Origin of the sequence: Nonomuraea sp. NPDC048892, from assembly GCF_040649735.1 — a bacterium.
GTDB lineage: Bacteria > Actinomycetota > Actinomycetes > Streptosporangiales > Streptosporangiaceae > Nonomuraea > Nonomuraea maheshkhaliensis.
This window is the reverse complement of record NZ_JBEZFZ010000019.1, coordinates 56,627-171,027: the sequence shown is the minus strand read 5'-3', so window position 1 is coordinate 171,027 and position 114,401 is coordinate 56,627. Positions and strand designations below refer to the sequence as shown.

Below are 114,401 nucleotides of genomic sequence, written 5' to 3'. Positions count from 1 at the left end.
CGGCCCAGGACAGCAGGACGGTCAGGACGTAGGCCGATGCCTTCTTCACGGAACATGGCTCCCTTGCGATTCGATGCCGGCGCCCGGGCCGGTTGACGGCCGCCACCTCTGAGGGCGGGTGACGGGACTCACGTCTCCTGCGGCCTGCCCTCACGGGCGAGCCTGATCAGTTCTTCGATGCGCCTGCGGCGCCGCGCGGCGTTCAACCGGAGGGCGAAGAAGGCGAGGACGAGCAGGACGACGAGGCCGAGCTGCGGCCACGGCAGCGCCCAGACCGTGGTGGCGACCGTCGCCTGCCGCACGGCGACGTCCGGCGCCGCCGCACCGGCGAAGGAGGGGACCGCCACGACCGTCGTACGGACCGGCCCCAGCGGCCAGGCCCCCGCCACCCGCGCGACGTACGTACGGCTGCCGCCCGGCATGAGCTCCCTGGCCCTGGCCGCGGACGGGTCGCTCCAGGAGTTCTCGGTGAACAGCGTGGACGACAGCACCCGGTTGTCACTGACGAGCCGGATGTTTCCGGCGTTGGCCACCGTGTACGTCACCTCGACCGTCCCAGGGACGAAGGGATTCCACGAGCCCGTGTACTCCGCCCGCACCCCGCTGACGGCCACCTTGGCGACGTAGCCGCCGGTGACCCGGATGTTCAGGCGGACGCCCACCCGGTTCTGGACCCGTACCTGCCCGGAGACCGTCTCCAGGGACGCGGTCACTCCGGCAGGATGGTCGCCCGGCGTCGCGTTGCCGGGGATCGACACCGTCACCGGCACGACGGAGGTGGCACCGGCGGCGACGGTCACCTTCTCGGGCACCGTGATCCACGAGCCGCCGTCCACCGGCGCGACGTCCGACGGCCGCATGTCGAAGTATCCCTTGGAGGTCAGGTAGCCGTCGTTGGCGTCGATCCCGAACTCGACCGGCTCGGTGGAGCGGTTGATGACCGCGACGTGCTCGACCACCTGCCCGCCGCCGGGGAGTTCGAGGTCGATGGCGCTGCGGCCGTCGGGCCCGCCCGCGTTGGCCGGCACGACCGACCAGGTGGTGTCGGCGTGCGACGGGGCCGCCGGCCCCACCAGGACGGCGGCCGGCAGGGCGGCGAGGACGGCGAGGCGGGCGAGGACGCCTCGCGCACGGTTGATGCTCAACAGAGGATGTCTCCAGTCTCGTCGTCGTGGCCGCCCGGAACCCCGCAGGGGTCCCGGGCGGCGATGGCGTCCCGCGCCCCGGCAAATGGCTCAGGACTGGTTGAACAGGGAGAGCGTCAGGGTCGAGTGGTATTCGCCGGCGGCGACGTCGGTGGGCGTGCGCAGCGCCAGGTCGGCGTTCACCTCCCAGGTGCCGATCTCGTCGGCGGAGTTCGCCGTGGACACCAGCAGTTCCTGGCCCTGCAGGCCGACGGTGGGCGCTCCCGAGCCGTCGGAGATGACGCTGGAGACGGGCTCGCCGGCCGCGACCGCGCCGGTCGAGGAGTCGCTCAGCAGCCGCGGCCGCCAGCCCAGGTACTGCGGGCCGATGGGCGGCGCGGAGCCGTCCGTCGCGGTGAACTCGCCGGCCTGGCCCACGACCGCCCAGAAGTCACCGTCGGGGATCTCCCCGGGATCGCGGGTGTCGGTCACCGTGACCGTCGGCAGGGTGCCGACGAACTGGCGGGCGGCGGCGTCGGAGCCGCTCTCCTGCAGGGCCACCCCGCCGTTGTCGGCGACGGTCATGGACACCTGGCCGGTAGTGGTGCCCGGCTCGATGGTCACCGACACGTCGATGCCGTCCTCGGGATCGTCCTCGGCCACGGCAGGACCGGCCAGGCCGGCGCCGGCGAGCGCGACACCGACCACCGCGGCGGCGAGCAGCCGCGCGGCCTTGTTGATTCTCATGTGATCGCTCCATCTATGAGTGGGCCGGGCCGGCCGGCCCAGCGGCCGGCCCGGGGGTTCTGTCTCAGCTGCAGTCGAGCGCCGGGTACGCGGCGTCGTACGACGAGGTGACCTCCTGGCCGCCGATCGTCGCCGTCCCCTTCACGGTCACCGTGCCGGCGTCGATCTGCCCGGCCCGGCTGTTGAAGGACTGGTACGCCTGCTTGCCCGGGGCCACGCCGGCCACGGTCTTCGTGCCGTACGGCGTGGTCAGCGTCACCGTCGCCGCCGTCTCGGAGGTGTTGACGGCGGTGACCGCCACGTACGCCGAGGTGCCGATGCAGCGGGACGCGGCGGAGACCGCCAGCTCGACCTGCGCCGCCCCGGTCAGGCGGAAGAAGTCGAACGTGACCGTCTTCGAGGCCGTCTGGTTGGTGCCGATGGTGTAGACGCCGACCTTCGCGTCTTCGGCCACGGCGCTGTTCTCCACCGGAGCGGACAGGTCCGTCCAGGTCTGGCCGTCGGAGGAGTAGGAGCCGGTGAAGGTGTCGCCCTCCTTCTTCAGCCGCAGGTGCCACTCGCCGCCGGTGAGGTTGTTCGCCTGCGGTTGCGGGCTCTGCACGGTGCCGCCGACCTCACTGCGCAGCTCGATGGCCCGCGCCACCGTGGCTCCCGGCGAGTTGGTGGTGAGGAAGTCGAGCTTCACGTAGTCGTCGTCGCCGGTGTAGACCATCAGGCCGCCCTGCTGGTACTGCTCGTTGAGCGCCGAGGCGTCCAGCTTGGTCTCCAGCGTCCAGTCGCCGTCCGGGGCCAGTTGCAGGATGAGGTTCTTCGGGCCGGTGTTGGTGGTCCCGTAGATGTCACCCATCGTGGTGTCCAGCTCCAGCTTGCCGCCGCTCACCCGCGCGGCGGTGGCGTCGGGGCGCACGACCGCGCTCCAGCGGCACGTGTCGAGCGCGGTGCCGTCGAACTCGTCGTCCGGGGCGGGCGCGGTCGCCGTGTCGTCCGGCGTGATGTGGAACCAGTCGAAGGCCGCGTCCACCACCGGGTGGTTGGCCCCGGCGAGCGAGATCAGGCCGATCTTCGGGCTGGTGATCCCGGCGAGCGACTTGGTCTGCGGCATCGCGGTGAACGTGCTGCCGTCGGAGGAGTAGTGGGCGCTGATGGTGCTGCCGTCGCTGACGAACCGCACGTACACGGTGTCGGGGTAGGCGTCGCCGAGGGAGGCCGTGTTGCTCTGCGACACCTCGTTGGGGGCGGCGTTCTCCTCCCTGATGAACTGGAAGATGCGGCTGGCGTGGTCGGAACCCGAGGTCGAGCGCGCCTGCAGCACCATCTTGGCGTAGTTGTCGTCGTCGCCGTAGATGACCAGGCCCGCCTGCTGGTACGCGTCCCGCGCGTCCAGCGTGAGCTTGGCCGTGGCCGTCCAGGCGCCCGAGGGAGCCGGCTGCAGCACGATGTTCGGCGTGTTGCCGCCCGTGCTGTAGATGTCGGTGGTCGAGGTCGGGATCACCAGCTTGCCGTCCTCGACCTTGAGGTCCTGATTCTCGCGGACGACGGACCAGCGGTCACGGTCGAGCTGGTCGCCGAGGAAGTCGTCGGACCGGCCGGTGAAGCACACCGTGGCTTGGGCGTCCACCTTGACCTGGACCTGCGCGGTGGCCGACGCGCCCTTGTCGTCGGTGACGGTCACCACGGCGGTGTAGGTGCCCGGCGCGGTGTAGGTGTGGCTCGCCTCGGCGGTGGTGGGCTCGGGTGCGCCGGCCACGCCGAAGTTCCACTTGTAGGTGAGCGGGTCGCCCTCGGGGTCGGTGGCCGTCGCCGTGAAGGCCACCTGCAGCGGGGCGACGCCCGTCGCCGGGGTGGCCGTCGCGGTCACCACCGGGTGCTGGTTGTCGGTCGCGCCCTTGCCGACGAAGTCGACCCAGTTGACGTTGATCAGGTAGGCGTCGTCGGCCGCGTCCGTGGGCTTGCGTACGACGAAGTACAGCGGCCCGCTCGCCGACGGCGGTTCCGTCAGGTCGAGAGTGACGTCGGTGAACGTCTGCCAGCCGCCGGTGGGCGGCACCTCGACCGAGCCGACCAGCGTGCCGGTCTCGGGGTCGCCCGCCCGGATCTGCACGGTCCCGCCGGGGCCACCGGAGGAGGCGCGCAGCCGGATCGCGGTCAGGTTCGACAGGTTCGCCGGGTCGAAGGACCACCAGTCGCCGTCCTGGATGAACGCGATGTGCTCGTTGCCGCCCTGGGTGTCGCTGGTCGTCTCCGCCGCGACGCCCGCGGCGTCGGTGCCGGTGCCGCCGCTCACCCGGCCGGTCTGCGAGAAGTGCTCGGCCTGCTTGCGCTTGGGCTCCAGCAGGACCTCGCCCCGCCCGGTCAGCGACTTGGCGCCGTTGGCGCCGTCGTCGGCGTAGCTGGCCTCGATGACGTAGAAGAGGTTGTCGTACTCGCCGTGGCCGGCCTGCTGGGTCTGCAGCACGCCTTCACAGCCCTTGTGCTGGTCTAGCGGGTGGCCGTGGCTGTCGTGGCCGAGGATCGCCTGGATCTGCACCCGATCGCAGTCGATCGTGCCGTCCTCGGGGTCGGTGACGGTGACCTCGAACTTCACCTGGTCGCCGAACTCGAAGAAGGAGCCGTTCGGCGGCAGGTCCACCGAGACGGTGGGACGGGTGTTGCCCGCGCTGATCGCCACGCTCGCGGTGGCGGTCCTGCCGTCGGGGTTGGTGATGGTCAGGACGGCGTTGTAGTCGCCGCCCTCCTCGTAGGTGAAGGACGGGTTCGGGTCGGTGGAGTCGGTCTCGCCGTCGCCGTCGAGGTCCCAGGCGTAGGTGATCGGCTTGTCGTCCGGGTCCCTGCTGCCCTCGCTGGAGAACGTGACGGCCAGCGGCAGCGGCCCGTCCGTCTTGTCCGCGGTGGCGCGGGCGATCAGCGGGCGGGTGCCCTTGGTGTACTCGATGCGGTAGATGCCGGAGTCGGCGTTGTCGCCGCCGAAGCCGGAGCCCCATTCGATCACGTAGAGCGCGCCGTCGGGGCCGAACTTCATGTCCATCGGCTTCTTGAACGGCAACGTGCCGAGGATCGGGTTCATCTCAACAAGTTCGGTGCTGTCCTCGTCGAGCTGGAACGACCAGATCTTGTCGTTGTTCCACTCGCCGAACAGCGCCTTGCCGTCCCAGTACGCCGGCCACTTGACGTCCGACTGCAGGTCGGGGTCGTCACGGTAGACCGGGCCGCCCATGGGGGCGCCGCCCCTCAGCTCCGGGAAGTGCTGCGGGTCGGCCGCGTAGTGGTACCAGACCGTCGCGGGGATGACCGGCGGCAGGCTGGTCAGGCCGTCGTTGTTCGGCGAGTCGTTGACCGGCGCCGCGCAGTTGAACGCCGACCCCGACTGCCTCGTGGCGAAGTTGAAGTCGACGTACGGGGTGTTGTCGCCGACGCAGTACGGCCAGCCGTAGTTGCCCGGCTCGGACACGATGTTCCACTCGACGGTGTTCTGCGGGCCGCGGGTGGCGCTGGCGGAGTTGGCGTCGGGGCCGTACTCGCCGAGCATGATGTGACCCGTCTTGGGGTCCAGGCCCATGCGGAACGGGTTGCGGAAGCCCATGCCGTAGATCTCCGGCTTGGTCTTCGCCGTGCCCGGTGCGAACAGGTTGCCCGATGGGATCGTGTAGGTGCCGTCGTCCTCGGGGTGGATGCGCAGCAGCTTGCCGCTCAGGCTGTTGGTGTTGCCCGCGCTGCGCTGGGCGTCCCAGCTCGACCGGCCCGACTGCTCGTCGATCGGCGTGTAGCCGTCGGAGGCGAACGGGTTGGTGTTGTCGCCGGTGCCCAGCCAGAGGTCGCCGGTCTTCGGGTCGATCACCATGCCGCCGCCGTGGTGGCAGCACTCGGCCCGCTGGACCGGGACGTCGAGGATCTTCTTCTCGCTCGCCAGGTCCAGGGTGTCGCCGGTGACGGTGAAGCGGCTCAGCCGGTCGACGTTCGTCCCGGTGGGCGAGTAGTACAGATACACCCAGTGGTTGGTGTCGAAGCCGGGGTCGAGCGCGAGGCCGAGCAGACCGCTCTCGTTGGCGGTGAAGACGTCCAGATCGGCCGCCGTCACGGTGCCGCCGGCCGGTTTGATGATCTTGACCTCGCCGAGGCGGTCGATGTAGAAGACCCGGCCGTCCTTCGCGACGTCCACCATCATCGGGTTGGAGGTGTCGTCGTCGAGGGTGACCTTCTCGAAGCTGGAGCTCTGCGAGGCCGAGCAGTCGGCCTTGACGACGCCCGCGGCGGTCTGGATGCCGCCGAGCAGCAGCTTCAGGAAGTTCGGCTCGCTGTAGTTCTCCTTCATGTGGCCGAGCCCGGTGTACCACGAACGGCCGCCGTCGAAGTCCTGGCACCACGTGTTCGGGTGGTCGGCGCCCATCGTGGCGCCGGTGTAGGAGGTCTCGTCCATCGACGTCAGCACGTGGACCGTCTGGCGCGGGTTCGCCTGGTAGTCGTACCACTCGTCGCTACGGGTCCAGGTCGTCGGCAGGTCCTTGGTGGACGGGTGCGCCGGGTCCTCGACCTTGACCGTGGCCTGCTGGATCGCCGGGTGGCTCTTGAAGTACGCGCCGACCAGCTTGCCGTACCACTCCCAGGTGTAGCCGCTGTCGGCGGCCGCGTGGACGCCGACGAAACCGTTGCCGTTCTGGATGTAGCGCTGGAAGGCGTCCTTCTGGTCCTGCGTGCTCAGCGGGTCACCGGTCGTGGACATGAAGATCACGGCCTTGTACTGGGCCAGGTTCTGGTCCGTGAACAGGGCGCTGTCCTCGGTCGTGTCGACCGCGAAGTCGTTGTCCTGGCCGAGTCGCTGCACGGCCGCGATGCCTTCGGGGATGGAGTCGTGCCGGAAACCGGTCGTCTTGGAGAAGACGAGGACCTTGTAGGCGGGCTCGGCCGCCGTGGTGGCCTCGGCGCTCACGGGCGCCGCGAGGATCGGGACGAGAGGGACGGCGAGGGGGGCGACGAGGGCGGATAAGGCCATCGTCGTCACGGCTCGGCGCCTGAGGCGCCGTCCGCGTAACGGCAGGGCCGCACGGAGCAGCCTGGCCCACGTGCGATGACGTGGTGACATGGAAACCCTTCCTGACCGGGGGGACGTCAGGCAAGGCGCGCGCCGCCGCGCTGTTGCCACTTCGTGGAGCGGATCTTGCGGGGTGCTGGAGGGTGCCGTCTCCAGGTCTGCGGGGCCGTCAGACGGGTGCCGGCCGGGGTGACGTACCGATGATCGCCGTCGGGTCGTCGATGACGTCGCTGACCACCATGCTGGCGGCGCCCCGGGAGGCGGCGCCGAAGCCGAGCGTGGAGGCGACAAAGCGGCACTGGGCGGCGGGGGCCGCCACCATGAGCCGGTCCAGCTGGTCCTGCGCGTGCGGCAGCAGCCACCGGGCCAGCGAGGCGAAGTAGCCGCCGATGACGATCACGCGCGGGTTGAACAGGTTGGCCAGGATCGAGCCGCCGAGCCCGAGCCACTCGCCGACCTGCGCCACCGCCGCCGTCATCCGCGGGTCGCCCGCGGCCAGGCCGCCGGCGATGTCGCTCACCCGTTCGCCGGGGTCGGGCACCGGCCTGCCGGGCAGCCCGTACGCCTGCTCGGGCATCGCCGCGCGGACGAGCGCGGCCAGGCCGACCTTGGTCTCCCAGCATCCGGCGCGGCCGCACCCGCACTGGGCGCCGTGGGGGTCCACCTGGAGGTGCCCGACCTCGCCGGAGAAGCCGTCCGCGCCGCGCAGCAGCCGGCCGTCCAGGATGATGCCGCCGCCGACCCCGACCTCGCCGGTGAGGTACACCAGGTAGGGCGTGCCGGCGGCGACGCCGGAGGTGTACTCGGCCAGGGCGGCGAGGTTCGCGTCGTTGTCCACCCGTACCGGCAGGCGCAACGGGCCGAGCACGGAGGTCAGCCGCTCGGCCAGGGGCAGCTCGTGCCAGGACAGGTTGGGGGCGAGCGTCACGACGCCGCGGGTGACGTCCACGAGCCCGGGGACGGCGACCGCGATGCCGGCGGGGGTCGCTCCGGCCCGCCGCATGGCCTCGACGGCCTGCCCTGCCACGGCCGCGAGCCGCCGCACGGAGCCGTCCGGGCCGCTGCCCACCGCGTCGTGCACGATCCGGCGCTCGACCAGGACCCGGCCGCTGAGGTCGGTGCCGTGGACCGCGATGTAGTCGACGTTGATCTCCATGCCGAGCGCGCCGACGTGCGCGCCGTGCAAGGCCACCGCGCGCCTGGGGCGGCCGACTGCGCCGACGTGCCTGACGCCGACCTCGCGTACGAGACGCCGTTCCAGCAGCTCGGCCATCAGGTTGGAGACGGTGGCGCGGTGCAGCCCGGTCGTCTCGGCGATGTCGGCGCGGGACAGGACCCTGTGGTCGCGCAGCTCGCGCAGCACGAGCGAGAGGTTCGCCCGGCGCAGCGCGGCAGGACCCGCCGGTGGAGCGCCGCCCGGGGCGCGATTGGGTGGCTTGTACGACATGCGCACCACCTGCCCCTTTGTTTATCTCTGAGATCAATTAATCGGGTTGTAACACGCCAATGTCCGACCGTGAACCCCTCCGTCGCGTAACGAGTTGGCATCGCTGATGTCTGCGCATTTCAGCGACCGTTTCGGCGTTAGTTACCGGAACGTTACCTAAATTGCAAACGATTTCACCCTTGTGTCGGCGAAAGTCCCCTCCTTTAATGCGGCTAGCCACCCAACTTGATCGAGGAGGAGCGTGGACCACATCCGGACCGACGGTCACGCCGCCGACTCGGCGAGTGATGGCGGGTCCACCTGAGCCCTCAGGACCCGTCCCCGAGACCCGCACCCCGCCCCTGAGCCCCCGCCCGCCTGATCGTCCGGTTTTCTTACGTCGCCGCGGCCATGACGCCTGCCCTCGATCGCCCGGAAAAACGCCGTCCTTACCCTCCCGCGCCCCTTTTTCACCCATGACTCCCGCCCGCCTGAACGGCCGTACAAAGCCGCACCGGCACCGTTGACGCCGACCTCGGTGCCGCCGCGGTGGTGCCAACCGGCACGCCAGGCGGGCGGGCACGCTGAAGGCCGCCATTAAGGCCGACGAGTGCCTGCGCGCGGTGGCGGCGCAGGCCAGGCTCCGCGAGTTCATCGGCAGGCTTCCGGACGGCTCGGACACGGTGATGACCGACGCGTCGGGCGGCGAGTGGCAGCGCATCGCCATCGCCCGCGCCATGTTCGGCCTGCGGCACGGCGCCCGGCTGCTGATCATGGACGAGCCGGCCGCTGGCCTCTGCGACATTTTCCACGAGCTGACGGCCGGCGCCACGACGGTCGTGGTGGCCGTGGCGATCCTCGAACAGGTGACCGGGGTCGGCCTCGCGATGCTGCTCGGCCTGTTCAGCGAGGCGGCGAGCGACCACGCGACGAGCACGGTGCCAGTGCTGTCGCTCTGCCTGGCCGCGTTCGTGATGCTCACCCAGAGCACGTTCATCGCCGGCTACTTCACCCGGCTGCGCCTGTCGGAGGAGCTCCAGAACGAGGTGGAGCACCGGTTCATCGACGTGGCCGGAACGACGCCGACGCTGGAGATCCACGAACGTCCCGGCCGGGCCGGCCGGGCGGCGGCGTTCCGCGCCGGCCCGCAACGGCCTCCGCGAGGGCTTCGACCGGGTTCTGCGGCCCACCGGGGGGCGCTGGTCTGGGTGTCGTCGGCGCTGCTGATGGCCTCGGTCGTCCCGATCCTGGTGGTCCTTCCGCTGTTCGCCGTCCCGGCTGGAGCGGGGCGTCACGCTGGAGGGGCTCGGCCTCCGGTACTGGGACCGGGACCGGCCGTCGCTGAGCGGTGTCGACGTCGAGCCGCCGGCCGGCTCCGTGGTCGCCCTGGTCGGGGAGAACGGCGCGGGCAAGTCCATCCTGGTGAAGCTGCTGTGCGGTCTGTACCGGCCGGGGAAGGGCCGCATCCTGGAGGCGTTCTGGACGAGCCGACCGCCAGCCTGGACGCGCGGGCCGAGGAGTGGCTGTTCGAGCAGTACGCCGGCATGGGCCGGCTGCGGGGCGGCGTGACCGTCCTGGTGACGCACCGGCTCACCACAGCTCAGGCGGCCGACCTCATCGTCGTGCTGGAGCGGGGCAGGGTGGCCGAGGTCGGCACCCACGACGCGCTGAGCCGCTCCGGCGGGCTCTACGCCGAGCTGTTCCGCCTCCAGGCACGCTACTTCGTGTAGTGGCGTGACGTGCGCGGCCGCGTGGGCCGGACGGCGCACGCGGGGGTGTCTCAGGGTTTGACGGCGAGGCCGCCGTAGGCCCAGGCGTGGCCGCCGGGGATCTGTTCCTGGTATTCGACCGGGTCCGGCCGCCACGTGACGACCTCGACGAGGCCCGGGTCCAGGAGGTCCCAGCCCTCGAAGAAGCGCAGCGTCTCGTCGTGGCTGCGCGGCACCATGGGGGCGGAGCTGTTGTCGTACGGCTTGGTGAACTCCTCGCGGCTCAGGTTGTCGGCGAAGTCCATGGTGATGTGCGACAGCAGCAGGTGGCTGCCGCTGGGCACCGCCGCCTTGAGCTGCTCGACCACCCCGTACGGGTCCTCGTCATCGGTGACGAAGTGCAGGATCCCGGCCAGGATGACGGCCACGGGACGAGTGAAGTCGAGCACCTCCCGGACCGCGGGGTCGGACAGGATCTTCTGTGGCTGCCGCAGGTCCGCCTCGATCATCTCCGTCGCGCCCGCCGGGTCACCGGTCAGCAGGGCACGCCCGTGCACGAGGACGATGGGGTCGTTGTCGACGTAGGCCACCCGGGTCTCGGGCACGGCCCGCTGGGCGATGACGTGGGTGGGGTCCTGGGTGGGGAGCCCGGTGCCGATGTCGAGGAACTGGGTGATGCCGGCTTCGGCCGCCAGATACCGTACGGCCCGGCTCACGAAGGCACGGTGGGCGCGCACGCCCTCACGGGTGCCCGGCGACAGCTCGATGAGCCCCTTGGCGGCCTCACGGTCGGAGGCGAAGTTGTCCTTGCCGCCCAGTAAGAAGTCATAGATCCGGGCGGGGTGAGGAGTGTGCGGATTGATCCTTGCAGCCGGGGCGTCGGCGTACTCCGGATCCCGCGGGTCCGTCTTTTTGCCACTGTGCGTCAAGATCTCTCCCTGATGGATCGGCGACGATCGCCGGGCCTGACGGGGGCGCGGGCGGCCCTCGCCGAGGAATGTGCTTTCAGATGTTTCCTCGCTGCCGGGCCCGGCGTTACGGACAATTCACGCTACGCCGTGACGGCCGCTCCTGAAGCGGGCGCGGCGACAGGCCACCGGCGTCGTGCACGGCTGCGCCGGCACCGGCAAGACGTTCGCGGTGCAGGCGGTGCTGGAGGACCTGCGCGCCGGGACCGCACCGTGCGGCCAGACGCCGCGCTGACGCTGACCTTCACCAGCAAGCCCACCATGCGCCTGGTGGCCGAGGAACTCCTCAAGGCGCTGACCGGCAGCGCGCACTCCGCTCGTCCCTGCGATCCGAGCCCGCGCCGCCACCCCAGGCGCCGCAACAGCGGCCGGAGGCGGCCGCCCCGCGTCTGCCCGCCACAGCGGAGGAGTGGCGCACGCAGCTCGCCGAGCTCACCCGCGCACTGGAGCCAGCGGACAGCTCGCCGACCAGCACTGGGAATTCGGCCGGCTGTACGGGGCGCTGCTAGACGTCGTCGTCGCGCTCGGCAACGCCTATCCCGGAGGCATCGACCGGTTGAAGCCGCGCCACTGAGCTCCCGGTCTCGACCCAGGTGCGCACCGGAGCTCTGGTGGCCCGCCGCTCGGGCCTGTACATGCTGATACCACAGCAGGCACGGCAGCCGGACGTGACCGTTCCCAGGTGCGTCGCTGGATCACCCAACGCCCTGCGACCCTCACCCCTCAGCTCCTCCACCGGATCACCGCGTCCGAGACCGCGACATGGCCGTAAGCCCCTGACTCCTGGGGACCCCAGGAGCATTCCTGGGCCCTCAGGAGGATTACGAGAACCGCGGGCTCTGCTCCCCGAGCTAGAGGACATCCTCGGCCCCGACCACCCCAGCACCCTCTACGCCCGGGGCAGCCTCGCCCGCTGGACGGGGAAAGCCGGCGATGCGGTCGCCGCGCACGACCAACTCACCGCCCTGCTCAGTCCTCGTCCTGCCACCTGCGCAGATCCGTCTGGTCATGATAGGCCATGCGGTCCGGCGTGGTGATAAATTCCATCGTCGTGCCCCAGGGCATGCGGCAGTAGCAGACCTTGTTTCCAGGACCTTTCTCCGTTGCATAGGGAATAGCGCGAGGCGCCGTGAGTGGGGTGCCTCCGGCCTTTTTGAAGCGCTCAACCGATGCGTCGATGTCGTCGGTGTAGAGAGCGAAGTGCGTGATGCCGAAGTCGCTCGCTCGGATCGGCTGGGCTTGTTCGGGGCCGTGCATTTCGAAGAGCTCGATATCGGGCCCGGTTCCGATCTTGACCATCGCCTGCGCGCGCACGACCGTTCCAGGGAAAGCGCCAACGGCCCGCTCGAATTCGGGTCCCTGCCGCGGCGGATCCTGCGGTCCGAAGGACTGATAGATCACCTGGCCGCCGAAAGCTTCCACCAGGAACGATTTTGCGGCTTCGATGTCGGGCACCGTGATGCCGATATGATTGACGCCGCGAATGACAGGTGCGGACATGACAGTTTTCCTTTCTTATTTGATCGATCGATCGGGATAGGTGCGGGCGCAACTTGCCCGCAGTGTCGCGATCCGCCCGGCCCACGACGGCGCGGTCGCAGATTTTCACTTGGCCTTGAGGAAATCGATCAGAGCGGCCGCGACTTCATCCGGCCGTTCGTCCGCGACATAGTGGCTACACTGCGCAATCGAGCCGCCCGTCACATTGCTGGCGAACTCTTTGAGCATCGGCACCATCTGCGCACCGAAGCGCTGATCCCCGCCGAGACCTAGCACCGGTATCTCGAGCGGTTGCTTCTTGTACTCGAGCGCGGCCGCATGGTCGGCGGTGAGAGTCCGATACCATTCCATGCCGCCGCGGGTGCGGCCAGGAAGCGCCATCGCTCTCGCGTAGATCTCGATGTCCGCCGGATTGAAGGTGCTGTGATCGTAGAACCGCTCAGACATGAAGGTCGAAATATAGTCATATTCACGGCCATGGATCAGGTGCTCGGGTAGATCCCGGTTCATATGGAAGCTGAAGTGCCAAAGCCTTGCGGTCGTCGCCTCCCATCCGGTCCAGCCGGGAAGCGGAACGTCGAGGACGGCCAGATGGGTAACAGCCTCCCGATAGATGGCGGCCTGCGGCAAGGCGACCATTCCGCCGATGTCATGTCCGCACACGGCGTAGCGTTCATGCCCAAGGGCAACCATGACTTCGTGCGCGTCGCGCGCCATCGTCGCCTTGTCATAGCCGTCGAGCGGGCAGTCGGAAAAGCCCGCGCCGCGCAGATCGATGGCCACTACGCCGAAATACTCGGCCAGCAGCGGCATCACATCGTGCCATTCCCACCATGTTTCCGGCCACCCGTGAAGCAGAAGGATCGGCGGGCCTGAGCCTCCCGTGACAGCGTTGATCTTGATGCCATTCACCGGCATCAGTTGTTGGGTAAACCCCTTCAAAGTTGCGATCATGATCGCTTTCCAGTCAGATGTTAACGTTCAAACAGAGCTCGCGGCCAGCGCTCAGGGCTGATCGAAATCGGTGGCGATCGTGATGTCGCGCCAGGCGTCGATATCGCTGCGGAAGGCAGCCAGCTTTCGCTCAGCAATCGAGTGCGCGATCAGGCCGAGTGGCAGATGAAGCGGGGCGTCATCGGCGTCGACTGCCTGCAGGATCACCGCGATCGCCTTGTCGAGATCGCCCGCCTGATTGCCGTTTTTGGTTTCGCGATAATGCTTGCGCGAGCTCGCGGCGTATTCCGGCATCTCGTTGGCCGCCATCGTGATCGAACGGCCAAGGAAATCGGTGCGAAACGGCCCAGGCTCGACGATCAGCACGCGGATGCCAAACGGCTTCAGCTCGCCGGCGAGCGCTTCGGAAATCCCTTCCACGGCGAATTTGGCGGCGTTGTAATAGCCTCCGCCGCCCGCGATTCCGGCGCCAGACGACATGTTGACGATCGTTCGGCCCGAACGTCGCAAGACAGGCAGGGCGGCTCTGGTGGTTTCGATCAGACCGAAGACGTTCACCTCGAACATCGGCCGATATTCCTCGGGCGCGCCTTCGCGCGCGTCCTGGCTGGAGGGCAGCCCGGAGATGGGCTCGTCATGGCGCTCGAAGGCGTCGCCGTCGTTGAGGCTCGGCGTCGCGCGCAGCACCTCCTTGACGGCCGCCAGCGCCAGCGGCGCATTCCTGGCGACGCGGTCCGCAAGGTCATGCTCGGCGCACGACGTCCTTTCGTCCATCATCGAGAATTCCGCCCGCCGTGGGCCCCACCCCTTCACCCAGACATGTCACTCAGTCTTGCTGCACGTACGGCAATCGCGAGAAATGCGATGGGCACAGCGTGGTAGATCAATAACCTGAATCCAACCTGAGCCACGGGTCACGGACTGGCCGCAGGCGGCGGGTGCTGCTGGACCGGGTCGTCGCCCTGTTCGTCCTGCTCTATGCGCAGCCCGTCACCCGTCTTCTCGGCGTCCTGCTCCCGAAGCTGACCCCAGCCCCAAAGTAACGTTCGGTAGCTGAATGGCTCACCGGCGTGGCAGTGGGTGTCTACGGTCGCTGTTCCGCTTGGGCGGCGGTCAGGGCCTTGTGGACGACGCCGATGGAGACCTTGACGCCGGCGGCGATGGTGCGGATGGATTCGCCGCGCTGGCGTCGGGCGAGGATGGCGGCGCGTTTGTTGTCGTCGACCACGGGGCGGCGGCCGCCAGCTTCGAAGCCGTCTTTGGTCTTGCGGACGATGTCGCGGCGGCGGTCTTCGGCCAGGGCGAGGGCCAGGTCGATTATGAGGGAGCGTTCGGTGTGCTTGCCGGCCGCGATGCCCTCCAGCACCTTGACGCCGATGCCGCGCTCGAACAGGTCGCTCACTGAAGCGAAAGCATCACGAGCGAACCTGCAGGGATGGTATGGCCGGCGATCTCCACCTCCGTCGTGGTCGTGCGCGGCGGTAGCGACTGCACGATGGACAGCCAGCGCAGCAGCTCCTCTATGGCGGGCTCGATCTGCGCCGGATCTTTGCGGATCGTGGCGAGCTGGTCTGGGTGTCGCAGCAGGGCCAGGGTGCCCAGGGCGAGCATGTTCGAGGTGGTCTCGTGCCCGGCCAGTAGCAGCAGTCCCGCGATGCCGATCAGCTCGTCGGTGCTGAGGTCGTCGCCGTGCTCGCGTACCAGCATGCCGAGCATGTCCTGGCCCGGGTCGGCCTGGGCGCGGGAGACCAGGCCGGCCATGTAGGCGCGGTCCTCCCGCTGCGCCGCGACGCGCTGCTCCATCGGCAACGAGGTGTCGAGCATGCGCACGGAACGCTTCTGGAAGGCGGCGCGGTCGGCGTACGGCACGCCCAGCAGTTCGCAGATCACCAGCGAGGGCACCGGCAGCGCGAAGTGCGCCACCAGGTCGGCCGGTGTGCCGGCCCGCTCGAGGTCGTCCAGAGCCGCCTGGACAATCTCGGTGATGCGCGGCTCGAGCCTGCGCAGCCGGATCCGACAGCACCTGGCGAACATCATCGTGGCGGCAGACCAGGTAGGCGGGCAGGCCGAACGGCGTCTCCATCCGCACGACGCCCCCGCCATCTCGCGCCTTGGCCAGTTCTTCGACCAGGTCGAACCCGTTCCGCCGCATCTGCAGCGGCAACTCCTGTGCGTACGTCATCTTCTGTCCATCCATCCTGTGATCGTGTGAAATATCCATGCGTTGGCAGGTGAAGGAAGGCGACTGAGATCGAGTGTCTTGTGTGGTTTCACCGGTCTGCGGCGATGCCCGTCCATCGCGGGCTGGGGGCGCTCGCGGAACCCTTTGACCTCAAGTAAGGCGCACGCGAAACCCAGCGTGTCCCGGACTCGCTAAGATCATCTTCTATCGTTCGGCACCACTTGCTGTTCCTGACTCTCCTACTGCGGCGGCCCCATCGTCCACGGCCTGAGCTTGTCGGGGTTGCGTACCGCCCAGATGCGCCTGATCCGGCCGCCTGCGATGTCGAACGCGTACACCGATACGGTGATGCCGTATTGCTGGGCAACCAGGCCGGGCTGGCCGTTGACCGTACGCTCCAGGATCGTCAGCTTGTGTAGCCTGCCCTCGAGATTGACCAGGGAGCGCGCGATCTGCTCGGCACCTTCGATCGGGTGGAGCAAGGCGCCGACGATGCCGCCGCCGTCGGCGATCGCCGTGGCGTCGGGGTCGAGGAGGCCGATGAGGGCATTGATGTCCTTGACCTCCCAGGCTTGCTTGAAGTCTTTGACGATGCGGGCCTGCCCGGCCGCCACAGGCGCGGGAGTCTGCGGCGCGCGGATGCGACGGCGGGCCGAGGAAGCGAGCTGGCGGCAGGCCGCCGGGGTACGGCCGACGATGTCGGCCACTTCGGCGAAGGAGTAGCGGAAGACGTCGTGCAGGATGAACGCGACGCGCTCGGCCGGGGTCATCGATTCGAGCACGACGAGGAAGGCCATGTTGACCGACTCATCCAGGGTGACCCGGTCGGCAGGGTCGACGGTGATGCCGTCCGCCCGCCCGGTGATCCACTCGGTAGGTTCGGGTAGCGGCTCGGGGATCCATTCGCCCACGTAGGTCTCTCGCCGGGCGCGTGCCGAGGAGAGCAGGTTGAGGCAGATGCGGCTGGCCACCGTCGTCAGCCAGGCGCCGGGGGATGCGATGGCGTCCTGCTGCCGCCGGGACAGGGCGTACCAGCGGGTGTAGGTCTCCTGGACGACGTCTTCGGTGTCGTCCAGGGAGCCCAGGAGCCGGTAGGCGAGATTGATCAGGTGGCGCCGTTCACTCATGATCGCGCTCAGGCCGGGATCGAGCTGGTCGCCTTCCGGCTCGGATGGGGTGGTCATGAGTGTCGTCGGCTCCCTTGGTCGCATCTGCCTTTACCAGTTCGACAAGACAGCGCAGTGAACTGTGAGGTTGGCGTATCGCCTCACATTTCGAGGTGTTGGGTTGTCGAACTGGTGAGACACCATCCAGCACGCAGGAAAAGCCGACCTCGTCGGCATGCGTGATCGTCCCCTGGGGCCGGCCACTTCGTGATGAAGGACCAATCCCATCGGGTCACAAGCCGCACTTCCTCGTTGAGATCGAGAAGGGAAGACCTCGCCATGCCCACGTCTGAACACCACACACCCCACAAGGTCGTCGTCATCGGCGGCGGCTACGCCGGAACACTGGCGGCCAACCATTTGCGGATGCGCGCCGACATCGACATCACTCTGGTCAATCCCCGCCCGGAGTTCGTCGAACGAGTCCGGCTGCACCAGTTCGTGGCCGGCACCGGCGAGGCCACGGTGGGCTACGGCACGCTACTGGGCGAGGGGATCGAGTTGGTCGTCGACAGCGCCACGCGCATCGACACCGCCGCCCGCACAGTGCAGCTGGCATCGGGCCGCGCGCTGAACTACGACTACGTCATCTACGCGGTCGGCAGCACCGGGGCGACACCGTCATCGGTGCCCGGCGCGGCCGCATTCGCGTTCGACATCGCTGAATTCGAGACCGCGCAACGGTTGCGCGCCAGGCTGGAGGAGTTGCCCCTCGATGCTCCGGTCACCGTGGTCGGCGGTGGGTTGACCGGTATCGAGACGGCCGCTGAACTGGCCGAACAAGGACGCACGGTCACGCTGGTGTGTGGCCGGACCCTGGCGCCGTCCTTCAGCGCACCGGGTCGCCGAGCCGTGGCCAAGTGGCTGTCCCGGCACGGCGCCGCGGTGCTCGAGGACGTCGCGGTGACCGAGGTCCGGCCGGCCGCGGTCGTCTTCGCCGACGGTGCGGTGCGCGCGAGCGCATTGACCATCTGGGCGGCCGGTTTCGGCGTGCCGCAGCTGGCGGCCGCGAGCGGGCTGCAGACCGACGAGCTCGGCCGGTTGCTCACCAACGAGACGTTGACCAGCGTCGACGACGACCGCGTCGTCGCGGCCGGCGACTCCGCCGCACCGTCGGGCCAGCCGCTGCGGATGAGCTGCTACGCCGCCGGGCCGCTCGGGGCGCAGGCCGCGAACACCGTGCTGAGCCGTATCGCGGGGACCGAACCGGCGACGATCAGACTGGCCTTCTCGGGAGCGTGTGCCAGCCTCGGCCGGCGCGTGGCCATCCGACAGCTCGCCGGTAAGGACGATACCGCGGTGAACGTCTACGTCGGCGGCCGCATGGGCGCGGCGATCAAGGAAGTGACCACCAATTTCGCGGTGTCGAGAATCCGTCGCGAAGCCCGCAAGCCGGGGTCCCTCGTCTGGCTCAAGGGCGGCCCGCGTCCGACCCTCCCCTGACTCGTGCGAGCAGTGAACCCCCGTTGTAAGCAACAGATTGAGAAGGAAGACCTCACCATGTCCACGCCCACGACGGCGACAACAATCGAGACTCAGAAAGCTCCGCCGCGGCTGCGTGGACGGGCGGTGCTGGGCGTGATGCGTTGGATCGTCACGGCGCACACCGTCGCGATCTTCGCCCAGCCGGTGTTCGCCGGCCGCTACATGATCGGCGACTACGACATGCTGGCGCTGCACACGCTCGGCGCCGACCTGGTCACCTATTTCGGGCTGGCGCAGGTCGTGCTGTCGGCGGTGCTCTGGCGGCGAGCCGGGACGCGCTGGCCGTTCTGGGCGAGCCTGCTGCTGTTCCTGGGCGAGTCCGGACAGTACTTCGCGGGAGTGGCCGGTGAGCTGGACCTGCATTTCCCGCTGGGCGTCGCGCTCGCCATGTACGCGTCGATCATGCTGGTCGGGATCTGGCGGACAGCCGGAGAGCAGCCCAGGGGGCAGCGATGAGCAGGCTGTCCCGGCGCCGGTTCTTCAGCCTGACCGGCGGGGCGGGCGCGCTGTTCGCCGCCGGGCTCGCCGGGCCACGGCTGTTCGGATCCGCTGCGACTTCCGGGGAACTGCTCACCAGCAAAGTGCCGCTACCCGCGCCGTTCCAGGTCCCGCTGCCCATTCCGGCTGTGCTGGCCCCGATCGCGCGGGACGCGGACGCCGACCGGTACGAGATCGTCCAGCGGCAGACCACGGTGGAGATCCTGCCCGGACTGCGCACGCCGATCTGGGGCTACCAAGGCACGTTCCCCGGGCCGACCATCGAATCCCGCAGCGGCCGGACGGCGATCGTCCGGCACCGCAACGAACTCCCGGTACCGACCGTCGTCCACCTGCACGGCGGCCGCACCCCGTCGGAGTCCGACGGCTACACCACCGACCTGGTGCTGCCCGCCGGCGGCACGCACACAACGCACTCGCACGGCGGGCACACGGGCATGCAGGATCCGCACGCGAGGGTCACTCAGGGCATGCGCGATTACGTGTACCCGTTGCAGCAGCATGCATCGACGCTCTGGTACCACGATCACCGGATGGACTTCACCGGGCCCGCCGTCTACCGCGGCCTGGCCGGATTCCACCTCATACGGGACACCGAAGAGGACGCGTTGCCGCTGCCGCACAGCGAGCGCGAACTGCCGCTGATGATCACCGACCGAGCGTTCGCCGAGGACGGCTCGATGCACTACCCGTCCGTCGACCGGTCACTGACCACCGTGCACGGCGTCGAGGACTCCTACATCGAGGGGGTGCTCGGTGACGTGATCCTGGTGAACGGCGCACCCTGGCCGGTGGCCGAAGTGTCGGCGACCAGACACCGACTGCGGGTGCTCAACGCGTCCAACGCCCGCCGCTACGACCTCGCGCTCGACCCACCGCCACCCGGTGGCCAGGCCTTCACGCAGATCGGCTCGGACCAGGGCCTGCTCGACACGTCGCGCGTGCACGACCACCTCCCGATAGCCCCGGCCGAACGTTATGACCTGGTCGTCGACTTCGGCCGCTACCCGGTCGGCTCCGAGGTCACCCTGATCAACCGGCTCGGCACCGGATCGACTGCCCAAGTGATGCGGTTCCGCGTCGCCCGGCGCGACAAAGAGGACAGCCACATCCCGGACCGGCTCAGCGAAATCGAACCACTCGACCGCGCGCAAGCGACCGTGACCCGGGACTTCTCCTTCCGCGGCGGGCGCCTCGGTGACCGGCACGGCTGGACGATCGGCGGCCGGCCGTACGCGCCGTCCCGAATCGACGCCCGGCCCCGGCTCGGCGACGTGGAGATCTGGCGCTTCGTGGTGGACCTGCACCATCCGATCCACCTGCACCTGGTGAACTTCCGCGTGCTCTCCCGCGGTGGCCGCGCGCCCGGCCCATACGACGCCGGCCGCAAGGACACCGTCGATCTGCGCCCCGGCGAGGCGGTGGAGGTGATCACCCGGTTCGACGGCTACCGCGGACGCTACATGTTCCACTGCCACAACCTCGAGCACGAGGACATGGGCATGATGGCCAACTTCGAGACGATCTGACCGGCATGAAAGCACCGAATCCAGCGCCGGCGAACTGGCCCACGCCCGCGGCATCAGCGTGTCGGCGCGGTGCTTCCACGAGCCGCCCAGGCGCCATGCCCGCGCCGTACCGGTGAGGCGAATCCGTTGGAAACTTCCCCGGGAACCACAGCGAGGCCGCGACTTCGAACCGAAGTTGTGCACAACCCCTGTAAGGAGACTCATTAACATGCCAAAAATATTCCAGCGCACCAATGATAAGGCGGCCACCGTCGCACGAAGCGGCTGGAACTTGAGCCGAATCCGCCCCATCGCCTTTTGGGCCACCACGTTTATCATCGTCTTCGAGTTGGCTGCTGGATCGGTGTGGAATCTTGTACCGATCGAATGGATGGAAGTCCAGATGCGCCACCTGGGATACCCGCGCTACTTCGTCTACATTCTCGGCGTGTGGCAGGTCGGGGCGGCCGTCGCGATCATCGCGCCCGAGCTCCGGCTGATCAAGGAATGGGCCTACGTGGGCGCCTTTTTCCTGTGGTCGAGTGCCGTGGCGTCGCATCTGATACTCGGCGACGGTCTTCAGGCGTGGGGGGTGCCACTGATGTTCGGGGTGTGCGCCATCGCGTCGTGGGTACTGAGGCCTGCCGACCGTCGGCTCCCGGCGACGCGGCTACGTCGGGACCGCCCTGCCGACGCTGGACAAGATGGGGCCGGTCCGCCGGAAACCCGTCCTCGCGCGTGGGCCGTTCCGATCGGGCTCCTCGTTGTTCTGTATGCCGTTTCGTTCCTCACGCTGCCCGCGGCCGAAGCCATGACGCACGAGTGGGCAGTTGAGAACGGCTGGATCGACGAGTAGCGGCCTTGAAGGTCTCGACGTCTCGCCGACACATGGTTCCGCGACAACCGATCCGGCTGCAGGCCCAGGGCAAGACCGTCATGCTCCTGTCCGCCGACAAACCCCAAGTCGCGGCCGACATCGCCGCCGCCGTCAGCATCGACGACTACCGCGCCGCGACCATGCTGCCCGAGCACAAGCCCTCCGCCGTCACCGAACTGCGCACCCGCCACGGATCGATCGCCCTGGTCGGCGACGGCATCAGCGACGCGCCCGCGGCGGGTGGCGCTCGATGAACGGAGCTCGCCGCTTGGCATGACTACCGCGAGGCCACATTTGAGAGGGCATTTGATTTGAGTAGGTTGCGGCTTATGTTCTAGTAAGTGCCGCGCCAGGTTGGGGTGCTTTCGTCTTTTATGCGCTTTGTCAGGTAGTTGATCGACACGATGTGGATCATGGCTTGAGAGCTGGCGGGCAGGGTTTCATAATCGCGGGTTACCCGGCGATACAGCATGAGCCAGCCCAAGCTGCGTTCGACGACCCAGCGGCGTTTGACGACGTGGAATCCGCGGGTTTCGGCTTTTCTGGAGACGACTTCGACGTCGATGCCTAACGTGGCGCCGTGTTCGATTGAGGCGTTCTTGAAGCCGGTGTCGACCCAGGTTTTGGATATCGTCGGGTAGGCGCTTTTGGTTTGGTCGAGGAGCCCTTTGCCGATCACGTTGTCGGACAGGCCTGCGGCGGCGACGGCCACGGCGAAGATGATGCCGAGCGTGTCGGTGACGATGCCGCGCTTGCCACCGACGTTGCTCGTCCTCGGTGGCGACGGCCACGGTTGTAATAGCGCAGGATCTAACAGAGGCATTCTAAGTGAGCACCAGCCGCTGAGGTAACGTGGGCTGATCTTCCAAAACTTAGGTACACAGGTTGAATTCGCAGAGCCGGTCATGGGTGGTCAGTGCTCTCACCACCGTACTGGCGGGCTGCTCCCAGCGTTGTAGCTCGGTCAGTCGTTGATCCCGGTGTGGTAGTGGCAGAAGACTCCACCTGTGGGATGACCCGCACCAGCGGCTGGACGACCATTGCGGGTTATGAGGACCCCATTGAGGTTCGTCCAGGCAACGCGCCAGGCCGCCATCGAGACGCTGCCGTGACTTCAGGCCAGATACCGAAGGGTGTCGCAGCGGTGCCCAAGCGAAGAGTCATCAAGATCTTCAGAGTGGTGCTCGCTGTCCTGGTCGGGATCCCGGCCGCGGTAGTCGCCGGGCTGCTTCTTTGGGACGGCAGCATCGACACCGGCCCGCGCCGGGAGCTCTTCCCCGGTGTCCAGATCGACCTGCGGACGGCCCAGACGCGGCGTGGCCCGATCGAGTACGACCTGTACGGTACGGAAGGTCCGGTGCTGCTGTCTGTTCACGCCGGGCTCGGCGGAGCCGACCAGGGACGACTGTTCGCCGGCTGGCTGCAGCAGGACGGGTTCCGCATCCTGAGTCCTTCGCGGCCCGGTTACCTCGGCACGCCCTTGGAGAGCGGCCGGACCAACGAGGAGCAGGCCGACCTGCTCGCCGCGCTGCTGGATGAGCTCGGCATCGACCGGGTCGGAGTCCTCGCGGTCTCGGCCGGGAGCCCGGTGGGCTACACCTTCGCCGCACGCCATCCGGATCGGATCTGGGGGATGGTCTCCATCGGCGGAGTGAGCAAACAGCAGCCCCCCGGTAAGCCGAGCTCGTCACTGCGGAGAACGTTCCTGAACACCGTCGGGCAGAAGCTCACCCGGCTGACGGCGATGCTCTCGTTCGAGACCGTGGTCTCGGCGACGTTGGACGAGACCAGCACCTTCAACGAGGAACAGCGGGCCGGGCGGCTCTCGTACATCATGAACACGCCACGCGTGCGGACGCTCTTCGAGGCGATGTTCGAAACGACATTTCCCTACGAGGAGCGCTGGCCGGGCACCGACAACGACGCGGCGCAAGCCCGGCGCGGCGGTTCTCCTCTGGAGCGGATCACGGCTCCGACATTGGTGATCCACGGAAGGCAGGACGGCGATGTGTCCTTCGACCATGGAGAATACGCGGCCGAGCGGATACCCGGCGCGCAACATTACTGGATGGAGAATGAGGATCACCTGGGCTTCTGGCTCAGCCCCAGGGCGGACCAGTCACAAGCCGTGGTGCGGACGTTCCTGCGGCAACACGCGCCGCGCGAATGAGTCGTCGGCTGCTACCGATAGTCCGTTAGATCAAGATTCTGGCTGGGCGGGGATGGTGTCGCGGGGGCTCCCGAGAAGGGAGCCAGGCGATGACCAAGCCCAAACCTGCTCCGCCCGCGCCAGGGGCGCTGGAGGGGTAGGCGACCAGGTTTGATGATCTGTTCACTCATCTGGGGCAGCGGCGCGGGGTCCGGGAGTATGTGACGGGGTTGCCGGCGCCGCGGAAGCGGAACAAGACGGCCGCGGCGCTGGCCGGGGCTGAACCGGTGGCCGGGTCCAAGAGCGCGGCGGCGCAGCGGGGGCAGTATTTCCTGTCGGAGTCGTGCTGGGATCCCGAGCGGGTTCAATGCCCGGCGGGTGGAGTTATTGCCGGCCGAGGCGGCGACCGCGTCCCATCCGGATGGGGTGTTGGTGATCGATGACAGCGGGGACCGCAACGATGGGAAGGCCACCGCGCATGTGGGCCGCCAGTGGCTGGGCCGCCTGGGCAAGACCGACAACGGCATCGTCACGGTGAGCACGCTGTGGGCTGATGAGCGGATCTACTATCCGCTGCATGCCCGGCCCATCATTTCGCCCTGGACCAAGCCGCCCCGCTGCGTCCTGCCCCGGACCCGATCACGGACCCGGGGCGAATCAGTGACCTGCACATACGCCGACGAGACCGGCTCGGCGGCGTCCTTCACGAGTACGCACATGCCGCTTGACCTGCACGGATGTAATTTCGGCGGGCGCACCCATCACGCCCTGATGAGGCTGCTCGGGCACCGCGACTGGTGGCTGCCCCGCCCGCTGGCCCCTCCCGCGCCCGGCCCCGCCGACGCCCGATCCCCAGCCGGAACCCGAGCGCGTCGCGCGCTCATGGCGTTCACCGGTCGAGCGGGCGCACGGACGCCGCCGGAAAGGCTTGCCCGATTGTCCCCTGGCACCTGGCGGCGCGCTCAGCTCAGGTACCGCACCAGCATCAGTCGCAGCTCGGCCACCAGTTCCGCCGCCCGTTCCTGCGTGGCCGTGGTGATCATCGGCATCACCGCCTTCACCATGGCCAGCGCCATCGTCCCGGTGAGCAGCGCCCGCTCCTCCGGCAGCCCGGGAGTGCGACGGCGCAACATGGCCGCGATGTGCCCCGCGATGGCCTCGTGCAACTGCTGCGAGGCCGCCGCCAGCCGATCGCCGGTGGCAGTGCCGTACAGCAGCGACCAGTACGCGGGCGAGGCCGTCTTGAACGCCACACTCTCATCCACCAGCCGCTCCACCAGCGTCTCCAGCGGCACATCCGGACTGACGGCGGCGAGCTGGGCGGCCCAGAACTCCTGCCGGTCATCGGTGTAGCGCGTCACCAGCCCGTCGAGGATCTCCTCCTTGTTGCGGAAGAACTGATACAGCGACCCGGGCGAGATCCCGGCCCGCGCGGCCACCTGGTTCGTCGTCAGCTCCAGGTAACCCACTTCGGCGACCACCAGTTCGGCGGCGTCGAGGATCTCGGCCATGCGCTTCAGGCCGCGCGCCTGCCGACGAACTGAGCGTTCAGGCATGGCCGACCTCCTCGTTGACAAATGCGAGCATTTACTTGTATTTCTAGGCTCGGCAGAGAAACACGAGCAGTTTACCGAGTTTCCCCGGGAGACCCCATGAGAACCGTGCTCGTCACGGGCTGCGGCAGCTTCGGCACCGACATCCACTCCCGCTGGTGGTGGCGCGAGCACGATCAGGAGAGCTTCGAGCGCCTCCTCGACGTCCTGGGACTGCGCCCGTGACGGCCGTCGGCGCCCCGGCCAGGCACTCCGGGGAAATGACGGTGGGGCCGCCGCTGCGCAGGCTCGGGTTCCTGCTCGTCCGCCGTCGCCGGCTGGTGCTGGCACTGGCGCTGGCCGGGCTGATCGCCGCGGGCGTGCTGGCGGCCGGCGCGGCGTCGGGGTTGTCGCTGGCCAGGTTCGAGGCGCCCGGTTCGGAGTCCGACCGGGCGCAGGCCGAGCTGGCCGGGCGATTCGGCACCGGCAGCCCGGACATGATCTTTTTGGTCACCGCGAGGCAGGGCACCGTGGACGACCCGGCCGTGGCGGCGGCGGGTCGCGAACTGACCGCCAGGGTCGGCCGCGAGGACGGCGTCGCCGAGGCCGCCTCGTACTGGACCCGCGGCAAGCCCGCGACCATGCGCAGTACGGACGGCCGGCACGCGCTGATCGTGGTGCGCGTCCCCGGCGACGCCGATCACGTGCGCTCCCGGGTGCTGCCCGTCCTGGTGCCGCGGATCACCGCCGGTGACGACCTGCTCCAGGTCCGTGCCGGGGGCGGCGAGGAGGTCTTCCGCGAGACCGTGCCGCTGGCCAGGCAGGACTTCGTCCGGGCGGAGCTGGTGATCTTCCCGGTGGCGTTCGTGCTGCTCTGGCTCTACCAGCGGCGCGCGATGGCGGCTCTTGTGCCGATCCTGGCTGGGGTGTTCGCCATGGTGACCGGGCTGGCGCTGCTGGGTGGCGTCCTGCTCTGGACGGAGATCTCCACCTTCGCCCTGAATCTGACCCTGGCCATGGGCCTGGGGCTCGGCATCGACTACTGCCTGTTCGTCATCCAGCGCTTCCGCGAGGAGATCCGCGACGGGCGGGACCGGGCGAGCGCGATCGCGGGGGCGGTCGAGCACGCGGGCCGTACCGTGCTGTTCAGCGGCCTCACCGTGGCCATGTCGCTGGCCGTTCTGTTCGCGCTGCCCTTCGACTTCCTGCGCTCGTTCGCCTACGCGGGCATCGCCGTGGTGATCGGCGGCCTGGTGGCGGCGGTGCTCGTGCTGCCCGCCGTGCTCGCCACGATCGGCGGCACGCTGCTGCCCAAGTCCACGCGATCCGAGCCCGGAGAGTCGGGGTTCTGGCACGGGCTGGCCGTGCGCGTGATGCGCCGCCCGCTGGTCTTCGGGGGCCTGGCGACGGCGGTGCTGCTCCTGCTCGCCTCACCCTTCCTCGGGCTGCGCTTCGGCGTCGCCGACGACCGCATCCTGCCGCCGGAGGCCGCCTCCCGGCAGACGCAGGAGGTCATCCGCCAGTCGTTCCCGGCCGAGGAGACCGACGCCATCCAGATCATCTCGACAGGTCCGGCGGCGGGCGACATATCCGCGTACGCGGAGTCGCTGTCCCGGCTGCCGGGCATCGCCCAGGTCGACTCTGCCGCCGGCTCCTTCGCCGGGGGACGCCGCGTGGGCGACGGCGACCCGATCCGCTTCCGCGGCACCACCGCGACCGAACAGGGAACCTGGTTGTCGGCAGTGCCCTCGGCCGCCGCCCTGGCCGACGACCCGGTACGCCTGGTGGCGGCCGTCCGCTCCATCGAGCCGCCCTTCGAGGTACTGGTCGGGGGTTACCCGGCCGAGCTGTCGGACTACCGGGCCTCGGTCGTGGACCGGCTCCCGCTGGTGCTGGCGCTCATGCTCGGCGTGACGTTCGCCGTCCTGTTCCTCATGACACGCAGCCTCATCATCCCGCTCAAGGCGACGCTGCTGAACGTCCTCAGTCTCGGCGTCATGTTCGGCGCGATCGTCTGGGTCTTCCAAGACGGTAACCTGTCTGGCCTGCTCGGCTTCACCCCGACCGGGACCCTCGACCCAAGCATCCCGATTCTCATGCTCTGCGTGGCCTACGGGCTGTCGATGGACTACGAGGTGTTCCTGCTGTCACGCATCAAGGAGGAGTACGACAGGACCGGCGACACCGAGCGGGCCGTGGCCGCCGGCCTGCAGCGGGGCGCGCCGCTGATCACAGCGGCGGGCGGGATCCTGGCGCTCACGTTCGCCGCCTACGCCCCGGCGCGGGTGACGTTCGTGCAGATGCTGGGCGTGGGCATGGCCGTGGCCGTGCTGGTGGACGCCACCGTCATCAGGGCCGTGCTGGTGCCGAGCCTCATGCGCCTGGCCGGCCCGCTCAACTGGTGGCCCGCAGGCGCGCCGCGGACGCTTCTCCACCAGCCTGACCGTGCTACCGGCCCGGCAGGCCCGGGTTGATCCCGGCGAGCGGCTGACATTCGGCCGCCACCGGCGGTGCCGTACAACCATCCCGGAAGCACGAGCCACATTCCCCTGACGGTTGACGCGGCGTAGGTTCCTCGCCGCCACCGGTGCCGGTACGGTGGCCGGTGGACTGCTGACGACCAGCTCGACGGTCAGAGCCATGGGCAACTCGACGAGCAGGACCGGCGTGGCCGCGCGGGACCTCACCCAGGTGGTGCTCGCGGCCTTCGAGCACCATCGGCTCATGGCGATCGGCGAGTCGCACGGCCAGCAGGAACCTGGTGACGATCAGCAGCTGCTGCTGGCGGATCCGCGTGCTCTCCCGTGGTGATCAGCATCAGCTTGGCGCCCCAGTAGAAGGCGTGGTGGGACTGGTCCATGCCGTAACCGGCGATCTCGCCCAGGCTCGACCGGTTGACCGTCACCCGCGAGGCGCCGCACCGGACCGGAGTGCCGTCCATCAGCCGCAGCGGTTCGTGCCAGGTGGGGACCTGGCGGGCGATCCACAAGGCCGCCGCCGACATCTGCGGGCCCAGCTCGCGCAACTGCCGGTTGCAGACGGCCTGGGAGGGGAACCGCGGGAACAGATGACCGATCCGGGCCGCCGCGATCCGCAGCCAGTAGCGCTCCTGATCACAACGCAGCAGTACCTGGGCCATCGCCACGACCACCGCCTCGGCCGAGGTCAGCACCGGGGGCCGGCCCCGCCCGCGAGGCCCTCCCCGCGAAGGCATCACGTGATCGTCCAGATAGACATAGAGTGCGGTCAGAAGGGCGTCCAAGTCTGTCTTCACACACCGGCCATGGACGCCCTTCGTCACGCCCGCAGCCGATCACCGAAATGTGACTTGGATCGCTGGATGACGTGATTTTGGGATCGCTATTTGTCGCGGCCCGATGGCGCGTCGGGACTACTACCGCGACCTGTCGGAGACGGAGCTGCGCGGGCGTGAGGACTTCGTCATCGAGGGCGGCTACCTGAGGCGCGGCCGACCGGCCAGCAGCAGGTCTTCGTCGGCGAAGCCCAGGAATCGCCGGAAGACCATTAGCTCAGCGTAGCCGGGCTGATGGTCACCCCTTGAGGACCTCGGCGGTCCGCCGGTCACCGCGCGTGCGAGCTTATGAGCCGTACGTCAGTCGGCGCAGCGCGGTCTCGGCCGGTCCCCGCCGTCCGCGGAAGGCCGCGGCCAGCACCACGGTGGTCAACCAGGCGGCCACGGCGATCCCCGAGGCGGCGGCGTCCCCCGCCTTGGCGCCGAGACCGCCCGCGTACGGCGCGAACACCGCCACGAAGATCACCGACTGCAGCAGGTAGCAGGTCAGCGACCACTGCCCGCACGCGGCCAGGGCGGCGACCACCGGGCCTGGCGCCCCGTGCCGCATCCGGCTCACGGCGAGCCCGACGATCGCCGCGTACCCGAGGCCGCCGACAATGCCGGTCAGGCTGTGCAGCACGTACGCGGCCACGGAGACCGCCATCGAGGGCGCCCAGACCCGCGTGTCCACGAGCATCAACGGCAGCCCGCCGACGACCGCCACGCCTACACCCACGATCGCGACCCGGGAGAGCAGCGGCCGATGGGCGGCCGGCTCCTCGAGCAGCCGCCGGCGGGCCGCCCAGATGCCGAGCAGGAACGCCGACACGACGCTCACCGCGAAGTAGGTGGGCGTCATCCCCGACCAGCCGATCAGCCTCATCACCAGCGCCTCCATCGGGTCGGCCATGGCCGCGGGCGTGTCGCCCTTGGGAGCGGAGACGGTGAGCAGGCCGAACGCGGCGAGTATGACGACGTGCAGGGCCAGCCCGACGCCGGCGGCCCACAGCAGGGCCCGCTCCTGGCGCCGGACGAACCCGATGAGGACGAGCCCCACCAGCCCGTACGCGCCCAGGATGTCGCCGAAGAACAGCAGCAGCGCGTGGCAGAACCCGAACGCCAGCAGCCACAGGCTCCGGCGCCGCAGCACCCGCCGCGTCTCCGGCCAGCTCTTGCCCGCGGCGAGCTGTCGGTTGGCCAGTTGGGCGAGGCCGTAGCCGAACAGGGCGGCGAACATGGGGAGGGCCCGCCCGTCCACCAGCAGGATCTGGAGCCCTGCGACCAGCCGGTCGACGAGGCCGCCGTCGAGGGCGTAGCCGCGGAAGCCGGTCTGGTGGCCGGACAGGTACATGTGCGCGTGGGCGACGGCGATGAGCAGCAGCATGAGGCCGCGCGCGAGGTCGGGGGCGAGCGCGCGATGAGTGAGCGGCACGGCGCCCCCGGAGTGGACAGGGGCAGGTGGGGCTAAGGACATGACTCTCCTGAGGAAATTAGATACATGAACTGTAGCTAATAAGCCCCACGGTAAGCTACAGCCGTGTACTTAAGCAAGCGGGAGTGAGGATGGGCGATCACAACGCGCGGACCCGGCGGCGTGGCGAGGAGCTCATCAGCGCCATCCACAAGGCGGTCCTGGAAGAGGTGGCGGAGGTCGGGGTGGCGCGGCTGACCATGGACGGCATCGGCAAGCGGGCGGCGACCCCGCGTACCACGCTCTACCGCCGCTGGTCCGACCCCGTCGAGGTGCTGCTCGACGCGCTCCACCACCTGCATCCGGTCGAGGAGCCCACGCCGGGCGCCGACGACCTGCGCGGCGACCTGATCCGCGCCCTGCGGCTCATGGTGGACTGGATGCTCAGCCCGGCCGGCCGCGCCGTCGCGGCCATCCTCACCGACCCGCAGCGCACACCGCAGATCTCACAGGCCCTGTTCGAGCGGGTCTTCGCCGAGCGCGGCGGCACGTTCACCAGCACCGTCCTTCGGCACTACGCCGAACGCGGCCACTTCCCCATCGAACTGCTCACCCCGGTCGTGGCCGACATCGGCGAGGCCCTGGTGACCAAGCGTATGATCGACGCCGCTGTCCCACCCAGCGACGACGACCTGGCGGCCATCGTCGAGCAGGCCATCCTGCCCGCGATCGGCCTCGGGAGGACCAGCTCATAGGGAACAGTCGGCAAGGAGACGCCTGCCATGGGCCCGATACGGCACCCCGGCTGGTGCCAGCGGATCGCCGAGATCGGCGGTAGCCGGGGCTGGACGATCACCGAAGATCTGAACTGAGCCGGTTCTCGTGGTTGGTGGAGGCACTTCTCCACCATTCGAGACCCCGCTCCACGAAGACCTGCAACAACTCCAGAGGCTCGCGCTCGGCGCGGTGCACCCGGGCCAGGCAGGCATTCGGCGTCTTCAGGATCCCCTGAGGGCTTCAGGGACGGCTGGGCCTCAGGATGGAGCGCAGGTGGCGGGGCAGAACTTGGCCTCGGGGTAGCGCGAGGACGGTTTGTCCAGCAGGGACTGCCGCTGGAACTTCAGGTGCTGGTCGAGGAAGGCCGCCACGTAGGTGCGGGTGAGCTCGGCGGCGCGCGCCGCTGGCAGGACGCCAGCGGTAGGTGTGATGCCGAGGGCGTCCGCCAGCAGCGGGGTGTCAGTGAAGGACTGATGTTCGGTGCCCGACAGTACGATCCAGCGTTTCCAGCCGGTGAGCAGTTTCCAGTCGCGGTCCCACGTGGGGGCGGAGCCTCCGGAGATGTGCCGCGCCGAGCCCAGGAACATGAACGGCCGGGAGAAGCCGCTCTTGGGGATCCGGGCGTAGGTGGTGCCGTCGATGTCGATTCCGGCCCGCACGCGGGGGTCTTCGAGCATGGTCGCCATGGCGCTGGACCCGCCGATCGACTGGCCGGCCATGGCGATGCGGGAACGGTCGATCCGGCTGGAACCGTCCCACTTCGAGGGCAGCTGGTCGAGCACGAACGAGACGTCGGCGGCCCGGCCCTGAACTAGTCCGGCGCCGAAGCCAGGATCGGAGTTGCTGTCGCAGGCGAGGCATTCGGCGATGCGCCCGTCGGGAAAGGTGGTGGCGTAGCTTTCGTAGGTGTGGTCGATGCCGGCCACGACGTAGCCGCGGCCGGCCAGATCCTCGGCCAGCGAGGTGAGAGTGCTCATCGGCTTGGTGAAGCCGGGAGAGAGCACCACCAGCGGTAGTGTCTTGCCTGCGGGCTCGGCGTCTTTGATGGCGTTCGTCCGGGTCTTGCTCAGCGTGTCGTACGGCGCACTCGCGATTCCGGTGCCTCTCAAGAGGAGCTCGGATTCCTTGGGCGTCATATACGGAGCGCGCTGCCCGTCGCCCTGCTTGGCCGGGTACCACAGGGTGACCTTGAGCTCTCTGGCTTTGGCGTCGAGGTTCCAGGGGTCGGGGCGGGAGGTGTCCTTGAGGTAGAGGACGGTGGTGCCGACCAGGTGGGGGCCGGTGGGGGCGGGCAGGGTGGCAGGGCCGGCCGGCGTGGGTGACACGGCAGCGGCCCTGGGCGGGGTGGGCGCGGAGCAGGCGGACGCGGCGAGGAGGGCCAGCCCCGCGGCGACTGCCAAGAGGTGTCTCATCGGAAGATCCCTTCACTTGTGCAGCAGGGTCAGGGCCTTGGCCAGGGCGGGGTCGCGCCCGGCGGCCGCGTCTGCGGAGGTCAGGGGCACGTGGTGGTCGGGCGGCACGCCGATCCGGTCGATGACCTCACGGTTCGGGCCCAGGTGGTGTTTGTCAGGAAGGCTCAGGATGGTGTTGTTGGCGAGCAGGTACGGCTGCGCCGGCCCGGAGATCATGCCAGCAGTTCGTGTGCCGACCAGCAGGCCGGCCCTCAGGTCCTTGACCGCGGAGGCGAAGTGCTCGCACGCCGAGGCGCAGCCGCGGTCGGTGAGCACCACCAGCGGCAAGCCGAGCAGTACGACGGTGTCGTCGGTGCGCAGGCTCTGGCAGGTGTCGTCGGCGGTGCAGTGATAGGCGGTGACCTTGCCGCGGGCGAACGCGCTCAGCAGCCGGGTCGCTTCCGTGGAGCCGCCGCCGCTACTGCTGCCGCCGCGCAGGTCGAGCACGACGCCGGACAGTGTCCGGCCCTTGCGCAGCCGGGAGATCGCTCGCAGGATCCGGTCCGCGGAGTCGGGCACGAAGCCGGTCACCCGTACGTAGGCGATGCCGTCGTCCATCAGCTTCGACCGCACCACCTGCAGGGCGGCCAGATCCCGCTGGTAGAGGCCGGGCTTGAGCGTCACGCTCCAGCGGCGGCCGCTGCCCTGCCGCAGGAGACGCAGCCGGACCGGGCGCGCCTGGGGGTACTGCGGGTAGAGGGCGGCGATCGCGGGGGTGGCCTTGTGGTCGATGAAGGGCGCCGAACCGTTGATCGATTCGATGACGTCGCCGGGGCGCAGCCCGGCGGCCTGCGCCGCGCCGCCCTGGACGGAGGTGACGAACAGCGGCGGTACGGCGGCGTCGAGGTTGCCGTCCGCCTGCGAAGCGTTGACGTTCGCCTCGAAACCCAGGCCGTAGCCGTCGCCGTCATAGTAGTCCGGCGGCTGCTTGACATCGTGCGCCCAGGAGGCGTGGTGATCGAGGGCGGCCACGATCGCTCCGAGGGTGGCGACGGCGAGCTTGTCGCGCAGGTCGGGCACCTGATCAGTGATCTTCCGGTAGACGGTTTCGAAGGCGGCCCAGTCGGCTTTGCGGTCGCCGTTCAGCGCCGGCACAGCCGCCTCGGGCAGGTCGCGTCCGTTGCGGTTGAGCTCCTGGGTCAGGGCGGCGAACCCGGCGGCCAGCAGGGAGCGGGCGTCCAGTGTGGCGCCGCTGTGGTAGTTGCCGAGGATGCAGGAGTACGCCTGCTCGATGACGTCGATCGTGGTGGCGCTCTCCTTGCCGGGGGCGCCCTGGGGCGGCGCGCAGACCGTACCGGCCGCCGTGCTCGTCTCGCCGCGCGGCGGCGCCGGCGCGGTGCAGGCCGTCATCAGCAGGGACGTCAGGAGGAGGGCGAGGGCGGCGGTCGCGGTCCTGACGCCTGCCGTGAAGGCGGTCATGACAGGCCTGTCCGTATCCGCCGGAAGCAGAGCCAGGTGAGGGCGAGCGTGAGCAGGGCGTAGGTTCCGGTCTCGATCCCTTGGAAGGGCCAGAACCGCTCCAGAGGCTGGTAGGTCGCCTGCTGCCGGTAGCCGAGCCGGTTGATCTCGGCTGTACACGCGTCGGCGCCCAGTCCTGCCCTGGGCGCGCAGGGTCCCGACGTCGTGGAGACCGGGACGGACCGCGCGATCGTCGAGGACGGCCCCGAGGCTCGATCGCCGCCGACGACGCGTCCGGACGGATCGACCAGGTCGCTGGACAGGACCCAGGCTCCCGCGTGACCAGGCACCGCCGACGTACTCAGGAAGACTTGCATGGCTCCGCCCTGCCGGCCTTGCGGCACGATGCCTTCCACGTTCGTCCGGCCGAGCTCGAATGTCGACGTGACCGGCGGCATCAGGTGGGGCCGGACCAGCAGCGGCATGGCGAGCTGAATCGCGGCGAAGGCGACCAGGGTGACAGCCATGGCGGGCAGGGTGCGGCGCACCAGCACGCCCAGGGTCACGCCCAGGACGAAGGCGAAGACCGCGTACCCCATCGGCGTGATGCCACGCGCGCCGAACACCACAGGAGCCATGCGCGCCATTTCCGGAACGGCTGACTTGTCCAGGGGGTCGGACCACCAGGTCACCGCAAGAGCGCACACCCCGGCGGAGGCCATGGCGGCCAGGCCGATGAGCCCGAGCTTGACCGCCAGCCAGCGGGCCCGAGTGATGCTCTGATTCCACACCAGCAGGTGCGTGCCCGCCTCCAGCTCACGGGTGACCAGCGGAGCACCCCAGAACAGCCCGGCCAGCGCCGGCAGGATCAGCACGACGAGGGTGAGGGCCAGGAAGGGGATCTGGTACTCGCCGAAGAACCGGTCGAAGAAGTCGGTGCAGGTGTCGTTCGGGGTGCAGTCGGCGATCCCGGCGGCGTAACGGGAGGCCAGACCCGGGCCGGTCACGGCCAGCGTGATACCGAGGACGAGGAGTACGGCGGCCGTCATCGCGGCCGAGCCGCGGAACTGGCGCCAGGTCAGCCAGATCATCCCTGCACCTCTTGAGTGACCCGCCGGTGCTCAGCGGTGCGCCGGTCCATGTAGGCCAGCACGAGATCTTCCAGACTGATCCGGCTGACCGTCCAGGCGGGGTCGTGCATCGGGTCACCGGCACGGACCACGAACGCGCTCTGCCGGTCGGTGTGCCGGGCCGAGACCACGTACTGGCCGGCGGGCAGCCTGCCGGGATCGCAGCGCGGGCCGGTGAGCCGGTAATGGGTGGCCAGCAGATGGTCGGTCCTGCCGGCGATCTGGACGCGGGAGTCGACCAGCACGACCAGGTAGTCGCAGGCCCGTTCCAGGTCGGAGACCAGGTGGGAGGAGAGCACCACGCTCAGCTTGCGCTCGGCGGCGGCCTCCATCAGGTGCTGCAGGAACTCGTGACGGGCCAGCGGGTCGAGGGCGGCCGCGGGCTCGTCGAGGATCAGCAGGTCGGGGCGTTTGGCCAGGCCCAGGGTGAGGGTGAGCTGGGCGCGCTGGCCGCCCGACAGCTTACCCGCCCGATGCGCGGGGACGAGACCGAGCCGCGCGATGCGTTCACGCGCCATGGCCCCGTCCCAGCGGGGGTTGAGCCGGGCTCCCAGCCGCAGATGTTCGGCAACGGTCAGGCTCGCGTAGACCGGGGTGTCCTGGGCGACGAACCCGACCTTGGCCAGCTGCGCGGGCGTGCTGCCCGGCCGGCCGCCGAGCACGGAGATCCCGCCCGCGGTCGGTTCGAGCTGGCCGCCGGCCAGCTTCAGCAGGGTGGACTTGCCGGCTCCGTTGGGACCCACCAGCCCCACGATGTGGCCGGCAGGGATGTCGATGGTGCACTCGCGCAGCGCCCAGCGGCTGCCGTATTTCTTGCCCAGCGCCTGGGCCTGCAGGACGGAAGTCACGCTATGTCCTCCTGAGCAGCGGTTCGAAAGGATGGTCATGAACAGCGCCTCGATCGTCGAGGCCGCCATCCGGGGCCGCGACTGCACCGCGGCCTGATGCCGGGAACGAAGCTAGGCGCCGCTCCTGCCGGTGCGCTTCGGCCGTGCTGCCGAGATCACCTAGTGCTTGAGAACGAGGGGCCGGCAGGTCATCCTCGCGACCTAGTCCTGAAGAGCCTGCAGCTCCGTCACGACGGCCGATGTGGGACGGACGGGGCAGGCGTGACAATGTGCCGGTGGAGACCAGTGAACGACGGCCGTGGTGGCGGTGTGTGCTCGACCTGTACAGCCGGCTGAACGAGGACGACTCGGCCCGGGACACGCCCGAGCGGAGCAGCGACGGAGCTCCGCGACTGTCCCGCCGGGCGCTCGCCGCCGACGTGGTGGTCGCGATCGCCCTGACGGTCCTCGCGGTGACCGCTGCGGCGCAGTATCCAGCGATCGGCGCCGCCGCACAGCAGCCCGGAGTGATCGAGAGCCTGCGGCTCCGGGCTGACCCCCCACCACCTCCCCGTGTCCTGCCCCAGAGCCCGTCAGAGCTCTTCGGTCATCCGCTTGTCCAGCTTCCATCCCACGAGGCGCCCGCATTCCTCGTGGCGCTGACGGCGTTGCCGCTGGCAGTGAGGCGCCGGTACCCGCTCATCGCCTTCTGGGTGGTGCTGGTGGCGGCGCGCCACACACGCGGACGCGACTTGGATCACAGTCCTGACGTGCACGATCGCCGCGTACGGTGCCATCGTCCACAGCCGCAACCGGGTCCTGGCGATGGGTGGCCTGCTGCTCGCGGGCGGGCTTCTCGGCGCCGGTTTCGGGGACATCGCGCCCGCGCCGCCCGGCTGGATGGGCCCGTTCTTCGCCCTGCTGAGCGCCGGCGTGCTCGGAAACTTCGTCCGCTTCTGGCGGCGCCGGCTCACCGAGATACGACAGGAGCAGGCGGACGCCATGCGCCGGGCCGTCGCGGAGGAACGCTCCCGGATCGCCGCCGAGCTCCACGATGTGGTGACCCACAATGTCAATGTGATGGTGATCCAGGCCGGCGCCGCCCGCAGCGTGATGGACGCGGAGCCGGAACAGTCGAAACAGGCGCTGCTCGCCATCGAGTCCGGCGGCCGGGCCGCCATGGCCGAGCTGCGCCATGTCATGGGCCTGCTGGCCGGCCCGGGCGGCGAACGCCTCGACGGGCCTGTCGACGGGTTCGAACCCCAACCCGGGCTCGACCAGCTCGACGCCCTGGTGGAACGGGTCCGCGCCGCCGGAGTGCCGGTGGACGTCGCGGTGTCGCCGCCCGGGCCGCTGCCCCCCGGGATCGACCTCGCCGCCTACCGCGTCGTACAGGAAGCCCTCACCAACACGATCAAGCACGCGCCCGGGGCTGCCGCGTCCGTGAAGATCGGCCATGGCGGCGACTGGCTGGAGATCGAGGTGGCCGACACCGGCGGTACACGCAGAGCCGAGCCCCGGACCGGTGGCGGGAGGGGGCTGCTCGGGTTGCGTGAGCGGCTCGCCGTCTACGGCGGAACCCTCGACGCCGGACGGACGGCCGAGGGCGGATTCCGGATCAAGGCCCGCCTCCCGTGGAGGACCGCATGACCGAGCCCTTGCGCGCCGTCATCGCCGACGATCAGGCACTGGTCCGTACGGGATTCCGTATGATCCTCACCGCCAACGGCATCGACGTGGCGGCCGAGGCCGCCAACGGGGACGAAGCCGTCGCCGCGGTCCGCCGGACCAGGCCCGACGTCGTGCTCATGGACATCCGGATGCCGCAGATGGACGGCCTCGAAGCCACCCGACGGATCCTCACGGGCGGCAATGAGGACACCCGCGTGCTGATCCTGACCACCTATGACCTCGACCATTACGTCTACGCTGCGCTCACCGCGGGCGCGAGCGGGTTCCTGCTCAAGGACGTCTCACCCGAGCACCTGGTGGCCGCGGTACGTCTGGTGCGCTCCGGCGACGCTCTGCTCGCACCCACCATCACCCGCCGCCTGGTCGAGCGTTTCGCCCGCCGCGACAACGTGAAGCCCACCCTCCACCGCGACTTGTCGGACCTGACGCCTCGGGAGCTGGACGTGCTGCGTCTGCTCGCCACCGGCCTGAGCAACGCCGAACTCGCCGGCCAGTTGTCGCTCAGCGTGGCCACGGTGAAGACACACGTCGCCAGCATCCTGTCCAAGCTCGGCCTGCGCGATCGTGTCCAAGCCGTGGTGGTCGCCTACGAGACCGGCCTGGTCTCTCCCGGCGGCACCGGATGACGAGAGACGGACTGTGGCTGCAGGGTGTCTCATGAATGATCGATTTCGCACAAGATCAGCGCTGGCCGGAGAAGCGCCGCCACCGGCGCGAGGGTCGTCATCGGCTCCCGCCGCCCAGCATCGGTCGAACGCGCCCTCGCCGAACTCCCCGACAACGCCGCCGGCCTCACTGTCGACGTCTCCTCCCCCGAGGACCTCGCGCGGTTCTTCGACCAGATCGGGCCGTTCGACCACTTCGCCTACACCGCCGCGGAGAACCTCACCTCCGTCCCTCTGGCGGAGTACACCGCCGAACCACCGGTAGGTCAGCCACTTCGGCATCTGAACCACCCGCTCAGGGTTGCTGACGTGCGGCCCGGTTCCCTCCCACACGCAGGAGGCCGCCGGGCGTCCGGATGAAGTGGATCGCCAGCAGCATCAGCCAGAGCCAGCCGATGCCGACCGTCAGGCGCTGGATCAGGCCGCCGACTTCGACCAGACCATTCACCTGGAGAGAGGCCGCGACGAACAGGACGAACCCGATGGAGAACAGGATTCCGCTGAGTGCCGAATACAGTGCCCATCGGCCTTCGCCCCAGCCCGCGAAGCGCCGAGTGAACACGAAGCAGGCGACGGCCAGCGCCAGGAACCCGACAAGGGAGATCTTGCCGTGCAGGTCGCCGTGGAGGGTGGGGGGCACGGTGAGTGCCGGGGTCCCCGGCGGATAGCCGCTGACCGGATCGTCCAGGAAGACGCCCGCCCCGATGAGCCCCGCTCCCCACAGGGCGACGAGCAGCGATCCCCAGGCCGACTGCCGTCCGCGCTCTCGCAGCGCGCCGGGCAGGGCCAGCGCGAAGACGATCACGAGCACTCCGGCCAGAAGGAAATTGGCCTGCTGTATCCATCCGAGCCTGCTGCCCAGTTCCAGAGAACTGCCCGCATGACGGATCGGGTCATAGCCGTCGCGGACGGCTCCCTGGATGAGGAGAACGAGCATGAACAGCGGTCCGGCGACCACACCGCACAGCAAACCGATCTGTTTGAGCATGACGTGCCTCCAGGAAACCGACGATGACGCGGTGTCTGTCAGTTTCACTTGACAGAAAGGTCGTGTCAAGACAAACTGACAGACATGGGATCGAAATCCTGACGCAGCGCATCGAAGCACACGACCCGGCCCTCGGCCTGCGAGCCGTGGGAGTGCTGCACCCACTGGCCGAACAGGTGAAGACCGCAGCCGGCACCCACGCCCGGAGACAGGGACGATCATGGGAGCAGATCGGTGACGCGCTGGGCATGTCGCGGCAGTCCGCGCATGCCCAGCATGGGAAGTGAGGACACCGTGTTCGAACAGTTCACCGGCAGCCCCTTCGTGGTCGTCGTCACCGCCGCCCGGGAGGAGGCGCGTCGAGGGGGCGCCAAACGCATGGGGACCGAGCACCTGCTGCTCGGCCTGCTCCACGAGACCGGCTCGGACTCTGTACGAGCCCTTCAGGTCGATCTGGACGCCGCCTACGCAGCCTTGGAGGCACTGGACCGTGAGGCCCTGCGGGCCATCGGCATCGACCTCGGAGACCTCGTCACCGATCTAGGAGTGCCCTCCCGCAAGTACCCGCCGATGACCTCCACCGCCCAGGCCGTACTGACGAAGGCCGTCAAGGCCGCGAAGGCCAGGACCCGCGACATCGACACCAGGCAGCTGCTGCGCGCGCTGCTGGAGTTGAAACGTCCCGACCCGGCGGCGGAGCTGCTGGCGCGGCTGGGCGTGGATCACGCGGCCGTATCGCGACGCCTCGCGCGGGACGGCTCCTGACCGCACGCCATCCCAGGCAGAAGGATCAGGCTGTAAGGTACCCGCGGGCGGGCTGTCGGCTCTGGCCGCCTTCGTTGTCCCAGTCGACCAGGCTCGGCTCATGCTCGGTGGTGGCGTCGGCGGGGCCGTTCTGGTCTGCGGCGGTGAGGATGTCGCCGGGGCGGATACGGCCTCGGCATCGGGTGGCCATGCCGAGGGCCTTGTCGGCGGCGGGGGGTGTGGTGTCGGGTGGGATGACGAGCAGGTTGATGTGTTCGATCCCCGGGATGATGAGGTTGATCATGTGGGGGTCGATGGCGCGGAACCAGCCCACTTTGACCTGGCGGCCTCGGGCGGTGATGCGGTGCGGGGATGTTTCCCAGGTGTCCATATGCAGGCCCACGCGCAGGACCCGCCGCTCCAGCCGCTGGTCGATGGCGGCGATCAGGGCGGGCAGCTCCGCGCCGGCGTCGTAGCTGGCGGGCCACCACGCCCTGTCCACCGCGCCCCGGCGTGTGAGGGCAGGGTCCGGGCTGAGACGCACCTTGTCAGGGCTGGTCATGGGAAGGGCTCGCGGCGTCGTGCGGCCAGGCGCGCCGGCGTCGGCCAGCGTACCTCGTGGACCCAGCCGAACCGTTCCAGCAGCCGGATCAGCCGGGCGGAGATGTCGATCTGGCCGGGCAGCACGCCGTGCCGGGCGCAGGTGGGGTCGGCGTGGTGGCCGTTGTGCCAGCTCTCGCCGAACGACAGGATCGCCAGCGGCCAGAAGTTCGCGGCCCGGTCCCCGGCTCGGGTCTTCAGCGGCCGCTCGCCGAAGACGTGGCAGACGGAGTTGATCGACCAGGTGACGTGATGCAGCAGCGCGATCCGCACCAGAGCGCCCCAGAAGAACGCGGTCACCGCGCCCTGCCAGATGCCGGTCACCGCCAGGCCGATGGCGGGTGGCAGCAGCAGCGAGGCCGCGACCAGCGGCCCGAACAGCCGGTCAACCCGGCCGATGCCACCGTCGTCGAGCAGATCCTTGGCAAAGCGATCCCGGTTGGTGAGGTCACGCCCGAACATCCAGCCGACATGCGCGAACAGCAGCCCCTTGGCCAGACCGCGCACACTGCGGCCGTAGCGCCAGGGTGAGTGCGGGTCGCCGTCACGGTCGGCGAAGGCGTGATGGCGACGGTGGTCGGCCACCCACTGGATGACCGAGCCCTGCACGGCCAGAGACCCGGCCACGGCCAGACCGATCCGCAGCCACCGCCGGGTTTTGAACGCGCCGTGGGTGAGATAGCGGTGGAAGCCCACCGTGACGCCGAGCCCGGTCAGGACGTAAGCCGTGGCGGCGATCGCCACGTCGGTCCAGCTGAGCCCCCACCCCCAGGCCACCGGCACGGCGGCGGCCAGCGCCGCGAACGGCACCAGCACGAACATCCAGAACGCGACCACCGCCGCGACCGGTTTGCGCCCGTCGATGAGCGGAGCCGCGCCGCCTCGGTCCTGATCGGCGGCGCCAGTACCTGTCGAAGCCATGCCAGCTCTGCCTCCCCGTCGAACAGCGGTGCGCCTTTGCGCTCCGGGGATACAGTTCGCCTGCCCATGCAGGAGGCCGCGACGCCGCCCTCAGCACTGGCTTGAGACTGCCAGGGCCACTCTGTGGCCAAATCTTTGGCGCCGGAGAAGGCCGCTGTCAGCGGTTTTGGCGGCGGCGTGGACGGGCAAGGCGGCGGAGTTGGGTGATGCGGGCGGTGCCGAGCACCAAGGTGAACAGGATCCCGCTGATCATGGCGATCAGCATCGCGACCGCCAGCGGCAGCGTTCCGTGCAGGCCGAGGAAGGACACCTGCGTAGCAATGGTGTTCTGCAGCATGAACACGATGAAGGCGATGGACACGAGCGCGGCGGCCCAAACGCCCGCCCAGGCCACGCTGGTGCGGGTGACGGGCACCGGCCTGGAAAGCTCGGCGCTTGGGTCCGGCTCCGCGGACGCTACCGGCGAGTTCTCGCCCTGGGGCACATCGGCTTCAGCCGTCTCAGCAGATGCCCCGGATCTGGAACGGAAGCGGTGCAGGATGTCCATGACAGCCCTTTCAATGAACCGGCCTTGGCAGGCACCTCAAAGCGGCGGGATGTCGTCGTTTCCGGATACCTCGACTGTACGTCGCACTCACCCGGCATGCGAGGTGGGCGCTAGCCAGAGCGGCCGACCAGGCGGTAAGTGCCAGGTCCTTATCGGGCCTGCCGTCAGCCCGGATCCCGCGCGCAGCAGCTGCACACGCCCCGAGGCTCAGGAGGCCCGCCGCGCCCAGTCGCTTGACCCGCTCGATATTCCGGCCAACGGATCGCCCCCGCGACCTCGACCGGCGTCTGCCATGCGAAGGGCCTCTGCGCTCGGCGTCGGTGTGAATTCCCAGCCACCGGGGACACTGCAATGCCTACGGATCCCCTACATGAAGGCTGACATAAAAAATCGCCCGCGCCATGGCGCGAGAATCTTCTCACACACCACAGCGCAGGTTGAGCTTTTCGCGACGTTCAGATGGTGATCAGCTCTTATCGCGAATCACATCGTAGTTGGAGAACTCGATCGGGCCCTCGCACAGTCTGCCCATGTGCTCGTTGAACCGGTCGGTTTCCGGCAGCTTGCTGTTACGCTGGGCCTCCTCGTAGGAGGAGAACTCCACGACGGCCACGTAGTGATCGGGGCGATCGCGGTGCTTCGCCACGACCTCGCGTCTTACGTAGCGGGTGCCCTCGGTCTGCGTCCGCCACTCGTTCATGAGCGACTCGACTTCCGTGGCGCGTTTGGTATCGAATTCCAGAATCTGTACGAAGCTCATAAGAGCCTCCCTTTTTTCTTGGCTTGCGTTTCTTATTCAATACCCATTCGAAATAAATAGCAAGGAGGTTTCGCACAAATGAGCGAATTCCGCTCTCGGCATAAGGTGGTGGGAGGTTCGCGCAGGTGAAAATCTCCGGCCGATTTTGCGACCGGCGGGACCTAAAAGCCGCGATCCGGCCGGTCAAGACGATGCACTGGCTTCTCTCGATAGATCTCACCCGGCCTCGTCTGCACCGCTGGGGGCGGAGGTCGCCGACACGTATGCATCAGGCGAGGGCTTCGCGCGGTGTTGGGCCCCAATTCAAACCCCGGGAGTGAACCGCCCCGGGTTTCGTGGAGGCCCTGAAGTCAGCAAAATCTTGCTGACGGAAGGGAGAATCACACGACGATGCCAGCCCCGAGGAAGTACCCCGAGGGCCAGGAGGCCCGCCGGATCGGGGCGTGTCCAGTCAGAGCCGAAGACCGTACAGTCCCAGGAAGGCCGTACTTCTTTGGCCGGCAGCAGCTCCATAGACCCTGCGCCAAATCCCCCTGTCAGTCCTCGATGGCCGGCAGCGAGCGCACGTCTCGTACCGCCGGCCGGTCCCGCTGGCCCATCGGTACTGCGCGCAGGGCCATTCGTGCGGCTTGTACGACCATGGTTGTGCGGCGCTTGTCCGGCAGGTCGTCCACCACGCTTGCGGCCGCTCGCATGCCCTCGTCCACGTTGCCGGCGACCACGGTGCATTGCACGGTCAGCAGCTTGGCGATGGCCGGAAACCGATAGTCCGGGTTGGAGGCGATCACTTGGTTCCGCGCCTGGCCCGCTCGCTCGATGTCGCCTGCTTCTAGGCACCTCACGCCCAACATCCGGTCGCCCTCGACGCCTGAGCGGAGACAGTAAGGCGCGGTTGTGAGCTATCACAATGAACGTCCCCTCAGTGTTGGTGTGCGGGCCTAAGACACGCGTTGACCACTCTGGCAGCCTCGATCTCAGCGGTGAGCGGCCCTCGGGCCGCGTCGGCAGCCGCTCATCCGGAGGGAGTTGGTCGTGGGCGAGCAGCGTGCATGTGGGGATGGCCGGCCCCGCCCCGTGGTTCCCCGGCTCGAAGCTCGGGTCAGCTACGCCCTGCACCCTGTTCTTGCCGCCAACTCCCTGTATCGGAGGCTCGGCGCCTGGCTCGAACGCAGGCGGCTGGCCTACCGGTGGTTCACCAGGGTGGAGCGGGTGGCGAAAGAGCGGTTGTACGGCTGCCGTATGTGCGGTCAGTGCGCGTTGCCCGACACCGGCTACACCTGCCCGATGACCTGCCCGAAGCAACTGCGCAACGGCCCATGCGGCGGTGTGGCCGCCGATGGCCGCTGCGAGGTCCATCCTGAGCTGGCCTGCGTCTGGGTGATCGCGTTCGAGCGGGCACAGGGCGCCGGGCACGGCTCCGATCTGGATCTGTTGCAGCGCCCGGTGGATCATCGCGAATGGGATCGCAGCTCGTGGGTGAACTACTGGCAGGGGCGCGACGACGGGCTGGGGACCGCGCCCAGCAAGGACGAACCTCGTCCGTTGCTGCGACGCGAGTTGGGGTTGAGGCCGCGATGAGCGGGCTGCGTGCCGCATTCGAAGCGGGCAGGTTCGCCGTCACCGCCGAGATCGGCCCGCCGAGAGGGGCCGACGCGGAGGCGGTCACGCGTAAGGCGGATCTGCTGCGGGGCTGGGTCGACGCCGCGAACATCACGGACAACCAGGGGGCGAACGTCAGGATGTCGAGCCTGGCCGGGAGCGTGCTCGCCCAGCGCGCCGGTGTCGAGCCGGTGATGCAGCTGACCTGCCGCGATCGTAATCGGATGGCGCTGCAGTCGGACCTGCTCGCGGCGGGCGCCCTCGGCATCCCGAACCTGCTGCTGCTGACCGGCGACCATCCCCGGTTCGGCGACCATCCCGAGGCCAAGCCGGTCTTCGATCTGGACGGGCTGCAACTCGTCTGGGCCGCGCGCACCCTGCGGGACGACGGCGTGCTCATGTCCGGCAAGACCGTCTCCCAGCGCCCGGTCTGGCTGATCGGCACGGTCGAGAACCCGTTCGCGCCTCCGCTGGAATTCAGGGCCCGCCGGCTGGCGAAGAAAGTGGCCGCGGGCGCGGAGTTCGTCCAGACGCAGTACGTGTTCGACTTCGAGGTGTTCGAGCGCTGGATGGCGGACCTGCGGGATCTCGGTGTCACCGAACGCTGCAAGATCATGGCCGGGGTCGGCCCGATCCGCTCACTGCGTGCCCTGGAACACCTGAGCACTGCCGTCCCCGGCGTGCGTATTCCCGACGAGGTCGGCCGGAGGTTGCGCGGGGTGCCCGCCGACCGGGTCGAGGAGGAGGGGATGCGGGTGTGCGTGGAGACCGTGCAGCGGCTCGCCGCGATCCCCGGCGTCGCGGGCGTGCATCTCATGGCGCTCGGCTTCGAACACGGCGTGCCCGACATCTTGCGGCGGGCCGGTATCCCCGGTCGCCGACCGTAGCTTTCCGATCAGAACCGCCACCACCCGATGGAGGGCACAGGTCATGCTCGTCGACTTCCGGCCTCACTCTCAAACCAGCGGTACGAGTCCCCTGGACCTCATGACCTCGCTCGCACCCGTCATCGAGGCGTTGCAGGAGGTCTCCATGGACCTCGGCAAGGTCCGGCTCGTGTGCGACTGGGTCCAGTACAAGTCGAACTTCCGCAACGCGGTCGACGTCCGGGCGATCCTGCCGCGCCCGGAGCTGAGCGCTGGGCCCGGCCCCGCCATCGTGCCGCTGGGCGTCCGGGACGACGACATAGAGATCGCGGTCGACGTACGACGCAGTCCCGGCATGTCCGTCGCGCAGGTCACCGCGGCACTGCGGCGAGAGAGCAGTCGCATCTGGCTGGAGGACTGGGGGCTGGGGAGCCGCAGTTGCGTGTGGGACTTCAACGCCCGCTACTGGAAGGACCTGGACCTGTGGGAGAAGTCCACCGGTCGGGGATACGAGCAGGCCCTGCCGGGCGGTGTCAGCGACGCGCACAACCACGACGCCGCGCGCGCGGTGATCCGTGACCTCTTCGAGGTGTGGGACGCGCTGGCCGACGGTGACGCGTTGCCCGAGGAGCTCTACGTCGTCGAACTCGGGGTGGGCAACGGCACCCAGGCGAAGGTTTTCCTGGACGAGTTCCGCGTCCTCGACGCCGGGCACGGACGCGACTACTACCGGCGCCTGCACTACATGATGTGCGACTACTCCCCGCATGTGCTCGACCTGGCCCGCGAGGCGGTGGGCGAGCATCGGGCGCGGATCAGCTCGTTCGCGCTCGACGCCACGGCGCCGTCTACCACGCTCGGTTTTCTCAAGTACAAGGTCTTCCTCGTCTACATCTCCAATGTCTACGACAACCTGCCGACCGATGAGGTCGCCCAGCTGGGTGGCCGGACCTACTGCGTCCAGACGCGCGCCTACCTCAACGACACCGACGTGGCCGGGCTCGCCGAGTCGGTGGGGGTCGCAGCGGATGAGCTGCCGGCTCTGGTGCACAAGCTACTGCGGCTGGGGCCGGGGCTGCTGACCGAAGCCGATCCGGCCCGGTTCGCCGACGTGGAAGCCGCCGTCGCCTTCTGGCGGGCGGTGTGGGACGTGGTCCGGCTGGAGGAGCGCTACGTGCCGCTGCCTGGTCTCGACTTGTACTCCCTGGCCCCGGCCATGAGCGGGGAACTGCTGCGGCCGCTACTCGAATCCGGCGCTGACATCCGCATGCATGTCAGCAACGGGGCGGTGGCGAGCTTCGCCGACAGCCTGAGACTTCTGCATCCGTTCGGCAGGCTTGTCTGCCATGACCTGTTCGTCACCGATGTGCACGCGTACCGGGCGAACTTCCGAGGGCCGGGAAAGTACGAGGGGTCCGTCGTCAACTGGGTCAACGGACCACTGCTGGCGCATGTGGGCCGGCGCAACGGCTTCGACGTGCACTACGCGCCCTTCGCCCATCGGGTGGGCGGGAACATCGTCACGATGACGGCGCAGGTGAGGGACTGATGCCGGAGCTGATGAGCGGACTACCGCTGCTCCCCACCAGCGTCGTGGGGTCCTACCCGGTGCCGGAGTGGATGGAGCGGTTGAAGACCGACTACTACCGCGGCCGGATGAGTCACGCGCAACTCCAAGATCTGCACGACATGGCGATCAAGGCAGCGCTCCGCGACCAGGAACTGGCCGGTATCGACATCGTTTCCGACGGCGAACTGCGCCGCGACAATGACATCGACTACTTCCTGGCCAGGATGCCGGGCATCGACATCCCGCGGACCTCGAAGGACTTCTACTTCGACTACTACGAGGCCAAGGTCAGCGAGCGGCTGCCCGTCCCGGTCACGGCGCCGATGATGCTGGCCGACGACTTCGCCTTCACCGCCGAGCAGACTTCGGGGCCGGTCAAGTTCTCCTTCACCGGGCCGTTCTCGCTGTCGCGGCGAATACGGAACGAAGCGTACGACGACCCCCGCGAGCTGGTGCTGGCGATTGCGCGTGTGCTCAACGGCGAGGCACGTGCGCTGGCCGCACGCGGTGCGCGGCTCCTGCAGATCGACGAGCCTTTCCTGGCCGGATACCCCGGTGAGGTGGAGACCGCGATCAGAGCCGTCAACATCGTGACCGAGGGCGTCGACGTCACTTGGGCGCTGCACATCTGTTACGGCAACCGCTACGCGCGCCCTTCATGGGAGGGCCATTACGACTTCTTGTTCCCCGCGGTGCTCGACGCCAAGGTCGACCAGTTCGTCCTGGAGTTCGCCCGCAAAGGGTACGCGGATCTGCCAGTGATCGAGAAGTTCGGCTCGGGCCGCACGATCGGGCTCGGCGTCATCGACGTCAAGTCCGCCGAAGTGGAGGCCCCGGAGGCGGTCGCGGCCGGAATTCGGAGTGCGCTCAGTTTCGTCCCGGCCGACCAGTTGGTCATCAACCCCGACTGTGGACTGCGCAACATCTCCGCGCCCCTCGCCAGGGCCAAACTCGCGGCCATGGTCGCCGGAGCCGCCACGGTGCGGTCTGAGCTGACCGGCGCCGTCCACCCCCTGAACCCGCTCAAACCATCGCCACAGGAGCCTGCGCCATGAGTCAGCCGGGAATCGACGACGACTATGTGTTCACCTCCGAGTCCGTGACCGAGGGCCACCCCGACAAGATCGCCGACGCGGTGTCGGACGGCGTGCTGGACGCGGCGCTGACCCTCGACCCCAACTCCCGGGTCGCCTGCGAGACCCTGATCACCACTGGCATGGTCGTCCTGGCCGGGGAGATCACCACGCCGCAGGTGCTCGACTACACGCGGATCGTCCGGGACACCATTAACCGGATCGGCTACGACAACGGCGACTACGGCTTCGACGGTCACTCGTGCGCCGTCCTGGTGGCGCTCGACAAGCAGTCACCCGACATCGCGCAGGGCGTCGACCTGGCGCACGAGCACCGCAGCGACCGCTCCGGCGACGAGCTCGACCGCGCGGGCGCCGGCGACCAGGGCATGGTGTTCGGCTACGCCACCGACGAGACGCCGGAACTCATGCCGATGCCGATCGCGCTGGCGCACCGCCTGTCCCGCAGGCTTGCCGCGGTGCGCAAGGACGGGACGCTCGGCTACCTGCGCCCGGACGGCAAGACGCAGGTGTCGGTGCGCTACCAGGGTGATGTCCCCGTCGGCGTTGAGCAGGTCCTGATCTCGACCCAGCATGCCGAGGAGACGCCCCTGGAGCAGATCCGCGAAGATCTCTGGCGTCATGTCGTCTCCGAGGAACTGCCGGCCGAGCTGTACGACGCCGACGTCCTACACCGTCGCCTGCTGGTCAACCCCACCGGCAGGTTCGTCATCGGCGGCCCCGCGGGTGACGCGGGCCTCACCGGACGCAAGATCATCGTTGACACGTACGGGGGATTCGCCCGGCATGGCGGCGGCGCCTTCTCCGGCAAGGACCCATCGAAGGTCGACCGGTCCGCCGCCTACGCGGCACGCCACGTCGCCAAGAATGTCGTCGCCGCGGGCTTGGCCCGCCGGGCGGAGGTACAGGTCGCGTACGCCATCGGGGTGGCCAGGCCGGTGTCGGTGCTCATCGAGACGTTCGGCACCGAGCGGGTGAGCCGTTCGGTGATCAGGAAGCTGGTGGCCGAGCACTTCGACCTGCGTCCCGCCGCGTTCCGCAAGTACCTCGGGTTGCACAGCCCCATTTACCGCCAGACCGCCGCTTACGGACATTTCGGTCGTATGGACCTCGACCTGCCGTGGGAGCGGACCGATCGGGCCGATCTGCTCCGCCGGGCGGCCGCGCTGTCCGCCGACTCCGTCCCGGCCACGCTGTGACCCCCACGGAGACCCCCACGGGGACCCCCACGGATCCAGATGTCGGCCGGCTGGTCGTGTCCTGCACCGACCGGCCGGGTATCGTCGCCTGCGTCTCGTCGTTCCTCTACCGACGTGGCGCCAACATCGTGCAGTCCGACCAAGATTCCACCGGGGCCGCAGGCGGCCGCTTCTTCCTGCGCGTCGTATTCCGCCTGGCGGGGCTGGACAAGGAACTGCCCCGGCTGGAACAGGAATTCCAGGAGGACGTCGCGGCGCGGCTCGGCGCGGACTTCCGTTTCCGCGCCGCCTCCGCGCCGACCCGGGTGGCGCTCTTCGTCTCGCGATACGACCACTGCCTGCTGGACCTGCTCTGGCGGGCCCGCCGGGGAGAGGTCCCCATCGAGGTGTGCCAGGTCATCTCCAACCATCCGGACCTCGCCGACGAGGTGGCCTCGTTCGGCGTGGCGTTCGAGCACATCCCGGTGACCAGGGCCACCAAACCGGCGGCCGAGCAGCGCCAGCTCGACCTCTTGCGAGGCCGGGTCGATCTGATCGTGCTGGCCCGCTACATGCAGGTGCTTTCGGCCGACTTCCTGGACCGGGCCGGAGTACCGGTGATCAACATCCACCACTCCTTTCTGCCCGCCTTCGCCGGTGCCGGGCCGTACGAGCAGGCCAAGGAGCGCGGCGTGAAGCTCATCGGGGCGAGCGCGCACTACGCCACCGAGGAACTCGACGAGGGACCGATCATCGAGCAGGACGTCGTCCGGGTGTCGCATCGCGCAAGTGTGCAGGAGCTGACGCGGCGCGGCGCCGACATCGAGCGGACTGTGCTGGCCAGAGCCGTGGCCTGGCACTGCGAGGACCGCGTCCTGGTGAACGGCCGCACCACAATCGTCTTCTGACCGTATCGCTGAGGAGTAGCCGTGTCCGTAGGGAGGACCGCCGTGGTCGGATCGATCGCCACCGACCACCTGATGCACTTTCCCGGCCGCTTCGCGGAACATCTGGTGGCCGACCGGCTCGATCGGGTGTCCCTGAGCTTCCTGGTCGACGATCTTGTCGTCCACCGTGGCGGGGTCGGCGCGAACATAGCCTTCGGCATGGGGGTTCTGGGGCAACGACCGGTGCTCGTGGGAGCGGTTGGCGCCGACTTCGCCGGCTACCGGGCGATCCTGGAACAGCACGGCGTCGACTGCGGCGGCGTCCTCACCGTCGAGACGGCCCACACCCCGCGCTTCACCTGCACGACCGATGACGAGCAGTGCCAGCTCGCGTCGTTCTACCCGGGGGCGATGACGGAGACGAAGAACATCTCCCTCGCCCCGATCGTGGAGCGGTACGGCATCGAGCTGGTGCTGGTCGGCGCGAGCGATCCAGGCGCGATGGTCGCGCAGACCAACGAGGCCAGGGCACTGGGCGTGCCGTTCGCCGCCGACCCCTCGCAGCAACTTCCTCGCCTCGACGGCGACCAGTGCCGCGCGCTGGTCGACGGCGCACGCTACCTCTTCACCAACGAGTACGAGCTGGAACTGCTGATTCGCAAAACCGGCTGGAAGGCCGACGAGCTCACTGACCGGGTCGGCCTGCGAGTGACCACCCTGTCCGACCGAGGCGTCGACATCGTGAGCCGCGACGGCGGCTCACTGCACGTCGGCGTGGTGACGGCCCGGACGATCGCCGACCCGACCGGCGTCGGCGACGGATTTCGGGCCGGCTTCCTGGCCGGCGGGAACAGCGGGCTGGGGCTGGAGCGGGCCGCTCAGCTCGGGGCGCTGGTCGCCACGCTGGTGCTGGAGACGAACGGTGCCCAGGAGTGGGTCATCGACGCCGACACCGGCGTGGCCCGGCTGCGTGAAGCCTACGGCGAGCAGGCGGCGGCGGACATCGAGCCGGTGCTACGTGCAGCCCCGACCTGAGCGGCGGCGCCGACTTTCCGCCAAGCATTCTTGCCGTGGCCGCCGGCTTTCCGGCCACGTACCTTGCCATGGCCGCCGGCATTCCGGCCACGTATTCTTGTCGTGGCGCACCCTGTGCGCCACGAAGTGCAAGGAGATGCGGCATGCGAAGCCTCGGGTACGTCGGCGTGCAGTCCGCGTCGGCGCGGGACTGGCTGGACTTCGGGCCGCGTGTCTTCGGCTTCGAGACCTACCAGCTTCCGGACGGCACGGTCCGGGTGCGCTGGTGCGACCGGTCGCACCGCCTCGCGATCCACCCGGGCGACTCCGATCGGCTGCTCTATCTTGGCTGGGAGATCGGCTCCGAGGAGTCACTGGAGGACGTCGCGGCCCACCTGAGCGCCGCCGGGTTCGAGGTGACGGCGGGTTCGGCGCGTCTGGCGGCGGCCCGCTCGGTCGAGCGGCTCATCGCCTTCATCGACCCCTTCGGCCTTCGGCACGAGTTCTTCGTCGGCCCGCAGGAGACGGCGGGCTCCTACCAGGGGCAGCGGCCGACGTCGCGGACCGTCACCGGAGCGCTCGGCCTCGGCTTCGTCGTGCTGTGGGTGCCCGACCTCCAACGGGGGCTCGACTTCTACACCAATGTGATGGGCATGAAGGTGTCCGACGCGATCAACCTCGGCGCGCACCTCGGCGAGATGTGGTTCCTGCGCTGCAACCCGCGCCACCACAGCATCGCCCTGCTGGAGGGAACCGGCTCTCTCCGGCTTGAGCACCTGATGATCGAGGCGACCACGCTGGAGGAGGTGGAGATCGCGTGGGAGCTTGCCCGACGCGAGATGGACGCCTTCGTCAGCCCCGGCCGCCGGCTGTCGGACAACATGTTCCTGTTTCGCGTGCACACCTCGACCGGCTTCAATGTCGGCTACGGGTGGGGTGCGACCCAGGTGGATGACGAGGAGAGCTGGATCCCGCGGTACATCGACTCGTCGACCGGTGCGGGCGTCGTCTATTCCGCCGCCGCCGTCGTGACGGCGAGTGACCCTTCCGCCGAGGTCAAGCACTGACCTCAAGGGCATCGATGATCTCCAAGGCGACCTGCACGGCGAGGCGGTCGCGATAGGTGTTCAGGTCCAGCCCGGTGATCTCCTCGATCCGGTGAATTCGATAGGTGACCGTGTTGGGATGCACGTGCAGGAGCTTGGACGCCCGTTGCGGGCTGTTGTTCTCCTGGAAATAGCAGATCAGCGTGGCGATGTACTCCGAATGGTGCTTCTTCTCGTGGCGCAGCACCTCGCCGAGGATGTCAGTGGCGAACTCACGCAGCGTCTCGATGTCGGGCACCTGGAGCAGCAGGCGGCTGATGCCGAGCTTGTCGAAGGCGACCACGGCGCCGCGCCGGCCGAGCCGCCGGATCACCTCGATGGTCCGCCGTGCCTCCTCGTACGAGCGAGCGATGTGCGCCGGTTCGCGGAACGCGCCACCGACGCCGATGGACACGCCGACATCGGGGAACAGCGCCCCGAGTCGCTGCATGCACAGAGCGCCGAGCTGCTCAGCCCTGGTGGTCGAACCCGGCGAGGTGTTCTCGGTCAGCACCACGATTACCTCGTCGGTGCGTACGGAGGTGATCGCATCCGGCGACTGGGCGAGGAACAGGCGGGCAGCCGCACCGGCGGCGCGTTCGGCGACGAGGGCGCTGCGCTGGGTGTCGCTCGCTGGGGACTCGAGAATGATCGACAAGACGCGGTGCTCACGCTCGGTGTCGTAGCCGAGATGTTGCGCCCAGCGCGTGACCTCGTCGTTGTCCCGGCCCGATCCGGACAGCAGCCCTTCGACGAGATCGTCACGGACCTGGCTGGCCGCCGAGAAGAAGACCCGCTCGCGGGCCAGGATGACCCCACAGATCGTCGCGGCATGCTCGGCGATCAGCAGGTCGATGTCCTCGCCCTGGTCGGGGGCCGCCGCGACGAGTGAGACGAGATAGGCGGGCACGGTGTCGCCGACGAGGATCGGGGCCACTATGCGGGCGCGGCCGTGCGCCGGGTCGGGCAGGCGGAGCGGGTGGCGGGACCTGCCGGCGCTGGCGAGCATGTGCGCCAGCCGGGGATGGATCAGATGGTCATGGACGTACTGGATGGCGCTGCCGTTGCTCTGTCCGGGTGAGGCGGCGGCGAGGATGCCCATCTTGTGGCTGATGACAGCCACCGTCACGTCGGTCCGCTGAGCGATGAGGTGGGCGACCGTGGCGATGTCGGCGTCCTGAAGAGCTAGTCCGGACAGGTGACGGTAGATCTCCACCAGGTCGCGAAGAGTCCGGTTCTCCTGGGTGATTTCGGTAGAACCGCTGGTGACACTGGTTCGGCCGGTGAACGGTGACTCTGCGGCCATGAGCGATTCCTAAGGTCGAACGCCAGGGTGCCATGTGCTTGTTTCGGGTGGGCACCGCCTTGCGATGGGGCCCCCGGTAACGATCGCGAAACCGCCCATTTGCGCAACGACCCACCTCTTGACGCTTATGTAGCCGCAGTGCAGCATTGAATTCACAACTATTATACATTTTGTCCCATTATCGGACAACGGTGCAGTGGATCGATCCGGCCTTCCAGAGGTACGACAGTCCAGTCGTCGTGATCGGGTGGCCGCCGTGCGCGGGACCGGTGCGGCCGATGGCCGTTGTAGTGATCGGCATACTCGGTCAGCGCTCTCCGGCGGCCGGGCCGGTTCGGATACGCCCATCGGCGTCGGAGAAGGCGTCGGCGCCAGACGATCAGCCGCTATGTCACGGCTTCGCCTCCGTCCTGCTGGGCGCACGAAAGATCGAGGTCAGGAGTAACCGGGTCCCACCCGCGGCTCGTGGAACCGCCGCCCGCCGAGCGTCTCGGGGTCATACGTCGCCGGGCGCAACGTCATGGGCAGGGCGAACATGGGGAACAGGCCGAGGCCATGGAAGGCGGTGGCCAGCATGGCGCCCTGGCTTTACGGAACACATCGTCGTAAACTTTCGCGACAGGATGTTCCATAAAACGCAGGCAAGCCTGCAGTGAACCGACAGGATTCTCATGACCTCACCCGTCGATCGCGCCGAGCTCATCGAACTGCTCAGCCACTATGCCGACATAGCGGATCTGAAGGAGTTCACCGAACTGCCCCGCCGTATCTTCACCGACCCGCTCACCATCGACTTCGAGTCGGTCACCGGCATGCCGCCCATGACCGTTCCGCTCAGCGAATACCTCGACAACGTCCGCGCCGCCTTCGCGCCCTTCACCGCGACCCACCATGCCATCACCGGCCACGTCGTCGAAGTGCACGGCGACAGCGCCACCGTTCACGCCCACGTTCGCGCCGACCACTGGCTTCCGGGCGAGCTCCCCGGCGACAGAGCACGTCACTGGCTGGTGGCCGGCTTCTATGACAACGAGGCGGTACGCACGCCGGACGGCTGGCGCCTCACAAGCGTCAAGCTCACCGCGACGCACCAGGAGAACACTCCCACCCCGGCCCCCGAGCAGGCCCGCTAGCGGCAGCGCGCCGAGGGAGGGCGGGCGAGATGCCGAGGATCCGGGGAGCCAGCATCGAGGAGCACCACGAGCTGGTATGGGCCGACCTCGCCGAGGCGATGCGGCACCTGCTGCTGGAGCGCGACTACGAGACGATCACCATGGGTCATATCGCGGCCCAGGCCGGGCTCGCACGCAACACGCTGTACAACTACGCCGGCGACAAGAGCACGCTGGTCCTGGCGCTGACCCGGCGGGCGGCCCGGCCCGTGGTCGAGCGGGTGGCCGCGATCGCGGCGCGCGGCGCCGACCCGGCCACGGAACGGATGCGGGAGATCATAGCGGTGGTCCTGGAGGCGTTCACGGACCAGATCCTGCAGCTGATGTTCCGGCCGGGCTCCGGTCCGCCGGGCGCCGAGGCGTCGAAGGAACCGGACGGCCCGTTCCACGCGATCGTGGTCGAGGTGGAGAACGTCGTCCGGGCCGGCATCGCACGAGGAGAGTTCCGCGACGTCGGCGACGTGCAGCTCACGGTGGAGTTGCTGTCGGGCGTCATGCGCGCGGGCGCCGAACGCATCGGCCGTACCCCGGCCGCCTTCGAGGTCACGGTCCGGGCAGCGCGAGAGATCATCCTTGCGTCACTGACCCGTCGCCCGAACTAGACCATGCCGAAAATCCACAGCCCGCGAGCGACCGACGTGTGCTTGGTCCGGGCGCCCAGGCCATGAACGGGGAGGCGTTCCGCGTCGAGCCGCACCGGGACGCGCCGCCGAGATCATCGACACCCCAAGCGAGAACGGGTTCCAAGGCGCCCTCATGTACGCCGGCCCGCGCACCACCGTCGACCTGAGCCTGGCGGCCGGCTCCTGCCGGGTCCACATCGTCGTGCACGACAGCGGCCCGCCCGACGCCGAACCCGCGTCGGCGGCCAACCGGCCTGAGCGCCGTTCTAACAGTCGTCTCAGGTTCGCTCGGTATGAAGTAGGCATCACCGGGCGACGCGGGTCTCGGCCTCGCAGGCATGGCCGGACGCGCCGCGCTCTACGCCGGCACGGTCAGCGCCGGCCTCGCATCGGACGACGGCTGGACCGTCTACGCGACCCTGAAAGGCAGCCATTCATGATCTCTGTGCTCGTGGTGGACGCCCAGCCGCTGCAGCGCTTCGGGTTTCGCATGCTGCTGGAGAGCGCCCCCGACACCGAGATCGTCGGCGAGGCCGAGAACGGCGCCGAGGCCGTTCGGCGGGCCACCGAGCTGCATCCCGACGTGGTGCTGATTGACATCCGCATGCCGGGCGTCGATGGGATCGAGGCCACCCGGCGCATCGTCGCCGCCGGTGGGCGTTCGCGGATCCTGGTGCTGACGACGTTCGACGTGGACCGGTACGCGCTCGCCGCGCTGCGGGCCGGGGCGAGCGGTTTCCTGCTGAAGGACATCCACCCGGAGGAACTGCTCGCCGGCATCCGGGCCGTCGCCGCCGGGAACTCGGTGATCGCGCCGGCGCTGACCCGGCGGCTGCTCGACGCGTGCGCCGACCGGCTCGGCGATGACCTCTGCGGGCCCGTGCGGGCGGATCCCCGGCTGGGCTCCCTGACCGGCCGCGAGCGCGAGATCCTCGTCGCCATCGGCCACGGCCTCACCAACAGCGAGATCGCGCAACGGTTCACGCTGTCGGAGTCGACGGTGAAGACCCACGTCGGGCGGGTCCTCGCCAAGATCGGCGCACGGGACCGGATCCAGGCCGTCATCCTCGCCTACGACCTGAGACTCACCCGGCCGGCCGATTCAGCGCTTCATCTCGCGCGTCCGTCGGGGGCGCGACCGTAGTTCCCAGCCGCACCGCTCCGGGCCGATCCACTCCGCGTGATCGAACCGCTCCGCTGCCGGTCCGCCTGCAGCCGCCCACGTCACCGCCCGTCCGACCTCCACGACACCGCACGGGTGTGAGTTCAGTGCGGACGTGTGTGAGCTCAGAGCTGTTTTCGGCTTGTTGACCTCAGTGAGCTCACACACGTTCGACGCTTCGTCAGGACTTGCGGGGGGAGACCGACATGATGCCCGTGCACATCTCGTCGCTGGTGCCGTCGCCCCACACCACGTAGCGCGGTGGCAGCTTGCTCAGCCGCGGCAGCAGTTTGCGCAGCCCCGCGTCGTGCGTACACGTCACCCGCAGCGTGTCCCCCGGGCCGACCTCCACCGGCGAGGGCAGCTTCATCAGCCGCTGGTTGTCGAAGTCGAACTGCGGCACGTCCAGCACGACCTTGGCCTTCGGCGTGCCCGGGTTGAGTTCGACCTTGATGGCCCGCCCGAGCAGGTGCATGTGGCCGAAACCGGCGAACAGCGTCGTCGGCGCCTCCACCTTGTGATCGCAGGTCTGGGTGTCACCGGGCTTCGGCGCGCCACCCCGGTTGCACTCCTCCACCTGACGGTCCGCCATCTCGCCGACATCCGGCCCGAACCGCTTCGTCACATCCGCGATCGAGGCCGCCCGGTCACAGAGCGGACCCGACTCGTCGGCGGCGCAGGGCAGGTCGATCGGCGCGTCGAGCGACCACGTCTCGAGTTCCCGGGTCTGCGGCGTGCCGTCCGTCAGCCGCAGCCGCACCGCCGAGCGGTCCGCCCCGGCCGGCTTGCCGTCGGTCACGAGCAGGTTGTAGTGCATCTGGAGGACGATCAGGCTGCCCGGCTCCAGCTTGAAGCCGGCGTCGTGGTCGAGCAGCGTCTCCGTGGCGCCCGGCGCCCAGGTGTCCACCCACGCCGCGTCCCCCTCTTCCACCTCGGCGCCGGCCACGCCGGTCCCGCCGAAACACCGCCAGCCGAGGCCGGGGGTCTTCGCGTCATGCTCGCGCACCGCGGCAGCGCCGCCCGGCGGCACCGCGTACACGATGGCGTGGTGCGCGATGGGGACGTTCTCCGGCATGACCTGGGTTCCGGTCAGGAACGCCGCCTTGCTCAGGCCCGGATCGATCACCTGGCACCGGTACTCGTCCGTGCCGCCCTCCGGCGGCACGGGCGTGTAGGCCTGGGCCATCTTCAGGTTGACGAACCGCTCGCCGGCCCGCAGCGGCTGCGGTGGAGCCGATGGCCTGCCCGCGTGCGCGCCGTGCGAGCCGGCCGCGGCGGGCGCCGCTCTCTTGTCGGCGTCCGACCCGCAGGCGGCGACAGCGAACGCCGTCGCCAGCGCCATGGTGGCCGCCCCTAACCTCCGAAGTGGACTCTCAGGTTTCGTCATAGCCCTGAACGCTAGGCCCGATTCCGTCCCGTTTCGTCGTACTGCGGTCGTCATCTTCGGGAGGGAGGTAGTACCACGGTACTTCTCTCCGGAGCGCCGTTCGACGGCCAGGGCCTCAATATCACCTCGGCAGGCCTGGTCCTGGCGGCGCGTTCGCGGTCCTCGCCACGCTTCCGCTGGTGATGCCGATCGAGGTCGGGCTCCTGGTCGCCTTCGGCGTCCTGCTCGACGCCCTGCTGGTGCGGTCGGTCCTGGTGCCCGCCCTCACCCTGCTGATCGGTCGGCGGATGTGGTGGCCGAGCCGGCTGTCCCGACCGGTGGAGCTGCCGGACCGTCAACGGCCGCTCGTGGACGATGAGGAGCCCACGCTGCAACGGTGAGTGCGGCGGCACGGACGAGATCCGGGACGGGGACCCAGGCCGTCCCGGATCCTTTCATGGACCCGACGGTCGCCGCCCTTTGCTCCTGCGCCGCGCCGCCGGGGCGGTTCAGCGCACCGCGGTGTCCTCCCCGGCGGTGAGCCGCGCGATCGGGGCGGCCGGAAGGTCGACCCGAAGCAGCGCGCCACCGCGTGGGGAGCGGGCGACGGTGGCCCGGCCGCCGTGGGCGTCGACGACCCGCTGTACGATCGACAGCCCCAGACCGGATCCCGGCAACGCCCGGGCGCTGTCGGCACGGTAGAACCGGTCGAACACCCGCGGTACGTCGGCGGCATCGATGCCCGGCCCGGCGTCGTCGACCTCGAGCACCGCCGACGCGCCCTGGGCACGGAGCCGGACCTGGACCGGTTGGTCCACGGGGGACCATTTGCCGGCGTTGTCGATGAGGTTGAGCACCGCTCGTTGGAGCGCGGCGGGACGCCCGCTCACCCACACGGAGGTCACGTCGAGCGCGACCTCGATGTCGGGCACGCGGGAACGCGCCTGGGTCGCGGCGGCCACCACTACGTCGGCGAGGTCGAGCAGTTCGGTGCTCTCGTCGCTGACGTCACCGCGCGCCAGGTCGGTCAGCTCGGCGACAAGGGTGCTCAACTCGGCCACCTGAGCGCCGAGATCGTTGAGCAGCCGGGTCCGGCTCTCCGCCGGCAGTGCGCTGTCCAGGGTGCCGCGCCGATCGAGCCGGATCAGCAGCTCGATGTTGAGGCGCAGGCTGGTGAGCGGGGTCTTGAGCTCGTGGGCGGCGTCCTCGGCGAGCAGCCGCTGGGCCCGCCGGGAGTCCCGGAGCGCGGCGAGCATGTCGTTGATCGACTGGATCAGCCGCCGGATCTCCCCACCGCCCTCGTCCGGGATGTCGGCGTCGAGATCCCGGGTGCGCGCGACACGGACCGCGGCGGCGGTCAGCCGGTCGATCGGTGCCAGCCCGGTCCGCGCCACGGCCCGCCCGACAAGGGCGCCGCTGACCACGCAGAGCAGCCCGATCAGCAGCATGCCCAACCCGAACCGGTTGATCGGGCTGTCGTCGGCGACGCGGGCCACCTGGACCGCGCCGTCGCCCGCCCGCAGCGTGTAGATGAGGTAGCCGTCGTCGTCGCTGTCGCCCGACTCCATCAGGTCGGCCGACGCGCCCCGCGCCACGCGCCCGGCGTGCTCGCTGACCGGGGGCAGCGCGGGTTGGCCGGCCGGCGTCCGGATCGAGCCGTCGGGCAGGATGACCCGCACCAGCCGACCGGATCCGGGATACGGCAGTAGCTGGACCTGCGCCAGACCGGCGCGCTCCGCGTTCGTCGCCAGGACGCGGGAGTCGGCGCGTAACTGATCCTCCGCGGTGTCCTGCAGCTCCCCGTCCAGTAGCTCGCTGGCCACCTGGAAGGCCACGAACACGCTGACCGCGATGGCTATCGCCGCGATCACCGTCAGCCTGGTCCGCAGGGACCGCCGGCGCCACCAACGGGTCAGCCGGCGCGAACCCCGGCCGGCGGGCCTGCTCACGGAGGAGTCTCCCGCAACGTGTACCCAAAGCCGCGCAGCGTGTAGATCAATCGCGGCTCACCCTCGGCCTCCATCTTGCGGCGCAGGTAGCTCACGTACACCTGGAGGTTGTTGGAGGTGACGCTCATGTCGAAGCCCCAGATCGCCTCGAACAGCGCATCTCGGGTCAATACCCGGGTCGCGTTGCGCACGAGGATCTCCAACAGGGAGAACTCGGTCCGGGTCAGGCGGAGCGGCCGCCCGCCCCGCCACGCCTCGAACCTGTCGGGATCGACCCGGACGTCGGCGAACGTCAGGATCTGCGACTCATCGTCGCCCGGCGCGCGGCGGCGCAGCAGGGCCCGGACCCGAGCCAGCAACTCCTCCGTGGCGAACGGCTTGGGCAGATAGTCGTCGGCGCCCGCGTCCAGCCCCGCGACCCGGTCGGAGACCTGATCCCGGGCGGTCAGCATCAGCACCGGCAGGTCCCGACCCGCCGCCCGCAACCGCCGGCAGGTCTCCAACCCACCGAGGCGGGGCATCATCACGTCGAGGATCAGCAGATCCGGCGCGTCGCCACCGACCCCGTCGAGCACAGCGAGACCGTTGGCGACAGTGCTGGTGTCGTAACCCTCGACCTGGAGCACCCGCTCCAGCGACTCACGGATGGCCGCCTCGTCATCCGCGATCATGATCCGCACGCCGGCCCGCCCCCCTCCAGTCGATGCTTTAGCCGCTCATTGTCCCCGATCAACCTGAGGCCAGGATTAGAGCGTCGCCGCTGTGGTACCCGCGGGCCGTGCTCTTACGGATGCCTAAGTGGTCCGGCCCGGAAGTCTCTCGGGGGTTGACGGGCTGGGGGCGGCCCTGCGCGGACGTTCAGGTGTCGATGCCGGTGACACACAGGTCGCAGACCAGGTTCAGGGCCTCTTGTTGAGTGCCGGTGAACCAGGGTGCGGCTTCGTAGCGGTCGTTGCTGGGGGTGTGGATGGCCAGCCCCCAGTAGGTGGCCGAGCCGCCGGAGTTTCGCCGGCAGACGGTGGAGCTGGTGCGCGCGGGACGGACACCGGAGGAGCTGGCCAAGGAGTTCCAGCCCTCCGCGCAGTCGATCCGTACCTGGGTGCGCCATGCCGATCTGGATGACGGCCGCCGCCAGGACGGGCTGACCAGCGCTGAGAAGGACGAGCGCCGACGCCATTCCGCCAACGGCCAGCTCAGCGCACCCGAATACGAACGTCGACACATGCTCAAGAACGCCCAAGACCTCGACTATGCTGCCGCGTAGTCGCAAGCCCTGATGTGTCTACCGAACCGGGGCAACTCCACCCGGGCCACCAGGGCCGTGTAGACGGCTTGTCCTTTCCGGTCATCGCCTTTGCCGACCGCCGTGACGACAGAGGGTAGGCATCCTGAAATGACTGAGATGGCCGATGCAGGACCGTTCTTCCGTTCGGGGACGAAGGTGCCGCGGAGTGGCAGGCGGTGCACGCCGATTGGCCCGCGCGCCGAATGCGGAGGGCGCCGAGCAGGCGGAAGGAGAGCGAGCGACTGATGGTTGCCGGGAACCTTGTTCTCCTCGCCGGCGCAGGTGGGACAGGCCGCACGGTGCTCGACCAGTTGCGGGCGCAGGGCGTGCCAGTGCGGGCGATGGTCCGCCGTGACGACGAGCGTGCGGCCGAGTTGCGTGCCCTCGGGGCGGACGTCGTCGTCGGGGACCTGACTCGGCCCGAGGACGTCGCGGCCGCGCTGGAGGGCGTCGGGCGGATGTACTTCTCGATGCCCGTGTCACCGGACCATTTGCTGGCGGCGACCGTGGTGGCCACCGTGGCGCGGGAAGGTGGAGAGCTGGACGTTCTGGTGGGTATGTCACAGATGGTGGTGTCGGAGATGACCGCCACTGGCGCCGGCGGGGTGGAGTCGCATCAGCAGCGGCTGCACTGGCTGGCTGAGCAGGTATTCGATTGGTCTGGCCTGCCAGTGGTGCACATCCGGCCGACGGTGTTCATGGAAAATCCGCTGTTCACCGCGTTGGCCGCCCGGTCCATCCGGGAGACCGGCACGATCGCGCTGCCATTCGGCACCGGACGCACGGCACCGGTCGCCGTGGACGACGTCGCCCGGGTGATCACCACCGTGCTCCGCGACCCAGCCCCGCACGTCGGGCACGCGTACGAGCTTGCCGCGCCACGCATGGTCGACATGACCGAGATGGCGGAGGAGTTTTCACGGGCGCTGGAGCGTCCGGTGTCCTATGTGGATGTGCCGCTGGACCGGTGGCGGGCGGAGGTGCTCGCCGAAGCGGGGCTGCCGCCCCATGTTGAACAGCACCTCGCCACCATCTTGATCCGGCTGCACGAGGAGAACCGCTATGACGGCCCGTCCGACGACGTCGAACGCGTGACGGGCGTACCCGCCCAGACGATCGAGGCGTTCGTGGCTGCTCGCAGGGACTTCTACCTGGGTTGAGCCGCGGCGGTCGCCGACACGCAGCACCCGCACGGCGGGTTCGGGACGGCGGCTCGGAGAAACGGACCGGTGGCAACACCGACACCGCGCTCCGAGCCGACCGCACAAGGCCACGTCAAGGTCCAGGGGGACCGCGCCCGGACGGTCAGCCGGCGGCTACGGCGGTCAGTTCGTCCAGGACCAAAGTGCCGGTGTAGCGGGTGTCAGGGTTGATCTCGTTGAAGAAGATGCGGCGCAGGCTCACCGGGTACGCCATCCCGTCCGGCACGTCGTACGTGATCTGCTGCCAGCCGGGCTCGGTGATGAAGGCGGGTTCGATCGTGTGCAGGGTGCCGTCGCGGTCGACGACCTCCAGGCGGGTCCGCTGGTCGTGGCCTTCGGAGTTCACCCACAGCTTGAACGCCGTCGGCTGCCCGGCCACCGGGAGAAGGTTGGCGGACGGCCAGATGCCGACGCCGCGCGTCTCCGTGCTCTGGGTGAAGTCGTAGTCCAGCTTCAGTCCGTTCCCGGCGTGGCCGTCAGGGGTGGAGGAGGCGGTGCCGGTGGCGCGCAGGCTCCAGAAGTTCCAGTTCGAGGTGTCGTCGAAGGTGTCCACGACGTCCTGGGACGTCCCGATGCCGACCACCAGCTCAGTCCGCACGCCGCCGGCGGACACCGTGACGACGTGCTCGCCCTCGGCAGCGCGGGCGGTGACGGTGAACGCGCCGGTGCCGGTCGCGGCCACGGCCAGCGCTGTCTTGTCGTAGGTGAGGTGGACGTCGGCGGGGTCGATGGGGGCCGCGTAACCGGCGGAGTCGGCGCCGTTGACCTCGAAGGTTGCCTGGGCGCCCTTGGTCAGCAGGTTGATGCGGCGGGTGCCGGTCTCCAGGCGGGCCAGCCGGCCCAGCACGGTGAGGTCGATGTCTCCGGTGGCCTTGCCGTGCTTGGCCGTCACGGTCGTCTCACCGGACGACAGCGCGCGGAAGACGCCGGAGTGGTCGACGCGGCCGATGCGGCTGTTCTTGATCCGCCACTGCGGCTTGATCGTGCGGGGCAGCTGGGCGGGACCGTACGTCTCGTCGTACGCGGCCGCCGTCAGCCGGCGGGTGAGGCCGGGGAAGACCCGCTCCGTCCGCCACGACGCGGCGGCCGAAGGCCCGGGGAATCGGTCGCGTTCGGTCGCCGTGTCCACCCAGAAGCCCTTGGCCTTGCCACTGCCGGCAGGCAGGAACAGGGCCAGCCCGGTCGGCACGGGACGGGTGCCCGCCGCGTCGGACGGCCGGTTGACGAGGTCTGCCTGCTTCTGGCCGGGTTCGCGTACAACGAGCGTCGTCGAGCCGCCGCCGTCGAGGTTGAGCGCGCTGTGGGCGCCCAGGCCGGCCATCATCTCGGCCAGCTCGTTCAGCCCGATACCGCGGGAGAACTCGGGCTGCCGGCCGTCCACCGCGACCAGCCACATCTTGGTCCCGTCTGCGGAGAAGCCGACGGCGGTCCTGGGCTCCGGCGTGTTGTTCTCGGGCGGGAGTTCGAGCGGCTTGCCGTCCGCGACGATGAGCTGTCGTCCGCTCACGGCCGCCTTGACCTTCATGTCGCCGGGAGCCCGTACGGCATAATCCACGGAGACCGGGTCGCCGACCCGCAGCGCGGACAGCGCGTCGGCACCGGCCTCGCGTCCTACCAGCACGAACGTGCCTTCGGCGAGCGCGCCCTCGCGGGGGACCTCCACCATCTCGGCCACGACGCCGTCGCGCACGACCACCTCGATGGTCCGGGCGACGCCCCTGACCGGATGGCAGCGGCAGTAGGTGCCCCAGACCGGGGTGAACATCCCGATCTGGTCCTTGAGCAGCTCGGCCTTGTTGAGCGCGTCCAGCGGGACGGTCCTGCCGGGCAGCTTGACGGTGCCCTCGAAGACGATCTCGCCGATGGCGCCGACCTGGTCCTCGGAGAACATCACCGCGGTCTGGTCCGTCTGCGTCGCCTTGGTGTTGGGCAGCGGCGACTGCAGCAGCTCGCCGTCCTGAACGGCCACGCCCCAGGGCGCGCCGGAGGCGGCGATGTCGAAGTAGTCGGCGTTCGTCGCCGCGATGGCGCCCGCTTCGCGTGCCATGTCGAGCAGCGGCCGCCGCGCGGCGACCTGGCCGGGGAACAGCCGCCCGATCCGCGCGCCGGCCTTCAGGTCGACGGACATCTGGTACGTCTGCAGCCAGCCGGGCTCCCCGGTGGCGCCGTCGGGCCCGTACAGCTCGACCGTGCTCAGCTCGACGCCAGGAGCGACCGGCTGAGTCTCCCGGTAGGTCTCGGTGCGGCCATCGAGCACGACCGCGGCGGCGGGAGCCGGTGTTCCCGCGTACGCCGGGCCGGTCAGGACGAGGGCGAGCGCCGTGGACAACAAACTCCATCGCATCAGAATCCTCCTCAAACAGCGATACCGGCCGCGCGCCGGAGCATGTACGCGGTCACCGGCGCGAACTCGGCGGGCGTGAAGTTGTCCTCGATCGGCAGGACGTGCTCGTGCCGTCCCCTGGCGCGCGCCAGGAACAGGGCGATGTCGTTGGCGTCGGCGATCGACAGCGTGCGCAGGCCTGCCGCGATCGCCGCGCCCGCCATGCCGTGGTCGGCGAGCACGAGATCGATCTGCGGACCACCGGCGATCATGGCCTCCATGTAGTCGGGCCGGTGGGTGTGCAGGATCGCCTCGTCGTGGAAGGCACACGCGACCCCGCCGAAGAACCGGATCCCCGTCTCGCCGGCGACGTGGGCCCCGACGGCGCGGTCGAGCCGGTGGTCGTCGAGGACGCGGACGATCCTGTTGCCCGTGTTCCGCAGCGCGCGCGCCAGGTCGGCGTAGTGGTCGAGCAGCCCGGTCGGGTGCCCGGTCGCCAGCAGCACCGTGCCGCCGCCGCCCCGCAGGAAGGGGACGAGGGCGTCGGCGTGGGCCAGGATGCCGGCCAGCGTGTGCTCGGGCGCGATGTACCCGAGCTCGGGGTCGCCGTCCGTGATGCGGTCGCCGATGCCGGCCTCGACGGCGGTCACGACCTCGTCGAGGGACGCGGTACACCAGTCCTCCAGGCCGAAGGTGTTGTCGGGGTCTCCTTTGAGCAGCTTGTGCGCGTACGCCAGTGACTGCCGGCGGACGGTCCTGATGCCGCCGGACAGGCTCCGCTCGACGAGCAGGTCGCGCAGGTCCGCCTCTTCGGATGCGATGCCCATGCGGTCAGCTCGCCGCCGCCGCGACGGCGAGCCGGGCGGCGGCTTCCGGTGGGCGCCACGCGCCCTCGACCCTGGGGAACGCCCGCGCCGCGCCCTTGCCGATGCTCAGCCGGACGTTCGCGCCGGGCGACCAGTCGCTCTGGGCCGAGTGCACGATCACCACCGAGCCGCCGACCTCGACATAGGTGCGGACGACCGGGCCCAGGAACTGCACGTCGCGGATCACGCCGCGCAGCGCGCCCGCGCCGGGGGCCTCCTCCTCGCTGAGCGAGCTGAGCGTCACGTCCTCGGGGCGTACCGACACATCGACCGGCGAGCCGGGCGAGCCGGGCGAGCCGGGCGAGCCGGGCGACATGGGGGACATGGGGGACGATGTGCTCGCGGGCGTCGCGGGGAGCACGGCTCCCGCGACGTTCACCTCCCACGAGTCGTCCGACCCCCCGGCGTACTCCCCCGCCAGCCAGTTCGTGATCCCGACGAAGTCGGCGACGTACCCGTTGGACGGGGCCAGGTAGATCTCGTGCCCGCTGCCGAGCTGTTCGAGCGAGCCGTCCTTCATGACGGCGATCCGGTCGCCCAGGGCCAGCGCCTCCTCCTGGTCGTGGGTGACGTAGACGATCGTCGTCCCGGTGTCGCGCTGGATCTCGCGCAGCTGGGTGCGCAGCTGGATGCGGGTCTTCGCGTCGAGGTTGGACAGCGGCTCGTCCATGAGCAGCACCGACGGCCGGATCGCCAGCGACCGGGCGACGGCGACGCGCTGCTGCTGCCCGCCGGACAGCTCGTTCGGCCGCCGGCCGCCGAGGCCCGTGAGGCCGACCAGCTCCAGCGCCTCCCCGGTACGGCGGGCCCGCTCGTCCTTGGGCAGCTTCTGCGCCTTCAGCCCGAACTCGATGTTCTCCGCGACGGTGAGGTGCGGGAAGATCGCGTAGTCCTGGAACACCATGGACGTCGGCCGCGCGTCGGGCCCGTACCCGGACACGTCCACGCCGTCGATGAGCACGCTCCCGCTGTCCGGCCGGACGAACCCGGCGATCATCCGCAACGTGGTGCTCTTGCCGCATCCGCTGGAGCCGAGGAGGCAGAGGAACTCGCCGCGGCCGACGACGAGGTCGAGGTCGCGAACGGCCGGCACCCCGTCGAACGACTTGCACAACGACTTCAGTTCGATCATGAAATCTCCAGGTGTCACAGGTCGTAGAGCCGCAGCCGGGAGCCGAGGGCGAGCTTCGCGACGGCGAGCCCGGCGAAGCTGACCACCATCAGGCCGGCCGCGACGCCGGTCGCGGCGCCCCACTGGCCGAACTCGGCGAGGTTGACGATGGTGGGCGCGCCCAGGCCGATGCCCGGCGAGGTCAGGAAGATCACGGCACTCAGCGTGTTGATCGCGTGGAGGAACCCGAACACGAGCGACGTGGTGAACGCGCCGCCCAGCAGGGGGAACATGATCTGGACGATGACCCGGGCGCGCGAGGCGCCGAGGTCGGTGGCGGCCTCGTCGATCGACGGGCTGATCTGGTTGATGGTGGTGACGGCGGTGCGGTAGCCGACCGGGATCGCCCGTACGACCATGACCAGCACCAGGATCAGCGCGGTGCCGGTCAGAGCGATGGGAGGCTGGTTGAAGGTGAGCAGCCACGAGATGCCGATCATCGTCCCGGGGATGGCCGACGGCAGCACCGCGAGCCCGTCGATCACGCCGCGGCCGAAGACCCGTGTGCGGTGCACGACGTACGCGGCGACCAGCGTGCTGATCGTCGTGATGATCGCCGCCGTGGCGGAGAACAGCGCGGAGTTGCGGATGTCGTCACCGCGCAGGAGCGCCGTCTGCCAGTGGTCCAGCGTGAGGCTCCAGTCCGCGCCCCACGCCCGGGTGAACGAGCCGGCCAGGATGCTCCCGTAGATGAGGATCATCAGGACGCTGACCAGGCCGAGGACGGTGAGGAGCCCGCGCCGCACGGCCGCGGGCAGCGGCGCGGGCGGCAGGCTGCCCGTCTTCCCCGACACGGTGACGGCGGAGCGCCGCGCGAGGACGCGGCGCTGGATCAGGAAGAGGATCAGCGTCGGTACGAACAGCAGCACGCACAGCACCGCCGCCATCCCGAAGTCCTGCCGGCCCACCGCCTGCACGTACGCCTCGACCGAGAGCACCTGGTACCCGGCGCCGATGAGGACGGGGTTACCGAAGTCGGTGATGACGAACATGCCGACGAGCAGCAACGCGTTCAGGATCGTGGGGAACGCCAGCGGCAGCGTGACCCGGCGGAAGGTCTGGAACCAGGCCCAGCCGAGGTCCCTGCTGGCCCACTCCAGGGTGGAGCCGATGTTCTTCAGCGTCGGCAGCAGGGTCAGCGTGGCCATGGGGAAGAAGGCGAGCGTCTGGACGAGCCAGAGCCCGCTGAGGCCGAGCAGGCTGATGTCCAGACCGAGCAGCTCGTGCGTGATCAGGCCGCGCCGCCCGAACAGCAGCAGCACCGCCAGGCCGACGACGAACGGCGGCGAGATCAGCGGGAGCAGGGCCATCACCCGCAGCACGGCCCGGCCCTTGATGTCGGGCCGGCTGAGGGCGTAGGCGAACAGGAAGCCGACCAGGGTGGCGCTCAGCGTCGAGGCCACGCCGATGACGGCGGTGTTCTTCGCGGCCGTCGCCACGCGCGGCTCGGCCAGCCTGCTCCATGCCTCGCCGTCGGGCTCGAACAGCATGGCCACCGTCGGCACGAGGACGAGCAGGAGGAGCAGGCCGGCGACGTAGGCGACGAGCGTGCCCACCGTGATCCGGTCGGCCAGCCGGCGTCTGCGGCTGCGCTTCTGCCAGTCCGGCCGGGCCGCCTGCCCCGAGCGCGTATCACCCGTGAGGGTCGTCGAGGGCACGGGCATCAGACCCCGTACCGCTTGGCGAACTCCTTGGACACCGCGTCGCGCATCTCGCCCGCCCGCACCGGGTCGTAGTCGACCAGGTCGAGCTCGGCGAGGCCCTGCGCGCCGTCGGGCAGGTCCACGTCGCTGCGCACGGGGTAGGAGTGGACGAGGTCGACGATCATCTGGGACGCCTTCTTGCCCTGGAGCCACTGGACGAGCTTCTCGCCGCCCTGGGGGTTCGGCGACTTCTCGACGAGCGCGTTGCCGGAGATGACGACGCCGGTGGGCTTGGGGTAGACGAGCTCGATGGGGAATCCGGCCCCGCGCACGTTGAGCAGGTCGTGGGCGAAGGAGACGCCGGCGGCGTACTCGCCGGTGGCGACCAGTTGCGACGGCGCTCCCCCGCTGTCGGTGTACTGGCCGATCAGCTTGTGGAACTCGTCGAGGAACTTCCACGCGCCCGCCTCGTCGCCGTGGCGGAAGATCTGCGTCGCCACGAACGTGTACCCGGTGCCGGACAGCGTCGGGTTCGGCATGACGAGCTGGCCCTTGAGGTCGGGGCGCAGCAGCTCGTCCCACGTCGTCGGGAGCGGGGCGCCGCCGGTCTCCTCCTTCCACCGGTCGGCGTTGACGCCGACGGTCATCAGGATGAGCTCGTTGGCGTGCCAGTAGCCCTGGAGGTCGAGGAACCGCTTGTCGATGCCCTCGGCAGCGGGCTTGAACGACCGGATCAGCTTCTCCTTGGCGAGCGGTCCCGCGTCCCCGCTGGCCAGGCCGATCACGTCGGCCGCCGGCCGGCCGGCCTCGGCCTTCAGCCGTGCCAGCAGCTCGCCGGCGCTCTGCCGCAGCACCTCGACCTCGATGCCCGACTCGGCCTGGAACGCCTCGGCCAGCCGCCGGGCGGGCTCCTCCGGCATCGGCGTGTACCAGGTCACCGTGCCACCCGACGCGGCGTCGTCGCCGCCGCCGGATCCGCAGGCCGACCCGGACATGAGGAGTGCGAGAGAGAGCGCGCCTGCGGCGACTCGTAACAGGGACTTGTGCATGAGTGACCGCCTTCGGATCGATGCGCCCCCAGGAAGGGACGCAAGGTCACAATGCACGAAATGGTGTTATCTGTGCCGCGAGGTGTCAATACCTCTTGTAGACCAATCAGCCCAGTGAGTGTGTCACTCCACGGGGGTGTCCGAGGTCCTCCTCAGGGGTCGCGGTCAGGTCCAGCTCCGATGTGATCATGTAGCGGTCGCCGCGGAACAACGTCTGGGTGAACTCGATCGCGACGCCGTCCGACGTGCGGGTCGCGGTCCTGAACAGGAACGCGGGAGAGTACGGCGGCGCGTCCAGCACGGCCGACTCCTCCTGGCTGAGCACCGTCGGCTCGATGGTCTGCGTGCCCGCCGTCACCTTCAGGCCGTACCGCTCGGAGAGCAACCGGTAGAGGGACTTCTCCTCCAGCTCCTCGGCGGGCAGGCCGGGCACCAGCGCGTCGGGGAGCGTCGTGGTGGCGAGCGCGATCGGGTCGCCGTCGGCCAGCCGCAGCCGGCGGATGGTGACGATCATGTCGGATGGCGCGATCTGCAGCCGCCAGCTCATGCGCACGCCCGCGTCGGAGCGCTCCACGCCGACGACGCGGGTCGAGGGCGTGATGCCGCGCCGGCGCAGCCCCATCGAGAACGACGACGCCGTCGGCGACTGGGTGATCGTGGGCCGCGCGACGTAGGTGCCGCTGCCCTGCTTGCGGATGAGATGACCGTCCCTGACCAGGTCGTCGACGGCGCGCCGCACCGTGAGCCGGGAGACGCCGCAGTCCTCTTCGAGCACTCGCTCCGGCGGGATCGGATCTCCCACGTTGAGGTCTTCGAGCAGGCTCATGATCCGCTCGCGGACCATGTTGTGCTTGCGCCCGCGAGGAGCGTCCGCGTCGCTCACGTCCACCCCCTTCTACCCCTTATGGCCCTTCATGGCGACAGCCGCACTTCTCCCGCATTTTACGCCACGGCCACGGATTGGTATTGACGACTTGTATACCAACTCTTACAGTCACCGAAGAATCATGACCTTCCGGTGAACCAGGGCGGGGCGCGACGACGCCACCGCCACTCCTCCGTCCCACGGCTGGCCGCGACCGTCAGGCCGGGTCCGATCATCGTCGCATCAGGGCCGACGCTTGACCACCCTGCCCCGACCGCGCCTTCCCCCGACTGGCCCCCGACCGGCCCCCGACCGGCCTCAGCCCTGAACAGCATCGTTCCGACAAGGGAGCACCGATGGGCAACCACCTGGTCAATCGACGTCATCTCTTCGGGCTCGCGGGCGCCGGCGGCGCCGCCCTCGCGGTCCCCAGCCTGTTATCGACGCCGGCGCACGCCGCCGCCCCGCACCGGCCCGCCGAGTGGCCCACTGAGTTCGCCGAGGTGACGCCCAGCATCGAGGCCGACATCGCCTGGTACGACGTCTCGCGCTGGGGCGTCGAGGGCAAGGGCTGGTCCGGCACGGCGGCCTACTACGACCGGCTCCCGGCCAAGGCCGAAGGCGTCGTGACCCCCGAAGTCTGGGTGCGCGGCCGCAACTCCTCGGGGCTCCTGACCCGGTTCGTCACCGACTCGACCATCTTCCGGGCCCGCTACCGGCTCAGCCTGGCCACCATCGCGATGTACCACATGCCCGCCATCGGCCACAGCGGCGTGGACCTGTACGCGCGCACCCCGGAAGGACACGACGCCTGGCTCGCCAACACCCACCCGACGGCGCAGAACGTCGACCAGCAGATGGGCATCGCGGTCGACCCGGGAGAGCGCCTCTACACCGCCTACCTGCCGCTGTACAACAGCCCGCAGCGGCTGGAGATCGGCGTCCAGGCCGGCGCCAAGTTCCTCGGGGCCGCGCCGCGCACCACCCCACCCGTCGTCTTCTACGGCAGCTCGATCATGCAGGGCGGCGTGGCGTCCAGGCCCGGCATGTCCATCACCGCGCTCCTGGGCCGCCGGCTCGACGTCCCCACCGTCAACCTGGGCTTCTCCGGCAACGCGCGGATGGAGCCCGAGATCGCCCACCTGCTCACCGAGCTCGACGCGTCCGTCTACGTGGTCGACAGCTCCCCCAACATGAACCCGCAGCAGATCTCCGAACGCGCGGAACCCTTCGTTCGCATCCTGCGCGCGGCCCGCCCCGACACGCCCATCCTGATGGTCGAGGACCGCCGGTACGGGGACGGCCAGTTCGTCGAGTTCCGCCGCACCCGCAACGCCCAGAACGCGACCGCCCTGCGCACGGCCTTCAAGAACCTGCACCGCTCCGGCGTCGGAGGTCTCTCCTACCTCTCGGCCGACGAGCTCCCCGGGCCTGAGGAGCTGGTGGACGGCTCGCACCCGAGCGACCTCGGAATGATGACGTACGCCAACGCGTACGAGAAGGCCCTGCGCCCGCTCCTGAACCGACGCGCCCACTGAGGATCACGACCCCACCCATGTCAGCCGGATACCGTCGTCGTACCGCCTAAAGCGCATTGACTGGTAGCAGACACATGTCTACTCTGTGGTTGAACAGTAGATCCCTGCGTTTCGACCACAGAAAGCTACCTTCGTCATGCCAAACGATGGTGAACCGGCTGAGGAGACCGCGTGCAAGAACGCTTCGGAAGCAAGTCGGCGATCGTCGCACTGACCGCCCTGACCCTGGCCGTGTTCATCTACGTGACCACCGAGTCGCTACCCATCGGCCTGCTCCCCCAGATCGCCCAGGATCTCGGCACCAGCCCGTCAGCGGTCGGGCTCCTGGTCACCGGATACGGCCTGATCATCGTGCTGGTGTCCCTACCACTCGCGCGGCTGACTCGCCGGCTGCCCCGGCGGCGGCTGCTGTGCGTCCTGTTGGGCATCTTCGTCGTGGCGACCTGCCTGTCGGCCATGGCGGGAAACTACTGGCTGCTCATGGGCGCCCGGATGGTGACCGCGCTGAGCCAGGCGCTGTTCTGGGCCATCGTGACGCCGGCCGCCGCCGGCCTCTTCCGGCCCGAGGTGCGCGGCCGGGCCCTGTCCATCCTGTACGCCGGCGCCTCCAGCGCCGCGCTGACCGGCATCCCGGCCGGCACGTGGCTCGGCCAGCAGACCAACTGGCGGGTCGCGTTCCTCGCGCTCAGCGGCCTGGCCCTGCTCGTCCTCGCCACGATCGCGGCCGTCCTGCCCGACGCGCCCGCCGGGCAGGGCGCGGCCGACCGCGGCAGCGCGCCCGACCGCGGCCGGTACCTGTCGATCGTCGCCACGACGGCGGTCGCGGTCACCGGCGCGTTCGCGGCGTTCACCTACATCAGCCCGTACCTGATCGACGTCAGCGGCTTCACCGAGTCATCGATCGGCCCGCTGCTGCTGGCACGCGGAATCGCGGGCCTGGCCGGGGTGTTCGTGGTGGGCTATCTCGTCGACCGCCACGGCTGGATCACCATGACGGGGCTCATCGGCCTGCAGACGCTGGCGCTCGCCGGGCAGTACGCGTTCGGCGCCTCCCCGGTCGGGGCCGTCATCGCGATCTCCTTGTCCGGTTTCACGCTCGCGGGCCTGACCGCCGTACTGGGGTCGCGGGTGCTCGTGTACGCGCCGGGCGAGTCCGTCATGGCGAGCGCCGCTACCTCCACGGCGTTCAATGTGGGAATCACCGCGGGCGCGTTCCTCGGCAGCGTGCTCCTGCCAGGTCCTGGCGTGCGCAGCACGGCACTGGCCGGGGCGCTGCTCAGCCTGGTGGCGTTCGCCATTGTGCTGGCCGAACCGGTCGTGTCCAGCCGACGGAGGATCACGTCGGCCATGACAGGCGACCCCCTGCCCGAGAGCACCCGGGTCATGTGATCCGATGCCCAACGCGCCGAACCGTGCAACCCCCTTGGCCGACTTGAGTGGTAGCCTCAACGGCATGTCACTCGACGTGGGACACCTCCCCCTGGTCGGCGGGCACCCCGCGCTCGATCTGGTCAACACGCTCGAACGAGGGACACCGCTCGACGGCGGGCCGCCCCACGACTCCCTGTCCGACACCTCCGCGTTGCTGCGCTGGACGGCCAGGGCAGGCCTGATCAGCGACGCGGAGCGCGATCGGGCCGACCGGGCGTGGCGCGACGATCCCGCTTCGGCGCAGGCGGGACTGGCCGCGGTACGGGACATCCGGGAAGGGCTGCACGTCGTGGTGCTCGCCATGATCCGGCCCTCCGACGGCGGGCCGGCGGGCGACGCGAGCGGCCCGGCCGAGGGGGACCCGATCGCGGCCGGGGCCGCGCTGGTCGCACTGCACGAGCGCTGGGCCGGGGCAGCCGCCAGAGCCGCACTGGTGCTCGACCGAGGCGACCCGCCGCAGGTGCGGCTCACCTACGGCACGATACCCGCCATGCTGATACCCGACCGGGTCGCCGAGGCCGCACTCGACGTTCTGCGGACGGCCGACCTGACCCGGGTACGCCGCTGCCCCACACACGAGGGCGGCTGCGGGTGGCTGTTCCTCGACCAGAGCCGCAACGGCTCCCGCCGCTGGTGCCGCATGGCCGACTGCGGCAACACGGCCAAGGCGCGGCGGCTCACCGAGCGCCGCCGCGCCGCCCGGGACGACAGCCTGTAGGCCCCATTCGTCCTTCGCCGGGCGGCCGCCGCTGAGAAGACCGGCGTGGCACTCAGCCCGCGAGCAGGGCGTTGGCCTCGGTGATGAGTTTCTGCGCCGCCTCGTCGGGGCTCATCCGGCCGAAGACGACCTCTTCGCCGTAGCGCCTGATGACGTCCTCCATCGCACTGGAGCCCCTCGGCGGGGCGGCGGGCGGATCGGTCAGCTCGTCACGGATCTCGTTCACGAACGCCATCGTCTTCTGGTCCGCGGGCGGCAGCTTGGCACTGATCGCCGCCAGCACCTTGGAGTTGGCCGGCAGGCCGCGGTCGCTGAGGACGATCTCACCGGCCTCGCTGGAGTTGACCATGAAGTCGATGAACTTCGCCGCCTCGGCCGGGTGCTCCGATTTGGAGGAGGCGGTGTAGAGCATGGCCGGCTGCAGGAACATGCCGCCGGTCGTGGCGCCCTCGGCCTTCGGCATCCGCAGCAGTTCGAGATTCTGGCCCGAGGCCTTGGCGGCCGCGCCGAGCACGTTGCTCCACATCATCATCGACGCGCCGGTGTTGGTGCCGATCAGCGTCTGTTCGATGCCGATGTCGTACAGTTCGGAGCTCTTGGCGGCGCCGGGTGAGCCCTTCGTCTTGATCAGGTCCTGCGCGATGGCCATCCAGTCCTTGATCGTCTGCTGGGACACGCCGAGCTTGTTGCCGTCGTAGAACTTCTCACCCTTCTGCGCGGCGTAGATCTGCAGGTACGCGGGGTTCCAGTTCAGCTGCGTGCCCGTGACCTTGCCGCCGCTGCCGACGGTGACCTTGGAGCTCAGCTCGACGAAGTCCTTCCAGGTCCACGAGGCGTCGTCGGGCAGTGCGGCCTTGGCGCCCTCGACCAGGGCCGGATTGAGCACCATGGAGTAGGCGTTGACGCCGGAGGGGATGGCGTACTGCTTGCCGTCGACGACGCCGGTGGCCAGCACCTTGGCGTCGATCTCGGAGGTGTCGACCTTGGAGGCCAGCTCGGCCAGCGTGCCGCGTTCGGCGTACTCACGCAGGCCACGGATCTCCAGGGTCATGACGTCGGGCGCGTCCCTGCCCGCGACCTGCGTGGACAGCCTTTCGTAGTAGCTGGGGAAGTCGGAGACCTCGGCCTCGACATCGATGCCCGGGTTCTTCGCCTCGAACTTCGCGATCGCCGCGTCGGTCATCTTCTGGCGCGCGTCGCCACCCCAGTAGGAGAAGCGCAGCTTGATCCCGCCTCCGCCGCTCTCGCCGCCGCCGCAGGCCGCGGTGACCGTCAGCATGGCTGCGGCGAGTAAGGCCGACGACCAGATCTTCTTGCCAGAGCTCACGGCTCTACCTCCTGCGGGTCTTCTGTTGGGGGGGTGGAAGGCGTCTTCGGCACTGCGGCGCCCAGCAACACGGGATCAACGGCCCGGTGTCGGCCCGGTGGCGGATCGCACACATCCGGGCGCTCCTGATGGGGGTCGAGGGGTGGCTCTGCGCATCGGTGCGACAACTGTACTGACGATGTCAGAGAAAGTCAGCAAAGATCACCCTCGAACCGCGCCGCTCTCGCACGCCGGCGCCCGCGGCGCGCCGACCACTATCCCTTGCCTATCCCTTGCCGCTGAGCCAGGCGGTCTCCCCCTGGTGGAACGCGTCGAGCTCGGCCCGCCGGTCGTCGCCGAGCAGGTCCTGGCTCACCTTCACGCCGCGGGTCGACTGGATCCAGGTGAGGAACCGGTAGGACGGCCGAAGCTCGGCGAGCTGGGCCACGTCCACCGGGAGCGCCTCACCCGCGTACACGGGGCGCAGCTCGTCACGCTCCAGCAGGACCTCGAAGCTCATCAGCTTCCACCGCCCGTCCTCCCGGACTGCACGGGAGAAGAACCGGCAGTAGGCGTGGAAGTCGACCTCCACTCCCTCCACCGTGGTCCGGTTGAAGATCTTCGCCGGGCTCTCGACGGTCGCCCGGTCGCCCTCGACCCGCGCGTAGGCGGGGAAGACCCAGTGCTTGCTGTTGCCGGTCCGCGCCATCCACTTCTTCGTCGCCTCGACGTAGGCCTCGCCGCCGCGTCCGTCGTACCACGTGGTCCTGACGTAGGCGTCGTCGTGGAAGCAGTCACGCATCACGTCGAAGAGCCGCTGGTCGCGGGCGAAGCGTTCCCGCCGCACCAGGTCGAAGAGCTCCTCGCGGTCCAGGAGGGCCGCCAGCCGCTCGCTGTGGTCAGGCATGCTGTCCTCCCGGATAGCCGAGCACGGCCTTGACCTCGAGGTACTCCTCGAAGCCGAACCGCCCGAACTCTCGTCCGTTCCCTGACTGCTTGTAGCCGCCGAACGGCAGGCTGCGGTCGAACGGAGCGCCGTTGAGGTAGACGCGGCCCGCACGGATGCGGTTGGCGACCCTGCGGGCGCGGTCGGGGTCCTTCGACTGCACGAAGCCCGCCAGCCCGTACGGCGTGTCGTTCGCGATCTCGACGGCCTCGTCCTCGCTCTCGTAGAGCAGGATCGACAGCACGGGGCCGAAGATCTCCTCGCGCGCGATCCGCATCCGCGGCGTGACGTCGCCGAACACGGTCGGGCGGACGTAGAACCCCTTGTCGAGCCCGTCGGGGCGCTCAGGGCCGCCGGCCACGAGCGTCGCGCCCTCGTCGATCCCCGACTGCACGAGCGCGGTGACCTTCTCCAGCTGAGCCTGGCTCACCACGGGCCCCATCGTGGTCGACGGATCGAACGGATCCCCGAGACGGACCTCCTCGACCGCCTGTCGCGCGGCGGCGTACGCCTCGTCGCGCTGCGAGCGGTGCACGAGCATCCGCGTGGGCGACTGACAGTTCTGGCCGCCGTTGGTGTAGCACGCGTGCACCCCGGCGACGACCGCGGACGCGAGGTCGGCGTCGGGCAGAATGATGTTGGCCGACTTGCCGCCGAGCTCCAGCGCGACGCGCTTCACCGTGTCGGCGGCGAGCTTGGAGACCCTGATGCCGGCGCCGGTCGAGCCGGTGAGTGAGACCAGGTCGATGCCGGGGTGCGCGGCGATGGCCTCGCCGACCGTGGGACCGTCACCGTTGACGAGGTTGAACACGCCGGGCGGCAGCCCGGCGTCGTGGATGACCTCGGCCAGCACCATGGCGCTGAGCGGCGCGATCTCGCTCGGCTTGAGCACCACGGTGCATCCCGTGGCGAGGGCAGGGGCCACCTTCGACGCGACCTGGTTCAGCGGCCAGTTCCACGGCGTGATGAGACCGCAGACGCCGATCGGCTCGCGCCGCACGATCCCGGCGCCCATCTCCTCCTCGAAGCGGTAGTCCGCGAGCACGCGGGCCGCCTCCTCGAAGTGGAACAGCGCCACCGTGGCCTGGCGTTGCGTCGAGAACGTGATCGGCGCCCCCATCTCGCGCGTCATCGTCTCGGCGATCTCGGGCAGCCGGGCCCGGAAGCCGGCGATGATCCGCTCAAGGTACTCCAGCCGCTGCTCCACGCTGACCTGCGCGTACGTGACGAAGGCCGCGCGCGCCGCCGCCACCGCGCGGTCGACGTCCTCGGCCGTCCCGAGGCTGATCTCCGCGAACGTCTCCTCGGTCGCGGGGTCGAGGACGCCCAGGGTCCGCGGCGTGGCCGGATCGACCCACGCACCCCCGATGTAGAACTGGTGCCTGGTGGACATGTCGCTCTCCAACCTCCTCATGGTGTCGCCGCGGCGAGCGGGACGTCGAGGCGCGAGCGGAGCTCGTCGAACGAGATCCCCCACGTCTCCCGGACGAGGACCTGGTCCTCTCCGGTGATCTCGAATATGGCGACGTCGGTATAAATCCGGTTCACGCAGCGCAGCGCGGTGAGCGGATACGTGCACTCCCTGACGAGCTTCGGCTCGCCCTTCCTGGTGAACAGCGACATCAGCACGAAGACCTGCTTGGCGCCCACGGCGAGGTCCATCGCCCCGCCGACCGCCGGGATCGCGCCGGGCTCGCCGGTGTGCCAGTTGGCCAGATCCCCCGCCGCCGAGACCTGGTAGGCGCCGAGGACGCACAGGTCGAGGTGGCCGCCGCGCATCATGGCGAACGAGTCGGCGTGGTGGAAGTACGCGGCGCCGGGCAGCTCGGTCACCGGGAACTTGCCGGCGTTGATCAGGTCGGGATCGATCTCGTCGCCCGTCGCCGCCGGCCCCATGCCGAGCATGCCGTTCTCGGTGTGCAGGATGACCCCCGCCTCCGGGGGGAGGTGGTCGCCGACGGTGGTGGGCTGGCCGATACCGAGGTTGACGTACGCGCCGGAGGGAATGTCGCGCGCGAGCACCTGCGCCATCTCGTCCCGTCCGAGCGGGCCGCGGCCGGTGTGCTCGGCGATGCTCGAAGACACCATGCTCATGACGCCACCCGCACGATCCGGTCGACGTAGATGCCCGGGGTGACCACGGCCTCGGGATCCAGCGCTCCCGGCTCGACGACGTGCTTCACCTGCACGACGGTGGTCGTCGCGGCCGTCGCCATGACGGGATTGAAGTTGCGTGCCGTCTTGCGGTAGACGAGGTTCCCGAGGGTGTCCGCGGTGTGGGCCTTGATGAGCGCGACGTCGGCGGCGATGGGCAGTTCGAGGACGTACGTCCGGCCGTCGATCTCGCGGGTCTCCTTTCCCTCCGCGAGGAGGGTCCCGGCTCCGGTGCGGGTGTAGAACCCGCCGATCCCGGCTCCGGCGGCGCGCATGCGCTCGGCCAGGTTCCCCTGCGGCACGACCTCGAGCTCGATCTTCCCGCCGCGGTACAGCTCCTCGAAGACCCAGGAGTCCGTCTGCCGGGGGAACGAGCACACGACCTTCCGCACCCGCCCGGCCGCGAGCAGCGCCGCGAGCCCGGTGTCCCCGTTGCCCGCGTTGTTCGACACGACGGTGAGGTCGCGCGCTCCCTGCCGGATCAACGCGTAGATCAGGTCGAACGGCATGCCGGTCGTGCCGAAGCCGCCGACCAGCACCGTCGAGCCGTCGGCGATGCCGCTGACCGCCTCGTCGACGGAGGTGCAGAGCAGCGTCATGCCACGTTCTCCAGCACGACCGCCAATCCTTGACCCACACCGATGCAGATGGCCGCCAGGCCCCATCGTTCACCGGACTCCACCAGCCGCGCCGCGAGGGTCCCGAGGACGCGCCCGCCCGAGGCGCCCAGCGGGTGCCCGATGGCGATCGCCCCACCCTTGGCGTTGACGAGCTCGGCGTCCCGCAGCCCGAGCTTGAGCCAGGCGTCGACGCAGGCGATCGACTGGACGGCGAACGCCTCGTTCAGCTCGACGGCGCCGACGTCCGCCCAGGTGATGCCCGCCCGCGCGAGCGCGCCGTTGGCGGCCTCGACCGGGGCGTAGCCGAACTGCTGCGGCTCCAGCGCCGACCAGCCGCGACCGGCGATCCGCGCGACCGGGTCACGGCCGATGCTCTCGGCAGCGCTCGCCGAGCCCAGCAGGACCGCGCTCGCGCCGTCGTTCAACGGTGAGCAGTTGCCGGCGGTGATCGTCCCGTCGGGCCGGAACGCCGGCTTCAGCTTCGCCAGCGCCTCGAGCGAGGTGCCGGCCCGGATGCTCTCGTCCTGGACCAGGTCGGCGCCGGGGACGGGCACGACGAGGTCGTCGTAGAAGCCCTTCGCCCACGCCTCCGCCGCCAGGCGGTGCGAGCGGGCGCCGAACTCGTCCTGCCGCTCGCGCGAAATCGAGAACTTCTCCTGCAACTGCTCGTTGCACTCGCCCAGCGAGACCGTCCACTCGGCGGGCATCCGCTCGTTCACCAGGCGCCAGCCCAGCGTCGTGGAGACGGCGGTGACGTCGCCCGCCGGGAACCGGCGCGACGGCTTCGGCAGGACCCAAGGCGCCCGCGTCATCGACTCCACGCCTCCGGCGATCGCGATCTCCGCGTCGCCGACCTCGATCATGCGGGAGGCCATCATGGCGGCGTCCAGCGACGAGCCGCAGAGCCGGTTCACCGTGGTGGCGGTCACCGAGACGGGCATGCCCGCCAGCAGCACGGCCATCCGGCCGACGTTGCGATTGTCCTCGCCGGCACCGTTGGCGTTGCCCCAGAACACGTCATCGACCAGGCAGGGATCCAGGCCCGGCGAGCGGTCGAGAAGTCCCTTCAGCGCGGTCGCGGCCAGATCGTCGGTCCTCGTGTCGGCCAGGGCTCCGTTGAACCGGCCGAACGGGGTCCGGACCGACGCGTACACGAATGAGCTGCTCATCGGAGCGTCTCCACTTCCTGCCCCATCTCTAGGAGGCGTCCTTCGCTTGCTTGCGGATGTCGTCGTAGGAGAAGTCGTTGATGGCCTTGAGAAAGTCGCTCGTGTAGATCTCCGTGGCCGGGAACGCCTTGTCCACGAGCCCGGCGGAGGCCATGAACTCGACCATCCCGGTCGCCGCCTTCGGATCGATCCGGCCCCAGTTCTTGTCCTCGACCCCCTGGTCGGCCAGCCGGACCTGGAGGATCTTGACCTGGGACGCCATCGCGTCCTTCTCCGGTCCGCTGCCCCTGGTCTCCGGGTGGAGCTTCCACAGGTCTCGGATCGCGGCCTCGGGGTTGGCCTGGGCGAACGCGAATCCCTTCGCGATGGCGCGGCCGAACCGCTCCAGGACGTCCTTCTTCTCGTCGATCGTCTTCCGCGTCGCGGCGAACCCGCCGCCCCAGATGCCGGCGGTCTGGGGCACCGGCAGCGGGGTGAGCGCGATCCCCGCGTCCTCGACGATCGCGTACTGGGTGTCCCAGAGGGCCAGCGCGTCGACCTGGCCGCTCTTGATGGCGTTGATCTGCTGGGCGCCGGCCCCGATCGGCACCAGGGCGGCCGCGTTCTCGCCCATCCCGTTGAGCTTGATGGCGGTCCTGGCGAACGTCCCGCCCGAGCTGGCCACCGCGGTCACCCCGATCTTCTTGCCCTTCAGGTCCGCGACGCTCTTCACGGCCGAGCCCTGGGGCAGCGCCAGGCTGTAGATCCAGTGCGGGTAGTACGACGCGAAGTAGACCAGGCCCAGGTTCTTGGCGTGACCGATCGCGACCGGCTCGCCGGTCATCAGTCCGATGTCGGCGCCGCCGGCGGCCAGTTGCTGCGCCGACTGCGTGCCGGAGGGGAACAGGTTGACCTTGACGTCGAGCCCTTCCTCCTTGAAGTAGCCCTCGGCCTCGGGGACCACCAGGGTGGTGTAGCCGGCGTTCCAGCTGGGCGCGCTCAGGGCGAACGTGACGGTGTCGAGGCCGCCGCCGCCCGCCGAGTCGCTCCCCTCAGAACCGCACGCGCTCAGCGTGGTCACCAGGAGGATGCCTGCGAACAGGCCGGTCAAGCTCTTGAGCCGTCTCGTCATCGTCGATCATTCCCCATCCGAGCTTGTGATCGCGTCGGAAGTCGTCGTGTCGTGCCAGTGCGGAAGGACGTGCCGCCCGACGAGGTCGAGCGTGTGGCGGGCGACCTCCGGCGGCGTGCCGAACGGGGCGACCCGCAGCTGGACGGACGTGACCCCCGCCCGGACGTACCGGGCGAGCGTGGCGTCGATCTCGTCGGGGGTGCCCACCATGGGGAGCTCGAGCTCGGCAGGGCCGTCCGCACCCATCCATGAGCCCCGCTCGGTGTAGTAGTCGGTCGCGGCCTTCAGGTGGCGCGCGGCGAGCTCGCGGGCGGTGGCGGCGTCCTCGTGGACGACGCAGAACCGGGTGGTGGCGACCACTCCCCCGCTCCCGCCCGGCCGTCCGCCGCGATGGGACCAGTAAGCGGCCGCCTGCTTGATCAGCAGGTCGTCGCAGTAGTTCGTCGCGCCGTAGAAGCCGTCGGCGAGCGTCGCGGCCCGGCGGGCCGAGGCGGCCACCTTGCCGCCCACCAGGATCCGCGGCCCGCCGCGCCGCACCGGCGGCGGGATCGCCACCGGCGCATCGGTGCTCGCGCCGGCGGACCAGGCGTCGCGCAGCCGCTTCAGCGTGGCGTCGAAGGCCGCGCCGGCCGGACCCGACGCGGGCAGCCCGGCCCGCCGGGCGACCTCCGGGCTGCCGAGCCCGAGGCCGAGGGTGAGCTTCCCGCCGCAGAGCTGGTCGAGCAGCGCGGCCTCGTAGGCCAGCTTCTCCGGACTGTACGCCCGCAGGAGCAGCACCGCCGATCCCAGCGCCAGGGACGTCCGTCCGGCCAGATGTCCCAGGACCATCAGGACGGACGGGAGGTGGAACGGCTGAGCGGCCGCGTGATAGCTTTCGCCCACCCACGCGGAGCCGAAACCGTGCCGCTCCGCGCGGGCGAGCATCGTGACCGCGCGATCCACCTGCGGGCGGACCGGCTCCTGGGAGCTCAGGTCGAGCGCGACCCCCAACCGCATTCAGCCGGCGCTTTCTGCTTGCTTGATGACGTCGTCGTAGGAGAAGTCGTTGAACGCCTTGAACATCGCGTCGGTGTAGACCTCCTTCGCCGGGAACTTCTTGATCAGTCCGGCCGAGGCCATGAAGTCGAGCGAACGGGTGAACGCGGCCTCGTCGATCCGGCCCAGGCTCTTGTCGTCGAAGCCCTGTCCTTCCAGGCGGACCTGGAGGACCTTGACCCCGTCAGCCAGCGCCTTCTCCTCCGGTTCCGACCCGCGGGTCTCCGGGTGGAGCTTCCACAGGTCGCGGATCGCGGCCTCGGGGTTGGCCTTGGCGAAGACGAACGCCTTCGCCACCGCACGACCGAACCGTTCGAGGACGTCCTTCTTGGCCTCGAGGTTCTTCCTGGTCGCCGCGAAGCCGCCGCCCCACGCGTCCGCCGTCTCCTTGACCGGAAGCGGCGTCAGGGTGACGCCGGCGTTCTTGACGATCTGGTACTGGATGTCCCAGAGCGCCAGCACATCGACCTGGCCGCTCTTGATGGCGTTGATCTGCTGGGCGCCGGCGCCGATCGGCACCAGGGTGGAATCGTTCTCGCCCATCCCGTTGAGCTTGATCGCGGTCCTGGCGAACGTCGCGCCGGAGCTCGCGACCGCGGAGACGCCGATCTTCTTGCCCTTCAGGTCGGCGATGCTCTTCACGGCCGAACCGTCCGGCACCTGGAGGCTGTAGATCCACTTCGCCCAGTACGAGCTGAAGTAGGCCAGGTCCAGGTCCTTGTCGTGCCCGATGGCCACGGGCTCGACCGTCATGAGGCCGAGGTCGGCTCCGCCGCCGGCGACCTGCTGCGCTGCCTGCGTGGCCGAGGGGAACAGGTTGGTCGTGACCTTCAGACCCTCCTGTTCGTAGAAGCCCTCGGCCTCCACGACGGCCATGACCGCGTAGCCGGCGTTCCAGCTCGGGGACGCCATCGCGAACGACACCGGCGTCAGCCCGCCGGACTTGGCCGAGGCTGCCTCGGGTTCGCTGTCGGAACCGCACGCGCTCAGCAGCGCGGTCGCGCACAGGATGGCGAGCGTACCACTCGCGACTTTCATGGCTCGTCTGGTCTTCACGACGGAACCGCCCTCTTACTGGTTGGGGAGTGGGTAGGTGTCTTCGTTGAGCACCCGGCCCGGCGTCAGGGAGAAGTCCAGACGCGGCGGGCAGAAGATGTCGATCAGCTGGTTGGTCCCCGAACCAACAGCTTCACTGGTGTGGATCATGGGCGGAGGGATCACGGCCACCGAAGGACTGCCGCACCGCAGGTGCCGGTCGTCGCGCCACTCGGTGCGACGCTTGGACCACGGGGTGCGCAGGTGGTGGACGTACTCCCCCTCCACGGCGAGCGAGCACTGCTCGAAGTCGTCGTGGTCGTGCGGAGAAAGGGTGTTCGGGTCACGCGGGCCGATCCTGGGCGCCAGGAAGTTGATCATGAAGGTGCTGCACCGCACGATCTGGCCCGGGCGGATGGCGTCCTGCGTCACCTCCAGGTCGGCCAGCCGGTAGGCCCGGATGCGATATCCCTCCTTCGGGTCGGGCCACGGCTCGAACGGCTTGGTGTTCGGGTGCGGCTGCGCGTACGAATCGCGGTTGCGCGCCTTGTCCATCAGGTCGGTGGACCGGGAGCTGAACAGCCGCACGACGGTGCAGTCGGCGACGCCGACGATCGCGCTGCCGCCCGGCGGGACCATCACCACCGCCTTGCCCGAGACCCGCTCGGCCTCCCGCGACGCGCGGACCTCGACGCTGCACTCCTCGTAGGGGAGGATCAGGACGTACTCGTCCGGCTGATCACTCCGCTCCAGCACGTCGCCGGCGACCAGCGTCGTGTAGGCGAGCACGAAGTTGTGCCCGCGGAAGTACCACGTCGACGAACCGCCAGGGGTCGTCTCATCGGGATCGCCCGTACCGAGGTAGGAGAACTCCGCGTCGGGCGGGGTGGCCAGGGTGGTCATCGTCTGTCCTCATCAGTCGTAGGGGGTGTGGTTGTCTTTCTGGCCGGGGGCAGGACGCCGGGCTCAGTCGTCCAGGCCGAGCAGGAAGGCCGGGTTGTCGCAGAAGATCTGCCGCAGCGACCTCTCGTCCAGGCCGAGGTCCAGCAGCGCGGTCGCGACGCGAATGTAGGAGTCCACCGGCAGCGGCCGATCCTTCTGACCGAGGTCGGAGGCGACCACGGTGTGCTCAGGGCCGATCCTCTCGATCCAGTCCAGGAGGACCTTCGGGTCCCACTTCTTGGTCCCCTCGGGGTCGTAGAAGCCGGTCTCGTGCTCGATGAACGCTCCGTAGCCGACGAGCTCACGACACTTCGCCTCGTCAGCGCCGATGACGTAGTCGGGATGGTTGAGCAGCATCCGGGTGACACCCTTGTCCTTGGCCGCGGCGAAGAGCTGGGTGATCGACTCGGTCTCCATGTGACCGCCGGTCACCATCGCGCCGCTCTCCTTCACCAGGTCGAGCACCTCGTAGACCTCAGGGATGAGCTCACCGTCCTCCTGGTGGATGTCGACCCGGGACGACGGCACCTCGACGGTCGCCGTGGGGAAGCCGACGCCCTCCGGATGGCACTCGATGTGCCGACCGGCCGAGAACGTCGGAAACCACACGGCCTTGCCCCCCATGCGCAGTGACATGGCCACCGCCTGCGGGTTGATGCCGCCGACCATGCTGTTCAGGGTGATGCCGCCGAAGACCGGGGTGCTGATCTTCGCCAGCCGGTCGCTCATCGAGAGCAGGTCCATGACGGTGTTGTGGTGGTGGGACTTCACCAGCACGCCCCGCATGCCGAGCCGCTCGCCGTCCTTGCCGGCCTCGGCGTGGTCGATGCGTCGAGGGAACGGGTTGGGGCCGGAATGGCAGTGCAGGTCAACGCAGCCATTCAGCAGCTTGACGATGGCGGGGGTTTGAGTCATGAAGTCTCCAGGCGCCGACGGTGCTCTCATCACTGTTCGCATTACAGACTGAGAGTTCGCTATCCGGTCTGTCAATAGCAGGCATTCAGCAAAACGCTCCCACGAATCCCCAGGAAAACCTTGCAGTGAGACGCAGGCCACGCTTACCCTCTGTCCGTACTGCGAACCAACGTGCTCTATTTATGGACAGTGAGGGTCGATGACGGACAGTGAGGGCCGATGACGGAGCGCCAGGACGACAAGCCGGAGACTGCTCGCGAGCAGGACATCCAGGCGGTGAGCCGGACCGCGCAGATCCTCGGGCTGTTCGGTCCGGAGACTCCGGAGCTCTCCGTCGCGGAGACCACCCGCCGGCTCGGTCTGAACCGGACCACGGTGCACCGCTACTTCAGCTCGATGATCAGCTCCGGCCTGCTCGAGCGCGTGGAGGACTCCGCCTTCGTCCGTCCAGGACGGTCGATCCTGCAGCTCGGCAGCTTCATGCTGGGACAGCAGCGCATCATGCAGAAGGCGCCGGCCCACATGCGCGAGCTCGCGCTCGAGATCAAGGTCAGCACCGTGCTGTCGCTGTGGGGCACCTCCGGCCCGGTGGTCTCGCTGGTGGAGGAGGCCGAGCATCCCACCCTGGTGACGGTGCGCGTGGGCTCGCAGCTCGCCCTGGACTCCTCGCAGGCCAAGGTCTTCCTGGCCTTCCTGCCCGACCAGTTCCACGCCGACCGGCTCACCGGCAGCCTCCCCGAGCCCCAGCGCACCGAGACTCGCCGTCGTATCGAGGCGATCCGGCAGGCCGGCATGAGCAGCTACGTCAACCACCGCGGCATCTGCGTGGTCGCGGCGCCGGTGTTCGCGGCGACCGGGATCTGCGCCACGATCGCGGCCGTCGGCACCGAGCGGATGTTGCCGGAGGCGCTGGACTCCCGGGAGGCCACGGCGTTGAAGGCCGTCTGCAAGCGACTGACCAAGGAGATGGGCGGCACGTGGCCCGAGGGGACCGACTGATCGCTGCCCGCACGACAACCGAGGCGCGGGCAGCCTGCGCTCGAACCAGGTGAGGAATGACAGACATGCCGACCAGTACCGACACCGACTACGTGATCCGCCTGGACTCGGTGTCCATGCTCTACCAGACGAAGTCCGGCGGGACCGTCCAGGCTCTCGACGACGTCTCCCTCAGCGTCCGAGCCGGTGAGTTCATCTCCATCGTCGGCCCCAGCGGCTGCGGCAAGAGCACGCTGCTGCGGATCATCATGGGCCTGTCCCGCCAGACCTCCGGCCAGGTCGCCTTCGGGGCTTCTGAGGACACCCACCGCAACCAGCTCGGGATGGTCTTCCAGCAGCCGCTGCTGTTGCCATGGCGTACCGTGCGCAAGAACCTGCTGACGTCGCCGGACCTGCACCGCGCCCGGGACGCTGCGACCCAGGAGAAGGCCGACGAGCTGCTGGTGATGCTCGGCCTGGAGGAGTTCGGCGACCGCTACCCCAACGAGCTGTCCGGCGGGATGCAGCAGCGGGTCGGGATCGGCCGCGCCTTAATGCACGACCCGCGCATCCTGCTCATGGACGAGCCGTTCGGCGCCCTCGACGCGATGACCCGCGACCAGATGGGACTGGACCTGCTGAAGATCTGGGACCAGGACCGCAAGACCGTGCTGTTCGTGACGCACAGCATCCCCGAGGCGGTGCTCCTCGCCGACCGCGTCGTGGTCATGACGCCGCGACCCGGCCGGTTGGCGGACGTCGTCGAGGTCGCGCTCCCTCGGCCGCGACGGCTCGAGAACATCAACACGCCCGAGTTCGGAGAGATCGTGCTGAAGATCCGCAAGCTGCTCGACTCCGAGCACAGCGCCCACTAGGAGACCTGATGTCCACCCACACCAAGCGCCACGCGGCCGACCAAGGGGCACCGGCCGTCCCGGACGGCGAGACCGTGGCGGTGGAGGCGCCCGCGAGCTCGGACACCCCGGTCCGATCCCGGCGCCGCCGAGTACCGGAGATCACTTACAGCGTGCTGGTGTTCATCGGGCTGCTGGTGGTCTGGCAGGTCGTCGTGGACCTGTTCGACGTCTCCAACATCCTCGTCCCCGCGCCCACGGCGGTCGCCGAGTCCCTGGTCGCCGGCTTCCAGGACGGCAGCCTGGTGACCCACTCACTGGTCACCCTGAAGGAGATCCTGATCGGGTTCGGCATCGCGGTCGGCTCGGCGCTGGTCTCCGCGGTGCTCATCACCCAGTTCCGGACGGTGGAGCGCGTGCTCTTCCCGCTGCTCATCCTGACCCAGACCATCCCGAAGGTCGCCATGGCGCCGCTGCTGATCGTCTGGTTCGGCATCGGGATCAGCTCGAAGGTGCTGACCGTCGCCCTGATCGCGTTCTTCCCCCTCCTCATCAACGCCGTCCTGGGATTCCGGTCCGCCGCCTACGAGCAGGTCGAGATGCTCCGGTCCTTCGGCGCGTCCCGCATGCAGGTCATGCGGCACCTGCAGATCCCGTCGGCGCTTCCGCACATCTTCGCGGGGCTGGAGGTCGCCGTCATCCTGTCCGTGACCGGCGCCGTGGTCGCGGAGTTCGTGGGCAGCTCAGAAGGTCTGGGCTACCTGATCCAGGCGACCAACTTCACCCTGGACGTGGCCAGGACCTTCGCGGTGATCGTCGTGCTGTCGGCCGTCGGCATCGCCCTGCACGCGGTCATCGTGCAGCTCGGCAAATGGCTGGTCTTCTGGACCTCCACCCCCGACACCACCAGTGAGGTCTGAGCCGTGCCACCTGTACGCAACGGAATCAACGGCGGCACGCTCGGGACCTGGATCAAGCTGTCCAGCCCCGAGAGTGTCGAGATCATGGCCTACGCGGGCTTCGACTTCGTGGTCATCGACCTGGAGCACACGACCCTGGACCTGGGCGCCGCCTCGGCCCACATCGCGATGGCCCGCGCCCTCGGGGTGGACCCGCTCGTCAGGGTGCCCGACCATGGCCTCAGCGTGATCCAGCGGGTCCTGGACGCCGGCGCGGCCGGTGTGCTCGTGCCGCACGTCGACACGGTCGAGCAGGCCCGGGCGGTCGTGCGGGCCACCTGCTTCCCGCCGCGCGGCGACCGCGGCTCCGGCGGCACCAGCCGAGCGGGGCGCTGGGGGCTGCTGCCACGGGCGGAGTACCTCGCGTACGGCAACGAGCAGGCCCTGTGCGTCGTCCAGCTCGAAAGCGAGGCGGCGATGAAGAACGCGGGCGAGATCCTGGCCCTCGACGGCATCGGCGCCGCGTTCGTCGGGCCGGCCGACCTGTCGATGTCGATGGGCGTCGCGGCGGGAAGCGACGAGGTGGACCGGCTCATCACGTCCGCGCTGTCGGCCGCCGCCTCGGCAGGCGTTCCCATCGGCACCGCGTCCGCCACGAGTGACCAGGCCCGGGCCGCAATGGCCCGGGGCTACGACTACGTGGTGGTCAGCAACGACACCTCGATCCTCGCCGGCGGAAGCCGGGCTCTCGTGAACGCGGTGAAGGCGCCCGTCGCCGAGGGAGCCGCCCGATGAGCGCGCCACGTGTCGCCATCGTGACGGGTTCGAGCTCCGGGATCGGAGAAGGGATCGCCCGCGGGCTCGCGGGCGACGGCTTCACCGTCGTGGTGAACTCGGCCACCTCGGTCGAGGCCGGTGAGAAGCTCGCGGCCGAGCTGCCGGGGGCGAGCTACGTCCAGGCCGACATCGCCGACCCCTCCGACGCCGTGCGCCTGGTGGAGACCTCCGTGCAGCGGCACGGCCGGCTCGACCTGCTGGTGAACAACGCCGGGGTGTCGCGTGCCGTCCCTCACGCCGACCTGGACGCGGTCACGGCCGACGACTGGCACCGGATCCTCGGCGTCAACGTCGTCGGGACGTGGCAGGTCTCCGTCGCCGCCGTGAAGGCCATGGAGCCCGGCGGCCAGATCATCAACATCAGCTCGGTGGGCGGCTCGCGCCCCCTCGGCAGCTCGATCCCCTACTCCGTCAGCAAGGCCGCGCTCGACCAGCTGACGAGGCTGCTGGCCAAGGCCGTGGGTCCGGACGTCCGGGTGAACGCGATCGCCCCTGGGCCGCTCCAGACCCGGCTGACCGCGGGCAGCCTCGCCGCGCGGGCGGCGCGCACCGCGGCGATCACACCGCTGGGCCGGCTCGGGCAGCCGTCCGACGTCGCGGCGGTGGTCCTGGCGCTCACCAAGACCCCCTTCGTCACCGGTGAGGTGATCAACGTCGACGGCGGCATCAACCTCGTCACCCACATGGACGCGCCGCGCACCGACGACGCGTGACCCGTCCCGGCCCTTGAGGCCGACCGCTGCGGGGACGGCACGCGCGACACCTTCCAGCCGCTGTCATGGGGCGGCTGGTGGGGTCGTCCTCATCGACAGGACACGTTCACGAACGGCTGTCCGCCAGGGGGAGCCGGAGGACGAACCGGGCACCGCGCGGTGAATCTTCGATCGTGAGGGTTCCGTTGTGGGCGTGGGCGATGTCGCGTGAGATGGCCAAGCCGAGCCCGGTTCCTCCCGGTTCCCTGCGCCGGCCCTCGTCCAGCCGGGCGAAGCGCTCGAAGACGCGCTCTCGGTCCCGCGGCGCGATTCCGGCACCGTCGTCGCACACGGTGATGACAGCGGAATCCTCCTTGCGTCCCACGGTGACCTCGACCTTCTCGTCCGCGTGCCGCCGGGCGTTGACCAAGAGGTTGTCGATGACGCGAATCAGCTGGATCCGGCTGCCCAGAACGTTCACGTCCCGGTCCGCGTCAACGTGGACCGGCACGCCATCCGCCATGGCCGCCGCCTCTCTCACCACCAGTGTGTGGACGTCGATCAGCTCGTACGCGTCCGGCTCTCCGGCACTGAGCCGGGCCGACACCAGCAGGTCGTTGACGATCGACTCCAGGCGATCGGTGACCGCCCTCGCCTCCCTGATGGTCTCGAGCGGGTCGACCTCGGCGGGGTAGAGCATCGCTTCGTCGAGCCGGGTGCGAAGAGCGGTGAGTGGCGTTCTGAGCTCGTGAGACGCGGAGGAGGCGAATCGGCGTTGTTCCTCGAACAGGTCCGCGTTGTCGACGGCGAGCCCGGCCCGGCTGGCGATGTCGCTGATGAGGGAGAGATCGGCCGAGTCGTACGCCACGGAGGTCTCGTACCTGCCCAGGGTGAGCGCACCCAGCACCCGGCGTGGGGCGCGCAGCGGCGCGATGATGATCGACTGGGCGCCCAGCTCCAGGTACGGCCACCACCGCTGGACCTCGCACGCTCCGGAGTCCTTCCATCCGGCCAGATCGTCCTGGCCGAACAGCAGTGCGGGGCCGCCGCGCAGCACCTCCGCCATCGGCGCCTTGGAACCGTCCGGAAACGCCGGAAGCGGCCCTTCCCATTGCTCGCGCTCGACACCGCTCCCGTTCTGCGTGACGACGACCACCACCCGGTTCACCCCGCCGCTGGGGCCGAGCAGGTCGATCGTCGCCCAGTCGGCCAGCTGGGGCACCACCAGACGGGACAGCCGTCGCAGCGCCTCGTCCACGTTCAAGGTGGACGCCAGAACGATGCTGGTCTCGGCGGTCAGCGACAACCTGTCGGTCAGCTTCTCCAGCGCCGCCAGGGCGATCGCCTGATCGTGTTCCACGGCCTTGTGCCGCGACAGGTCGTAGAACAGGACCACCGAACCCATGCCCTTGTCACCCAGCGAAAGCGGGGCCGCCATCACACCCAGCGGAATCAACCCCCCTGACCCTCGGATGAACCACGCCTCCTCGCTGCGGATGTACACCCCCTCGGCGAACGCGGCCAGGATCTGGCAGTCCTCCCGGGGGATCCGGCTCCCGTCGGCGTTCCTGTGCAACAGGTCGTGGGGTTCCGCCCCGATCAGCTGCCGTGCGGGAAAGCCGAGCAGCTCCTCGGCGTACGGATTGACCAGGAGGATCTTCCCCGTGTGACTGACCACGTACAGGCCTACGCGCAGACCGTGGAACAGGGCTTTGACGAGTTCCGCGCTGAACCCGTACCTCGCCCAGTCTTCTTCCATGTCGTCGCTGCCTACCACCGGCGCCCCTCCTGCCCCACCTCCGCCAACCCGCCCAAAAAGGGCATATTTCCTCAGCCTATGTATCCCGACATCGACCACTGCTTACGGACGGGAGATCCTCGATAGATTGTTCTCGACCCGCGCGGAGAGTGAGAGGCCGGGCGGCTTCGCATTCATTGAGCCGGCGGTCTATCCGGCCAGGTCGGCCAGGAGCGCGGTGGTCCTGGCCTGTTCCTCTTCCGAACCGAGAGGCAACGCCACGAGCTCGGTCGCGCCGGCGTCGAACAACCGGCGGATCTGGCGCTCGACCGCGGTCTCATCGCCGATGACCACCGCGCCCTGGGGGCCCGCCGCGTGACCGCGGTCGAGCATGGCGCGGTAGATGGGCGCTTGCCCGACCATCCCGAAGTTCTCGGCCACCCACGCCCGGCGTTCGTCCTCGTGGGAGGTGACGCAGACGATGGTGCCGGCGACCACCCGAGGCGTCCTCCCGCCCGCCGCCTTGGTGATCTCCGGCACGATGTGGTCGGCGAGCGCGGACGCGGTGGCCCAGGTCGTGATGGTGCCGTCGGCCAGCTCACCGGCCACCCGCAGCATCGCCGGGCCGAGCGCACCGACGGCGCGGCGGCCGCCACATCGACCGCGCCCACGGCCTTGAGCGTCTCGCCCCCGGCTGGTGGCCGCGACGCCATCCCAGGGGATCAACCGCCACCCCGACACCATATGCTGTAGCAAAAGCAGATGCGCGGTCTGATCGAGCAACCCTCTGTCAGGGCGCGATGCCCACGCCGTCGATCCGGCTCCAGGCGCGCTCCTGCGCGGCGGTCATCGCGGGCCAGCGCAGGCCGCCGGGCCGGGGCCGCACCTTGGTGGCGAACGCCGCGGGGCGGAACGTCACGTCGTAGAAGCATCCGCTGTCGTACGTACGTTCGAAGCTGTCGCAGGAACGGGCGATCACGTCCGGGGCCGGCTTCCGGCCGGTACGCGCCCACCCGTCGAGCGCGGCGATGGAGGCGGCGTACTCGGAGTCGCTCAGTTCGCCGTGCTCGGACTCCGTCGTGAACGTCTGGACGAGCCGCCCGTCGCGACCGGCGGCCCTGAGCGTGGCGCGGTAGGCCGCCTCGTGCTCGACGAAGACCTGCGGGTCGTTGATCGCGTGCAGGGACAGGACCGGGATGCTCACCCGGCCGGTGAGGTCGCTGTCGTAGGACAGGTCGCGGCGCGCGGCAGGGTCGGGCGAGAATCGGGCCACGCCCGCGTTGAGCGCCTTGTCGTCGTGGGAGCCGGTGTAGCGCACGCCTCGGTTGCCGAACGGGTTACGGCCGTCGAGCCGCTTGAACACGATGTCCTGGAACAGGTAGATCGCGTACAGCAAATCCGTTTTCAGGGACTTTTCCTGGATGCGGGTGACGGCGAGAATGTCGTCGAGGTTGCGCTGCTGCCGCGCGGTCCGGTCGGCGGAGTCGATGCCGGTGCACTCCTGCAGGCGGGCGTGGATCGCGTCGGGGGTCAGGGTGGAGCCGGCGGGAAGCCCCTGCCACAGCGGGTACTGCCGCTCCGTCGGGCGGGGGAGGTTGCGGCAGTAGTACTGGTAGACCACCCGCAGGTCCACGCGGTGGTCGTAGCCGCGCGAGCCACCGCTCAGGTTGCCGCTGGTCAGCAGCATCCCGTGGTACGCGCCGCGCTTGGTGCCGTAGGTCTCGGCGACCTTGGCCGCGACGTTGCCGCCCCAGGACTGGCCGTGCAGGTACGTGCGGGAGGGCCGGCCGAAGCGCGCCACGAACAGGCGGCGCACGTTCTCGGTGTCGGCGGCGGCCATCCTGACCCCGTAGCCGCCGCGCCGGTAGGAGGAGGCGGCCCAGGCGTATCCCTGGTCGACCATCACCGCCCAGCGCGCGAGGTCCTCGGTCGGGGTGGAGGCGTCGTAGGAGGTGTCGGGGCCGCCGTGGGCGTGCACGACGAGGGAGCCGTTCCAGCGCTTCGGGACGGCCATCGTGTAGTAGGCGCCGTGGGCGTCCCGGCCGGTGTAGCACTTCGCCTTGGCCGCCAGGCCGGACGGGCAGGCCGCGGGCTTGGGTTTCGTGGCCGCTGTGGGCTTCGGTTTCATGACGGTCGCGTCGGCGTGGGCGGCGGGCGTGGCCCCGAGCGGGCCGGCGAGCACAGCGGTGAGGACGGTGGGGAGCACCGTCGTGAGAATCACCGGGCGGCGGCTGCGCCCGGGGTGCGTCGGTGCGGGCGCGTCAGAAGTTGTCAACGAGTCGCTCCTTCGTGTGCATGCTGCGGATCGGGTGGAAGACAGGGGAAGCCGTCCCCTGCCAGGACTGTCCTAGGAGCGTAGCGTTCTATGTGCTATAGCAGGCAGCCCACAGCAACGGTCCCGAGTGACCCTGCCGAGCCTCCGTCAGTCGAGGAAACGGCCGGCGATCCGGGAGACGTTCGAGTCGTGACTGTGCGACCTCATCAGCTCCTCGGCCCGATCCCCGTCACCGGCGGCGATGGCCGCGAAGATGGCCCGGTGCTGCCCGTAGCGCTCATCGAGACTCCCCCGATGCTCGCCACGCGCCTGGGACAGCGCGCTGTCGCGTCGCTCCACCGAGCCGAAGGCGTCGACGGTGCGCAACATCTGGACCAGCGTCGCGTTGCCACTGGCCTCGTCCACGAGCAGGTGGAAACGCCGCATGAGCTCCTGGATCTCGCCCACCAGCTCCAGTTCCCGCTCGCCGCCCGGAGCGACCTGGCGCATCTCGGCACGCAGCGCGTCCGCCTCGTCGAGGCAGCCGGCCATCGCGCGCCGCTGGGCCGCCGTCGACTTCTCCGCGGCCAGCCGGGCGGCGAGCGCCCGGAGCACGTCCTCGATCATGGTGAACTCGCGCAGCTCGTCCTTGCCGAACTCGGCGATGCGGACCGACCGGGGACCCGTCCGCTCCACCAGGCGGTCCTGCTCCAGCCGGCGCAGCGCCTCGCGGACGGGGGTCGCGCTGATGTTGAGCGACTCGGCCAGCCCGCGCTCGGTGACCTTCTCCCCCCGCCTCAGCGAGCCGGTGACGATGGCCTCACGGATCGCGGCGTACGCCTGGTCGCCGAGGGTCACCGGTGCGGGGAGCTGGGGAAGCGCGGCCATGGAGGGGATGGTATGTGCTACAGCATCCTTGTCAATCCGCCGCGCGCCCGGGTGAGACCCCGACCGGAGGTGCTCATGAACATCAGGAGGCCACGAGAGCCTGGATGCTGACGGTGGCCGCCCCGCGCGCCCACTCCTCGAACGGCAGGGGGCGGATAGAGAGCGGGCAGTCGGCGGCGGTGCCGAACGCCTGGCGCTGGAAGCCGGCCCGGATGTGCGGCTCGAACAGGTCGTAGGCCGCCAGACCCTCACCGGAGACCACGATCCGGGCCGGGCCGACCAGGTTCGCGACCGCGGCGATGCCGGAGCCGATCGCGTCGCCGGCCCGGGCGAAGACGGCGCCGACCGGGGCGTCGCCGTCGCGGGCCAGCGCCACCGCGTCCTCGAAGGTCAGCTCGGGCCGGCCGGCGGCCGCCCTGGCCTGCCGGACGATGGCGTCGGCGCCGGCGATGGCCTCGACGCACCCGCGGCTCCCGCAGTGGCAGGCCGGGCCGTTCACGTCGATGCCGATGTGGCCGATCTCGCCGGCCACGCCGTGCGAGCCGGAGACGAGGCGGCCGCCGACGACCAGGCCGCAGCCTATGCCCGCGCCGACGGTCACGAGGGCGAACGACTCGGCGCCGATGCCCTCGCCGAACCAGTGCTCGGCGGTGGTCAGCGCCTTCACGTCGTTCTCCACGGTGACGGTGAGGCCGGTGAGCTTCTCCGCCCGTTCGCGCAGGGGCAGGTCGTGCCAGCGCAGGAACGGCGAGTACCGCACCAGACCGGTGGAGCGGTCGACGTCGCCGGAGACGGCCAGCCCGAGCCTGCGGGTGCGGGCCCGGTAGCCGCCGGGAGTGTCGAGCGAGCCGGGACGGTCGAGCAGTTCGTCGACGAGCTCGCCCAGCTCGGTGAGGACGTAGTCGACGTCGGGCGCCGACAGCCGCCGGTGGGCCGCGGTGCGGACCTCGGCGCGAAGGTCGCAGACCACGCCGATCAGCTCGTCACCGGTGATCTTCACGCCCACGAAGAACTCACGGTCGGCCCGGATCGCCAGCGGGCTGGCCGGACGCCCGGCGCCCGGCCCGGTCCGCTCGGTCGCGGCCAGCTCCTCCAGGTAGCCCATCTCGATGAGCGGACGCGCCGCCTTGGTGACGGCCGCGGAGGACAGGCCGAGCCGGCGGGCGAGGGCGACACGGCTCAGCGGGCCCTCGGTCAGCACGGTGGTGAACACCGCCGTGACTGCGGGCGCGACGGCGTCAGCCTCAGGAAACATGACCGAAATCTAGGCTCAATAATTTCCTTCGTCAAGTATTGATTTGGCCGCGAGCGCGGACCTACGCTCGCTGCACTCCCCGCCCATGCTCCCATGATCACCACCGAGGAACCAGATGCCCCCTCTGCTGTACGAGCCCCGCCGTCGCCTGTGGCTGCTGCGTACCCCGTCCACGTCGTACGCCGTCCGGATCGACGAGGACGACGCCGTGCGGCACGTGCACTGGGGTGCGGACCTGACCATGGCGCAGGTTCTGGAGCTGGCCGAGCGCACCCCGGCGGCGGGCAGCAGCTTCGACGCCGTGGGCGGAGCGGAGGAGCTGGCCGTGGAGGGCGGCGCCCGCTTCGGGCCGCCCGGCCTCCAGGTGCGCTTCGCCGACGGCACGCGCGGCGTCGAGTGGCGCTACGCCGGCCACGACGCCGATGACGGTTGTCTGAGCATCCACCTGGACGACCGGCACTACCCGCTGCGACTCACCCTGCACTACCGGGTGCACGAGGACAGCGACGTGATCGAGCGGTGGACCACCGTCGAGAACCGCGACGACCACCTCCCGATCACGGTGCAGCGCTGCGACAGCGCGGCGTGGACCCTGCCGTGCCGGAGCGGCTACCGGGTGAGCCACCTGGTCGGCGGCTGGAACAGCGAGTTCCGGCTGCGCCGGTCCGAGGTCGCCACCGCCGAGACGGTCTTCACCAGCCGGCGCGGCATGACCAGCCACCACGCCAACCCCTGGCTGGCTTTCGACGACGGCACGGCCGGCGAGGCGCACGGCGAGGTGTGGAGCACCGCGCTGGCCTGGAGCGGCAGCTGGCGGATCACCCTGCACCGCGACCCGGCCGGCCGCACGACGTGGACCGGCGGTCACGGTCACGAGGGGCTCACCTGGTCGCTCGCGCCCGGCGAGACCCTCAGCACGCCGGTCTTCTCCGGCCTGTTCACCACCGGCGGGTTCGGAGCGGCCAGCCGGGCCTGGCACGCATACGTCGCCCGGCACGTGCTCCGGCACCCCGGGGAGCTGCGGCCGGTGCTCTACAACTCGTGGGAGGCGACGGGTTTCGACGTCGACGAGGCGGGCCAGATGGCGCTGGCCGCGCGGGCGGCGCGGCTCGGCGTCGAGCTGTTCGTGGTGGACGACGGCTGGTTCGGCGGCCGGGTCGGCGAGCACGCCGGCCTCGGCGACTGGACGCCCAACCCGGACCGCTTCCCCCATGGCCTGCGGCCGCTCTCCGCCGAGGTGCACAAGCTCGGCATGCGATTCGGGCTGTGGGTCGAGCCGGAGATGGTCAACCCCGACAGCGACCTCTACCGGGCGCATCCGGACTGGGTTCTTCACATGCCCAACCGCGGACGTACCGAGCTGCGGAACCAGCTCGTGCTCAACCTCGCCCGGCCGGACACCGCCGCCTGGGCCCACGCCTGGCTCGACCGGCTGGTGACGGAGCACGACATCGACTTTCTCAAATGGGACGCCAACCGGCCGTTCACCGAGGCCGGCTGGCCCGGCCACGCCGACCCCGACCGGTTGTGGATCGAGCACACGCGGTCGGTCTACGAGATCATGGATCGGCTGCACACCGATCACCCCGGTCTGCGCATCGAGGCGTGCTCCGGCGGCGGCGGGCGCGCCGATCTGGGCATCCTCGCCCGCACCGACCAGATCTGGACCTCGGACAACACCGACCCCGTCGACCGGATCGCCATCCAGCACGGCTTCAGCCAGCTCTTCCCGGCCCAGGTCATGGGCGCGTGGGTGACCGACAGCCCGAACGTGGCCACCGCCAGGGAGACCCCGCTGCGCTTCCGGTTCCACGTCGCCATGGCCGGGGCGCTGGGTGTCGGCGGCGACCTCACCACGTGGACCGAGGACGAGCTCAAGGAGGCCGCCGAGCTGATCGCCACCTACAAGCGCATCCGGCCGGCGGTCCAGCACGGCACGGCGTACCGGCTCACCGGGGACGGCGCCCTGACGGCGGTGGGATACGCCTACGAGAACCGGTTCGTGCTGCTCGCCTGGTGCCCGTCGCGCCCGTACGGCCATCAGCCCGCCCCGCTGAGGCTGACCGCGCTCGACCCCTGCGCCACCTACCGGGATCCGGACACCGGCGCCACCTACTCCGGAGCCGTCCTGCTACGGTCCGGCCTTCCCCTCTCCCTGCCCGAGGGCGACCACGCCAGCGCCCTCGTCCAGCTCATCCGCATCGAGGACTGACCCATGGCCATGTTCGACCTTCCCCTCGACCAGCTGCGCGACTATCGCCCGGCCCTCGACCAGCCGGACGACTTCGACGCCTTCTGGTCCCGCACGCTCACCGCCGCCCGCGAGCACGACCTGGCGGCCGAGGTGACGCCGTACGACGCGCTGCTGCCCGGGGTGCGCGCCTTCGACGTACGGTTCAGCGGCCACGACGGCCGGCGGGTGGCCGCCTGGCTCATCGAGCCCGCCATCGGCGACCGGCCGCTGCCCTGCGTCGTGCAGTTCATCGGGTACGGCGGCGGGCGCGGGCGTCCGCACGAATGGCTGTTGTGGCCGGCCGCCGGCTACGCCGTCCTCGTGGTGGACTCCCGCGGCCAGGGCGACGGGGACACCCCCGACCTGCCCGGTGACAGCACCCCACACCATTCCGGCCTGATGACCCGCGGCGTGCTCGACCCCGAGCAGTACTACTACCGCCGGCTGTTCACCGACGCGGTGCGGGCGGTGGACCTGGCGGCCACCCTGCCCGCCGTGGACCCAGGACGCATCGTGGTGGCCGGCGCGAGCCAGGGCGGCGGCATCGCGCAGGCGGTGGCCGGCCTGCACCCCCAGGTCCGGGCCGCGCTGATCGACGTGCCGTTCCTGACCCATTTCCGGCGGGCCACCGAGATCACCGACTCGTACCCGTACCAGGAGCTATCGGTCTTCTGCGCGGCCAACCGGGACCGCATCGAGCAGGTCTTCCACACTTTGAGCTACTTCGACGGCGTGAACTTCGCCGCCAGGGCCACCGCGCCGGCGTTGTACTCGGTCGGCCTCATGGACGACGTGTGCCCGCCTTCCACGGTCTTCGCCGGCTACAACCACTACGCGGGGCCGAAGCGGATGCAGGTCTGGCCGTACAACCGGCACGAGGGCGGCGGGACGTTCCAGGCGCCGGTCCAGTTGCCGTGGCTTCGCGATCAGCTGGCATGAGGAGTCCGATGTCTTCCACCGTTCTGTGCTACGACCGTCCCGCCGAGCGCTGGTTCGACGCGTTGCCGATCGGCAACGGCCGGCTCGGCGGCATGGTCTACGGGGGCGTGGACGCCGAGAGCGTCCGGCTGTCGGAGTCGACCGCGTGGTCGGGGGCGCCCTCGGCCACCGACGTGAGCCCCACCGCGCTCGGCGCGTTGCCGGCCGTGCGGCGGCTGCTGTTCGAAGGCCGGCCGGCCGAAGCCCAGCGGCTGGCCGAGGAGCACCTGCTCGGCCGGCCGACGACGTTCGGCACCAACCTGCCGCTCCCCCGGCTGCGGCTGGACTTCGGCGGCGGCGCGTTCCGCGGCTACCGCCGCCGGCTGGACCTCGACGACGGTCTCGTCCTGGTCGAGTACGAACAGGACGGCGTCCATCACGCACGGGAGGTCCTCGCCTCCCATCCCCACGGGGTCATCACGCTGCGCCTCACGGCCGACCGTCCCGGCGCGGTCGGCTTCACGGCCGGCCTGGAAGACAGCGTGTTCCCCGGCGAGGTCACAACCACCGCGTCCGGCGTCGCTTTTATAGGCCGCGCGGTCGAGTCGCTGCACAGCGACGGAAACCAGGGCGCCGCCGTCGAGATCCGGGTCCGGATCGAGGCCGAGGGCGGAACGCTGCGCCGCGACGCCCACACCGTCACCGTCACCGGCGCGGACGCGGCCGTCGTGTGGGTCGCGGTCGGAACGGACTGGGCCGGCGACGACCCGGCCGGGCGGGCCGAGAGGCTGATCGCCGCGGCCGCCGAGGACGGCTACGACGTGGTGCGCGGCGCGCACGTCGAGGACCACCGCCGCCTGATGGGCCGGGTGTCGATCGACCTCGGCGAGCCGGTCGACCTGCCCACCGACGTACGCAGGGAACGCCTCGCCCGCGGCGAGCGCGACGACGACCTGATCGCCCTGTACTTCCAGTACGGCCGCTATCTCACCATCGCCGGCTCCCGGGAGGACTCGCCCCTGCCGCTCGCGTTGCAGGGCGTGTGGAACGACGGGCTCGCCAGCACCTCGGGCTGGAGCGACGACTTCCACCTCGACATCAACACCCAGCAGAACTACTGGGCCGCGGAACCGGCCAACCTGGCCGAATGCCACACCCCGCTGGTCCGCTTCCTCCAGCGGCTCGCCGAGCACGGCCGGGACACCGCCAAGGGGATGTACGGCGCGGACGGCTGGGTCGCGCACACGGTGACCAACGCCTGGGGCTACACCGCGCCCGGCGCCGGCATGGGCTGGGGCCTGAACGTCACCGGCGGCGCCTGGCTCGCCCTGCAACTGTGGGAGCACTACGAGTACCAGCCGGACGAAGCGTTCCTCCGCGAGGAGGCCTACCCCGTTCTCCGCGACGCCGCGCTGTTCCTGCTCTCCTACCTGACGCACCATCCGGTCCACGGCTGGCTCGTGGCCGGCCCCTCCGACTCACCGGAGAACTGGTACCTGGCGCCGGACGGCACGCAGTGCTCGATCGCGATGGGCAACACCGCCGACCGCGTCTTCGCCGAGGCGATCCTGCGGATCTGCGGCCAGGCCGCCACCATCCTGGGCCTCGACCCTGACCTGCGCGAGCGCGTCGCCGCCGCCAGGGAGAGGCTGTCGCCGTTCCTGATCGGCCGGCACGGTCAGCTGCAGGAGTGGCTGGACGACGCCGAGGAGGCTGTTCCCGCCCACCGGCACACCTCACACCTGTGCGCGCTGTTCCCCGAGCGGCAGATCACGCCGCGCCGCACGCCCGAACTCGCCCGTGCCGCCGAGGTCGTCCTGGAACGCCGGCAGCGGGCGCCGGGCTGGGAGCAGACCGAGTGGGTGGAGGCCAACTTCGCCGCCTTCTACGCCCGTCTGCTCGACGGCGACAAGGCGCTGACCCACCTCACCAAGCTGATCGGCGACGCCAGCGAGGCGAACCTGCTCAGCTACTCCGTCGGCGGCATCGCCGGCGCCGAGCAGAACATCTACTCCTTCGACGGCAACGCCGGCGGCACCGCCGCGATCGCCGAGATGCTGCTGCAGTCCGACGGCGAGGAGGTCGAGCTGCTGCCGGCGCTGCCGTCCGCCTGGCGCGACGGCTCGGTCCGGGGGCTGCGCGCCCGCGGCGGCTTCACGGTCGCCGTGGCCTGGCGCGACGGGCGGCTGCACCAGGCACGGATCGACTGTGACAAGGCGGCGCGCACCCGCGTCCGCTATGGCGACGCCGTCATCGACGTCGCCTGCCATCCGGAGGAAGGACTCATGCTTGAGGAGCACCACTTCAAGGGCTGAACGCGGCACGGTGGACGTGACCGCGTTCGGGGCCGACCCGACCGGCCGGGCCGACTCGGCCCCGGCGGTCGCCGCGGCACTGCGGCACGCCAGAACCCTCCGCCGTCCCGTCGAGATCGTGTTCGCCGCCGGCACGTACCAGCTCTACCCCGAGCATGCCGAGCTCCGTGAGCTGTACGTGTCCAACACCGTCGGCGCCGATCAGCGTTACCGGGACAAGCGGATCGGGCTGCTCGTCGAGGACATGAGCGACGTGACGATCGACGGCCGCGGCGCCAGGCTGGTCTATCACGGGCTACAGACGGCGTTCGCGGCGATCCGCTCCGCGAACGTGACTTTTACCGATTTCTCCATCGAGTACGCCACCCCGAAGGTGATCGACGCGACGGTCGCCGCGGCCGGCGTCACCGGCGGGCGGGCCTGGCGCCACCTGTCCCTCCCGCCCGGCACCCTCTACCGCGTGGACGGCACCCACATCACCTGGCTCGGCGAGACAAGCCCGGCGAGCGGGCAGCCCTACTGGTCGGGCGTGGACGGCCTGGCCTACACGCAGATCCACGACCCCGCCGCGCGAAAGACCTGGCGGGGGGACAACCCGCTGTTCATCGACGTCGCCGCGGTCACCGACCTGGGTGCGGGCCGGATCCGCATCGACTACGCCGGCGCGACGCCACCCGCCGACGCGGGCCTCGTCTACCAGATGCGGCTCATCGAGCGCGAGCACCCGGGCGCGTTCATCTGGGAGTCGCGGAACGTCACGATGCGCTCGATGAACGTCTGCTACCTCCAGGAGTTCGGCGTCGTGGGACAGTTCAGCGAGAACATCACGATCGACCGGGTGAACTTCGCACCTGACCCCGCGTCCGGCCGGACGTCGTCATCGTTCGCCGACCATGTCAACCTGTCCGGTGTCAAGGGCAGCGTCACGATCACCGGCTGTACCTTCGACGGGCCGCATGACGATCCGATCAACGTGCACGGGACCTACCTGGAGGTGACCGGTCGGCCTGCGCCGGCCACCCTCACCCTCGCCTACAGGCACCCTGCCGGATTCCCGCAGTTCTACCCCGGTGACCAGGTGCGCTTCATCGACAAGCGCACGATGACCCCGCTCCCCGGCCCGCCCGCGGCCGTCATCGCGGTGGACGGGCCGAGCGGCACGGACCACACCCGGCCGCTGACCACGATGACGGTGACGTTCGACCGCCCGGTGCCCGATGGCGTAGCGGCCGGCGGCACGGTGACGGAGAACGTCACGTACACGCCGGAGGTCCTCGTCTCCGGCAACGTCTTCCGCAACGTGCCGACCCGCGGCGTGCTGGTGACCACGCCGAAGCCCGTGCTGATCACCGGCAACCGGTTCGACGGCATGTCGATGGCCTGCGTCTTCATCTCCGCCGACGCCTCCTCGTGGTACGAGTCCGGCGCGGTCGCCGACGTGGCCATCCGTGGGAACACCTTCGCCAGGCCCGCCGGTCCCGTCATCTTCGTGGAGCCGACCAACGAGGTCGCCGCCCTGGTGCACCACGGCATCTCGGTCGAGGACAACACGTTCGAGGTCGGCGACGTGACCGTGGCCGACGTCAAGAGCGCCGGCGGGTTCCGCTTCACCGGCAACACCGTGCGCCGCCTGGATGGGCCGGACCGGCCGCCGTACGCCTCGCCGCTGTTCGTCTTCCACGGCAGCTCCGGCATCGTGATCGCGGGCAACCACTACGACCCGGGCCTGAACCCGTCGGTGATCGACGAATGAGGGGAGTCCCGGCCGGGCCGGGACTCCCCTCTCACGTCAGCTGGTGGGCTTGTTCTTGTCGTACGCCTGCTGGTAGAGCTCCAGGTAGCGCTTCATGCCGAGCCCGTCCAGGCCCTTGACCCAGGCGTCCCACTCGGTGTCGATGTTCTTCGACCCGGTGATGAACGCGAGCTGGCCCTGGCTGACGTAGCTGTCGAGGTTGGTCTTCAGGGTGGCCAGCTCGGAGACCACGCTCGGGTCGGTCCAGACCTGCGCCTCGGGGAAGACCTTGGCCTTGTCCACGTGCGGCTCGTAGATCTTCGTCGCCTCGAACAGCCGCCGTTCCAGGCCGGCCTCGGAGTAGATGTCCATCGGCACCGTCTGAGCGTTGCGCAGCGCGAGCGTGACGTAGTACTGGCCCATGGACGACCAGGCGACGTTCTTCGGAACGTCGGCGGAGGGCAGCGTCTTCCAGGTGGGCTTCACCTTCGTGTCGAGGGCCACGTCGTCGGGGCCGGGCTTGACCCAGCCGACCCCTTCGGGCCCGTTGTTGGCGATGATCTGCCCCTCATCTGTGTAGATGTAGTCGAGCATCTTGATCGCCGCGACGCGCGCCTCCATGCTCGACTTGTTGGTCAGCATGAAGGTGTAGCCGATCGAGGTCGGGTTGTTGTACGCGGTGTAGCTCTTGCCCGTGGGACCGGTCAGCGGCGGCGCGGGGTCGTACTGCTTGTCCCGGCCGTCCTTGGAGGCGAGCTGGACGAAGATGCCAGGCCACAACACGGGCGAGGAGCCGATCCTGACCGCGTCCGGGTCGTTGCCGACGGCCTGCAGCGCCTCGGCGTTCTGGGTGAAGGACGCCTGGTCGATCAGGCCTTCCTCGTAGAGCGACTTGATGTACTTCACGCCCTCGCGCCACTCGGGCTTGTCGACGGGCGTGGTGACCTTGCCGCCTTCAAGCTGGAGCAGTGACGGGACGCCGTTGCTGGCGCCGTACGGGGCGTAGGCGAACGCGCCCATCAGGTAGCCGATCAGCGTGCTGTCCTGCTTGTCGGTGGTCATCGGGATCTCGTCGGCCTTGCCGTTGCCGTTCGGATCCTTCGTCTTGAACGCCCGCAGAACCTCGCGCAGTTCCTCGGTCGTCTTCGGCATCTCCAGGTTGAGCTTCTTCAGCCACGCGGAGTTGATCCACAACTTGTTGGGGTAGGTGCAGTGGTAGCAGTCGGACCACTGCGGCAGCGCGTAGATGTGCCCGTCCGGCGCGGTCGACATCGCCTTGAGCACGCTGTTGGAGTCGAGCGCCTTCTGGATGTTCGGCGCGTGCTGCTTGATCAGGTCCTCCAGCGGCATCGCGACACCCTGCTTGCCGAGCTTCTGCAGCTCGGGCTTGGTGAACGCGTCGACGTAGGGGATCAGCAGGAACAGGTCCGGGTAGTCGCCGCTGGAGATCGCGATCTGGCGCTTCTCCTTGGCCGCCCCGCCGTCCATCGTGGTGCTCTGGAACTGGAACTTGATCTTGAACTTGTCGCCGAGCAGGGTCGTGACCTGGTTGGTGTCGAGGTTCATGTCGGGGTCGGCCGCCGCCATCGCCGAGATGACGACCTTGTCGCCCTCCATCTTCGCCTTGGGGGCGCTTTCCGTGCTGCTTTTGTTCCCGCCGGAGGAGCAGCCCGCCGCGAGCAACGCCGCGGCGGCCACGACTGCGGCGATCCTGTTTCCTGGTGAATGCGGCTTCATGGCACTGTTCCTTTTCTTGAGTTTCTTCACCCCTTGACCGCCCCCACCATCGCGCCCTTGGTGAAGTGCCGCGCGATGAACGGGTACATCATCAGCACGGGCAGGCTGGAGACGACGATCAGCGCATATCGCAGGACGTTGGCCAGCTGGATCTGATGCATTTGCTGGGCCAGGTCCACGGCGCCCGTCCTGGGCGTGTTGAGAATGAGGATGTTGCGCAACACGATCTGCAGGGGGAACAGATCGGGGTCCTTGAGATAGACCAGGGCGTCGAAATAGGTGTTCCACTGGTAGACGGTGTACATCAGCGCGAGCACGGCCAGCAGCGGCTTCGACAGCGGCAATACCACCGACCGCAGCGTCCGCAGTCCGCTCGCCCCGTCCAGCATCGACGCCTCGTACAGCTCGTCGGGGATCGAGTTCGCGAAGAACGTGCGGGCGATGATCACCTGCCAGACGCCGATCGCGTTGGGAATGAGCAGGGCCCAGCGCGTGTCGAGCAGCCCGACATCCTGGACCACCATGTACGTCGGAATGAGACCGCCGGAGAACAACATCGTGAAGATGAGCAGCGTCATCAGCACATTGCGCCCGTAAAAGGATTTGCGCGACAGCGGATACGCGATGGCCACCGTCAGCGTGACGCTGATCACCGTGCCGGCGGCGGCGTAAATGAGCGAGTTGTAATATCCCTGCAGGATCTCCGCGTTGTTCAGGATGGTCTGGTAGGCCTCCACCGAGAATTCGACCGGCCAGAACCGCACCCGGCCCGCGTTGACCGCGGCCGGGCTGCTGAGCGAGCTGGCCACGATGTAGATGAGCGGCAGCAGCACTATCGCCAGCACGACCAGCAGCATGAGCCTGACGACGATCAGCATCAGCCGGTCGCCGAGCGGTTCGCGGACCTTCGACGCAGCCGGGCTGGTGCGCCGCAGCTTGGAGGTGAGCAGGGTCGTCATCGCCACAGTCCTCTTCCGGTGATGCGCTTGGCCGCGAAGTTGACCACCAGCAGCAGGCAGAGATTGACCACCGAGTTGAACAGGCCCACGGCGGCGGCCATGCTGAAGTCCGCGTTGATCAGGCCGGTCTTGTAGACGTAGGTCGGGATGATCTCCGACTGCGCGAGGTTCAGGTTGTTCTGCAGCAGGTACGCCTTCTCGAACCCGATCGCCATCATGTTGCCCACGCCGAGGATCAGCATGATCACCGCGGTCGGCATGATTCCCGGCAGATCCACGTACCGGATCCGCTGCAGCCGGGTGGCCCCGTCGATCTTGGCCGCCTCGTGCAGCGCCGGGTCGATGCCGGCCAGGGCGGCCAGGTAGATGACGGCCGCGTAGCCGGCGGTCTGCCAGACGTCGCTCCACACGTAGATGTGCCGGAAGGCATCCGGCTCGCCGAGGAAGTCGATCGGGGCCATGCCGAACACGGCGAGCAACTGGTTCACGATGCCGATCCGGGGCGAGAGCACCAGGATGATCATCGAGACCACGACCACGGTGGAGATGAAGTACGGCGCGTAGGTGACCATCTGCACGGTGCGCTTGAACCAGCCGTTGCCGATCTCGTTCAGCGCCAGCGCCAGCAGGATCGGGATCGGGAAGCTCGCCAGCACCACGTAGAAGGACAGCAGGAAGGTGTTCTTCAGCAGGTCGACGAAGACCGGGTTGCTGAACAGCCGCTCGAAGTTCTGCAGCCCCACCCACTCGCTGTCCCACGGACCCAGCACGGGGCTGTAGTCCTTGAACGCGATGACGTTGAACGCCATCGGTACGTACTTGAAGATGATGAAATAGGCGACCGGCACGCTCACCAGCAGGTACAGCTGCCAGTGCAAGCGCCAGGACTTGCGCGCCTCGGACCAGCGGCCGCGCCGATGCGCCGCGGCGGCCGGGCGGGCCGGATCCTCGTTCGCGCTCGGCGAGCGAAGCGGATGCGAAGTGGTGGCCGACATCAGACCGCCCGCTTCCGGGCGGATGGGCCGGTTCGCGCCGGAACCGGCGCCGCAACCGCACCCAGGCCCGAGATCGCCGCCCGAGCCGCCTGCAGGACAACGAGCAGGCCGAACTGACGAGGGTTACCTGGCGGTCTCCTCACAGTCATACCTCCTACATGCGGGACGGGGTGGCACCCGGCCGAGCGCCGATTTTTAGAAACATGGCCGAAACGTAAGCCCAATAATTTCCTTCGTCAAGTATTGATTTGCCAACCGCATCGGCCCTACGCTCGGCGGCACTCTGTGCTCGTCACCCACCCGGCACCGAGTTCTCGCGCCCATCTCGAACTCGCCCATCCGCACCGGCTTCGAGCGCCGGGCCTCGGGTGCCGCACCCCAGCGGTCGCCGTCCATCCGACGCCTGCCCGTTCGAGGATCGGTACTTCCACCCAGGAGGTGTGACCGTGAGGTCACCGCTACGCATCGCCGCCTCTTTAGGCGGCCGGCGAACCCGCGCCGCCGCCCTCGTCCTGTCCGCCGCGCTGCTCCTGTCGCCGAGTGCCCAGCCGGCGTCCGCCAGCAGCCCCGAGCCGACCACTGGGCCGACCACTGGGCCGACCACTGGGCCGACCACTGGGCCGAGCGCGCGGCCGACCGCGGGGCCGATCGGCCCCAAGCGGGCCCCGGCACTCGGCGCGCGGGCCGTTGCGCCCGCACCCGGCTCGTCCACCGCAGGGGCCAACGGGCCGTCCGCCTCGGCCGCCGACCCCTGGGCCGTGCGCCCGTACATGGGGTGGAGCAGCTACAGCATGCAGGTCTACTCCGGCAACGGCAGGTGGATCACCGCCGACCAGATCATCAAGCAGTCCGACGCGATGCGCGCCAAGCTGCAGAAGTACGGCTACGAGTACATCAACGTCGACGCCGGATGGAACGACGGGTTCGACGCCAACGGCCGGCCGAAGCCCAGCACCACGCTCTACCCGCAGGGCCTGCAGAAGGTCATCGACCACGTCCACGCGAACGGCCAGAAGTTCGGGCTCTACCTGATCCCCGGCATCGGCCCTGACGTCTACAACGCGAACCTGCCGATCGCCGGCGCCCCCGGCTGCACCACGCGCGGCATCGCCGCCCAGCCCCTGCGGCCCTCCGACTACTGGGGCATCGGCTACCGGATCGACTTCTCGAATCCGTGCGCGCAGAAGTACGTCGACTCGATCGCCGACCTGCTCGCCGAGTGGAAGGTCGACTTCGTCAAGTTCGACAGCGTCACGCCCGGATCCGGCGTGAGCGACCTGTCGCTCGACGCCCGCGACGACGTCGCCGCCTGGTCGACGGCGCTCAAGGCGCGCAAGATCTGGTTCGAGCTGTCCTGGGCGCTCGACCCGAAGTACGCCGACTACTGGCGCTCCAAGGCGAACGGCTGGCGGATCGACTGGGACGTCGAGTGCTACTGCGCCGGCGAGGCGCTCACCGGGTGGCAGAGCATCTCCCGGCTCTTCCCGCTGGTGTCGACCTGGTGGCGCCACGGCGGGAACGGCGGGTGGAACGACCTCGACTCGCTCGACATCGGCAACGGCACCATGGACGGCCTGACCCGTGACGAACGGCAGACCGCGATGACGCTGTGGGCGATCTCCGCCGCGCCGATCTACACCGGCAACGACATGACCAAGCTCGACGCGTACGGGCTGAGCCTGCTCACCAACCCTGAGGTGATCGCGGTCGACCAGGCCGGCACCCCGGCGCGCCCGGTCTCCACGACGGCGCAGCAGCAGGTCTGGTACGCGCTCAACGCCGACGGCAGTTACACGGTCGCGCTGTTCAACCTCGGCCGTACCGACAAGGACATCACCGTCAACTGGTCGGACATCGGGCTGAACGGCGCCGCCACCGTCCGCGACCTGTGGGACCGCAAGGACCTCGGCCGCTTCGCCGGCAAGTTCACCGCCACCACGGTCCCGATCCACGGCGTGCGCCTGCTCAAGGTGACGCCCCAGCGCGGCGCCGCGGTCGCCGTCAACGACGACGCCCTGCGCGTCCGGTACGAGGGCGAGTGGACCCGCAACGGCGGCAAGGAAGTCGCCGCCACCTCCCAGCCGCTCACCGTGAACGTCACCGACACCGGCACCCCCGCCCCGCCGTCGACCGGCCCCGTCCGCACGGTCGTCCACGACGACACCGACCCGGAGATCGCCTACCTCGGGAACTGGTCGCAGAGCACCGGCCGAGGGCTCGGCGACTACAACGACAACGTGCACTACACCGAGCGCGACGGCGACGCGTTCGAGTACACGTTCCAGGGCACCGGCGTCTCGTACGTCACCGAGATGGACACCTCCCAGGGCGATGTCGACATCTACCTCGACGGCCGTTTCGTGAAGACCGTGCACACGGGACGTGAGCAGGGCCAGCCCCGCCTCGCCCAGCAGACCGTCTTCACGGTGAACGACCTGCCCAACGGCAGCCACACGCTCCGGGCGGTCAAGAAGTCCGGCTCCTTCATGCTGCTCGACCGCATCGACGTGCTCCAACCGAGCCTGATCGACCCGTTCGCGGCGTCGTTCGACCGCAAGGCGCCGGCGGACGTGCAGGTGAAGCTCCTGCGCGACGGCAGCGAGTTCGTCGGCGTCTCGCGCAGCGGCACCGCGCTCGAACGGGAGCGGGACTACACCCTGTCCGGCTCGACCGTGACCCTGCGCTCGGCCTATCTCGCCGGCCTTCCGCTCGGCGCGGCGCAACTGGACTTCGCCTTCCGCGGCGACCACCTGGACGACGTCCACGCCACGACCCGCGACGGCGACTCCGTCTCCTACACCTTCACGGGAACCGGCCTCGACTGGATCACCGCCACCGCACCCGACCAGGGGCTCGTCGACGTCTACATCGACGGCAAGCTCGTCCGCCAGGTCGACACCCACGGTTCCGTGCGGGCGACGCAGCAGACCGCGTTCAGCGTCTCAGGGCTGAGGAACGGAGAGCACACCTTCAAGGCGGTCAAGGCTTCGGGCGACGTGATGCGCACCGACGTCATCCGCTACACGATCCGCTGATCACCCCGGGTGGGCGGGGCGCGTCCGGGCGCCCCGCCCACCCGGCGGTTCGGCTCCGCGGCGCCGCGCGGCCGTGACGTGGTGGGTGTAGGCCAGATGCTCGGCCCGCTCCTCGTTGCCCTCGGCGATCGCGTCGAGCGCACTCGCCCAGCCTACCGTCCCGCTGGGCGCCGATGAGCCCGGCGACCAGCATGTCCGCCTCGGTCAGGCTCTCGTACAGGTCGCTGACCAGCGCCTGCGACCGTTTCCGCGCGGCGAACCTGGCGACCAGGCCGCGCAGCCGCGCCTCCGTCTCGGCGATCTCGTCCAGCGTCTCGGGGTCGTACCGCGCGATCTGCAGCGAACGCGGCCCGGTGCGTACGACGACCCGCTCGTGGATGAGCTGCCGCAGCGCCTCGCGCACCGGCGTCTGGCTCACGCCGAGCCGGGCCGCCAGGTCCCCGCTCGGTGACCCTCTGCCTGCGCGCCAGCCTGCCGTCCTGCACGGCGGCGCGCAGCCACGCGTACACCTGATCGGCCAGGCTGGGGGCCTGGACGCCGTCCCAGAACCAACTGCCACCCCGACACCATATGCTGTAGCAAAGCCTGCCTGTCAGGGTGCGATGCCCACGCCGTCGATCCGGCTCCAGGCGCGCTCCTGTGCGGCCGTCATCGCGGGCCAGCTCCGGCCGGTGTGCGCCCACCTGTCCAGCGCCGTGATGGAGGCGGCGTACTCGGAGTCGCTCAGCTTTCCGTGCTCGGACTCCGTCGTGAAGGTCTGCACGAGCCGCCCGCCGCGGCCGGCGGCCCGCAGCGTGGCGCGGTAGGCCGCCTCGTGCTCGACGAAGACCTGCGGGTCGTGGATCGCGTGCAGGGTCAGGACCGGCAGGTTCACCCGGCCGGTGAGGTCGCTGTCGTACGACAGGTCGCGGCGCGCCGCGGGATCGGGCGAGAACCGGGCCACGCCCGCGTTGAGCGCCTGGTCGTCGTGGGAGCCGGTGTACCGCACGCCCCGGTTGCCGAACGGGTTACGGCCGCCGAGCCGCTTGACCACGATGTCGTGGAACAGGTACGTCGCGTACAGCAGATCCGTCTTCAGGGACTTCTCCTGGACGTTCGAGTCGTGACTGTGGGACCTCATCAGCGCCTCGGCCCGGTCCCCGTCGCCGACCGCGATGGCCGCGAAGATGGCCCGGTGCTGCCCGTACCGCTCGTTCCAGCCGGCGCAGCGCCTCGCGGACGGGGGTCGCGCTGATGGCGAGCGACTCGGCCAGCCCGCGCTCAGCCCAGTCGCCAGGTCGCTTTATCCCGCAAGCGGCTTACCTTTCGGGCATGCCTTCTATGGCTACGTATGACCGGTGGACGCGCCCCAAGATCCAGGAGTAAACATGGTGTGTGACCACCGATCGCCTCTCCGTAGCGACCAAGAACGGCCACCACGGCCACATAGGCGGAGCGGACAACGCCCTGGGCAAGGAAATACGCCGAAGGCGCGAAGCCGAGGGCATGTCACTGGCCGATCTCGCACAGAGAATCCATTACTCCAAGGGATATCTGAGCAAGGTGGAAACAGGTCGAGCACATTGCAGCCCAGCACTCGCTCAAGCCTGTGACAAGGCGTTCGGCGCGGATGGCAAGCTGGCGGCCCTTGTCGCGGAAGGCAGCGCCGGTGACCGTCCGGAACGCCCCAGCACCGTGTACGGCCTGGAGTTCCTCGCCGCCCTCGACGCGGCCCACAAAGCCCTTCGCGAGGTGGCCGGGACCGAGCCGCACGATCCGGATGACCACGCGGCGCGCGCCAACAGGGCAGTACACGAGGCCGGACTTTACCTGGCCAGAGAGCGCCTGCTCGTGTCCGGGACCGTTCTAATGGTCACCAGCGGCGAGGAGGCGTTCCTGCGGCTCGTCGCGATCCGTGACACGATCCGGGCAGGAGCCAAGCTTGAGTCGCCCCAATATCACGAGGCGTACCACCGATACGCAGAAGCGCTCTGGTCATTTCGCATGGAAATGCGCGCCGAATTCGGTCAGCCGCCCTTGCTGCCCGAACTGCTCAACCTTACCGATTGGTCTGATCGGGAACGCTGCCGGCGTTGCGCCGGCACATCCTGATCGTTTGTTCCGCGCCCACTCCGAGACAGTCAGGTACCGTCTGGACCACCATGCGTGATGCCCCTTCCGAAGAGGGACCGCGAGCAACTCGCGTCCTCGCACTGGACACCGATTGGTTATCGATTCATGGCGGCATGACGACTTTCAATCGTCAGCTGTGCACCGCCTTGGCCGCGGCAGGGGCACGTGTCTTCTGCGTAGTGCTTTCCGCGTCCCCTGACCAGATCCTGCACGCCGCCAGAGCCGGTGTCACGCTGATCCTGGCCCCGATGACTCCCGGCGGATCTGGACGGGACGCGCTGATGCGGCCCGTCGAGCTGCCCGATGGCATCGCACCCGACATCGTGATCGGCCATGGGCGCATCACGGGGCCCGCCGCACGAGCGCTGGTCGAGGACCAGTACACCAGTGCGGCCAGGCTGCACGTGGTGCACACCTCACCCGACGAGACGGAATGGGCGAAGACGGACGAGGACCACCCCATCGGCGAACGGGCCGAGGACCGCGTGCGGGTGGAGAAAGAGATCGCGCAGGGTGCCACCGGCATCGCCGCGGTCGGGCCCAGGCTTCACGAGCAACTGATCCGCGACCTGTCGGCGACGGCTGATCCGCCAGTGGCCCTGCGCCTCGACCCCGGGTTCGACGTGAAGGACCGCGGTGACCGGAGTCCCCCTCCGGGCGGCCCGAAACAGATCCTGATCCTCGGGCGGCTGGAGGACCAGAGACTCAAGGGCCTCGACATCGCGGCCAAGGCCGTTGCACACGCGATCGGACACCGGGCCGACAGCGAAACCGAGGTCGAGATCCTGCTACGGGGAACACCTCAAGGTAAGCAAGCGGAACTGCACATAGCCTTCGTCACCTGGACCGGGAAGGCTTCCTTACGCATTGCCATGCGGTCGTATTCGGAGGTCGAGACAGACCTCCAGGAAGACATTCGGCGCGCGACGCTGGTGCTGATGCCCTCGCGAGCGGAGGGATTCGGCCTGGCGGGCGCGGAGGCCATAGTCGCCGGCACGCCTGTGCTGGTGAGCCGCAGAAGCGGCCTCGGCGCATTGTTGCGCCAGGTCCTGCCGGCGGACGATGCGGCGCGCATCGTCATTCCTGTGCATGACGACGATACCGACGTTCGTAACTGGGGAGATGCGATCGCGTCGGTACTCGACAACGCCGACGCGGCCTTCGCCCGCGCGAGCCGCGTCCGCCGGGTCCTCGCCGAGCGGTGCACATGGTCCAGTGCGGCGGCCAAGGTCCTCAGCTTGCGAGCCCCCGGTGCGGGTGTCGCTCCCCTGACGCACGCGCGCAAACACTGGCTCGCGAGCGTTCGGGTGTTCTTGCCGGGCGGCAGAGCCGAGTGCCTGTTCACCGGCCGGAGGCGCGCGATCGAGCACATCGTGCGATGGATCTCCGCACGACACGACCGGCCGGTCTGCGTGGTGACCGGCGACCCCGGGTCGGGCAAATCAGCGATCCTCGCGTGGTTCGCCCTGGGCGGCGATGATACGGAGGTGGGCGAATCGTTGTACGACGAGTCAGCCTATCCCCGCCATCCCGGGCCGCTGATCAAGGCGGTGGTGCACGCGAAGGCATTACGCCTGCAGGCGGTCGTGGAGGCGATCGCCGAGCAGCTGGGGCTCGTGTGCGCCGATGCCGACCAACTGCATGCCGAACTCGCCGAGCTCTCCACCCCGACCTGCATCGTCCTCGATGCCGTGGACGAATCACCCGACGCGCCGGAACTGATCAAGCAGATCGTTCAGCCGATCATCCGGCGACGCGCCACCACTTCCGTTCGCCTGCTCGTCGGTGCGCGCCGGCATCTCGCCCAGCGACTGTCCAAAGGCGTTGAGTCCGTGGACCTGGACCGGACCGACGAGGACGGCTTCGCCGATCCGGACGCCCTGGCGGAGTACGCCTTCCGCATCCTGGTCTCCGCCGCGCCTGTCGACGGTTCGGGACTGTTCACGTCCCAGGAGAGGACCCGCAGGGTGGCCAACGCCCTAGGTAGACGCGCGGGCTGTTCCTTCCTGATCGCCCGGCTCAGTTCCCTGACCGTCGCGGAGCGTGGCGAGATCCTGCCCGACCGCTCCTTCCCCGATTCGGTGGAAGCGGCGATGGACGGCTACCTCGACGCGCTGCCCATTGACCGCGCGCAGGCCGAAGATCTGTTGCGACCGCTCGCTCATGCTCATGGGCTCGGGCTTCCGTCCGCTCTGTGGCTGCGGCTGGCGGGCGAACTCGCCGGTGCGCCGGGCAGGTACACGGTCAGCGACCTGGTCGATCTGTTCGCCGGGCCCCTGGGCTCGCTGATCACCGCCACGCGTCAGGCGGGTATGGACGGACAGCCCTTGGGCCGTCCTCTCTACCGGCTCTTCCACGAGGCGTTGGACGACACCCTGTCCTCTGTTCCCGCCGCCTTCCCCGACGCGCCGCGGCCGGGACCGGAAGTGCGGGAGACGATCTCCACGGCCTTGGTGGCCTCCGTCCGTTCCGAGGCGGGCACACCGGTATGGGCCGAGGCCGACCCGTACGTCCTCGCGTACGTCCTCAGCCACGCGGCGGGAACCTCGGTTCTGCCCCGGCTGACACGGGACGCGATGTTTCTGGTGAGGGCGGGACGGACGACCGTCGTCCGAGCCCTGCCGAACATCACCGCCGCCGACATGCCTGCGGCCTCCGCCTACGAGTCCGTCGCGCGGCATCAGGACACGGAGACCCCGGTCCCGGAACGGGCCGCCTACCTGGCGCTGGGGGCACTCAGGTCGGGAGATGCTGGCCTCATCCAGGCCTGGCAGCCGCAGGCGCGTCTGCCCGGAGCCCCGTGGTGGCCGCTTAAGGCGCGCTGGCGCCCCATCGTGGGGCATCAAATCGCGCGGAAGCACCGTCTGTCGATCAACCAGGTAGGCGTCGCGACCGTATTCGAGGAAGTGGTCGTGCTCAGCGGTAGCGACGACAGGACGCTGGCCATCACCAATCTGCCCGAGGCATGGTCAGAGGACAGGGGATCCACGACCAGAATCGCGGACACCGATCAAGCCATATCGTTCGAGCACGCCGTGCGGGCGCTGGCCGTGGCCGAGGTCGACGGGTTGCCGCTGGTCGTCGTGGGAACAGCGGGCGGGCAGCTCCACGTGCTCGAGCTCCCGGGCGGAGCGGCACTCACGCGGCCCAGCCAGGCGGCCGGCGCCGCGGTGTCCGCGCTGGCGACCGTACAGCACGCATCCGAATGGATCGCCGTGGCGGGCTATGCGGACGGGCACCTGCGTCCCTGGCACGTCCTGCCCCTGCAGCCGCTCGCTCCGGCGACGTCGATCGACGGGACCGGAGTCGACCGGATCGTGCCCGGTCTGCGGGGAGACGTCCTTCTCGTGACAGGCAGCGGATTCCTCTGGCACTGGGAGATCGGCACCGGCCGCCTGCTTCGGCGCTCGGCAGCGGATGAACCGCGGGTGACCGCACTCGCCGCGATCCCGGGCGACGATCCCGCTCTCTGGGCGGTCACCGGGCACGACGACGGCAGCGTGCGTCTATGGCCGGCCGGCCCCGTGCCCGCGGTGACGACCGTCCAGGTGCCCGGTTCCCCGCTCATCAGCACGATCTCAGCCGCACGCGTAGGGGCCAAGCTGCTGGTTCTGCTGGCCGGTGAAACGGACGACGTACAGATCATCGACGTCGCGAGCCGCGCGTTGTGGCCGATCGCGTTGAGCGGTCACGGCGAGCCGCTGTGGGATCTCACCAC

103 protein-coding genes and 3 pseudogenes (2 of these 106 running past the window's edge) are annotated in these 114,401 nt (G+C 69.4%); 46 read left to right on the top strand and 60 right to left on the bottom strand.

The features are described from left to right. The 6 genes from AB0C28_RS41645 to AB0C28_RS41620 form a co-directional block, all read right to left on the bottom strand. Nucleotides 1-49, bottom strand: the 5' end (the start) of a protein-coding gene (locus tag AB0C28_RS41645) for a hypothetical protein (protein ID WP_358080957.1). The gene continues 608 nt to the left of window position 1, outside the view; the window shows 49 of its 657 coding nt (coding positions 1-49); it begins with the start codon at nt 47-49; the stop codon falls past the left edge of the window. A gap of 79 nt (nt 50-128) precedes the next feature. Then, entirely contained in the window at nt 129-1,145 is a 1,017-nt protein-coding gene (locus AB0C28_RS41640; RefSeq protein ID WP_358080954.1) for a hypothetical protein, read from the bottom strand. A gap of 90 nt (nt 1,146-1,235) precedes the next feature. Further along, nucleotides 1,236-1,871, bottom strand: a complete 636-nt coding sequence (locus AB0C28_RS41635) for a hypothetical protein (protein WP_329581227.1) — start codon at nt 1,869-1,871, stop codon at nt 1,236-1,238. A gap of 64 nt (nt 1,872-1,935) precedes the next feature. Next, nucleotides 1,936-6,858: a ThuA domain-containing protein gene (locus AB0C28_RS41630; RefSeq protein WP_358080966.1), complete on the bottom strand. Its 4,923-nt coding sequence runs from the start codon at nt 6,856-6,858 to the stop codon at nt 1,936-1,938. 208 nt (nt 6,859-7,066) lie between these two features. Next, the gene (locus AB0C28_RS41625; protein ID WP_358080951.1) at nt 7,067-8,344 is read right to left on the bottom strand and encodes an ROK family transcriptional regulator; all 1,278 of its coding nucleotides are present in this window, start codon (nt 8,342-8,344) and stop codon (nt 7,067-7,069) included. Between the two features lie 449 nt (nt 8,345-8,793). Beyond that, nucleotides 8,794-9,423, bottom strand: coding sequence for a hypothetical protein (locus AB0C28_RS41620; RefSeq protein ID WP_358080948.1), 630 nt, complete (start codon nt 9,421-9,423; stop codon nt 8,794-8,796). A gap of 277 nt (nt 9,424-9,700) precedes the next feature. Here AB0C28_RS41620 and AB0C28_RS41615 point away from each other — a divergent pair, with 277 nt between their 5' ends. Both AB0C28_RS41615 and AB0C28_RS41610 read left to right on the top strand, forming a co-directional pair. Further along, nucleotides 9,701-9,892 (top strand): ATP-binding cassette domain-containing protein, encoded by a 192-nt coding sequence (locus tag AB0C28_RS41615; RefSeq protein WP_358080945.1) that lies wholly within the window; start codon nt 9,701-9,703, stop codon nt 9,890-9,892. Continuing rightward, nucleotides 9,868-10,053, top strand: coding sequence for a hypothetical protein (locus AB0C28_RS41610; RefSeq protein WP_357858179.1), 186 nt, complete (start codon nt 9,868-9,870; stop codon nt 10,051-10,053). Before AB0C28_RS41615 ends, AB0C28_RS41610 begins: the two co-directional genes overlap by 25 nt. A 50-nt stretch (nt 10,054-10,103) precedes the next feature. On the opposite strand, the gene AB0C28_RS41605 is transcribed toward AB0C28_RS41610, so the two are convergent. After that, nucleotides 10,104-10,961: an SAM-dependent methyltransferase gene (locus tag AB0C28_RS41605; protein WP_358080942.1), complete on the bottom strand. Its 858-nt coding sequence runs from the start codon at nt 10,959-10,961 to the stop codon at nt 10,104-10,106. Between the two features lie 448 nt (nt 10,962-11,409). On the opposite strand from AB0C28_RS41605, the gene AB0C28_RS41600 reads away from it, so the two are divergent. Beyond that, nucleotides 11,410-11,574, top strand: a complete 165-nt coding sequence (locus AB0C28_RS41600; RefSeq protein ID WP_358080939.1) for a hypothetical protein — start codon at nt 11,410-11,412, stop codon at nt 11,572-11,574. Between the two features lie 395 nt (nt 11,575-11,969). Here the strand turns inward: AB0C28_RS41600 and AB0C28_RS41595 are convergent, their stop codons facing one another. The 6 genes from AB0C28_RS41595 to sigJ all read right to left on the bottom strand — a co-directional run bounded on the left by AB0C28_RS41595 (nt 11,970) and on the right by sigJ (nt 16,820). Further along, entirely contained in the window at nt 11,970-12,500 is a 531-nt protein-coding gene (locus AB0C28_RS41595; protein ID WP_357858188.1) for a VOC family protein, read from the bottom strand. A gap of 105 nt (nt 12,501-12,605) precedes the next feature. Continuing rightward, nucleotides 12,606-13,454, bottom strand: a complete 849-nt coding sequence (locus AB0C28_RS41590; RefSeq protein ID WP_358080936.1) for an alpha/beta hydrolase — start codon at nt 13,452-13,454, stop codon at nt 12,606-12,608. A 51-nt stretch (nt 13,455-13,505) separates the two neighbouring features. Next, nucleotides 13,506-14,231 carry an SDR family NAD(P)-dependent oxidoreductase gene (locus tag AB0C28_RS41585; RefSeq protein WP_357858194.1) on the bottom strand — a complete coding sequence of 242 codons (726 nt, stop codon included), beginning with the start codon at nt 14,229-14,231 and terminating at the stop codon, nt 13,506-13,508. Nucleotides 14,232-14,538: 307 nt separating this feature from the next. Next, nucleotides 14,539-14,856: a helix-turn-helix domain containing protein gene (locus tag AB0C28_RS41580; RefSeq protein ID WP_358080934.1), complete on the bottom strand. Its 318-nt coding sequence runs from the start codon at nt 14,854-14,856 to the stop codon at nt 14,539-14,541. Next, nucleotides 14,853-15,491 (bottom strand): cytochrome P450, encoded by a 639-nt coding sequence (locus tag AB0C28_RS41575; protein WP_358080931.1) that lies wholly within the window; start codon nt 15,489-15,491, stop codon nt 14,853-14,855. Before AB0C28_RS41575 ends, AB0C28_RS41580 begins: the two co-directional genes overlap by 4 nt. Before the next feature lie 384 nt (nt 15,492-15,875). Then, a complete protein-coding gene (sigJ, locus tag AB0C28_RS41570; protein WP_358080928.1) occupies nt 15,876-16,820 on the bottom strand; it encodes an RNA polymerase sigma factor SigJ in 945 nt (314 codons plus the stop codon). A gap of 261 nt (nt 16,821-17,081) precedes the next feature. Here sigJ and AB0C28_RS41565 point away from each other — a divergent pair, with 261 nt between their 5' ends. From AB0C28_RS41565 to AB0C28_RS41545, 5 genes are all read left to right on the top strand, one after another. After that, nucleotides 17,082-18,245, top strand: coding sequence for an FAD-dependent oxidoreductase (locus AB0C28_RS41565; RefSeq protein WP_358080926.1), 1,164 nt, complete (start codon nt 17,082-17,084; stop codon nt 18,243-18,245). A 138-nt stretch (nt 18,246-18,383) separates the two neighbouring features. Further along, a complete protein-coding gene (locus tag AB0C28_RS41560) occupies nt 18,384-18,743 on the top strand; it encodes a hypothetical protein (protein WP_357858209.1) in 360 nt (119 codons plus the stop codon). Further along, on the top strand, nt 18,740-20,314 hold the full coding sequence (locus AB0C28_RS41555; RefSeq protein WP_358080923.1) for a multicopper oxidase family protein: 1,575 nt from the start codon (nt 18,740-18,742) through the stop codon (nt 20,312-20,314). The genes AB0C28_RS41560 and AB0C28_RS41555 overlap by 4 nt, the downstream gene beginning before the upstream one ends. 208 nt (nt 20,315-20,522) lie before the next feature. After that, complete coding sequence (locus AB0C28_RS41550; RefSeq protein WP_357858216.1) at nt 20,523-21,149, top strand: DoxX family protein; 627 nt, start codon at nt 20,523-20,525, stop codon at nt 21,147-21,149. A gap of 32 nt (nt 21,150-21,181) precedes the next feature. Further along, nucleotides 21,182-21,424: a hypothetical protein gene (locus AB0C28_RS41545; protein ID WP_358080920.1), complete on the top strand. Its 243-nt coding sequence runs from the start codon at nt 21,182-21,184 to the stop codon at nt 21,422-21,424. Nucleotides 21,425-21,504: 80 nt separating this feature from the next. Here the strand turns inward: AB0C28_RS41545 and AB0C28_RS41540 are convergent. Continuing rightward, nucleotides 21,505-21,933 (bottom strand): annotated as a pseudogene (locus AB0C28_RS41540) (transposase); the annotation flags it as partial. A gap of 249 nt (nt 21,934-22,182) precedes the next feature. On the opposite strand from AB0C28_RS41540, the gene AB0C28_RS41535 reads away from it, so the two are divergent. Together AB0C28_RS41535 and AB0C28_RS41530 are read left to right on the top strand one after the other, a co-directional pair. Continuing rightward, the gene (locus tag AB0C28_RS41535) at nt 22,183-23,340 is read left to right on the top strand and encodes an alpha/beta hydrolase (RefSeq protein WP_358080917.1); all 1,158 of its coding nucleotides are present in this window, start codon (nt 22,183-22,185) and stop codon (nt 23,338-23,340) included. Nucleotides 23,341-23,697: 357 nt separating this feature from the next. Then, a pseudogene (locus tag AB0C28_RS41530) lies at nt 23,698-23,982 on the top strand (transposase); the annotation flags it as partial. A 299-nt stretch (nt 23,983-24,281) separates the two neighbouring features. Here the strand turns inward: AB0C28_RS41530 and AB0C28_RS41525 are convergent. Continuing rightward, nucleotides 24,282-24,875, bottom strand: coding sequence for a TetR/AcrR family transcriptional regulator (locus tag AB0C28_RS41525; RefSeq protein ID WP_357858225.1), 594 nt, complete (start codon nt 24,873-24,875; stop codon nt 24,282-24,284). A gap of 96 nt (nt 24,876-24,971) precedes the next feature. Between AB0C28_RS41525 and AB0C28_RS41520 the strand changes: the two genes are divergently transcribed. The 3 genes from AB0C28_RS41520 (at nt 24,972) to AB0C28_RS41510 (ending at nt 27,662) form a co-directional block, all read left to right on the top strand. After that, entirely contained in the window at nt 24,972-25,097 is a 126-nt protein-coding gene (locus AB0C28_RS41520; RefSeq protein ID WP_358080914.1) for a hypothetical protein, read from the top strand. Beyond that, complete coding sequence (locus AB0C28_RS41515; protein WP_358080911.1) at nt 25,094-27,325, top strand: MMPL family transporter; 2,232 nt, start codon at nt 25,094-25,096, stop codon at nt 27,323-27,325. Before AB0C28_RS41520 ends, AB0C28_RS41515 begins: the two co-directional genes overlap by 4 nt. A gap of 82 nt (nt 27,326-27,407) precedes the next feature. Continuing rightward, on the top strand, nt 27,408-27,662 hold the full coding sequence (locus AB0C28_RS41510; protein WP_357858234.1) for a twin-arginine translocation signal domain-containing protein: 255 nt from the start codon (nt 27,408-27,410) through the stop codon (nt 27,660-27,662). Here the strand turns inward: AB0C28_RS41510 and AB0C28_RS41505 are convergent. Both AB0C28_RS41505 and AB0C28_RS41500 read right to left on the bottom strand, forming a co-directional pair. Continuing rightward, nucleotides 27,574-28,065, bottom strand: a complete 492-nt coding sequence (locus AB0C28_RS41505) for a hypothetical protein (RefSeq protein WP_358080908.1) — start codon at nt 28,063-28,065, stop codon at nt 27,574-27,576. The genes AB0C28_RS41510 and AB0C28_RS41505 overlap by 89 nt on opposite strands. A gap of 385 nt (nt 28,066-28,450) precedes the next feature. Beyond that, the gene (locus tag AB0C28_RS41500; RefSeq protein WP_358080905.1) at nt 28,451-29,578 is read right to left on the bottom strand and encodes a DUF418 domain-containing protein; all 1,128 of its coding nucleotides are present in this window, start codon (nt 29,576-29,578) and stop codon (nt 28,451-28,453) included. Between the two features lie 131 nt (nt 29,579-29,709). Between AB0C28_RS41500 and AB0C28_RS41495 the strand changes: the two genes are divergently transcribed. Further along, nucleotides 29,710-30,312 (top strand): TetR-like C-terminal domain-containing protein, encoded by a 603-nt coding sequence (locus tag AB0C28_RS41495; RefSeq protein ID WP_358080902.1) that lies wholly within the window; start codon nt 29,710-29,712, stop codon nt 30,310-30,312. A 279-nt stretch (nt 30,313-30,591) separates the two neighbouring features. On the opposite strand, the gene AB0C28_RS41490 is transcribed toward AB0C28_RS41495, so the two are convergent. The 4 genes from AB0C28_RS41490 to AB0C28_RS41475 are packed head-to-tail and all read right to left on the bottom strand — an operon-like array spanning nt 30,592 to nt 35,161. Further along, nucleotides 30,592-31,746 carry an alpha/beta hydrolase gene (locus tag AB0C28_RS41490; protein ID WP_358080899.1) on the bottom strand — a complete coding sequence of 385 codons (1,155 nt, stop codon included), beginning with the start codon at nt 31,744-31,746 and terminating at the stop codon, nt 30,592-30,594. Between the two features lie 12 nt (nt 31,747-31,758). Further along, nucleotides 31,759-33,204, bottom strand: a complete 1,446-nt coding sequence (locus tag AB0C28_RS41485) for a S41 family peptidase (RefSeq protein ID WP_358080896.1) — start codon at nt 33,202-33,204, stop codon at nt 31,759-31,761. After that, complete coding sequence (locus AB0C28_RS41480) at nt 33,201-34,274, bottom strand: ABC transporter permease (RefSeq protein ID WP_358080894.1); 1,074 nt, start codon at nt 34,272-34,274, stop codon at nt 33,201-33,203. The genes AB0C28_RS41485 and AB0C28_RS41480 overlap by 4 nt, the downstream gene beginning before the upstream one ends. Then, entirely contained in the window at nt 34,271-35,161 is an 891-nt protein-coding gene (locus AB0C28_RS41475) for an ABC transporter ATP-binding protein (RefSeq protein WP_358080891.1), read from the bottom strand. Before AB0C28_RS41475 ends, AB0C28_RS41480 begins: the two co-directional genes overlap by 4 nt. Nucleotides 35,162-35,965: 804 nt before the next feature. Here AB0C28_RS41475 and AB0C28_RS41470 point away from each other — a divergent pair. Next, nucleotides 35,966-36,790, top strand: coding sequence for a histidine kinase (locus tag AB0C28_RS41470; protein ID WP_358080887.1), 825 nt, complete (start codon nt 35,966-35,968; stop codon nt 36,788-36,790). Then, nucleotides 36,787-37,458, top strand: coding sequence for a response regulator transcription factor (locus AB0C28_RS41465; RefSeq protein ID WP_357858261.1), 672 nt, complete (start codon nt 36,787-36,789; stop codon nt 37,456-37,458). The genes AB0C28_RS41470 and AB0C28_RS41465 overlap by 4 nt, the downstream gene beginning before the upstream one ends. Before the next feature lie 334 nt (nt 37,459-37,792). On the opposite strand, the gene AB0C28_RS41460 is transcribed toward AB0C28_RS41465, so the two are convergent. Continuing rightward, entirely contained in the window at nt 37,793-38,485 is a 693-nt protein-coding gene (locus AB0C28_RS41460; RefSeq protein ID WP_357858264.1) for a DUF998 domain-containing protein, read from the bottom strand. 276 nt (nt 38,486-38,761) lie between these two features. On the opposite strand from AB0C28_RS41460, the gene AB0C28_RS41455 reads away from it, so the two are divergent. Beyond that, nucleotides 38,762-39,250: a Clp protease N-terminal domain-containing protein gene (locus AB0C28_RS41455; protein WP_358080884.1), complete on the top strand. Its 489-nt coding sequence runs from the start codon at nt 38,762-38,764 to the stop codon at nt 39,248-39,250. Nucleotides 39,251-39,275: 25 nt separating this feature from the next. Here the strand turns inward: AB0C28_RS41455 and AB0C28_RS41450 are convergent, their stop codons facing one another. The 5 genes from AB0C28_RS41450 to AB0C28_RS41430 all read right to left on the bottom strand — a co-directional run bounded on the left by AB0C28_RS41450 (nt 39,276) and on the right by AB0C28_RS41430 (nt 42,845). After that, on the bottom strand, nt 39,276-39,791 hold the full coding sequence (locus tag AB0C28_RS41450) for a DUF5994 family protein (RefSeq protein ID WP_358080881.1): 516 nt from the start codon (nt 39,789-39,791) through the stop codon (nt 39,276-39,278). After that, a complete protein-coding gene (locus AB0C28_RS41445; protein ID WP_357858610.1) occupies nt 39,788-40,651 on the bottom strand; it encodes an acyl-CoA desaturase in 864 nt (287 codons plus the stop codon). Before AB0C28_RS41445 ends, AB0C28_RS41450 begins: the two co-directional genes overlap by 4 nt. A gap of 256 nt (nt 40,652-40,907) precedes the next feature. Continuing rightward, entirely contained in the window at nt 40,908-41,297 is a 390-nt protein-coding gene (locus AB0C28_RS41440) for a lipopolysaccharide assembly protein LapA domain-containing protein (protein WP_358080878.1), read from the bottom strand. A gap of 466 nt (nt 41,298-41,763) precedes the next feature. Further along, nucleotides 41,764-42,057 carry a hypothetical protein gene (locus AB0C28_RS41435; protein WP_357858275.1) on the bottom strand — a complete coding sequence of 98 codons (294 nt, stop codon included), beginning with the start codon at nt 42,055-42,057 and terminating at the stop codon, nt 41,764-41,766. 536 nt (nt 42,058-42,593) lie between these two features. Then, on the bottom strand, nt 42,594-42,845 hold the full coding sequence (locus tag AB0C28_RS41430; protein WP_358080875.1) for a hypothetical protein: 252 nt from the start codon (nt 42,843-42,845) through the stop codon (nt 42,594-42,596). A 244-nt stretch (nt 42,846-43,089) separates the two neighbouring features. On the opposite strand from AB0C28_RS41430, the gene AB0C28_RS41425 reads away from it, so the two are divergent. From AB0C28_RS41425 to AB0C28_RS41390, 8 genes are all read left to right on the top strand, one after another. Continuing rightward, nucleotides 43,090-43,635: a methylenetetrahydrofolate reductase C-terminal domain-containing protein gene (locus AB0C28_RS41425; protein WP_358080872.1), complete on the top strand. Its 546-nt coding sequence runs from the start codon at nt 43,090-43,092 to the stop codon at nt 43,633-43,635. Further along, entirely contained in the window at nt 43,632-44,543 is a 912-nt protein-coding gene (locus tag AB0C28_RS41420; RefSeq protein WP_357858284.1) for a methylenetetrahydrofolate reductase, read from the top strand. The genes AB0C28_RS41425 and AB0C28_RS41420 overlap by 4 nt, the downstream gene beginning before the upstream one ends. Nucleotides 44,544-44,643: 100 nt before the next feature. After that, nucleotides 44,644-46,071 (top strand): SAM-dependent methyltransferase, encoded by a 1,428-nt coding sequence (locus tag AB0C28_RS41415; protein WP_358080866.1) that lies wholly within the window; start codon nt 44,644-44,646, stop codon nt 46,069-46,071. Further along, entirely contained in the window at nt 46,071-47,147 is a 1,077-nt protein-coding gene (locus AB0C28_RS41410) for a hypothetical protein (protein WP_358080863.1), read from the top strand. Before AB0C28_RS41415 ends, AB0C28_RS41410 begins: the two co-directional genes overlap by 1 nt. Then, entirely contained in the window at nt 47,144-48,385 is a 1,242-nt protein-coding gene (gene metK / locus AB0C28_RS41405) for a methionine adenosyltransferase (protein ID WP_358080860.1), read from the top strand. Before AB0C28_RS41410 ends, metK begins: the two co-directional genes overlap by 4 nt. Then, nucleotides 48,382-49,272 (top strand): formyltetrahydrofolate deformylase, encoded by an 891-nt coding sequence (purU, locus tag AB0C28_RS41400; protein WP_358080857.1) that lies wholly within the window; start codon nt 48,382-48,384, stop codon nt 49,270-49,272. Before metK ends, purU begins: the two co-directional genes overlap by 4 nt. Before the next feature lie 21 nt (nt 49,273-49,293). After that, nucleotides 49,294-50,286: a carbohydrate kinase family protein gene (locus AB0C28_RS41395; RefSeq protein WP_358080854.1), complete on the top strand. Its 993-nt coding sequence runs from the start codon at nt 49,294-49,296 to the stop codon at nt 50,284-50,286. Nucleotides 50,287-50,429: 143 nt separating this feature from the next. Continuing rightward, nucleotides 50,430-51,332: a VOC family protein gene (locus tag AB0C28_RS41390; RefSeq protein ID WP_358080851.1), complete on the top strand. Its 903-nt coding sequence runs from the start codon at nt 50,430-50,432 to the stop codon at nt 51,330-51,332. On the opposite strand, the gene AB0C28_RS41385 is transcribed toward AB0C28_RS41390, so the two are convergent. Further along, the gene (locus tag AB0C28_RS41385) at nt 51,322-52,656 is read right to left on the bottom strand and encodes a helix-turn-helix domain-containing protein (protein ID WP_358080848.1); all 1,335 of its coding nucleotides are present in this window, start codon (nt 52,654-52,656) and stop codon (nt 51,322-51,324) included. The genes AB0C28_RS41390 and AB0C28_RS41385 overlap by 11 nt on opposite strands. A gap of 435 nt (nt 52,657-53,091) precedes the next feature. Then, complete coding sequence (locus AB0C28_RS41380) at nt 53,092-53,232, bottom strand: hypothetical protein (RefSeq protein WP_357858303.1); 141 nt, start codon at nt 53,230-53,232, stop codon at nt 53,092-53,094. A 95-nt stretch (nt 53,233-53,327) separates the two neighbouring features. On the opposite strand from AB0C28_RS41380, the gene AB0C28_RS41375 reads away from it, so the two are divergent. From AB0C28_RS41375 to AB0C28_RS41365, 3 genes are all read left to right on the top strand, one after another. Then, on the top strand, nt 53,328-53,789 hold the full coding sequence (locus AB0C28_RS41375) for a nuclear transport factor 2 family protein (protein ID WP_358080845.1): 462 nt from the start codon (nt 53,328-53,330) through the stop codon (nt 53,787-53,789). Between the two features lie 29 nt (nt 53,790-53,818). Then, nucleotides 53,819-54,430 carry a TetR/AcrR family transcriptional regulator gene (locus tag AB0C28_RS41370; RefSeq protein WP_358080842.1) on the top strand — a complete coding sequence of 204 codons (612 nt, stop codon included), beginning with the start codon at nt 53,819-53,821 and terminating at the stop codon, nt 54,428-54,430. Between the two features lie 457 nt (nt 54,431-54,887). Next, entirely contained in the window at nt 54,888-55,595 is a 708-nt protein-coding gene (locus AB0C28_RS41365) for a response regulator transcription factor (RefSeq protein ID WP_357858312.1), read from the top strand. A gap of 199 nt (nt 55,596-55,794) precedes the next feature. On the opposite strand, the gene AB0C28_RS41360 is transcribed toward AB0C28_RS41365, so the two are convergent. Then, nucleotides 55,795-56,955 (bottom strand): monooxygenase, encoded by a 1,161-nt coding sequence (locus AB0C28_RS41360; RefSeq protein WP_357858315.1) that lies wholly within the window; start codon nt 56,953-56,955, stop codon nt 55,795-55,797. A 227-nt stretch (nt 56,956-57,182) separates the two neighbouring features. Between AB0C28_RS41360 and AB0C28_RS41355 the strand changes: the two genes are divergently transcribed. Beyond that, nucleotides 57,183-57,380, top strand: a complete 198-nt coding sequence (locus AB0C28_RS41355; protein WP_358080963.1) for an MMPL family transporter — start codon at nt 57,183-57,185, stop codon at nt 57,378-57,380. 108 nt (nt 57,381-57,488) lie between these two features. On the opposite strand, the gene AB0C28_RS41350 is transcribed toward AB0C28_RS41355, so the two are convergent. Next, the gene (locus AB0C28_RS41350) at nt 57,489-58,928 is read right to left on the bottom strand and encodes an ATP-binding protein (RefSeq protein WP_357858319.1); all 1,440 of its coding nucleotides are present in this window, start codon (nt 58,926-58,928) and stop codon (nt 57,489-57,491) included. Then, a complete protein-coding gene (locus AB0C28_RS41345; protein ID WP_357858322.1) occupies nt 58,925-59,608 on the bottom strand; it encodes a response regulator transcription factor in 684 nt (227 codons plus the stop codon). The genes AB0C28_RS41350 and AB0C28_RS41345 overlap by 4 nt, the downstream gene beginning before the upstream one ends. Before the next feature lie 305 nt (nt 59,609-59,913). Here AB0C28_RS41345 and AB0C28_RS41340 point away from each other — a divergent pair, with 305 nt between their 5' ends. Together AB0C28_RS41340 and AB0C28_RS41335 are read left to right on the top strand one after the other, a co-directional pair. Then, on the top strand, nt 59,914-60,192 hold the full coding sequence (locus AB0C28_RS41340) for a hypothetical protein (RefSeq protein WP_358080969.1): 279 nt from the start codon (nt 59,914-59,916) through the stop codon (nt 60,190-60,192). Between the two features lie 266 nt (nt 60,193-60,458). Further along, nucleotides 60,459-61,373 carry an NAD(P)H-binding protein gene (locus AB0C28_RS41335; RefSeq protein ID WP_358080839.1) on the top strand — a complete coding sequence of 305 codons (915 nt, stop codon included), beginning with the start codon at nt 60,459-60,461 and terminating at the stop codon, nt 61,371-61,373. 145 nt (nt 61,374-61,518) lie between these two features. On the opposite strand, the gene AB0C28_RS41330 is transcribed toward AB0C28_RS41335, so the two are convergent. The 6 genes from AB0C28_RS41330 to AB0C28_RS41305 all read right to left on the bottom strand — a co-directional run bounded on the left by AB0C28_RS41330 (nt 61,519) and on the right by AB0C28_RS41305 (nt 69,350). Next, complete coding sequence (locus AB0C28_RS41330) at nt 61,519-63,759, bottom strand: phosphodiester glycosidase family protein (RefSeq protein WP_358080836.1); 2,241 nt, start codon at nt 63,757-63,759, stop codon at nt 61,519-61,521. 11 nt (nt 63,760-63,770) lie between these two features. Continuing rightward, nucleotides 63,771-64,565, bottom strand: coding sequence for a phosphatase (locus AB0C28_RS41325; RefSeq protein WP_358080833.1), 795 nt, complete (start codon nt 64,563-64,565; stop codon nt 63,771-63,773). A gap of 4 nt (nt 64,566-64,569) precedes the next feature. Next, nucleotides 64,570-65,736 (bottom strand): ABC transporter ATP-binding protein, encoded by a 1,167-nt coding sequence (locus AB0C28_RS41320; protein ID WP_358080830.1) that lies wholly within the window; start codon nt 65,734-65,736, stop codon nt 64,570-64,572. Between the two features lie 14 nt (nt 65,737-65,750). Further along, on the bottom strand, nt 65,751-67,433 hold the full coding sequence (locus AB0C28_RS41315; protein ID WP_358080827.1) for an iron ABC transporter permease: 1,683 nt from the start codon (nt 67,431-67,433) through the stop codon (nt 65,751-65,753). A 5-nt stretch (nt 67,434-67,438) separates the two neighbouring features. Then, complete coding sequence (locus tag AB0C28_RS41310) at nt 67,439-68,467, bottom strand: extracellular solute-binding protein (RefSeq protein WP_358080825.1); 1,029 nt, start codon at nt 68,465-68,467, stop codon at nt 67,439-67,441. A gap of 106 nt (nt 68,468-68,573) precedes the next feature. Beyond that, complete coding sequence (locus AB0C28_RS41305; RefSeq protein ID WP_357858343.1) at nt 68,574-69,350, bottom strand: GntR family transcriptional regulator; 777 nt, start codon at nt 69,348-69,350, stop codon at nt 68,574-68,576. Nucleotides 69,351-69,688: 338 nt separating this feature from the next. On the opposite strand from AB0C28_RS41305, the gene AB0C28_RS41300 reads away from it, so the two are divergent. From AB0C28_RS41300 to AB0C28_RS41290, 3 genes are all read left to right on the top strand, one after another. Then, a complete protein-coding gene (locus AB0C28_RS41300) occupies nt 69,689-70,870 on the top strand; it encodes an SGNH/GDSL hydrolase family protein (protein ID WP_358080824.1) in 1,182 nt (393 codons plus the stop codon). 171 nt (nt 70,871-71,041) lie between these two features. Continuing rightward, nucleotides 71,042-72,259 carry an MFS transporter gene (locus AB0C28_RS41295; RefSeq protein WP_358080822.1) on the top strand — a complete coding sequence of 406 codons (1,218 nt, stop codon included), beginning with the start codon at nt 71,042-71,044 and terminating at the stop codon, nt 72,257-72,259. A 64-nt stretch (nt 72,260-72,323) separates the two neighbouring features. Continuing rightward, nucleotides 72,324-73,019, top strand: a complete 696-nt coding sequence (locus AB0C28_RS41290) for a CGNR zinc finger domain-containing protein (RefSeq protein WP_357858351.1) — start codon at nt 72,324-72,326, stop codon at nt 73,017-73,019. 52 nt (nt 73,020-73,071) lie between these two features. Here AB0C28_RS41290 and AB0C28_RS41285 read toward each other — a convergent pair whose 3' ends face one another. The 11 genes from AB0C28_RS41285 to AB0C28_RS41235 all read right to left on the bottom strand — a co-directional run bounded on the left by AB0C28_RS41285 (nt 73,072) and on the right by AB0C28_RS41235 (nt 84,252). Then, nucleotides 73,072-74,346 carry an extracellular solute-binding protein gene (locus AB0C28_RS41285; protein WP_358080820.1) on the bottom strand — a complete coding sequence of 425 codons (1,275 nt, stop codon included), beginning with the start codon at nt 74,344-74,346 and terminating at the stop codon, nt 73,072-73,074. A 265-nt stretch (nt 74,347-74,611) separates the two neighbouring features. Further along, complete coding sequence (locus tag AB0C28_RS41280) at nt 74,612-75,232, bottom strand: nuclear transport factor 2 family protein (protein ID WP_358080818.1); 621 nt, start codon at nt 75,230-75,232, stop codon at nt 74,612-74,614. Then, complete coding sequence (locus AB0C28_RS41275; RefSeq protein ID WP_358080816.1) at nt 75,225-76,664, bottom strand: aldehyde dehydrogenase family protein; 1,440 nt, start codon at nt 76,662-76,664, stop codon at nt 75,225-75,227. Before AB0C28_RS41275 ends, AB0C28_RS41280 begins: the two co-directional genes overlap by 8 nt. Before the next feature lie 17 nt (nt 76,665-76,681). Beyond that, complete coding sequence (locus tag AB0C28_RS41270) at nt 76,682-77,365, bottom strand: 3-oxoacid CoA-transferase subunit B (protein WP_358080814.1); 684 nt, start codon at nt 77,363-77,365, stop codon at nt 76,682-76,684. Further along, nucleotides 77,362-78,024 (bottom strand): 3-oxoacid CoA-transferase subunit A, encoded by a 663-nt coding sequence (locus AB0C28_RS41265; protein ID WP_358080812.1) that lies wholly within the window; start codon nt 78,022-78,024, stop codon nt 77,362-77,364. The genes AB0C28_RS41270 and AB0C28_RS41265 overlap by 4 nt, the downstream gene beginning before the upstream one ends. After that, entirely contained in the window at nt 78,021-79,214 is a 1,194-nt protein-coding gene (locus AB0C28_RS41260; RefSeq protein WP_358080810.1) for a thiolase family protein, read from the bottom strand. Before AB0C28_RS41260 ends, AB0C28_RS41265 begins: the two co-directional genes overlap by 4 nt. 28 nt (nt 79,215-79,242) lie before the next feature. Then, on the bottom strand, nt 79,243-80,325 hold the full coding sequence (locus AB0C28_RS41255; protein ID WP_357858371.1) for an ABC transporter substrate-binding protein: 1,083 nt from the start codon (nt 80,323-80,325) through the stop codon (nt 79,243-79,245). Between the two features lie 6 nt (nt 80,326-80,331). Beyond that, complete coding sequence (locus tag AB0C28_RS41250) at nt 80,332-81,321, bottom strand: LLM class flavin-dependent oxidoreductase (protein WP_358080808.1); 990 nt, start codon at nt 81,319-81,321, stop codon at nt 80,332-80,334. Continuing rightward, nucleotides 81,322-82,398: an ABC transporter substrate-binding protein gene (locus AB0C28_RS41245; RefSeq protein WP_358080806.1), complete on the bottom strand. Its 1,077-nt coding sequence runs from the start codon at nt 82,396-82,398 to the stop codon at nt 81,322-81,324. Nucleotides 82,399-82,431: 33 nt separating this feature from the next. Then, nucleotides 82,432-83,298, bottom strand: coding sequence for a hypothetical protein (locus AB0C28_RS41240; protein WP_357858382.1), 867 nt, complete (start codon nt 83,296-83,298; stop codon nt 82,432-82,434). Between the two features lie 63 nt (nt 83,299-83,361). After that, nucleotides 83,362-84,252 (bottom strand): DUF6282 family protein, encoded by an 891-nt coding sequence (locus AB0C28_RS41235; protein ID WP_346113479.1) that lies wholly within the window; start codon nt 84,250-84,252, stop codon nt 83,362-83,364. Nucleotides 84,253-84,471: 219 nt separating this feature from the next. Between AB0C28_RS41235 and AB0C28_RS41230 the strand changes: the two genes are divergently transcribed. From AB0C28_RS41230 to AB0C28_RS41210, 5 genes are all read left to right on the top strand, one after another. Beyond that, entirely contained in the window at nt 84,472-85,251 is a 780-nt protein-coding gene (locus tag AB0C28_RS41230) for a helix-turn-helix domain-containing protein (RefSeq protein ID WP_357858386.1), read from the top strand. A gap of 65 nt (nt 85,252-85,316) precedes the next feature. Then, nucleotides 85,317-86,105 carry an ABC transporter ATP-binding protein gene (locus AB0C28_RS41225; protein WP_357858389.1) on the top strand — a complete coding sequence of 263 codons (789 nt, stop codon included), beginning with the start codon at nt 85,317-85,319 and terminating at the stop codon, nt 86,103-86,105. 8 nt (nt 86,106-86,113) lie between these two features. Next, nucleotides 86,114-87,004 (top strand): ABC transporter permease, encoded by an 891-nt coding sequence (locus AB0C28_RS41220; RefSeq protein WP_358080805.1) that lies wholly within the window; start codon nt 86,114-86,116, stop codon nt 87,002-87,004. A 3-nt stretch (nt 87,005-87,007) separates the two neighbouring features. Continuing rightward, entirely contained in the window at nt 87,008-87,778 is a 771-nt protein-coding gene (locus AB0C28_RS41215) for an aldolase/citrate lyase family protein (RefSeq protein ID WP_357858395.1), read from the top strand. Then, the gene (locus AB0C28_RS41210; RefSeq protein WP_358080803.1) at nt 87,775-88,533 is read left to right on the top strand and encodes an SDR family oxidoreductase; all 759 of its coding nucleotides are present in this window, start codon (nt 87,775-87,777) and stop codon (nt 88,531-88,533) included. Before AB0C28_RS41215 ends, AB0C28_RS41210 begins: the two co-directional genes overlap by 4 nt. Before the next feature lie 106 nt (nt 88,534-88,639). Here the strand turns inward: AB0C28_RS41210 and AB0C28_RS41205 are convergent, their stop codons facing one another. The 5 genes from AB0C28_RS41205 to AB0C28_RS41185 all read right to left on the bottom strand — a co-directional run bounded on the left by AB0C28_RS41205 (nt 88,640) and on the right by AB0C28_RS41185 (nt 94,647). Next, nucleotides 88,640-90,370 (bottom strand): PAS domain-containing sensor histidine kinase, encoded by a 1,731-nt coding sequence (locus AB0C28_RS41205; RefSeq protein WP_358080801.1) that lies wholly within the window; start codon nt 90,368-90,370, stop codon nt 88,640-88,642. 90 nt (nt 90,371-90,460) lie between these two features. Beyond that, nucleotides 90,461-90,994, bottom strand: coding sequence for an LLM class flavin-dependent oxidoreductase (locus tag AB0C28_RS41200; RefSeq protein ID WP_358080799.1), 534 nt, complete (start codon nt 90,992-90,994; stop codon nt 90,461-90,463). Between the two features lie 46 nt (nt 90,995-91,040). Then, the gene (locus AB0C28_RS41195; RefSeq protein ID WP_358080797.1) at nt 91,041-92,525 is read right to left on the bottom strand and encodes a DUF6351 family protein; all 1,485 of its coding nucleotides are present in this window, start codon (nt 92,523-92,525) and stop codon (nt 91,041-91,043) included. A gap of 147 nt (nt 92,526-92,672) precedes the next feature. Then, nucleotides 92,673-93,392: a GntR family transcriptional regulator gene (locus tag AB0C28_RS41190; protein WP_357858413.1), complete on the bottom strand. Its 720-nt coding sequence runs from the start codon at nt 93,390-93,392 to the stop codon at nt 92,673-92,675. An 82-nt stretch (nt 93,393-93,474) separates the two neighbouring features. Beyond that, nucleotides 93,475-94,647 carry an ROK family transcriptional regulator gene (locus AB0C28_RS41185; RefSeq protein WP_357858416.1) on the bottom strand — a complete coding sequence of 391 codons (1,173 nt, stop codon included), beginning with the start codon at nt 94,645-94,647 and terminating at the stop codon, nt 93,475-93,477. 115 nt (nt 94,648-94,762) lie between these two features. Here AB0C28_RS41185 and AB0C28_RS41180 point away from each other — a divergent pair, with 115 nt between their 5' ends. From AB0C28_RS41180 to AB0C28_RS41165, 4 genes are read left to right on the top strand one after another with little or no spacing between them, the layout of a single operon-like run. Then, nucleotides 94,763-96,859, top strand: a complete 2,097-nt coding sequence (locus tag AB0C28_RS41180) for an alpha-galactosidase (RefSeq protein WP_358080795.1) — start codon at nt 94,763-94,765, stop codon at nt 96,857-96,859. A 3-nt stretch (nt 96,860-96,862) separates the two neighbouring features. After that, nucleotides 96,863-97,819: an alpha/beta fold hydrolase gene (locus tag AB0C28_RS41175; protein ID WP_358080793.1), complete on the top strand. Its 957-nt coding sequence runs from the start codon at nt 96,863-96,865 to the stop codon at nt 97,817-97,819. An 8-nt stretch (nt 97,820-97,827) separates the two neighbouring features. Next, the gene (locus AB0C28_RS41170; protein ID WP_358080791.1) at nt 97,828-100,113 is read left to right on the top strand and encodes a glycoside hydrolase family 95 protein; all 2,286 of its coding nucleotides are present in this window, start codon (nt 97,828-97,830) and stop codon (nt 100,111-100,113) included. Further along, nucleotides 100,088-101,866: a hypothetical protein gene (locus tag AB0C28_RS41165; protein WP_358080789.1), complete on the top strand. Its 1,779-nt coding sequence runs from the start codon at nt 100,088-100,090 to the stop codon at nt 101,864-101,866. Before AB0C28_RS41170 ends, AB0C28_RS41165 begins: the two co-directional genes overlap by 26 nt. 36 nt (nt 101,867-101,902) lie before the next feature. Here AB0C28_RS41165 and AB0C28_RS41160 read toward each other — a convergent pair whose 3' ends face one another. The 3 genes from AB0C28_RS41160 to AB0C28_RS41150 are packed head-to-tail and all read right to left on the bottom strand — an operon-like array spanning nt 101,903 to nt 105,536. Beyond that, on the bottom strand, nt 101,903-103,582 hold the full coding sequence (locus tag AB0C28_RS41160; RefSeq protein ID WP_358080788.1) for a hypothetical protein: 1,680 nt from the start codon (nt 103,580-103,582) through the stop codon (nt 101,903-101,905). 26 nt (nt 103,583-103,608) lie between these two features. After that, entirely contained in the window at nt 103,609-104,541 is a 933-nt protein-coding gene (locus AB0C28_RS41155) for a carbohydrate ABC transporter permease (RefSeq protein ID WP_357858433.1), read from the bottom strand. After that, complete coding sequence (locus AB0C28_RS41150) at nt 104,538-105,536, bottom strand: ABC transporter permease subunit (RefSeq protein WP_357858436.1); 999 nt, start codon at nt 105,534-105,536, stop codon at nt 104,538-104,540. Before AB0C28_RS41150 ends, AB0C28_RS41155 begins: the two co-directional genes overlap by 4 nt. Before the next feature lie 446 nt (nt 105,537-105,982). On the opposite strand from AB0C28_RS41150, the gene AB0C28_RS41145 reads away from it, so the two are divergent. Then, the gene (locus AB0C28_RS41145) at nt 105,983-108,571 is read left to right on the top strand and encodes a X2-like carbohydrate binding domain-containing protein (RefSeq protein WP_358080786.1); all 2,589 of its coding nucleotides are present in this window, start codon (nt 105,983-105,985) and stop codon (nt 108,569-108,571) included. On the opposite strand, the gene AB0C28_RS41140 is transcribed toward AB0C28_RS41145, so the two are convergent. From AB0C28_RS41140 to AB0C28_RS41130, 3 genes and pseudogenes are all read right to left on the bottom strand, one after another. Next, nucleotides 108,549-108,989 (bottom strand): hypothetical protein, encoded by a 441-nt coding sequence (locus tag AB0C28_RS41140; protein WP_358080784.1) that lies wholly within the window; start codon nt 108,987-108,989, stop codon nt 108,549-108,551. The two genes, AB0C28_RS41145 and AB0C28_RS41140, sit on opposite strands and share 23 nt — an antisense overlap. Before the next feature lie 174 nt (nt 108,990-109,163). Then, nucleotides 109,164-109,691, bottom strand: coding sequence for a hypothetical protein (locus AB0C28_RS41135; protein WP_358080783.1), 528 nt, complete (start codon nt 109,689-109,691; stop codon nt 109,164-109,166). Beyond that, nucleotides 109,692-109,835, bottom strand: a pseudogene (locus AB0C28_RS41130) (hypothetical protein); the annotation flags it as partial. Nucleotides 109,836-109,945: 110 nt separating this feature from the next. Between AB0C28_RS41130 and AB0C28_RS41125 the strand changes: the two are divergent. After that, entirely contained in the window at nt 109,946-110,662 is a 717-nt protein-coding gene (locus AB0C28_RS41125; protein ID WP_357858446.1) for a helix-turn-helix transcriptional regulator, read from the top strand. 50 nt (nt 110,663-110,712) lie between these two features. Then, nucleotides 110,713-114,401 carry the 5' portion of a glycosyltransferase gene (locus AB0C28_RS41120; RefSeq protein ID WP_358080781.1) on the top strand. 1,021 nt of this gene lie beyond the right edge of the window, so the window shows 3,689 of its 4,710 coding nt (coding positions 1-3,689); it begins with the start codon at nt 110,713-110,715; the stop codon falls past the right edge of the window.

Coding starts and splice junctions, on each gene's coding strand:
- AB0C28_RS41240 (WP_357858382.1), bottom strand. CDS start 83,298: ATGACCACCCTGGCCACCCCGCCCGACGCGGAGTTCTCCTACCTCGGT.
- AB0C28_RS41360 (WP_357858315.1), bottom strand. CDS start 56,955: ATGGCGCTGGCGACGGCGTTCGCTGTCGCCGCCTGCGGGTCGGACGCC.
- metK (WP_358080860.1), top strand. CDS start 47,144: ATGAGTCAGCCGGGAATCGACGACGACTATGTGTTCACCTCCGAGTCC.
- AB0C28_RS41445 (WP_357858610.1), bottom strand. CDS start 40,651: ATGTTCGTGCTGGTGCCGTTCGCGGCGCTGGCCGCCGCCGTGCCGGTG.
- AB0C28_RS41330 (WP_358080836.1), bottom strand. CDS start 63,759: ATGCGATGGAGTTTGTTGTCCACGGCGCTCGCCCTCGTCCTGACCGGC.
- AB0C28_RS41535 (WP_358080917.1), top strand. CDS start 22,183: ATGACCCGCACCAGCGGCTGGACGACCATTGCGGGTTATGAGGACCCC.
- AB0C28_RS41490 (WP_358080899.1), bottom strand. CDS start 31,746: ATGAGACACCTCTTGGCAGTCGCCGCGGGGCTGGCCCTCCTCGCCGCG.
- AB0C28_RS41585 (WP_357858194.1), bottom strand. CDS start 14,231: ATGATGGACGAAAGGACGTCGTGCGCCGAGCATGACCTTGCGGACCGC.
- AB0C28_RS41320 (WP_358080830.1), bottom strand. CDS start 65,736: ATGATCGAACTGAAGTCGTTGTGCAAGTCGTTCGACGGGGTGCCGGCC.
- AB0C28_RS41390 (WP_358080851.1), top strand. CDS start 50,430: ATGCGAAGCCTCGGGTACGTCGGCGTGCAGTCCGCGTCGGCGCGGGAC.
- AB0C28_RS41435 (WP_357858275.1), bottom strand. CDS start 42,057: ATGAGCTTCGTACAGATTCTGGAATTCGATACCAAACGCGCCACGGAA.
- AB0C28_RS41595 (WP_357858188.1), bottom strand. CDS start 12,500: ATGTCCGCACCTGTCATTCGCGGCGTCAATCATATCGGCATCACGGTG.
- AB0C28_RS41185 (WP_357858416.1), bottom strand. CDS start 94,647: ATGTTTCCTGAGGCTGACGCCGTCGCGCCCGCAGTCACGGCGGTGTTC.
- AB0C28_RS41635 (WP_329581227.1), bottom strand. CDS start 1,871: ATGAGAATCAACAAGGCCGCGCGGCTGCTCGCCGCCGCGGTGGTCGGT.
- AB0C28_RS41225 (WP_357858389.1), top strand. CDS start 85,317: ATGCCGACCAGTACCGACACCGACTACGTGATCCGCCTGGACTCGGTG.
- AB0C28_RS41265 (WP_358080812.1), bottom strand. CDS start 78,024: ATGACGCTGCTCTGCACCTCCGTCGACGAGGCGGTCAGCGGCATCGCC.
- AB0C28_RS41560 (WP_357858209.1), top strand. CDS start 18,384: ATGCGTTGGATCGTCACGGCGCACACCGTCGCGATCTTCGCCCAGCCG.
- AB0C28_RS41480 (WP_358080894.1), bottom strand. CDS start 34,274: ATGATCTGGCTGACCTGGCGCCAGTTCCGCGGCTCGGCCGCGATGACG.
- AB0C28_RS41485 (WP_358080896.1), bottom strand. CDS start 33,204: ATGACCGCCTTCACGGCAGGCGTCAGGACCGCGACCGCCGCCCTCGCC.
- AB0C28_RS41275 (WP_358080816.1), bottom strand. CDS start 76,664: ATGTCCACCAGGCACCAGTTCTACATCGGGGGTGCGTGGGTCGATCCG.
- AB0C28_RS41260 (WP_358080810.1), bottom strand. CDS start 79,214: ATGAGCAGCTCATTCGTGTACGCGTCGGTCCGGACCCCGTTCGGCCGG.
- AB0C28_RS41610 (WP_357858179.1), top strand. CDS start 9,868: ATGGGCCGGCTGCGGGGCGGCGTGACCGTCCTGGTGACGCACCGGCTC.
- AB0C28_RS41455 (WP_358080884.1), top strand. CDS start 38,762: ATGGGAAGTGAGGACACCGTGTTCGAACAGTTCACCGGCAGCCCCTTC.
- AB0C28_RS41470 (WP_358080887.1), top strand. CDS start 35,966: ATGGGTGGCCTGCTGCTCGCGGGCGGGCTTCTCGGCGCCGGTTTCGGG.
- AB0C28_RS41550 (WP_357858216.1), top strand. CDS start 20,523: ATGCCAAAAATATTCCAGCGCACCAATGATAAGGCGGCCACCGTCGCA.
- AB0C28_RS41280 (WP_358080818.1), bottom strand. CDS start 75,232: ATGCCTGACCACAGCGAGCGGCTGGCGGCCCTCCTGGACCGCGAGGAG.
- AB0C28_RS41495 (WP_358080902.1), top strand. CDS start 29,710: ATGGGCGATCACAACGCGCGGACCCGGCGGCGTGGCGAGGAGCTCATC.
- AB0C28_RS41270 (WP_358080814.1), bottom strand. CDS start 77,365: ATGAGCATGGTGTCTTCGAGCATCGCCGAGCACACCGGCCGCGGCCCG.
- AB0C28_RS41410 (WP_358080863.1), top strand. CDS start 46,071: ATGCCGGAGCTGATGAGCGGACTACCGCTGCTCCCCACCAGCGTCGTG.
- AB0C28_RS41370 (WP_358080842.1), top strand. CDS start 53,819: ATGCCGAGGATCCGGGGAGCCAGCATCGAGGAGCACCACGAGCTGGTA.
- AB0C28_RS41290 (WP_357858351.1), top strand. CDS start 72,324: ATGTCACTCGACGTGGGACACCTCCCCCTGGTCGGCGGGCACCCCGCG.
- AB0C28_RS41310 (WP_358080825.1), bottom strand. CDS start 68,467: ATGCACAAGTCCCTGTTACGAGTCGCCGCAGGCGCGCTCTCTCTCGCA.
- AB0C28_RS41200 (WP_358080799.1), bottom strand. CDS start 90,994: ATGGTGTCGGGGTGGCGGTTGATCCCCTGGGATGGCGTCGCGGCCACC.
- AB0C28_RS41545 (WP_358080920.1), top strand. CDS start 21,182: ATGGTTCCGCGACAACCGATCCGGCTGCAGGCCCAGGGCAAGACCGTC.
- AB0C28_RS41355 (WP_358080963.1), top strand. CDS start 57,183: ATGCCGATCGAGGTCGGGCTCCTGGTCGCCTTCGGCGTCCTGCTCGAC.
- sigJ (WP_358080928.1), bottom strand. CDS start 16,820: ATGACCACCCCATCCGAGCCGGAAGGCGACCAGCTCGATCCCGGCCTG.
- AB0C28_RS41465 (WP_357858261.1), top strand. CDS start 36,787: ATGACCGAGCCCTTGCGCGCCGTCATCGCCGACGATCAGGCACTGGTC.
- AB0C28_RS41210 (WP_358080803.1), top strand. CDS start 87,775: ATGAGCGCGCCACGTGTCGCCATCGTGACGGGTTCGAGCTCCGGGATC.
- AB0C28_RS41160 (WP_358080788.1), bottom strand. CDS start 103,582: ATGAAGCCGCATTCACCAGGAAACAGGATCGCCGCAGTCGTGGCCGCC.
- AB0C28_RS41255 (WP_357858371.1), bottom strand. CDS start 80,325: ATGACGAGACGGCTCAAGAGCTTGACCGGCCTGTTCGCAGGCATCCTC.
- AB0C28_RS41150 (WP_357858436.1), bottom strand. CDS start 105,536: ATGTCGGCCACCACTTCGCATCCGCTTCGCTCGCCGAGCGCGAACGAG.
- AB0C28_RS41325 (WP_358080833.1), bottom strand. CDS start 64,565: ATGGGCATCGCATCCGAAGAGGCGGACCTGCGCGACCTGCTCGTCGAG.
- AB0C28_RS41230 (WP_357858386.1), top strand. CDS start 84,472: ATGACGGAGCGCCAGGACGACAAGCCGGAGACTGCTCGCGAGCAGGAC.
- AB0C28_RS41155 (WP_357858433.1), bottom strand. CDS start 104,541: ATGACGACCCTGCTCACCTCCAAGCTGCGGCGCACCAGCCCGGCTGCG.
- AB0C28_RS41625 (WP_358080951.1), bottom strand. CDS start 8,344: ATGTCGTACAAGCCACCCAATCGCGCCCCGGGCGGCGCTCCACCGGCG.
- AB0C28_RS41555 (WP_358080923.1), top strand. CDS start 18,740: ATGAGCAGGCTGTCCCGGCGCCGGTTCTTCAGCCTGACCGGCGGGGCG.
- AB0C28_RS41565 (WP_358080926.1), top strand. CDS start 17,082: ATGCCCACGTCTGAACACCACACACCCCACAAGGTCGTCGTCATCGGC.
- AB0C28_RS41300 (WP_358080824.1), top strand. CDS start 69,689: ATGGGCAACCACCTGGTCAATCGACGTCATCTCTTCGGGCTCGCGGGC.
- AB0C28_RS41135 (WP_358080783.1), bottom strand. CDS start 109,691: ATGAGGTCCCACAGTCACGACTCGAACGTCCAGGAGAAGTCCCTGAAG.
- AB0C28_RS41220 (WP_358080805.1), top strand. CDS start 86,114: ATGTCCACCCACACCAAGCGCCACGCGGCCGACCAAGGGGCACCGGCC.
- AB0C28_RS41590 (WP_358080936.1), bottom strand. CDS start 13,454: ATGATCGCAACTTTGAAGGGGTTTACCCAACAACTGATGCCGGTGAAT.
- AB0C28_RS41525 (WP_357858225.1), bottom strand. CDS start 24,875: ATGCCTGAACGCTCAGTTCGTCGGCAGGCGCGCGGCCTGAAGCGCATG.
- AB0C28_RS41460 (WP_357858264.1), bottom strand. CDS start 38,485: ATGCTCAAACAGATCGGTTTGCTGTGCGGTGTGGTCGCCGGACCGCTG.
- AB0C28_RS41520 (WP_358080914.1), top strand. CDS start 24,972: ATGAGAACCGTGCTCGTCACGGGCTGCGGCAGCTTCGGCACCGACATC.
- AB0C28_RS41575 (WP_358080931.1), bottom strand. CDS start 15,491: ATGATGTTCGCCAGGTGCTGTCGGATCCGGCTGCGCAGGCTCGAGCCG.
- AB0C28_RS41175 (WP_358080793.1), top strand. CDS start 96,863: ATGGCCATGTTCGACCTTCCCCTCGACCAGCTGCGCGACTATCGCCCG.
- AB0C28_RS41380 (WP_357858303.1), bottom strand. CDS start 53,232: ATGCTGGCCACCGCCTTCCATGGCCTCGGCCTGTTCCCCATGTTCGCC.
- AB0C28_RS41440 (WP_358080878.1), bottom strand. CDS start 41,297: ATGGACATCCTGCACCGCTTCCGTTCCAGATCCGGGGCATCTGCTGAG.
- AB0C28_RS41170 (WP_358080791.1), top strand. CDS start 97,828: ATGTCTTCCACCGTTCTGTGCTACGACCGTCCCGCCGAGCGCTGGTTC.
- AB0C28_RS41420 (WP_357858284.1), top strand. CDS start 43,632: ATGAGCGGGCTGCGTGCCGCATTCGAAGCGGGCAGGTTCGCCGTCACC.
- AB0C28_RS41250 (WP_358080808.1), bottom strand. CDS start 81,321: ATGCGGTTGGGGGTCGCGCTCGACCTGAGCTCCCAGGAGCCGGTCCGC.
- AB0C28_RS41415 (WP_358080866.1), top strand. CDS start 44,644: ATGACCTCGCTCGCACCCGTCATCGAGGCGTTGCAGGAGGTCTCCATG.
- AB0C28_RS41235 (WP_346113479.1), bottom strand. CDS start 84,252: ATGACTCAAACCCCCGCCATCGTCAAGCTGCTGAATGGCTGCGTTGAC.
- AB0C28_RS41245 (WP_358080806.1), bottom strand. CDS start 82,398: ATGAAAGTCGCGAGTGGTACGCTCGCCATCCTGTGCGCGACCGCGCTG.
- AB0C28_RS41630 (WP_358080966.1), bottom strand. CDS start 6,858: ATGGCCTTATCCGCCCTCGTCGCCCCCCTCGCCGTCCCTCTCGTCCCG.
- AB0C28_RS41385 (WP_358080848.1), bottom strand. CDS start 52,656: ATGGCCGCAGAGTCACCGTTCACCGGCCGAACCAGTGTCACCAGCGGT.
- AB0C28_RS41190 (WP_357858413.1), bottom strand. CDS start 93,392: ATGGCCGCGCTTCCCCAGCTCCCCGCACCGGTGACCCTCGGCGACCAG.
- AB0C28_RS41450 (WP_358080881.1), bottom strand. CDS start 39,791: ATGACCAGCCCTGACAAGGTGCGTCTCAGCCCGGACCCTGCCCTCACA.
- AB0C28_RS41180 (WP_358080795.1), top strand. CDS start 94,763: ATGCCCCCTCTGCTGTACGAGCCCCGCCGTCGCCTGTGGCTGCTGCGT.
- AB0C28_RS41335 (WP_358080839.1), top strand. CDS start 60,459: ATGGTTGCCGGGAACCTTGTTCTCCTCGCCGGCGCAGGTGGGACAGGC.
- AB0C28_RS41365 (WP_357858312.1), top strand. CDS start 54,888: ATGATCTCTGTGCTCGTGGTGGACGCCCAGCCGCTGCAGCGCTTCGGG.
- AB0C28_RS41505 (WP_358080908.1), bottom strand. CDS start 28,065: ATGCCTTCGCGGGGAGGGCCTCGCGGGCGGGGCCGGCCCCCGGTGCTG.
- AB0C28_RS41375 (WP_358080845.1), top strand. CDS start 53,328: ATGACCTCACCCGTCGATCGCGCCGAGCTCATCGAACTGCTCAGCCAC.